At 42.6% G+C, this 83,793-nt stretch carries 73 protein-coding genes and 5 tRNA genes; 45 read left to right on the top strand and 33 right to left on the bottom strand.

Features of this window, described 5'->3' with window-relative positions:
- Window positions 1-83 (top strand) — tRNA-Tyr (locus ENI34_08895).
- 29 nt (window positions 84-112) lie between these two features.
- Here the strand turns inward: ENI34_08895 and ENI34_08890 are convergent.
- From ENI34_08890 to ENI34_08850, 9 genes are all read right to left on the bottom strand, one after another.
- Entirely contained in the window at window positions 113-1,321 is a 1,209-nt protein-coding gene (locus ENI34_08890) for a hypothetical protein (GenBank protein ID HEC79236.1), read from the bottom strand.
- A 62-nt stretch (window positions 1,322-1,383) separates the two neighbouring features.
- Window positions 1,384-2,382 (bottom strand): tetratricopeptide repeat protein, encoded by a 999-nt coding sequence (locus tag ENI34_08885; GenBank protein HEC79235.1) that lies wholly within the window; start codon window positions 2,380-2,382, stop codon window positions 1,384-1,386.
- On the bottom strand, window positions 2,379-3,347 hold the full coding sequence (locus ENI34_08880) for a nucleotidyl transferase (GenBank protein ID HEC79234.1): 969 nt from the start codon (window positions 3,345-3,347) through the stop codon (window positions 2,379-2,381). The genes ENI34_08885 and ENI34_08880 overlap by 4 nt, the downstream gene beginning before the upstream one ends.
- 75 nt (window positions 3,348-3,422) lie before the next feature.
- Window positions 3,423-4,352 carry an ACP S-malonyltransferase gene (locus ENI34_08875; GenBank protein ID HEC79233.1) on the bottom strand — a complete coding sequence of 310 codons (930 nt, stop codon included), beginning with the start codon at window positions 4,350-4,352 and terminating at the stop codon, window positions 3,423-3,425.
- 17 nt (window positions 4,353-4,369) lie between these two features.
- Window positions 4,370-4,762: a holo-[acyl-carrier-protein] synthase gene (gene acpS / locus ENI34_08870; GenBank protein ID HEC79232.1), complete on the bottom strand. Its 393-nt coding sequence runs from the start codon at window positions 4,760-4,762 to the stop codon at window positions 4,370-4,372.
- Entirely contained in the window at window positions 4,746-5,327 is a 582-nt protein-coding gene (locus tag ENI34_08865; protein HEC79231.1) for a hypothetical protein, read from the bottom strand. Before ENI34_08865 ends, acpS begins: the two co-directional genes overlap by 17 nt.
- A complete protein-coding gene (locus ENI34_08860) occupies window positions 5,327-6,769 on the bottom strand; it encodes a glutamate--tRNA ligase (GenBank protein ID HEC79230.1) in 1,443 nt (480 codons plus the stop codon). Before ENI34_08860 ends, ENI34_08865 begins: the two co-directional genes overlap by 1 nt.
- Before the next feature lie 43 nt (window positions 6,770-6,812).
- A tRNA-Ser gene (locus ENI34_08855) sits at window positions 6,813-6,901 on the bottom strand.
- A 17-nt stretch (window positions 6,902-6,918) separates the two neighbouring features.
- Window positions 6,919-6,992, bottom strand: a tRNA-Gln gene (locus tag ENI34_08850).
- Between the two features lie 74 nt (window positions 6,993-7,066).
- Between ENI34_08850 and ENI34_08845 the strand changes: the two genes are divergently transcribed.
- Both ENI34_08845 and ENI34_08840 read left to right on the top strand, forming a co-directional pair.
- Window positions 7,067-8,089, top strand: coding sequence for a hypothetical protein (locus ENI34_08845; GenBank protein ID HEC79229.1), 1,023 nt, complete (start codon window positions 7,067-7,069; stop codon window positions 8,087-8,089).
- Window positions 8,090-8,160: 71 nt separating this feature from the next.
- A tRNA-Ser gene (locus ENI34_08840) sits at window positions 8,161-8,244 on the top strand.
- Between the two features lie 113 nt (window positions 8,245-8,357).
- Here ENI34_08840 and ENI34_08835 read toward each other — a convergent pair.
- The 4 genes from ENI34_08835 to ENI34_08820 all read right to left on the bottom strand — a co-directional run bounded on the left by ENI34_08835 (window position 8,358) and on the right by ENI34_08820 (window position 11,886).
- Window positions 8,358-8,439 (bottom strand) — tRNA-Leu (locus ENI34_08835).
- 46 nt (window positions 8,440-8,485) lie between these two features.
- Window positions 8,486-9,520, bottom strand: a complete 1,035-nt coding sequence (locus ENI34_08830) for a hypothetical protein (GenBank protein ID HEC79228.1) — start codon at window positions 9,518-9,520, stop codon at window positions 8,486-8,488.
- Between the two features lie 196 nt (window positions 9,521-9,716).
- Window positions 9,717-11,204: a nucleoside kinase gene (locus ENI34_08825; protein ID HEC79227.1), complete on the bottom strand. Its 1,488-nt coding sequence runs from the start codon at window positions 11,202-11,204 to the stop codon at window positions 9,717-9,719.
- 1 nt (window position 11,205) lies between these two features.
- On the bottom strand, window positions 11,206-11,886 hold the full coding sequence (locus ENI34_08820; protein HEC79226.1) for a YggS family pyridoxal phosphate-dependent enzyme: 681 nt from the start codon (window positions 11,884-11,886) through the stop codon (window positions 11,206-11,208).
- A gap of 592 nt (window positions 11,887-12,478) precedes the next feature.
- Between ENI34_08820 and ENI34_08815 the strand changes: the two genes are divergently transcribed.
- The 3 genes from ENI34_08815 (at window position 12,479) to ENI34_08805 (ending at window position 14,482) form a co-directional block, all read left to right on the top strand.
- Window positions 12,479-13,042 (top strand): isoprenylcysteine carboxylmethyltransferase family protein, encoded by a 564-nt coding sequence (locus ENI34_08815; protein HEC79225.1) that lies wholly within the window; start codon window positions 12,479-12,481, stop codon window positions 13,040-13,042.
- A gap of 310 nt (window positions 13,043-13,352) precedes the next feature.
- A complete protein-coding gene (gene rpmB, locus ENI34_08810; protein HEC79224.1) occupies window positions 13,353-13,541 on the top strand; it encodes a 50S ribosomal protein L28 in 189 nt (62 codons plus the stop codon).
- Window positions 13,542-13,549: 8 nt separating this feature from the next.
- Window positions 13,550-14,482, top strand: a complete 933-nt coding sequence (locus ENI34_08805) for a hypothetical protein (protein ID HEC79223.1) — start codon at window positions 13,550-13,552, stop codon at window positions 14,480-14,482.
- A gap of 16 nt (window positions 14,483-14,498) precedes the next feature.
- On the opposite strand, the gene ENI34_08800 is transcribed toward ENI34_08805, so the two are convergent.
- From ENI34_08800 to ENI34_08765, 8 genes are read right to left on the bottom strand one after another with little or no spacing between them, the layout of a single operon-like run.
- Window positions 14,499-15,473 (bottom strand): bifunctional phosphoglucose/phosphomannose isomerase, encoded by a 975-nt coding sequence (locus ENI34_08800; GenBank protein ID HEC79222.1) that lies wholly within the window; start codon window positions 15,471-15,473, stop codon window positions 14,499-14,501.
- Window positions 15,470-17,221 carry a phosphoenolpyruvate--protein phosphotransferase gene (gene ptsP, locus ENI34_08795; GenBank protein ID HEC79221.1) on the bottom strand — a complete coding sequence of 584 codons (1,752 nt, stop codon included), beginning with the start codon at window positions 17,219-17,221 and terminating at the stop codon, window positions 15,470-15,472. The genes ENI34_08800 and ptsP overlap by 4 nt, the downstream gene beginning before the upstream one ends.
- Window positions 17,221-17,478 carry an HPr family phosphocarrier protein gene (locus tag ENI34_08790; protein HEC79220.1) on the bottom strand — a complete coding sequence of 86 codons (258 nt, stop codon included), beginning with the start codon at window positions 17,476-17,478 and terminating at the stop codon, window positions 17,221-17,223. Before ENI34_08790 ends, ptsP begins: the two co-directional genes overlap by 1 nt.
- Complete coding sequence (locus tag ENI34_08785; protein ID HEC79219.1) at window positions 17,475-18,167, bottom strand: hypothetical protein; 693 nt, start codon at window positions 18,165-18,167, stop codon at window positions 17,475-17,477. Before ENI34_08785 ends, ENI34_08790 begins: the two co-directional genes overlap by 4 nt.
- Window positions 18,140-18,784: a hypothetical protein gene (locus tag ENI34_08780; protein HEC79218.1), complete on the bottom strand. Its 645-nt coding sequence runs from the start codon at window positions 18,782-18,784 to the stop codon at window positions 18,140-18,142. Before ENI34_08780 ends, ENI34_08785 begins: the two co-directional genes overlap by 28 nt.
- Window positions 18,781-20,631 carry a DUF1926 domain-containing protein gene (locus tag ENI34_08775; GenBank protein HEC79217.1) on the bottom strand — a complete coding sequence of 617 codons (1,851 nt, stop codon included), beginning with the start codon at window positions 20,629-20,631 and terminating at the stop codon, window positions 18,781-18,783. The genes ENI34_08780 and ENI34_08775 overlap by 4 nt, the downstream gene beginning before the upstream one ends.
- Window positions 20,628-21,101 (bottom strand): PTS mannose/fructose/sorbose transporter subunit IIB, encoded by a 474-nt coding sequence (locus ENI34_08770; GenBank protein ID HEC79216.1) that lies wholly within the window; start codon window positions 21,099-21,101, stop codon window positions 20,628-20,630. The genes ENI34_08775 and ENI34_08770 overlap by 4 nt, the downstream gene beginning before the upstream one ends.
- A gap of 1 nt (window position 21,102) precedes the next feature.
- A complete protein-coding gene (locus ENI34_08765) occupies window positions 21,103-22,890 on the bottom strand; it encodes a hypothetical protein (protein HEC79215.1) in 1,788 nt (595 codons plus the stop codon).
- 113 nt (window positions 22,891-23,003) lie between these two features.
- Between ENI34_08765 and ENI34_08760 the strand changes: the two genes are divergently transcribed.
- Together ENI34_08760 and gltA are read left to right on the top strand one after the other, a co-directional pair.
- A complete protein-coding gene (locus ENI34_08760) occupies window positions 23,004-23,849 on the top strand; it encodes a sulfide/dihydroorotate dehydrogenase-like FAD/NAD-binding protein (GenBank protein HEC79214.1) in 846 nt (281 codons plus the stop codon).
- Window positions 23,842-25,242 (top strand): NADPH-dependent glutamate synthase, encoded by a 1,401-nt coding sequence (gltA, locus tag ENI34_08755; GenBank protein ID HEC79213.1) that lies wholly within the window; start codon window positions 23,842-23,844, stop codon window positions 25,240-25,242. Before ENI34_08760 ends, gltA begins: the two co-directional genes overlap by 8 nt.
- Window positions 25,243-25,245: 3 nt before the next feature.
- On the opposite strand, the gene rlmN is transcribed toward gltA, so the two are convergent.
- Window positions 25,246-26,259: a 23S rRNA (adenine(2503)-C(2))-methyltransferase RlmN gene (gene rlmN / locus ENI34_08750; GenBank protein ID HEC79212.1), complete on the bottom strand. Its 1,014-nt coding sequence runs from the start codon at window positions 26,257-26,259 to the stop codon at window positions 25,246-25,248.
- A 165-nt stretch (window positions 26,260-26,424) separates the two neighbouring features.
- Between rlmN and ENI34_08745 the strand changes: the two genes are divergently transcribed.
- The 3 genes from ENI34_08745 to ENI34_08735 are packed head-to-tail and all read left to right on the top strand — an operon-like array spanning window position 26,425 to window position 32,426.
- The gene (locus ENI34_08745) at window positions 26,425-29,601 is read left to right on the top strand and encodes a hypothetical protein (protein HEC79211.1); all 3,177 of its coding nucleotides are present in this window, start codon (window positions 26,425-26,427) and stop codon (window positions 29,599-29,601) included.
- 3 nt (window positions 29,602-29,604) lie between these two features.
- Window positions 29,605-30,249: an adenylate/guanylate cyclase domain-containing protein gene (locus ENI34_08740; GenBank protein ID HEC79210.1), complete on the top strand. Its 645-nt coding sequence runs from the start codon at window positions 29,605-29,607 to the stop codon at window positions 30,247-30,249.
- A 2-nt stretch (window positions 30,250-30,251) separates the two neighbouring features.
- Complete coding sequence (locus ENI34_08735) at window positions 30,252-32,426, top strand: HEAT repeat domain-containing protein (GenBank protein HEC79209.1); 2,175 nt, start codon at window positions 30,252-30,254, stop codon at window positions 32,424-32,426.
- Here the strand turns inward: ENI34_08735 and polX are convergent.
- Genes polX through ENI34_08720 form a run of 3 tightly spaced genes read right to left on the bottom strand, consistent with a single transcriptional unit; the run spans window position 32,416 to window position 38,226 of the window.
- Window positions 32,416-34,128, bottom strand: coding sequence for a DNA polymerase/3'-5' exonuclease PolX (gene polX, locus ENI34_08730; protein HEC79208.1), 1,713 nt, complete (start codon window positions 34,126-34,128; stop codon window positions 32,416-32,418). The two genes, ENI34_08735 and polX, sit on opposite strands and share 11 nt — an antisense overlap.
- Entirely contained in the window at window positions 34,115-34,930 is an 816-nt protein-coding gene (locus tag ENI34_08725; protein ID HEC79207.1) for a hypothetical protein, read from the bottom strand. The genes polX and ENI34_08725 overlap by 14 nt, the downstream gene beginning before the upstream one ends.
- A complete protein-coding gene (locus tag ENI34_08720) occupies window positions 34,915-38,226 on the bottom strand; it encodes a hypothetical protein (protein HEC79206.1) in 3,312 nt (1,103 codons plus the stop codon). The genes ENI34_08725 and ENI34_08720 overlap by 16 nt, the downstream gene beginning before the upstream one ends.
- A gap of 96 nt (window positions 38,227-38,322) precedes the next feature.
- Here ENI34_08720 and ENI34_08715 point away from each other — a divergent pair, with 96 nt between their 5' ends.
- The 3 genes from ENI34_08715 to ENI34_08705 are packed head-to-tail and all read left to right on the top strand — an operon-like array spanning window position 38,323 to window position 41,850.
- The gene (locus tag ENI34_08715) at window positions 38,323-39,054 is read left to right on the top strand and encodes an NAD+ synthase (protein HEC79205.1); all 732 of its coding nucleotides are present in this window, start codon (window positions 38,323-38,325) and stop codon (window positions 39,052-39,054) included.
- A 30-nt stretch (window positions 39,055-39,084) separates the two neighbouring features.
- Window positions 39,085-41,169: a sodium-translocating pyrophosphatase gene (locus tag ENI34_08710; protein ID HEC79204.1), complete on the top strand. Its 2,085-nt coding sequence runs from the start codon at window positions 39,085-39,087 to the stop codon at window positions 41,167-41,169.
- The gene (locus ENI34_08705; GenBank protein HEC79203.1) at window positions 41,170-41,850 is read left to right on the top strand and encodes a JAB domain-containing protein; all 681 of its coding nucleotides are present in this window, start codon (window positions 41,170-41,172) and stop codon (window positions 41,848-41,850) included.
- Window positions 41,851-41,859: 9 nt separating this feature from the next.
- Here ENI34_08705 and pfkA read toward each other — a convergent pair whose 3' ends face one another.
- Entirely contained in the window at window positions 41,860-42,828 is a 969-nt protein-coding gene (gene pfkA / locus ENI34_08700; GenBank protein HEC79202.1) for a 6-phosphofructokinase, read from the bottom strand.
- Between the two features lie 203 nt (window positions 42,829-43,031).
- Between pfkA and ENI34_08695 the strand changes: the two genes are divergently transcribed.
- A complete protein-coding gene (locus ENI34_08695; protein ID HEC79201.1) occupies window positions 43,032-43,304 on the top strand; it encodes an HU family DNA-binding protein in 273 nt (90 codons plus the stop codon).
- Between the two features lie 71 nt (window positions 43,305-43,375).
- Here ENI34_08695 and ENI34_08690 read toward each other — a convergent pair whose 3' ends face one another.
- Window positions 43,376-45,952, bottom strand: coding sequence for a T9SS type A sorting domain-containing protein (locus tag ENI34_08690; protein HEC79200.1), 2,577 nt, complete (start codon window positions 45,950-45,952; stop codon window positions 43,376-43,378).
- 125 nt (window positions 45,953-46,077) lie between these two features.
- Between ENI34_08690 and ENI34_08685 the strand changes: the two genes are divergently transcribed.
- From ENI34_08685 to ENI34_08675, 3 genes are read left to right on the top strand one after another with little or no spacing between them, the layout of a single operon-like run.
- A complete protein-coding gene (locus ENI34_08685; GenBank protein ID HEC79199.1) occupies window positions 46,078-46,956 on the top strand; it encodes a tyrosine recombinase XerC in 879 nt (292 codons plus the stop codon).
- Entirely contained in the window at window positions 46,956-47,384 is a 429-nt protein-coding gene (locus tag ENI34_08680) for a hypothetical protein (GenBank protein HEC79198.1), read from the top strand. Before ENI34_08685 ends, ENI34_08680 begins: the two co-directional genes overlap by 1 nt.
- Entirely contained in the window at window positions 47,377-49,452 is a 2,076-nt protein-coding gene (locus tag ENI34_08675; GenBank protein HEC79197.1) for a tetratricopeptide repeat protein, read from the top strand. Before ENI34_08680 ends, ENI34_08675 begins: the two co-directional genes overlap by 8 nt.
- A gap of 3 nt (window positions 49,453-49,455) precedes the next feature.
- On the opposite strand, the gene ENI34_08670 is transcribed toward ENI34_08675, so the two are convergent.
- From ENI34_08670 to ENI34_08650, 5 genes are read right to left on the bottom strand one after another with little or no spacing between them, the layout of a single operon-like run.
- A complete protein-coding gene (locus ENI34_08670; GenBank protein ID HEC79196.1) occupies window positions 49,456-49,791 on the bottom strand; it encodes a MerR family transcriptional regulator in 336 nt (111 codons plus the stop codon).
- A 33-nt stretch (window positions 49,792-49,824) separates the two neighbouring features.
- Entirely contained in the window at window positions 49,825-50,814 is a 990-nt protein-coding gene (locus tag ENI34_08665) for an NAD(P)-dependent glycerol-3-phosphate dehydrogenase (GenBank protein ID HEC79195.1), read from the bottom strand.
- The gene (plsY, locus tag ENI34_08660) at window positions 50,811-51,404 is read right to left on the bottom strand and encodes a glycerol-3-phosphate 1-O-acyltransferase (GenBank protein ID HEC79194.1); all 594 of its coding nucleotides are present in this window, start codon (window positions 51,402-51,404) and stop codon (window positions 50,811-50,813) included. Before plsY ends, ENI34_08665 begins: the two co-directional genes overlap by 4 nt.
- 7 nt (window positions 51,405-51,411) lie before the next feature.
- On the bottom strand, window positions 51,412-52,698 hold the full coding sequence (gene der / locus ENI34_08655; protein ID HEC79193.1) for a ribosome biogenesis GTPase Der: 1,287 nt from the start codon (window positions 52,696-52,698) through the stop codon (window positions 51,412-51,414).
- Window positions 52,683-53,915 (bottom strand): DUF512 domain-containing protein, encoded by a 1,233-nt coding sequence (locus ENI34_08650; GenBank protein HEC79192.1) that lies wholly within the window; start codon window positions 53,913-53,915, stop codon window positions 52,683-52,685. The genes der and ENI34_08650 overlap by 16 nt, the downstream gene beginning before the upstream one ends.
- 261 nt (window positions 53,916-54,176) lie before the next feature.
- Between ENI34_08650 and ENI34_08645 the strand changes: the two genes are divergently transcribed.
- The 10 genes from ENI34_08645 (at window position 54,177) to ENI34_08600 (ending at window position 64,057) form a co-directional block, all read left to right on the top strand.
- Complete coding sequence (locus ENI34_08645) at window positions 54,177-55,454, top strand: 3-isopropylmalate dehydratase large subunit (protein ID HEC79191.1); 1,278 nt, start codon at window positions 54,177-54,179, stop codon at window positions 55,452-55,454.
- Between the two features lie 47 nt (window positions 55,455-55,501).
- The gene (locus ENI34_08640; protein HEC79190.1) at window positions 55,502-56,782 is read left to right on the top strand and encodes a citrate (Si)-synthase; all 1,281 of its coding nucleotides are present in this window, start codon (window positions 55,502-55,504) and stop codon (window positions 56,780-56,782) included.
- Window positions 56,783-56,807: 25 nt separating this feature from the next.
- Window positions 56,808-57,308 (top strand): 3-isopropylmalate dehydratase small subunit, encoded by a 501-nt coding sequence (locus ENI34_08635; protein ID HEC79189.1) that lies wholly within the window; start codon window positions 56,808-56,810, stop codon window positions 57,306-57,308.
- Between the two features lie 77 nt (window positions 57,309-57,385).
- Window positions 57,386-58,588 carry an isocitrate/isopropylmalate dehydrogenase family protein gene (locus ENI34_08630; GenBank protein ID HEC79188.1) on the top strand — a complete coding sequence of 401 codons (1,203 nt, stop codon included), beginning with the start codon at window positions 57,386-57,388 and terminating at the stop codon, window positions 58,586-58,588.
- 120 nt (window positions 58,589-58,708) lie between these two features.
- Window positions 58,709-60,226 carry a T9SS type A sorting domain-containing protein gene (locus ENI34_08625; protein HEC79187.1) on the top strand — a complete coding sequence of 506 codons (1,518 nt, stop codon included), beginning with the start codon at window positions 58,709-58,711 and terminating at the stop codon, window positions 60,224-60,226.
- A gap of 90 nt (window positions 60,227-60,316) precedes the next feature.
- The gene (fabG, locus tag ENI34_08620; protein ID HEC79186.1) at window positions 60,317-61,048 is read left to right on the top strand and encodes a 3-oxoacyl-[acyl-carrier-protein] reductase; all 732 of its coding nucleotides are present in this window, start codon (window positions 60,317-60,319) and stop codon (window positions 61,046-61,048) included.
- Window positions 61,049-61,183: 135 nt separating this feature from the next.
- Window positions 61,184-61,423, top strand: a complete 240-nt coding sequence (gene acpP / locus ENI34_08615) for an acyl carrier protein (GenBank protein HEC79185.1) — start codon at window positions 61,184-61,186, stop codon at window positions 61,421-61,423.
- Window positions 61,420-62,661, top strand: a complete 1,242-nt coding sequence (fabF, locus tag ENI34_08610) for a beta-ketoacyl-[acyl-carrier-protein] synthase II (protein ID HEC79184.1) — start codon at window positions 61,420-61,422, stop codon at window positions 62,659-62,661. Before acpP ends, fabF begins: the two co-directional genes overlap by 4 nt.
- A gap of 6 nt (window positions 62,662-62,667) precedes the next feature.
- Window positions 62,668-63,273 (top strand): dephospho-CoA kinase, encoded by a 606-nt coding sequence (locus tag ENI34_08605; protein ID HEC79183.1) that lies wholly within the window; start codon window positions 62,668-62,670, stop codon window positions 63,271-63,273.
- Complete coding sequence (locus tag ENI34_08600) at window positions 63,254-64,057, top strand: hypothetical protein (GenBank protein ID HEC79182.1); 804 nt, start codon at window positions 63,254-63,256, stop codon at window positions 64,055-64,057. The genes ENI34_08605 and ENI34_08600 overlap by 20 nt, the downstream gene beginning before the upstream one ends.
- 73 nt (window positions 64,058-64,130) lie before the next feature.
- On the opposite strand, the gene ENI34_08595 is transcribed toward ENI34_08600, so the two are convergent.
- Window positions 64,131-65,102: a DUF1648 domain-containing protein gene (locus ENI34_08595; GenBank protein HEC79181.1), complete on the bottom strand. Its 972-nt coding sequence runs from the start codon at window positions 65,100-65,102 to the stop codon at window positions 64,131-64,133.
- A gap of 358 nt (window positions 65,103-65,460) precedes the next feature.
- Here ENI34_08595 and ENI34_08590 point away from each other — a divergent pair, with 358 nt between their 5' ends.
- From ENI34_08590 to ENI34_08510, 17 genes are all read left to right on the top strand, one after another.
- The gene (locus ENI34_08590; GenBank protein ID HEC79180.1) at window positions 65,461-66,150 is read left to right on the top strand and encodes a DUF2924 domain-containing protein; all 690 of its coding nucleotides are present in this window, start codon (window positions 65,461-65,463) and stop codon (window positions 66,148-66,150) included.
- Window positions 66,151-66,153: 3 nt separating this feature from the next.
- Complete coding sequence (locus tag ENI34_08585) at window positions 66,154-66,447, top strand: hypothetical protein (GenBank protein ID HEC79179.1); 294 nt, start codon at window positions 66,154-66,156, stop codon at window positions 66,445-66,447.
- On the top strand, window positions 66,431-69,895 hold the full coding sequence (locus ENI34_08580) for an SAM-dependent DNA methyltransferase (GenBank protein HEC79178.1): 3,465 nt from the start codon (window positions 66,431-66,433) through the stop codon (window positions 69,893-69,895). The genes ENI34_08585 and ENI34_08580 overlap by 17 nt, the downstream gene beginning before the upstream one ends.
- 64 nt (window positions 69,896-69,959) lie before the next feature.
- A complete protein-coding gene (locus tag ENI34_08575) occupies window positions 69,960-70,574 on the top strand; it encodes an ATP-binding protein (GenBank protein ID HEC79177.1) in 615 nt (204 codons plus the stop codon).
- Between the two features lies 1 nt (window position 70,575).
- Window positions 70,576-71,301 (top strand): hypothetical protein, encoded by a 726-nt coding sequence (locus ENI34_08570; protein HEC79176.1) that lies wholly within the window; start codon window positions 70,576-70,578, stop codon window positions 71,299-71,301.
- Between the two features lie 77 nt (window positions 71,302-71,378).
- Window positions 71,379-71,819 (top strand): ribonuclease HI family protein, encoded by a 441-nt coding sequence (locus ENI34_08565; GenBank protein ID HEC79175.1) that lies wholly within the window; start codon window positions 71,379-71,381, stop codon window positions 71,817-71,819.
- A gap of 143 nt (window positions 71,820-71,962) precedes the next feature.
- Window positions 71,963-72,847 carry a hypothetical protein gene (locus ENI34_08560; protein ID HEC79174.1) on the top strand — a complete coding sequence of 295 codons (885 nt, stop codon included), beginning with the start codon at window positions 71,963-71,965 and terminating at the stop codon, window positions 72,845-72,847.
- A 98-nt stretch (window positions 72,848-72,945) separates the two neighbouring features.
- Window positions 72,946-73,527: a four helix bundle protein gene (locus ENI34_08555; GenBank protein ID HEC79173.1), complete on the top strand. Its 582-nt coding sequence runs from the start codon at window positions 72,946-72,948 to the stop codon at window positions 73,525-73,527.
- Window positions 73,528-73,612: 85 nt separating this feature from the next.
- Window positions 73,613-75,184 carry a hypothetical protein gene (locus tag ENI34_08550; protein ID HEC79172.1) on the top strand — a complete coding sequence of 524 codons (1,572 nt, stop codon included), beginning with the start codon at window positions 73,613-73,615 and terminating at the stop codon, window positions 75,182-75,184.
- A 66-nt stretch (window positions 75,185-75,250) separates the two neighbouring features.
- Complete coding sequence (locus ENI34_08545; protein ID HEC79171.1) at window positions 75,251-76,003, top strand: hypothetical protein; 753 nt, start codon at window positions 75,251-75,253, stop codon at window positions 76,001-76,003.
- 108 nt (window positions 76,004-76,111) lie between these two features.
- Window positions 76,112-76,453, top strand: a complete 342-nt coding sequence (locus ENI34_08540) for a hypothetical protein (GenBank protein HEC79170.1) — start codon at window positions 76,112-76,114, stop codon at window positions 76,451-76,453.
- Between the two features lie 570 nt (window positions 76,454-77,023).
- Entirely contained in the window at window positions 77,024-77,767 is a 744-nt protein-coding gene (cas6, locus tag ENI34_08535; protein HEC79169.1) for a CRISPR-associated endoribonuclease Cas6, read from the top strand.
- Between the two features lie 262 nt (window positions 77,768-78,029).
- Entirely contained in the window at window positions 78,030-80,864 is a 2,835-nt protein-coding gene (gene cas10d, locus ENI34_08530; protein HEC79168.1) for a type I-D CRISPR-associated protein Cas10d/Csc3, read from the top strand.
- Complete coding sequence (locus tag ENI34_08525) at window positions 80,861-81,508, top strand: hypothetical protein (protein HEC79167.1); 648 nt, start codon at window positions 80,861-80,863, stop codon at window positions 81,506-81,508. Before cas10d ends, ENI34_08525 begins: the two co-directional genes overlap by 4 nt.
- Entirely contained in the window at window positions 81,501-82,589 is a 1,089-nt protein-coding gene (gene cas7d, locus ENI34_08520) for a type I-D CRISPR-associated protein Cas7/Csc2 (GenBank protein HEC79166.1), read from the top strand. The genes ENI34_08525 and cas7d overlap by 8 nt, the downstream gene beginning before the upstream one ends.
- A 2-nt stretch (window positions 82,590-82,591) precedes the next feature.
- Window positions 82,592-83,347, top strand: a complete 756-nt coding sequence (gene cas5d / locus ENI34_08515) for a type I-D CRISPR-associated protein Cas5/Csc1 (GenBank protein HEC79165.1) — start codon at window positions 82,592-82,594, stop codon at window positions 83,345-83,347.
- Window positions 83,337-83,793 (top strand): DEAD/DEAH box helicase (locus ENI34_08510; protein ID HEC79164.1); only part of this gene is annotated, 457 nt, incomplete at its 3' end. The genes cas5d and ENI34_08510, both read left to right, overlap by 11 nt.

Genomic DNA, 83,793 nt, shown 5'->3' with positions numbered 1-83,793 from the left:
GGGTAGGTACCCAAGTGGTCAAAGGGGGCAGACTGTAAATCTGCTGGCGGAAGCCTTCGGAGGTTCGAGTCCTCCCCTGCCCATTCAAAATTGAGTGAAAGAATACCCCTGTTTACAGGGGTATTCTTTTTATCAATCCAGCGAGTTTTTCGGTGAGTGCCCGACGGGTATATTGTCGGTAAGGGGTTTTCCCCCGGAGTATTGTTCCCTTTTTAAATGCCGAATACAGTTCAATGAGTTTTTTCTTCATACCGTCGATATCATTGAAGTCGTAAAACCATCCCGGATACCCTCTTTTAAAGGCGTGCTCCAGAAGATGAAGCCCCCGGGATTTGCCGCAGACGATTACGGGAAGATGCGATGCCAGGTATTCATTTTGACGTGAAGGAAAGAAATAACTGCTGCCCGTGGTGGTCATTAAAGCAAGATGGGACGAGGAAAATTCCTTCAGCGCTTTTTTATAAGGCAGATGACCGTACACACGGATGAAGGTGTATTTCTTTATCTTATTTAAAAAAAGTTCTTCAATATGACCGATGAATTTCACCTCCACTTCATCAGGTGATAGATTCTTCTCTTCAATCAATTTCTCTACGGCGTTGAGGAAGTTGGTCGGGTCTCTTTCTTCCCGGACAGTGCCGAGATAGGCGATTGTGAAGACATCAGGTTTTTCGCTCACCATGAAATCATCGGGGTCATAACCGTTTGGAATGACGGATATTTTTTTCTCGATTTGAGGGTATCTTTTTATTAACGACGTTTTGATGTTTTCGTCAACCGCAATGATCAATGGAGCGAAGTCGGTCAACTTTTTTTCCCAGTAAGCAACGAATTTCTTCTGTAACCGCGTATAGGGCAGAAAAGGAAATTCAATCCAGGCGTCACGAAAATCGAGGATGAGCGGTTTACCGGTTTTTTTCGCAATCAAATAGGCGATGATGAATGAACTGAACGGAGGGGCGGTCACGAAGATACGGTCGAAATCGAGTTTTATCCCGACGTTATAAGCAAAAGGCAACCAGGCTATTTTATGGTCGGGAAAATTCAGAGAACGTTTTATCGGTTTCTGCCAGATGCGCGGTCGATATATTCTTATTCCGAAAAGATAGAGAAGACGGGCGGGGTCCAGGGATTCGGTTCTGATCGTTTTTATATCTCCGGCGTCTTTGATAAGCTCTTCGTCGATACTGTGGTAAGCAATGTTCTTCCTGGTAAGGACAGTCGGGGTGATGCCGAATTCCGGCAGATATTTGCTGAACTTCACAGGTCTTAAAGAGCCCGGTCCGCCGAGCGGCGGCCAGTAATAGCTTATAATCAACAGCTTAACGGCTTACCTCCATAATTCCGACCATATCTTTTTTTATTCAGGTGATTTTAAAAAGACTAAAAGATGCGGCTGAGTAATCCATATGCCTGTCGACAATACTGTTTTATCTGGGGATATTCATCAGAGTGTTTTTTGTAAGAGATGACTTCTTTCAGTGCTTCTCTGGCATGTTCCTTATCCTTCAGTTCATAATAACACTTTCCGATATAAAATTTGCATTGTGCCAAATTTGCATAATTTTTCGGATTGCGGCCGTTGTATACGGAAAAGAGATGGTCATACAAGGCGATCGCCTTCAGATATTCCTTTTTCTTGTATTCCAGTTCGGCTTTATTCCACAAAAACGTTCTTCCCTCAGGAAAGAGCGTAAGTAATTCATCTATGATTGAATCCGCTTTTTCGAATTTTTTTTCTTCGCCATAGATAAAGACAAGCGAATTTTTCGCGGTCGGTCCTGAGTAAAAACTGTGTTCGGCCGCCAGGTGGATTTTACGAATGGCTTGTTCTGCATTACCGCCGACGAGTTTGAGTACCGGCAGGTAACGGGATGCACGTGCCCAGAAGTATTCATAAGTACCCGCGCCGAGATAGGCGTCATAAAATGTGGAGTCTTTCGAAATTATCTTTTGTAATATAGAGCCGCCCTTTACCCCGTATTTGAATGTTCCAAAATAGTTCTTCTTCATTCCTTCATAAACCGCTCTGTATGTATAGCTGCTGCCCAGATAAAATTGCGCCCACAGATTGTCCTCCTGTTTCAGTATGTCTTCAGAACACCGAATGCTTTTTTCAATAAGCGTAAGATACTCTTTTTCTTCTGTGTAGCGGCAGTCGTCCATCATTTTGAGCTGAAGGAGCGCGGCTTTAAAGAAATATCCTGCAGGGTTATCCGGAAAATTTTCAATCACTTTGTCGAAATAGACCCGGGCGCTGTCATACTCATCAATATAAGCGAAATTGAGTCCTGTTTGAACGAGCTTCTGGAGTTCAGGCGGATTGAGGTCTGAACCCGCTACTTTTAGAAATATAAGTCCGATGAGGATGGAAGAGATCATGGGAATTCTATTACCGAGGAACTGCTTACATTCAGTTTTTTATAACCGCCTTTGACAACTGCATTTTCTCCGATGATGGAGCCGGAAAGCAGGGCATTCTGTACCGTCGCCATACTGTTTATAATGGAATTTTTGATTATTGAATCGCTTATTACGGCGTTCTTACCGACGGATACATGCGGTCCGATTATCGAGTTTGTGATTTTTGCGGAGTCGTCGATGTAAACAGGAGATATGACAATCAACCCTTTTCTTTTTTTGTAGTGGTGGAGTTTGGAAAGGAGGTGCTGATTGGTTTGGATCAGAGACAGGGGTGTACCGCAGTCGTACCACTTCTTGATCTTCAGGATTTTAAACTCTTCACCCGCATCCAGAAGGTATTGAAGGGCGTCTGTAAGTTGATATTCACCTTTTGTGCGCGTCCCTTTTTTTATTATCCGGGTCAGCGCTTTATACACTTTTTCTATCTGCCGAAAATAATACAACCCCACGATCGCCAGGTTCGATTCCGGATTTTTCGGTTTTTCGACAAGTTTGATGACTCTATTTTTACGGACGCTCACGATGCCGAATCTTCGAGGGTCGGGTACTTCTTTTACTGCAAGAAAGTTTTCATTACTTTCAGCGAGGGCTTTAAAATCATATTCGATGATTGTATCACCGAGAAGGATCAGGGTCGGTCCTTTCAATCCCCGTGCTCCCAGATGGATTGCATGGCCTAATCCGAGTCTTTTTTTCTGGTGGACAAATTTGAAATCAAAGGGATAGGTTCTGCAGAAATCCATGATTGCTTCACCCTTGGCGCCCAGTACGATGACCAACTTCTCAATGGACAGATTTCTGAAGTTATCGAGGATATGGCCGAGGATGGGTTTACCCGCGACATAGAGCAGACTTTTCGGAATGGTGTGGGTATGCGGCCTTAAACGTGTACCTTCTCCTGCTACCGGTATTATTAGATTCATTGGTTAATCATAACTTAAAAACGCTTTAATGTCAACATAAAAATTTCAGAGCAGAACCGGTGGAGATATCGTCAATTACAGATTCGCTGCCAGCGTTTCCATATCCGTATACAGGGCAGTGGAATCTACTTTTGCAGCCGGTTCAATCTTTCCGACCAGATCCTTGAGGATTTTGCTCGGCCCGATTTCAAGGAAGAGTTTATGGCCCGCCTGATTCAGGTTCTTTATCGCCGTCACCCAATTGACCTGGGAGAGCATCTGTTTTTTCAGGGAATCTTTGATTACAGCCGGGTCATCAAGGGTCTTCTGCTCAACGACCGAATAAAACGGTGATTCAGGTTTGTTGAACTGAATGGTGTCCAGAAATCCGGCGAATTCGTTCGCAGCATCCTTCAGATAGGGACTGTGCCATGCGCCGCCTACTCTTAAGGGGATGCCTCGGCCGTGTTGCTTCACGATATTCTGGGCGGCTTTCTTTATACCTTCTTTTGAACCGGATATTACGATTTGGTTGGGTGCATTGATATTGGCGACGACCACGGGTTCCCCGATTTCTGCACTTACGTCCGCACAGATTTTTTCAAGGGTCTTCTGGTCCACTTTTATGACCGCCATCATTGTTCCCTGACCGCCTCCTTTTTCCATTAATTCACCACGTTTTTTTATGATTTTCATGCCGTCTTCGAACGAAACAATTCTGCAATGGAGAACCGCGGTGATCTCTCCGAGGCTGTGTCCCAGGGATATTTCAGAAGTGACTCCGAGATTTTTTAAGACCGCTGCATAGGCGAGTGAAACCGCGCTTATCGCCGGTTGTGCGATGCTTGTTTTGCTGCTTGTCTCTTTCGCCTCTTCACCCCAGAGCCAATCTTTTATATTATATTCCAATATTTCACTGCATTTTTCGATTATTTCATCCGCCTCATGATATTTGGCACATAATTCTTTTCCGATACCAGGTCGAAATGCACCCTGGCCGTCAAATAGAAAGACTGCTTTCTTCATATTTCCTCCTTCTGATTTCAACGGGTTGCAACTGCAAGACCGACCGCAAGGGTTTTGGTATGGCTGATACTTATATAGATATTTTTTATGCCTAAGTCGTCTGCAACCTCACGTGCCCTGCCCGTCAACCTGACATACGGCGCACCGGAACGTTCATTCAAAACAATAATTTCGTTGAATTTCACCCCCTGACGCCAGCCGGTCTTCAATACCTTGAGTACCGCTTCTTTTACTGCAAATCGACCGGCGAGTTCTTCAAAACGGAACTTTCCTTTATTTGATAATCTGATTTCTTCCTCGGCGTAGAGGCGTTTAAGAAAGGCTTTCCTTGTTGAAACCGCCTTTTCAATGCGTTCCACATCGACAAGGTCGATGCCGACGCCGACTATTTCATTATGACTCTTCTTCATGAATACCGGTTACTGCCGGGCACTTTATATGTACCCTTTGATATTTTCTACCGATATGAGGTTTGTCGACGTAGTAACCGCCGATTTCAATACGATATTCTCCTACAGTACCGGTGAGGATACCGTCCTTGCTTTCATACCATTCCACCGATTTTTTCTTTAGGTTGACTGCACAGATTATATTGAGTTCACCCGGGACTGTTGAACCGAGATCCGTATTGGAGGGAACGACGGTTCCCGGACAGTTGCCATAGACCGTATGCGAATGGAAATCTCCGATATACTCGAGTCCGGCGGACAGTTTACCGAGAATTTCATTTATGCGCGCAACCCTGTCTTCGTCGATCGTCGCATGTGTGGCAGAGCTCTCCGCTGTTTGATAGGGAATCGCATACTCAACCATAAATTTGTTCTCACCTTTAATTCCGATCAGATAGCCGATCGTCTCTTTTCTGAAGACCTCCACGGAAGATGTGACTATCGTCAGGAAAGACGGTAAACTCAGATACGCCTTGATATGTCCTCTTCTTTCCTTTTTGCTCTCTCTTTTATCAGAATCGTCCATTAATTTCCTCCATATTTTCTGATGATTTTTTGAATCCTTTTTATACACCTCTGTTTCCCGAGAAGTTCCAGGGTTTTAAAGAGTCCGGCGCCGCTGCTTCTGCCCGTGACAAAGATACGCAAGGGATGGATCAGTTCTTTCGCTTTAATCTTGTTTTCGGCGGCGAAACCGCGAAGCAGGTTTTCAAGCGACTGGGCATTGAAATTTTTGACTTCATCCATTTTTCCGAGAAAACGTTCCATCAGTTCCAGGGTTCTTTTATCGGTATATTTGTGCAGACGGTCTTCTTCATATTCAAAATCATCGGTGAAAAAATACACCGTCAAATCCACGATGTCACCGAGCACTTTTATTCTCGGTTGCATCAGGAGACAGAGTTCTTTAATCCATTCTTTCTTTGTTTCAAATTCCTGTTCATTTATTAAGCCGGCATCAATAAAATATGGTTTTAAATGTTCAATCAATTCGCTCTCATTCATCTTTAAGATATACTGCTGATTCATCCAGAGAAGTTTATTCACATCAAAAACAGCGTTGGATGGGTTGATACGTTCGAGCGTGAAGCGGGAGATCAGTTCCTCTTTATCCATTATTTCTTTATCGTCGCCGGGCGCCCAGCCCAGAAGTGCCAGGTAATTGACCATCGCTTCCGGTAAAAATCCCTGTTCACGGTAAAAGATGAGGGATACCGCACCGTGGCGTTTGGATAATTTACTCTTGTCCGTTCCCAAAATCAAAGGGAGATGGGCGAACTTCGGTGCAGGCAGTCCCAGGGCTTCATACAAGAGCAGTTGTTTCGGAGTATTGTTGATGTGCTCAACCGCTCTTATTACGTGGGTGATACCCATTTCAAAATCATCGACTACACACGCCAGATTATATGTGGGAATACCATTTGCGCGCATGATGATGAAGTCTTCAATATCCCTGCCCTCTTTTTTTATCTCACCGTGGATTATGTCGTTATATACCACCGGACGGTCAGGAACAAGAAAACGGACGGCTTTCGGAATTTTCGCCTTCTCTTTTTCTGCCCGTTCGGCGTCGGACAGATTAAGGCACCTTCTGTCATACCGCCAGTCCTTTTTGTTTTTATATGCCTCCTGTTTTTCTTTTGCCAGTTCTTCGGGGTCGCAATAACAATAATACGCCAGTTTTTTCTCTATCAATCTGTCTACATATCTCTTATAAATTTCGATTCTCTGGGATTGAAAAGATGGTTCCTCGTCCCATGTTAGACCGAGCCAGGTGAGTCCTTCGAGAATCACCTTGATCATATCTGCTGAAGAACGTTTTACATCGGTGTCCTCGACCCGCAGGATGAATTTACCTTTGTGGTGTTTTGCAAACAACCAGTTATAGAGTGCGGTGCGGGCGCTGCCGACGTGGAAAAAGCCGGTGGGACTCGGCGCCATTCTGACTTTCACTTCGCTTAAATTCATAATCTTCTATCCGGTTCGAAAAATTCTACTTTAAATAATTCAACGGAGAGGGGGAGATTCGAACTCCCGTCCCATCTTTCGATGAGAAACCGCTTAGCAAGCGGGCGCCTTCGTCCACTCGGCCACCTCTCCCGGATTCAACACTTTGGTGACTGGGGGACAGGGATTCGAACCCCGATTAGTTGATCCAGAGTCAACCGTCCTGCCATTGAACGATCCCCCAACAGCCTACTATTATACTTAGCAGTTCTGTTTCGTCAAGTATCACTGATGGGGTCAGATCTCGAAACTTGACAAATCATCACTTTCTGTTATAATGCTGGCGTGGCTAGACCATTAAGAATAGAATATCCCGGTGCTTTTTACCACGTAACCTGCCGCGGTAACGGACGCGCGAACATCTTTTTTAATTATGAAGATCGGCAGAAATTTCTTAAGATACTGAAAGAGTCATTGGAAATTTATCAAGTTATCCTCAATGCTTATATCTTGATGGATAATCATTTTCATTTGTTGGTACAGACTGAGCGTGCCAATTTATCAGAGTTTATGCGTCGTTTTAATGTTTCTTACACCGGTTGGTTCAATCATCGGCATGGTCGTTGCGGACATCTTTATCAGGGAAGATACAAAGCTTTTTTGATCGATGCAGATAGTTATTTACTTGAGGTTTCTCGTTACCTTCACTTAAATAGTGCTCGGGTGAGAAGATTACATTCCCTGGATTATCAAACACAGTGGCAGTATGTAAAGAAATATCAATGGAGTAGTTTACCTGGATATATCAACAGCAAACAGGTTGTTGATTTTGTAAAATATGATTTGATTCTTGAAATGATCGGCGGTCGGCATAGATATCGATCATTTATATTGGAGGGACTGAAATACGATATTGATAATCCTTTTGAAGATGTACAGAACCAGGCGATATTAGGTGATGATGACTTTATTGCCCAGATCAAAGGCAAATGTGTAGATGGTTCGTTGCGTGAGCAGCCGTCATATCGCAATTTAACAGTGGAGCGTATCAAACCGGAGGCGGTGATAGATTGTGTTACTGAGACACTGGGTATTGCGCGAGAGGATTTGCAGAAGCGATATAGTAATAGTGATCTACGTGGGATAGTGTGTGATTTGTTGTACAAATATAGTGGTTTGACTCAGCTTGAGATAGGAAGGTTGTTGGGAGGCATTGATTATACCGGAGTAAGCAAGTTGCGCGGTCGTTTAAGACAAAGGATGTTGCGTGATAAGGAGGTTCGTGCGAGATATGAGAGGGCTGAGGCAGGACTCAGGGATTTGTCAAGTTTCGAGATCTGACCCCACATGAGATACCACATGAGATACGAGTTGACAAGAATGAAAATTGTGATATAATAAACAATCTTTGTGGAGAGCTAGTCCTAACTGGTAAGGCAGCGGACTTGAAATCCGCCGGGAGCAATCCCTTGGGGGTTCGAATCCCTCGCTCTCCGCTGATTTTTTTTAGGAGGAATTCATAGGGTTTATTGATTAAACCAGAGGATCCTCAATATAAATTACGCAAAAAGACGATTTCTGAAAACAATGAGAGATCTACTTGCTTCCATGCCGGAGGGGGGATTTGAACCCCCATGCCCGAAGGCCTACGCCCCTCAAACGTATGTGTCTGCCAATTCCACCACCCCGGCTATTCTAACAAAAGTAGAAATTTTGTTTCTTAAAAATCAGCAGTAATTAGAAACAGCCACCTCCCATACAGCCACCTCCACCACATCCTTGTTTTTTCCTTGGTCGATAAACAACACCGAGGCCGAAATCGAATCCATGGTGAGGTCCTTGAAAGTCTGGTAAATCAGCAATATTGATTATATAACGGGCATCAGCAATTACATGAAAATCATAGGTTCTGAGCAGAACAATACCACCTCCTCCATTAAAAGACATGCCGAAATTAGCGCCGCTACTGTAAAAACCCGCCGTCAGCATCAAGAAACGAGGTCCTACACCACCACCCAGATAAGGTGATATATCAGACTTTGAGAACATATAGTAGAAGCATATGTCACCGCCATACTCTATAACGACGGATTCATTCTGTTCCCAGGTTGCCGCACCTAGTGACCAGTGATAAATACCGTTGAATGCTACAGCAAAATTCGGTGTTTCATACCAGTTAATCCAGGTAAAGCCCATAAGTGATGTTGCGTCAGCATACCCACCGAGTGGAAGGGTATAACCGAAATTTCCACCAGTGGCATAGAAACTCTTTTTTCGCCTTGCTTCTAAAGTCCTCTCCTCTTCCGTTATTGTTCCTATTTCAACACCTGCTTCAACTTTTTTTCCTTCAGCAATTGCTTTGGCAATACGCTTGGCTACGATATCGAGCTCTTCGGCAGTAGCAGCTGAAAGGCTTCCTGACCATATTGTTTGGCGTGTTGCTACTTTTACTACTGATGCCTGAACAATATATTTTTCCCCAAATTTTGATACTGAACCGAATATTACCCTTTCAACGCCAGCCTTGAATCCCACTTCAGCAGCACAGCCACTTTCATAACACTTTATTTCTTCTCCTACCGCAGCATTCATCGCATCAGGATTTTTAACATTGTGACCATAGCTAGTCAACTCACTCGCAATTAGGGCAGCTATTGCCTGTGCTGTTTCTTTTTCCATTACCCCTGCCTTGAAATTTAACACGCCTACTTCTGCAGCAAACATAGCTATCGGTATGCAAAATACAAGACAGATCACTATGTTTTTCTTCATTTTTCCTCCTTTTACTCCTTGAAATATGATGTACCCGTTCATTATACAAAATTATATAAAATTTTAAGACTTTGTCAATAGCAGAATACACACATCATTACCGTTTTTTAAAACAGAGAAAAGCAGAGAAGGGAGGCATTGTAGAAGTGGTGAAACGACGCAGAGATGATCGTTAAACATGTGTTTGTTAAAAGATTCAATAGACAAAAGAACTGCCGCCGATGAATTCCCGCAGTATGGAATTGGAAGGGACATCGTGTTCATTCAGTTCATAAAAGAGGTTCAACAGATCGATGAATCTCTTCGCTTCTTCATATTCCGGGTCTTTCTTTTTCACCGCTTTAATGATCGGCATGAAGAATCTCTTGAGTACCGCCGGTTCATACATAAGTGCGGAATTGAACATTTCATCGGCTTCTTCCTGATACGGATAGATATTTTTTTCTTCTCCGTTGATTATGGAACCCAGGTGATGGAGCACCTCTTTTATTTTATAACCACGAAAATGGGTGTCCCGTACAATCCTCCTTAGTAATCTTGTGTCGGTGGTTGATATACGGTTGTGATTATCGACATTCAGATGGGTCAGGGCGCTTATGTAAATCTTAAATTTCCAGGACGAAGGAATCTTATGGGTGAGTTTTTCGTTCAGACAGTGAATTCCTTCCAGCAGTATCACTCCGTTTCTCGGCAGGGAAATTTTCTTACCTTTATTACGTCTGCCTGTCCGGAAGTTGAATTTCGGGATCTCCACTGTGCCGCCGCCGATGATTTTAAGCAGATCCCGATTCAAAAGCGGTAAGTCTACGGCATCTATCGATTCAAAATCGAGTCGTCCGAACTCGTCCTTCGGTGTCTGGCTGTGCGGCAGAAAATAATCATCAGCCGAGATGACGGCGGTTCTAATTCCATTGACAAACAGCTGGATCGCCAGCCTTTTGGTGAAGGTGGTTTTACCGGCGCTGCTCGGTCCTGCAATGAGGACTATCTTCTTCCTTTTCTTCATGATGCGGTCGGCGATATAGACGATCTTCTTTTCATGGAGGGCTTCGGTTATTTTGATTATTTCAGGACCTTTTCCCTTTTTTATTATATGATTCAGATGGGCGATGTCGCTGATCCCCAGAATATGCGCCCATTCTTCGTATTCATTGAAGATCCTGGCGAGTTTCGGCTGCGCTTGATATCGCGGCATCTTTGATAGATCCTGCCAGGTCGGGAAGACCATGATGAACCCCGGTGAGAATTTTTTCAGCTGAAAGGCCTTCACTTTGCCGGTTGATTCAAACGGCGGCGTTATATAGCTGTCATAATAATCGAGCAGTTTATATACAGCAATATTCTGTTTACGGATATTTTCATAGAGTGCCACTTTATCATCCATTCCTGTTTTTTTGAAAAGTTTAACAGCCTCTTTTCTGGAATAGACGATTTTTTTTATAGGAATGTTTTGATTGATAAGTCCAGTCATCTGTTTTTCTATTTTTTTCAATTGGGGGATGGTGATTTTCTTATCCAGAAGACAATAAAATCCTTTGCTCATTGAATGTTCGATACGCAGTCTTCGGGCGGGATACAATTTTTTTACGGCGACGAAAAGAATGAACGACAGGGTCGATTGATACCTCCGCCAGAGATTCAGTTTATTTAAATCTTCGATGCTGCTGAGATAGGTCGGCTCCATATCAATATCTTCTCGGTCCGAAGATCGCCGTCCCCACACGGATCATGGTCGCTCCCTCTTCGATCGCCACCTCAAAATCAGAAGTCATCCCCATGGAGAGTATGGGAAAAGGTTTCTGGAATCTGTCCCTGAGTTGTTCTCTGAGTTGATATAATAATTTGAAACAGGGACGGGATGCCTCAGGGTCTTCGATCGCCCATCCCGGTCCGATTGTCATAAGCCCTTTTATATTTATCTTTTTGAATTCCTGAAGGGAGGCGTAAAAATCGAGGGTTTGCTCGGGATCTATTCCGAACTTCGACGCCTCTTCAGAGGTGTTGACTTCTATCAGGCACGCTACAGGATTTTCCGCTCGTTTTTCAATTTCACGGGCGAGTTTCAGGGAGTCGAGGCTGTGAATAAGAGAAAAGATCTTCAGGGCGTCCTTTACTTTATTGGTTTGAAGATGTCCGATCATATGCCATTCTACCTTATCACCCAGAAGAGGGAATTTCTTTTTTGCCTCCTGTACCCGGTTTTCACCGATGATTCTGACGCCGCATTTGATCGCTTCTTCAATTCGTTCCACTTCAATGGTCTTGGTGACCGCGACGAGCGTTATCTCATCGGGGGTTCTGTGCCCACGCCGGGCAGCCCTTTCTATTCTTACCCTCAGTTTTCTGATATTGTCGCTTATCGTCATGGTTTAATTATACGAATTTAAAAGGAAGTGTCAATTATCCCTCAACCCGACCTCGTCCTGCTCGGCGTCCGCCATATACCCTTGCGGACTCAGAATGACAGAGGAGAAAGGGTGAAACGGGGAACGGGCGGAGGGCAAAGAGTATAGGGCTAAGGCCGGAGAGCAAAGGGATGCACGATGTGCATGGAAGAGAGCGGTGCTGGAAGGGAACTGCGTTGGAAGAGATGCACTTAATGCATGAAAGGGAACTGCGCTGGAAGAATGATATAGGGTAGCAACAAACTCAGTCAAACTTGACTTTTTGATTATATTTACTATAATAAAAAGTAGTGAATTAAAAAAAGTATCATGGGACTCAAAAATATGAGGGAAAGGAAGGTAAAATCCCTATACGGCGAAAATTGAGTTTGTGAGAAATGACAAGGTTATAGTACGAGTTCCTTATAACCGGAGGATGATAAAGAAAATAAGAGCAATTTCCGGAAGAAGATGGAATCCTAAAGAAAAATACTGGAAAATTCCTTATAGCGAATGCGGATATAAACGAGTTATATGAAATTGCTCGTCTGAATATGCAAACGGGGGTAAACAAATGTTAGCTACATATCTTTGCATTGGCATCTGCGCCATTATATGGATCGTTAATGGAATATGGATAAGGCAAGCAGTTAAAGAACGTTTCGCCAGCGAAATTTATATCCATACAGGTTTGGGCGTTTTTTTCACCATGTTGGCACTCGAATTGACTATCGGTATTCGTGGAGCATGGACGCATTTGGGGATTTCTTGGTTGGGGTTGATCGGCTGGATTCTCTATATCCCTTCAGCTTATTTAGTCATAGCCTCAATGCATGCTTTAAAACACAAAGGTAAACCCGAAACCGTTGATCCCACTGCTACCACTACTTTTATTGATATCGGCGTGTATAGTGTTGTTCGTCAGCCTATGACTTTAGGGATGGCGATTTGGTCCATTGCTTTGATTTTAGTTTTTCAATCCATTCTCGCGGTAATTTTAGGCATAGTATCACTATTTTGCTTCTGGATGTCAGCCAGAAAAGAGGCTGAGTACAATATCAGAAAATTTGGAGACAAATATAAAGAATATATGAGGAAGGTCCCTATGTGGAATATTTTTAAAGGTATAAGGAAATAAAATGAAAGGTTTGCAACTTTATATAGTAGTGGATAAAAGACTGCACTTCGTTCAAATCCTATCCTTCTAACTCGGAATTCACATACGCTCCACACGTTATCTGTTATCCGGTTTTACCGCTGATGACAGTTTGAACTTCATTACTACGCGGCACCCCCGGATGCACCTTTTTTCAAAGTATTGACCGAATAATTGAGGAGTACCTTTGCCTGTTTGCCATTACCATGCAACCAGGTTCGCACCATTGGTCTGTCCAAACGAGTGGTTGACTTTACAAGTTTTTTTTATATAATAGTGTGAAAGGAGAATTATGGCGAGAAAGTGTGCGATATGCGGCAGAGGTGCGCAGAGCGGTTCCAGTATCAGTCATGCTCATAACGTCACAAAGAGAAAATTCAAGATAAATCTGCAGAGCGTGAGGGCGAAGATTAATGGCAGGGTAAAGAAGATCCGCGTATGCACCAGATGCCTGCGTTCAGGTAAGGTCGAAAAGGCATAAAAAAATGAATGTCTAAACTCCATCCTTTTGATTACTTCTTTCTCTTAAGACCGCTTATTTTACTTCCTTCATGGAATTTTCTTCTGATCGGCAGTTACCTGGCGAGAGGAAAGGGCGGTTTTACTTTTGAAATTTTCATCGGGTTGATTATCTATACCTGTGTAATGGGGGGTGTGTATATTCTGAATCAAATCATGGATGTCAAAACAGATCAGATAAACAAAAAATTATTTCTTCTCGCCGAAGGCGCTGTTTCTAGAAAGAGCGCTTATATCGAAATGGTGATTTTGTGGTGTGGGGCGGTGTTTTTATCATTAAGATTCGGTTTTCTATTTTTTATATTCATCATAATTTCCATTCTTCTCGGTGTTCTGTATTCGCTGCCGCCGGTGAAATTAAAAGGTAAACCATTACTCGATACGCTCGCCAACGGCATTGGATACGGTATGGTTAATTTCGCCGTGGGATGGCTTCTGGTGCAGCCGTTTGACCCGGCTATGTTCCATCGCTTTATCCCGTATGTGCTGAGTATTTCCGCGGTCTTCATCAATACCACGATCGTTGATCTGAAGGGCGACCAGGAAGCCGGTGAATCGACGACCGCGGTCTTTCTCGGACCGAGAGCCGCCTATATCCTTTCGACGATATTGTTGTGTTGTGCGGTCATCGCCGCAGTGAAATTAAAGGATCCGATATGTTTGATTCCCGCGGCTTCATCTCTTCCTCTGTTTATCTACTTGATGGTCCATTCCTTTTTCAGAAAGGAGATAAAGAGGCGGCTCACGATAGCAAGTTTTCGTTTACCGGGATTGCTCTTTACGCTGATTACGGCATTTCTTTATCCGCCGTATATCCTGCTGCTTTTGATTATTCTTGTCGGTATGAGGTTATATTACAAAAAACGTTTCGGTATTATCTATCCCACTCTGTCACAGGGGTGATTGAGAGGGGAATGTTTCATCGGATTTCTGAAAGTTCTTTTTTGAGATAATCGATTCTTTTTACCGGCATCGGGTCGATACCCGCGGCTGCGGCACAATAATAACTGAAAAAATCACCCAGCATAATTGTCCAGAACAAACGCTGCAGACCGTTCTGCCCCTGCGGGGTGATTTCTGTTATCCTGCTGAACTTTTTCTTCATTATCTTTTTGAGAATCTTCACCCGCAGTCGGTTCCTGGGATGCGCTGCGGGGTCATTCAAGAAGATGATGTCTGTTTTCCTGTTTAAAGCAGCGGGTCTGCCCAATCCGACGATCTCATTATGGCACATTTCCGGAATAAGATTGATATGGGCGAGAAGTTTTGAGTTTTCATTTAATTGACACTGCCACCGTCGGGCAACCGGAAAGAAGAGCTTTGAATCGGCGTAGATGATCAAAAATTTGTCCCAGGATTGTGCCGCCAGACCTTTTGCTTTTTTTTCGATCGCCGCCTTCTTTTTTTCGAGAAAACGGGCGAGCTTGAGAAGCTGCGGTTGCGGATTTCTTTCGATTAAATGGAATTTATAAAGAATAAAAGGAAGGGGTGTAAAGAGATAACCGATTGCACCCCGCGGCGGCAGCCCTTTCGGTATTTCTATTTTCAAATTACTTTTCCGCTTCAACAACCAGCCGTCGGACGAAATGACGGCTGTCGTTGTCCCGCGTCTGAGTAAAATTTTATAGTTGCTTACGGTCTCTTCGGTGTTGCCGGAGTAGCTGATAATGATGGAGAGGGTATTTTTATCAATGAACCCGGGTATGGAGTAATCCTTGTTTGAGATGATCTGCAGATGCGGGTAAAGTCCTTGAAGGAGCTCACCGCTTATTCCTGAGCCGCCCATGCCACAGATGATGATTCTTTTAAGATTTTTCTTTTTCATTCGACCTTCAGGGAGCAATTCAACAGCGGCACGGATCTGTACAGGCAGAGAAGAGATGATCTTCTTCATTTTATGACCTTTTCAATACCGGGAAATTTTTTATGAATGGTGCGTCTTAAATATCTTTTCACTTCGAGTGCGGTTCTGAATCCCAGCGCTCCCTGGGCGATCTCCTCACACGCCGGAATGGTTATCGACCTGATGACCATCTTTGCACGGGGAATCGAAGCGGGGTTCATCGACAATTCATCAATGCCGAATCCGATAAGCAGAGGTATTGCCAGAGGGTCGGCGGCGAGTTCACCACACAGCCCCACCCAGATGTGTGACTGGTGTCCTGAATCGACGATTGTCTTTATCAAATGGAGTACTGCGGGGTGGAAGTGATCGAACAACTGACTTATCTTTTCATTACCACGGTCCACACCAAGGGTATACTGGGTTAAATCATTTGAGCCGATACTGAAGAAATCGACCTGCTGGGCAAGATGCGGACTCATAATGGCGGCGGACGGAGTTTCCATCATAATCCCGAACTGGATCTCTTCATCAAAGTCGATCTTTTCCGCCCGCAACTCATTCTTCACCTCGTTGAAAATCAAATTAATCCGTTTTATCTCTTCATATGTTGAAATCATCGGAAACATAATTTTGACGTTTCTGTTCACTGAGGCGCGGAGGATGGCGCGCAGCTGCATTTTGAAGAAGTCGATTTCATCAAGACTGACCCTTATCGCACGCCAGCCGAGAAAGGGATTCGGTTCATGATAATCTGGAAAGACCTTGTCTCCGCCGAGGTCATATGTCCTGATTATTACGGGATGAGGTTTCATCTTCTGCGCCAGTGCATTGTAGACCCTGAACTGTTCTTCTTCAGAAGGGCTGCCGCGTCTTGTCAGATAGAGAAATTCAGTACGGAATAGCCCGATTCCCTCAGCGCCGTATCTTCGTGCATGCGTGTATTCCGAGAAGAATTCGATGTTCGCTGAGACATCTATATGACGGCCGTCACGGGTCTTGGCGGGAAGTTCACAATAAGGGGACAATACCTTTTCAAGTTCCTGATCTTTCTTCTTCGCGAGCCTATAAGAATGGAGTCTGCCGGCACTCGGATTTTTTATCAGGATACCGCGGTCTCCGTCGATTATCACATTTTCTCCGTTCGCGATTTTTCCCATCAATCCTTTGATTCCAAGAACCGCGGGGATTTCCAAGGCACGGGCCGTAATCGCGGTGTGTGATGTTCGGCCGCCGGCTTCAGTGGCGATTCCCAGAACGTTCGTCGGATTCAGCAGAGCCGCATCTGAGGGAGAGATGTCATGGGCGACGACGATTGAATTTTTCGGTATATCAACGATCGAACTGTGTGTTAATCCGAGGAGATTTCTCAATACCCTGGAACCTACATCCCAGATGTCGGCGACCCTCTCTTTGAAATATTGGTCTTTGCTCTCGCCCAGTCGTGTTGCATATTCATTAATTACTTTATGATAGACATATTCCGCATTTTTCTTCTCTTCGATTATGCGACGTTTTACCGCGTCTATAATTTCTTTGTCATTCAACATCATAATCTGTGCATCGAGGAACTGGGCGAAATTCCCTCCTATTTCTTGATTTATACGTTTTTGGATATTTAAAAGATCCTGTTTTGTTTTTTCCACGGCTTTTTCAAACCGTTCGGTTTCATCTTTCAAATATACGGTAAGAATAGGCGTTTGAAAAACTTCGACCTTTTTTGTTTCATATATAAACACGGTTCCCTGGGCGATACCATTGGAGACCGCAATGCCTTTTAAAATTCTTTCCCGTGCCATTAATCCTGTCCTTCCAATATCTTTCTTAAAGCCTTTAAGGCCTCTTTTTCATCCTTTCCGTCACAGGAGAGGATGACGGTGCTTCCTTTTTCACAGGCGAGTGTAAGAATGCCCATAATGCTTTTCCCGCTTACTTCAATATCACCTTTCTTGAGTGTCACGTTGCTCTCAAACTTTTCCGCCAGCTTTACAAATCTTGAAGCGGGCAGGGCATGCAAGCCGTTTTCGTCCAATATCGTTATCTTCTCTTTAATCATACCATTACTATTATAATCAATAATAGCAAAACTGCAAGAATTATGAAGACACTCGATACCCTTTTCATAAGAAGCAGAATAAAAAGCAGGGTGAGGGGAATGACCGCCAGATAGTTGACCTGAAGAGAGATGAGTGATATCAAAGCGCCGCAGAAGGCGGCACCGCAGACCTCGAATATTTTCTGGGTCATCGTGAAGCGTTTTGATCTTAATATAAAAATTACATCGGCTCCGAGTTGGTAGCCGTCTCTGATCCCCTGTATCCGATGATAGAGATGAAAGATATTGTAGACAATCAGAAAGGTCAGGGGGCCGGTGACGCCCGTTTTAAGGGCTAATATTACACTGAAGAGGAGGAGCGCCGGTCTTATTGTACGCCAGAACAGAAGGTCGCCGGCTGAAGCGAAACTTGTTTGTGCGATCGTGATGAATTTCTTTATCTCATCGAGGCTCTTTTTTTCTTCGTCATACGCCCGTAAGGTCGCTCCGATGATATAGGAAGCCATATACGGATGGGTATTGAAAAATTCTTTATGTGTCTTCATAATTTGATTACGCTGGTCCTTCTTCGCGCCGCTTATGAGATTGAAGAGGAATCCCAGCCCCTGCATTGAAAAGAACGACCATGATGTCTGGATGAAAAAGCTTGATAATATGATTTTTAAAAGACGAGCAAAGCCAATCCGCATAAGCCTCCCAGTATTACATAAACGATCGTTGATTTCTTGAAGAAGAGATAGAGCGCATTTGCAATGCCGACGCTGACACCGAGGATGATCAGCAGTTCACGCTGTAACTGCGGGAACCCCGAGGGTATCGTAATCAGTCGTGAGATCAAAAAGATCGGCAGAAACAGACAAAGTCCCCTGAGGAACGCCGTTGCAATGCCCAGGAAATGGCAGAGATAGAGGCAGTTTTCTTTGTGCATAAATATATGATACAACCTTTCATTGTAACGACGGGTGATGATCTCCATGGCTCCGCCGAGCACCGCGGCGACAAGCGCGAAAAGCGCAGCTGCAAACAGCGCGTGGCCATCGCCGTTTGATCCCTGCAGCAGAAAATAGGAACCGCTTCCGACGATACCTGCAACCTGTCCGTCCGGCGGTATGTCCCGTCCGATAGGCAGACCGCCGAGAAATATCAACTGGAAGACCGCACCGAGGAAGATACCGGTCTGGATGTCTCCGAATAGAGCACCGATAATGGTGCCTGAAATGAGCGGTTGGGAGACGCCGAATTCTCCGAAGGCGTATTTGTCCAGAATGATCGCCGAGCCGATGATGGTTACCAGAATTACACTCATATTGTGATATGGATTGTCGGTAAATCGTCGAAGATGAGAAGAAGTCCGATACCCTGAAAGAGTTTTTCGAGTCCCTTTTCAGAAGAGGAGACCGTTTCAATCGGATAACTGAGAAGAGTGCAGGGTCTTGTCGTTTTGAATTTCAGCGGATGGAAATTGTCAGCCAGAATCGTGAATGTCTTTATTTTATTCAATGTCTGCGGTTTCATCAAGCTGAGGTTGTTCTGGAGACGAAGATTGGTGCTGAAGACACCGAGTGAGAATTCAACTCCCAGTTTTTCAACGACGCCGCTGTACTTTATTTCGATCGTTCTCTGCTCGGCTCCGCTGAAGGTGATCGTTTTTTCGATCTCACCTGAAAAATTGATTGCAGGTTTCTTTTTATCCAGGACGGTGTATTTTCTGTAATTGAGTATCTCACCGAGATTCTTTCCGCATCGAAAGTCTTCGGCGGTGGGCACGGCTTTCAAAAGGCGGTCGAGCCCAAAACTCCTTGGATATCTGTCATAGATAAAATCCTCGGTACCCTGTTTTTTGTGATATTTTTCTTCTGTACGGTTCAGATAATTCAGAAGATTCATCTTTCGCTTCCGGTCGTCGAGTTCGATAAAACTGGCTGTTGATGGTTTAAGAACGATGAAGAATTGATTGTTTGACACCAGGATTTCTTTTTCACCGTCGACGTCAAAATCCACTTCCTGAAAGATCTGCGGAATGTCATACTCTTCGGCTTGAATAAGATTTTTGTATATCGCTTCACGCAGGTGGGGGAGATAGAGACCGCCGAAGAGTCCGTGCCAGTATGCACAGGAGCATTGTCCCTTCCATAAAAACAATTTCGCTTTGATATCCGGGGAGATGTTTTTCGAAACAAAGAGCATCCTTTTATGCATAATGTTGGCTTCCGGATATTTCCGCAGGAAATTTTTGAAATAGCCGCCGTGGATGAGATAATAATATTTTCTTCCGACACTCTTTTTCAGGGTTTCATAGTTTCTGCCGCATTCGGGCGGCAGAACCCATTCTCCCATCTCTTCATAAGAAGAGGTCGGTAGATAGACCCTGCCGGCAGGTCGTTCTTCGGCGATTTCGCTCAAAAGAACGGGTTTTATCCATCTCTCTTTTTCGAGCGTATCCAGGAAGTTATCGAGCCATTTCTTTTTATAAACCCAATTATGGGTTCCGGGCCAGACCCCGAATTTTTCGCCGTCATCGGCGAGGGTCCGCAGGCAATTGTTTTTCTTCTTTTCTTCTTCCTTGAGGAATTTGATTGTTTCGGTTATCGGATGGAATGGAATGAGATAACGCAGTTTCATCGAGATCGGAAAGACTTTTAAGATTCTTCCTTCGTCTTCAGTTATGTAATATGAATAGAGGTCGTCGTCTTTCAACCCGGCATAAAAGAAATGGGTGTCGTCAAGCAGAATATATTCGATGCCTGCATCAAGAAGGGGATGAATCAGGTCGGGTTCCCATATCCTTTCAGTCAACCAGAGACCTTTTGGCCGGTAGTTGAAGTGTTTATAGAGGTAGTCATTGAAGTACTTTATCTGTTCGATGATATCTTTTCTGGGGATCAAACTCAAAACAGGTTCACCGTAGGCAGAGGAAAGCAGTTCTGATTGACCGTTTCTCACACTCTCTTTCAGCATTTCAAAGAATTCAGGGTGTTTCTTTTCAATCCATTCCAGGAGGATACCCGAATTGTGAATTCCGAATTTTATATTCTTGTGTTTCAATAATGATTTAAGCAGGGGCAGATAGGCCCACTTATAGGCATTCTCGAAGACTTCGTCGAAATTGCCGGTGGGCTGGTGATTATGTATATAGAATGCGAATCTTATCATTTCACTCCTGTCAGGGTTTTTACGACGTCGATGGTGGAAGAGTTCGGCAGCTGCTTTCCTATGACCCTGACACCCATCTGAAAAAGGCCGACCACGGCGTCGATATCTTCAGGCGACAGATAGATGTATGGAGCGATTTCCCTTGTTCCTTCCCGATACCCCAGGCCTCCGATATTGACTTCTTTAACCTTCAAACCTTTCTTCAATAAATCGTACGCCTCACGAACTGATTCCACGATGACCATAATATTCTTGTTATTCTGTTTATTGATCACCGCGATACTTTTATTTATCCCCACGCAGAAAAAGTCTATGCCCTCGGGAATCGCAAGTTTGTAGGCGTTGCAGGTCCATTCATCCTTACAGACTCTGTCGGAGACAAGGATTAATACTCGAATACCCAGGGGCCGTGCCCAGCCGGCGACGACCTGGCCGTGGATTAAACGGTCATCAACCCTCAGAATAAACATATCAATTCCAGAATTCCCATTTTATCGTGAAATTGAAGTTTCTCTGCGGCATTGTATAATTAGGAACAAAATTATATTGTTGATTCAGGATATTATCCGTCCGTAGAGTAAACGAGAGCGTGACGAATCGAGCGGTTGCCGTAATGGAAAGGGTATGGAACGGTTCCAATTCTTCCCCGTTGTACCCGAATCTTTTGCTGAAAAATTGTCCTTCAGCGTCGACCCGGAATAAAAATTTTTCACTTTTCATAACGATGGATGCGAACAGATTCGAGTTGGCTTTTGGAATGAAAGGAAGTGAATCTCCGTCAATAAGGAGGTTACCCGTGAATCCGACGGTGATCTCTGTTTCTGAATTTCGGGTGGGGCACTTTCGAATCTTCAATTTTGAATCGAAATAGTTTTCAATCCCCAGGGAACGCCATGATTCAAGTGCGGTCGGTTGATAGATATCGTCTCCATCGGGTTGGAGAATGATTAAATTTTCAAAAAGATATTTATAAACGGCCACTGTAAAATGTCTTCCCTGAATTCCGACTTCCTGAACCCAACAGTATTCAGGATTTAGAGATGGGTCTCCTCTAATCGAAGAGTACGGCGGAGCGGGTTGCGCAGAGCTTTCATATATCGATGGTTTTCGGTAATTCCGTCCGAGCCTGCCGAAGATGTATGTCGAGTCATAAAGCTCAGCCATTGAGTAGAGGAAAGGGGCGTGCTGGAAGTCGGTGAAATTATCTGTTTCACTGCGGTCTCCTGCGAAAAGGTCGAAAGAATTGAAGGGTAGATGTAAGACCGTCCAGAGATGGAGTGTCTTAGAGTTATGCGTATTACATAAATCGCTTTCCACTCCAGACGCCTCACCGATGAGTCGATAGATTATATTGAAGAATCCTACCTTATTGTAGTTTTCCAAATCGATTCCTGTAGTTCTTGTATCATCAGAATATATGATCTGTGATGTCGTATTTGTGAAATGTCTGTGGTAGGTTGTGTAGTAAAATGCAATATGGTGATTATCGCTTCCAAAGACAAAAGATGCATCCGTTAATTTTTCAACACACGATCGGTTGAGTGTATCGAGGTCGTCTCCGGGAAAACCGTATTCATTTGAAGAGTAAATAAAGTCAAAACGGCTCGGTACTATTTGATTATAATAGAGATCAGTATAAAACGAATTGAGGGTGAAATCTGAATTTTCTCGGTTTTCCGCAGAGGTGTGATATAATCCATTGAGATACAGTCCTAAGTCATTGTTAATCGCCCTTGTAAAGTCAATGTTATAGGCGGTTGCACCGAAACCGCCGGTTGTGACCCGAATGTAAGAGAATGGAATTTCATAACGGTTTATTTTTGTCCGGAGATCGATCATCGGATCACCGAAGAGGTTGAAACCTGTTGAAGTAGCTTCAAGGGCGTATAACGGTATGTCGGTGAGGTTGAATCGGCTGTTCAACCGATCGGTAAGGCGATGGCCGTTCAAATAGAAGGTCAGGGTTTGTGCGGGGGTTCCCCGCCGGATGATGCTTTTAAATTGACCCCTGCCCTGGTTCGCAATCACGGCGGGAGTGCGGAAGAGCAGGTCACCCAGATCCATGTCTTCAATCGACGGCTCGGTTTCATAAACAGGAAGTACTGTTCTGGATATTGTTTTTTCGATATCCCCGAACTGGATGATGTCCGGAATTTCAAAGATTTTTATTAAATCCGCAGTCGTCGTGTCCTGGCTTACCTCTGCTGAGTCCCCGACGGGTCCGTTTATTGAAAAAAGAAGGATAAGCATAAATAACACTGGTAGATTATAATATAAAAAATAGTATTGTCAAGGCAGTGATAACCGAGGCGTCTGCTCCCGTTGACAAAATACTGTTTTTTATGTATAGTTACAGCCTGAAAGGAGTATACATGAATGAAATTCTTGAAAAAAAGAGTTTGGCTCAAGGAATTACATTAATCAAAATTAAGAATGAGTTGATCGCCCGAAAGGCGCTGCCCGGACAATTCGTCGTTATCAGATTAAAGGAGGAGTCGGAGCGGATACCGCTGACCCTCCAGGATTATGATCCGCAGAGGGGAATAATCAACATCGTTTTCCAGATAGTGGGGAAGAGTACGAAAGAATTGGATCTTTTGAAAGAAGGCGATACAATTATGGACGTCGTCGGTCCCCTGGGAAAACCGACCGAGATAGAAAAGTTCGGTACGGTCGTCTGTATCGGCGGTGGTGTCGGAACTCCGGAGATCTATCCTGTGGCACGGGGATTGCGTGAGAGCGGCAACTATGTGGTTTCCATTATCGGCGCACGTTCCAGAGATCTGCTCATTATGGAAGAAGAGATGAAGGCGGTTTCCGATGAATTGCACGTGACGACGGATGACGGTTCATACGGGCGGAAGGGCTTTGTGACCGATGCACTTAAAGAACTTATTGATAAAGGCAAAAAGATCGACAGGGTGTTTGCAGTCGGCCCCGTCGTGATGATGCGGGCTGTTTCTGAAACAACAAGGCCTTATAAAATAAAGACGCTTGTGAGTTTAAATCCGATAATGCTCGATGGAACGGGTATGTGCGGTGTCTGTCGGGTTGAGGTCGGCGGCGAGACCAAGTTCGCCTGTGTCGACGGCCCGGAATTCGACGGTCATCTTGTTAATTATGATCTTTTATTGAAACGACTCAACACCTATCTTAAACAGGAGAAAGAATCAATGGAACTTTTTGAAAGATCGTGCAAAGGAGGTTGCCATGGCTAAGAAGATCATTCCGCAGAAAATACCGATGAAAGAGCAGCCTCCTGAAGAACGCATAAAGAATTTTAATGAAGTTCCGTACGGCTATTCAGAAGAAGAGGCGATCCAGGAAGCCAAACGCTGTCTGCAGTGTAAAAGGGCGACCTGTATAGCGGGCTGTCCTGTGGAGATCGACATTCCCGGTTTTATTAAGAAAATCGCCGAAGGCGATTTTCGAGCCGCGATAAAAATAATGAAGGATAAGAATGTACTTCCGGCTGTCTGCGGCAGGGTTTGTCCCCAGGAGGATCAGTGTGAGAAGGTATGTGTCCTGGCTAAAAAATACGAGCCGGTGGGCATCGGTAGACTGGAACGGTTTATCGCAGACTGGGAAGCCGAGCAGGGTGCCGCGGAAATACCTCCAAAGGCGCCGTCTACTGGTAAACGGGTGGCAGTGGTAGGTTCAGGTCCCGGTGGACTTACGGTCGCCGGCGACCTGATTAAATTGGGACATGAGGTCGTCATCTTTGAGGCGTTACATAAACCAGGCGGCGTGCTGGTATACGGCATTCCGGAATTCAGATTGCCCAAGACCATTGTGCAGCGCGAAGTCGATTATCTGTTGAAATTAGGTGTTAGGCTTGAAACAAGTTTTGTCGTCGGCAGGACCAAGACCCTGGATGAGCTTCTTGAAGAGTTTGACGCGATATATCTGGGAACAGGTGCTGGCCTTCCCTGGTTCATGAATATCCCCGGAGAGAATTACAACGGTGTCTATTCGGCGAATGAGTATTTGACACGTTCCAATCTTATGAAGGCATATCTCTTTCCGCAGTATGATACACCCATTGTCCGCGGTAAAAAAGTAGCCGTCATCGGCGGCGGCAATGTAGCGATGGATTCGGCACGGACCGCGTTGAGGCTCGGCGCCGAAGAGGTGAGAATAATCTATCGACGGTCTGAAAAAGAGATGCCCGCGAGAATCGAAGAGATTGAACACGCAAAAGAAGAAGGTATAATTTTTGAAATCCTCACCCTGCCGGTGGCGTACCACGCAGATGAGAACGGTTGGGTCAAGGAAGCCGAGTGTATCAGGATGAAATTGGGCGAGCCCGATGCATCAGGTAGAAGGAGGCCGTTGCCGATCGAAGGTTCTAATTTTAAAATACCGGTCGACACCGTGGTCGTGGCGATCGGTCAGAGTCCGAATCCGTTGATCGCACAGACGACACCTGATTTAAAGGTCGGGAAATGGGGGAATATCGAGGTCGACCCTGAGACCGGCAAGACTTCAAAGAAGGGTGTTTGGGCAGGCGGCGATGTGGTGCGCGGCGGAGCGACCGTTATTCTGGCGATGGGTGACGGCAGGGTTGCAGCACGCTCGATCCATGAATATTTAAAGACAGGCGTCTGGTAATTTTCAGGAAAGCGCAAGCTGACCGCAACCCGCCAGTATCTTCTGTCCCCGGGATTTCCTCATGGTGACGGTATGGTGGGACCTCAGAAGGTATTGGTGGAATTTGTCGATCTTTTCAGGAGTCGGTCTTTTATACGGCAACCGCGGATGTGGATTATAGGGGATGAGATTTATCTTTGAAGGTATTCCCTTGAGCAGATCAAGCAACTTCTGGGCGTCTTTTATGCGGTCATTTATTTTATCGATAAGTACATATTCGAATGTGACCATATTTTTTTTGATACTGTAGTCCTTAGCCAGGGGCAGGATTTCACTCAGGGGAAATTTTTTGTTTATCGGCATCATCTTACTCCGCTGTTTTTGATCCGGAAAGTTCAGAGATATTGCAAGCTTCACCTTATAAGGTGAATTCAGCAGTCGACGGATGCCGTCGGTCAGGCCGGCTGTTGAAATCGTCGTATGCCTCTGACTGATACCCAGGGCAAGGGGTGAACTGGTTATTTCAATTGCAGCGATAAGATTTTCGAAATTCAAGAGCGGTTCTCCCATACCCATAAAGACGATATTGGTGATCTTTTCTTTAATCTGTTTCTGGATGAGTCTGATCTGTTCCGCTATTTCGTAAGCCTCCAGATTACGGATAAAACCCATTAACGCCGTGGCACAGAACCGACACTGCAGAGGACAGCCGACCTGGGTTGAGACACAGACGGTTTTTCTTTTTGCCTCGGGGATGAAGACCGCTTCGATCTTTTCATTATCTTCCAGTTGAAAGAGGAATTTTTTCGAGCCGTCCTCGGCAGAGAGCACTTTGAGAATTTTTAATTCAGGAATGAAGAATATTCCGGCGAATAATTTTCTTAATTCCTTTGAAAGATTGGTCATAACGGTGAAATCATCAGCGTCCTTTTGCCACAGCCACTTGAAGACCTGTTCGCCTCGATACGCCTCGAGATTCAAGGTGAGCATCTTCTCTTTCAACGCCTTAAGGGAATACTCTTTTATATTTTCTCTCATCCCACAATTATAACGGGAACGGGTGAATAATCAATATCCTTGAAAGCAGAGTGAACGCGGGTAGACTTAAGGGTTGATAAAATCTTGACAATTCATTTAATATCTTTATAATAAAAAATATGCATTTTAAAAGAAAGCGGGCGTATTTTTGAGGAGTATTAAGGAATGATTGAGTGCCCTTTATGTAGTTATTCGGTTGTAAATGAAAAGGCGGTTTTCTGCCCGAACTGCGGTACACCGATTCTGGCATCGGCAGAGCAGTCAAGGGTGTCTGATCGTCTGAAACTATGGGGGGGAGAACTGAGAATGCTCTCGGTCTTCTTCGTCAACTTCATCGGTTTTGAAAAATTAATCAGCACCAAATCTCCTAAAGAGGTCATCACCAAGATCAGGGAATATTTCACCGAGGTTGAAAATATAATCAACGAGTATAAAGGTACCGCCAATCAGATCATTCCGGACAGCCGTATCCTTGGGATCTTCGGTGCACCCAAAGCGCACGCCGATGATCCGATCAGGGTCATCCGTTGCGCCTGGCGCATCCGGAATTGGTGGCAGAACAAGAGAAAGAGCGGCGAATTTCCCGAAGGGATAGATATCACCATCGGTATCAATACCGGCCGGGCGTTCTTCGGATATATATTGGAGAAGTTTTCGTTTCTGACCGTGATCGGTGATACGATCAATACCGCCGCCCGACTTACTGAGATATGTCCTTTGAACGAAATCGTCATCAGTGGAAGCACCTATGATAAGACTGCTGAATATATAAAAGCCGACCACATCGGAGAACGGAGTGTAAAAGGAAAGACCACCAAGATCAATGTCTATCTTGTTAAAAAGGTCGAGAAGGAATCTCAGACGATATTTTCCCAGAAATTTCCGATCTGCGGTCGTGAAAAAGAATTGAAAAAATTGATAGATCTTTCAAACAGCATCAAAGAGAACAAAGAAAGATTCTGTGTGATCAGCGGTCAGATGGGTATCGGAAAGACCAGACTCAAGGAAGAGTTTGAAAAATATCTGGCACAGGATGATTCTTTTGCTTTTCTGGAGACCCATTGCTCGGTCGAGATCCAGACACCGTATTATCCCTTTAAATTTTTATTAAAGAAATATCTTAACATCAATGAATTCGACGGGAATGAGACGGTGGCGGAAAAACTCGATAATGCCGTTTCAGAAGGTAAATTGTCCCGATTCGACGTCAGGGGCCTGAATCATCTTTTCTCCACGGATCTGAGAAGGCTTAAACAGGATGAGATAGAATCAGTGAATGAAGAGATATACACTGCGGTCAGAAATCTTCTGAAGAATGAATGTCGCGGCAAAGCGCTGGTTTTGATCTTTGAAGAGTTCAACAGGGCCGACGAGATGTCAAAATATCTTGTGGCTTATTTGACTTCAGAACTCAAAGATTGTCCGGTAATGTTTCTTATGGTTAATGTCTCCCGTGAGTTTTTGACGAACATCGAATGCCCGATAGATGAAATCAATCTCACCCCGCTTTCTCTGTCCGAGGTGCGGAATCTGGTGCGTTATATTCTCGGTGATGTGGATGAGAAGGTCGTTGACTTCATTTACAGATCAGCCGGGGGCAATCCTCTTTTCACCATTGAGGCGATCAGAAACACCCGAAGAACCAAATTGATAAAGAAGGTCGCTGGTCAATGGGTACTTGAAAAAGAACAGCGCCTTTCATTCCTGGATGACCTGTACGGCGTGGTTATGTCGACGATCGATTCTCTGCCTTCGGATTACAGGTTGTTGATTGATTACGCCTCGGTCATAGGTTACAGTTTCAGTCTGCGCATCCTCAAGGGGTTGTTTGACAATGTGGATCTGGTTAATCAACTCCATTATCTCGTTGAAGAGGGATACATTGTTTTATCAAAGAACGACAGGGATCCGGTATATGTTTTCCGCCACAATCTGCTGAAGGATGCCGCTTACACGGTTCTTCCTTTGAGAAAGAGAAAGGAGATTCATCAGCTGGTCGCGACCCTGTTCGAAAAGCTGTATGCAGATCAGTTGTCGGATTTCTATGAAAATATCGGACATCATTATTTGGTCTGTGAAAACTATAAGAAGGCCGCAGAGTATCACAAACTTGCCGGAGATAAAGCAAAGAATCTTTATGCAATAGAGCAGGCGTTGAATTTTTATAATGTCGTTCTCAAAATAAATAAAGATACAGACGGCAGGATCGGTTCAGATTTGATGAATGACCTCCTGTTGAATTTTACAGATATCTACGAAATCACCGGGGATGTCCAGAAGATGAGCAAAACCGCACAACAGGGACTGGAACTTTCCCGGAAGTCCAGGGATGTGGTACGGGAAATCAATTTTATGGAACGGTATGCCTATGCATTATTGCTGGACGCCAGGTTCGATAAAGCAGAGGAGTTACTGCTTTCTGCGGTTGATCGATGCGATGATAAGATGGTTGATATATTGGCTGTTCTCTATTCAGACCTTGCGTTACTTTATCAAAACAGATATGAATATGAAAAGAGTATCATAAACTATAATCTCAGCTGGAACACGGCGCGGGATAACGAAATCAAAAAAGCCGAAATTTCCTGTCTCTATAATCTGTCACAACTTCACAGGATTCTGGGTAATTATGAACAGGCACTCGATTACCTGAATTACGGCTTGGAGGAACTTATCCCGAAACAAGATCTGCGCTGGCAGGTTCGTTTTAAATATCTCGTTGCCGCGATCAATACTCAATTATGGAATCTATCTGTGGTTGAGAAACTGTTGCTTGAAAGTTTTGAGACCGCCGAGGATATCGGGAATACTGAAGTGGCTTTGAAGTCCGCCCTTGATCTTGCCGCAGTTAAGGCGCTTAACCGACAAAGGGAAGAGGCGGAGAAATATCTGGAATATGCCGATAAGAAGCTGACGTTTCTTATAAGAGAAAATCTGCTTGCAGAGATCAATTTGAAAAAAGCCGTGGTGTACTATAGGTTAGAGGATTATCAGAAAACCCATGATTTTATCAGAAACGCCCTGGTCAACGCCCAGAAGTTCGCCCAGAAAGAGATTGAGTTCTACTGTTATATAATACTTTCCTTGCTCGATGAAGAAGAACGGGTTGATAATGCGAGGAAGGCGTTGGAGATCGCCGAGACGATAAAGGCGCCGCCTTTAATTGCGTCCGCATTATACAGATTAACCAGGGTTTTTCTTGAAGAGGATGATCTTGAAAAAGCACGCTATTACGGACGTAAAGCCCTCTTTGTCTATGATGATATCAAATTCAAGTTGAATGATGAACATCGGAAAATCTTCAGTGAAAGTCCTGAATACAAGAGTTTACTTGAGATCTAAAATATGAGATGCAAGAATTGTAACGCTGAAATCACCGAGCCGCTCCATTTCTGTCCATTTTGCGGTGTGTTTATTGAAGGACAGAAAGAATTGCCGTTTGAAAATCTCCGATTGACGTTCTTGAGGGCGGATCTTTCCGGTTTCACCAAAATGAGCGAACAGATGATCGCCGAAGATGTCATGGCGTTTTTAAATGAGATATTCGGGGTGTTTTCAAAAATAATAGAATCATACAAGGGAGTCATTTATCAGATCATAGGTGATGAGATCGTCGGTGTCTTCGGTTTTCCACGCGGGACGGATTTTGCTCCACATATGGCGATCATCGCTGCCGAGGATATGCTTAAGGCGTTGATGAAGTTCAATAAAGAAAAATTGCTTGAGACTCCCATCGGGTTGAAGATTGGGATCTCGATAGACAACGCCCTGATATTCAGTTTGACAAACACCCTCAAAAATGCGCTGATAATCACGCAGGGCTTTAAAAAAAGCCAGATTCTTCAGAAGAACGCCGAGGATAATACCCTCCTGGTATGCGAGGATTTATACAAAGCGACAAAGGCCTTCTTTGTTTATACTGAAATAGGAGAATTCGTTAAAGACGCCTTGACAGTCAAAGGATTTGAGTATAAAATAAAAGAGGAATAACTATGCCCGACTATTCTACAAAATTTCTTAATGATTTAATCAAACAAATCGGGCTTGGTATAAATATCTCACGCACCTATCCAAAAGGACATCCATCATTGCAGCCGGTTGTTCAAAGGCTCAGAATTTTGCTCAAGGAGATACCGATCGAACAGGACTCTATTTCGTTGGTGATTATAGAAGATGTTATTATGATAGAGAATGAGCGTTTTGATTCCAGAACGCTGCCGATCGTCAAGAGTCTTGTCCACAGATTCAATCAACTCGGTGTGAAGAGTATCACATTCAACGTTGAACTTTCTGAAGAAGATATAAGAGAGTTCTTCACCGCCATGGCGGCGACTCCGGCCGACATCGCGGATTACGGTGATATCGTCGCGCTCGTGCGCGCAAAAGGTATTACCGGCATCAAGGTCAACAAGTTCCGGGTGGGCGTCATTTCCACGGACGAACAGGCTCAGGCCATGAACTGGGAACAGTTTTTGGATTCCTTGACCGTCACCCAGGCGGCGATGACCGATGAAGAAAGGATTAAAGAATTGGGAGGATTTCTCGCCGGCGTCGGCCTTGTCGGTGACGAACCCGTGGAGGTGCAGACAGGGAAGATTATTTCGGGTCTGGAAAAACTCGCCCTCATGATCGCCGACCAATACGGTGAAGACCGGTGGAATGAATATTCCGTCGTTTTTTCGCGTATGCTCAGTGCCTTGTCGCCGACCATAAAAAAGAATGTCGTAAAGTACCGCACCGAAAACAAAAAACTTTCTGTTCTCTTCAAAAGTTTGATCCCAAGCATGTCTGATGAAGACATCATTGATATAATTTCAGTTAAGGCGAAAGATAAAACTCCTGAAACAGAGCAGGAGATTATCGATGTTCTCAAGAATGTCACAGGTTCACGCCTGCCGGGTATTTTGTCGACGCTGCGCGTCAATGTACCTGAACTTGATTTTGAAAAGATCGTCGCTCGGCTGATGACTGAAATGAAGACCATCAAAGGAGAAAAGGCGGCGCAGAAATTTATGGCTCAGAACTTAGAGAGCGAGATGAGGACCATATTCCCCCGTCTTCGTGACCCTTCCCATGAGGAGAGGATTAAGGCGGTCGATGAGCTTATGGAATACGCGAATAAACTTTTCGAAGCCGAAAAGTACGACCTGGTCAGGCTCCTGGTCGACCGTCTGGATACCATGGCCGACGCCGAGACCGAGATTAAGACATTTGATCGGGTGATCAACGCCTTGAAGACACTTTATAAGAAAGCCGAGGAGTTTAAAAAGGACGACCTCATTCAATTTGTTTCAAAGAAGTTCGGTAAGCATCTGTTACGTAAAGACGCGGCATTGCTGGACAGAAAGAAGATCATCATCAAGAGCATCAGTGATATCAGGGACCAGAATTACATTCCTGAATTGGTTTCTCTTCTGTGGGATCCCGGGACATTCGCCGAAGCGAGAGAGGCCTTGATGTCGATGGCAGAGTTCTCAGTACCTCTATTGATTGAGACCTTAAAAGATACTGAGGACCGTTCCGTGAGAATGAAGATTATCGACGTCCTCGTGAGGATCGGAGAGAGGGCGATACCTGAAATCGAGAAGTTACTGACCGCTCCGGAATGGTACATACGCAGGAACGGGGTTTATATTCTTGGAGAGATGAAGGTCATGGCTGCGGTTGACCGCCTCGCTGAATTGATCGGCGACGAGAACGAGCAGGTTCAACTGGCAGTGATTGAGAGTCTCAGTAAACTCGGTGACGAGAGGGTGAAGGAACATATCAAAAAGGCGTTAGACAGTAAATCGAAAAAAGTTGTCATCGCCGCAATGAAACATCTGGATAAAGAAGATGTAAAAGAAAAACTCGAAGAAGCGGTTCAATGGGTGAAACTGCGTAAGGGTATTCCCAATGAAAAGGAAGAAGAATTCAGACGGGAGATCATAGCGGTTCTGGGTAAGTTCGGTGATGATTCAGTGGTTGATGTTCTCTTCAGTATCGTCAATGAAAAGGCACTCTTCAAGAAAGATCTTATTTTACCCACCAAAAAGGCGGCTCTGAACGCCCTGGCAGACATCAGAACAGAAAAGGCAAGACAATTACTGGAAAACGCCGCCGCCCATAAAGATCAGTTCATTTCCGCGGCGGCTGAAGAGATACTTAAAAAACGTTTCAACGTTTAACCCTTTTACGTCGGTTGAGCAATTTCTTGAGCGGATAGGTGTTGACCACATCATCGGGTTCGAGCCATCCCCGTCGTGCCGTGGCGACGCCGAACTTCATCCATAAAAGTCCTTCAACACCGTGCGCATCAGTGCCGATTGAAATCTTTATGCCCATCTCTTTTGCGAGCTTCAGATTTACATCATTGAGGTCCAGCCGTTCAGGATATGCATTCAATTCCAGCCAGGTGTCTGTCTGCAATGCCTTTTCCATTATTCGGGGAAGGTCGATTACATAACCTTCCCTCTGGAAGATCAACCGTCCGGTCGGATGACCGATTATATCGACATAAGGATTTTCCATCGCCGCGCATATTCTTTCGGTGACATTCTTTTTGAATCCCTGGTGGATTGAAGCGACGACCAGGTCGAGTTCTTTCAAGATGGTGTCGGGATAATCGAGGCCGCCGTCCTTCAGAATATCGACTTCAGCGCCTTTGAGTATCCGCAGCCTTTTCAGTTCTTTATTGAGCCGGTCGATCTCTTTCCACTGCCGAAAGAGTCTTTTTTGATCCAGCCCATTGGCGTATTTTGCGGATTGGGAATGATCGGTTATCAATATGTATTCGTAACCCAGTGCTTCGGCGTATTGCGCCAGTTCTTTTATCGTCGCGCTGGAATCCGAATAGGTCGAGTGCATCTGCAGGTCGCCCTTGACGTCCTTCTTCTCTATTAATGCGGGCAGACTGTTTTGCTGCGCCGCCTCGATCTCTCCGCGGTCTTCCCTTAATTCCGGTGCAATATATTTTAATCCCAGTATTTTATAGACTTCCTGTTCGGTTTTGCCGGCGACCTTTTTCTTTCCTTTAAACACCCCGTATTCACTCAGTTTCATCCCTTTCTGTTTTGCAATACTGCGTAATTTGATATTATGTGCTTTGGAGCCGGTGAAATATTGAAGCGCCGATCCGTATGAAGACGGCGCGACGATCCGCAGGTCGATCTGAATTCCACCTTTGACAATGATCGAACCTTTGGTCTTACCCGCGGCGAGGACTCTTTCGGTCCCGGGGTATCGGGTGAAGACCTTTACTATATCGGTGCGTGTCTTTCCTGCTGCCAGGATATCGATGTCGCCGATCGTCTCTTTCCAGCGTCTTAATGAACCGGCTGAAGAAATCTTTTTGATCTTTGTATTTTTCTTTAAGTAGTCGATAACCCCGGCACTCACCTCTTCGGCGACGGCGATGGAAAGTCTTTCATGACTTTTTTCAAAAAGTTCGATTCCCTTTTTGATGTTTTCGACCTTCTTTTCACCCATCTGGGGTAATTTTGCAAGGCTGCCGTCTTTGATTACTCTTTTAAGATCGGTCAGATTTTTCACTCCCAGTGTTTTATTCACGAGGGCGAGTGTTTTCGGACCGAGATGCTGGATCCCGAGCATATCCAGTAAAGTCGGGGGGATGTCGCTGATCACCTCTTCATATTTTTTCATCTTCCCGGTTCTGAGATACTCATCGATCTTCTTGGCGATTCCTGCGCCGATTCCGGAAAGTTCCTGAAGTTTTCCTGCCCTGTGTATCTCTTCAATATCCTCGACCAGGTCTTCAAGCACCCGTGCCGCCTTGCGGTAGGCGACCACCTTGAAGACATTCGCGCCCTTAAACTCTAAGGCATCAGCGATGCGGTCGAATATCCGGGCAAGCTCCTTATTCTTCTTCATTCTCCTTTACAAATTTTATCTCATCCTGAATTATTCTCTTTTCTGGCGGTTTATATGGTGTAACTTCTAAAGAAGCATCTACTTCTTGAATCTTCTCTCCCCCGTATTTTTTTGCACCGGCTTGTTCAATTAAAGAACGAACAGTTTTACGATTAAACCCGGGGATACCAAGTTGATGTAATTCTTTAGCAACTGAATGCTCAAGCGTGAAAACCGGTATATCAGCCTTTACTAACCTTTTAGCAGTAGTATATGTTTTGGAACCCTTAGGCGCGTAGGGGATAAATACAAGGTCGCTTAATAAACAGGAAATCCAGTTTCGTTGCATAATATTTTTTCTTCGCTGGCGGTTTTCATCGGGTGGAGCAACAGAAAGGATGAGCAATTCACCATTTTCTGCGCGTCGGAAATATTCATCCCGTTCGGGAAATTCATGAAGTGGTGGGTAAAATCTATCGAGTAAATATGAATCAAAAGTTTCCTTTTTCAACCCTTTAGCACTAAAAAGTGTCAGACTGTTATGTTTGAAATATAGTGCAAGCCTGAATATCTCAGTTTCCATTATTGAATGCCAGGAACCGATATAGTTTATTTCGTATTCGCGTATTGTAAAGAAGAGTTGATTCATCTCATTGAGAACAGTACCTCCGGCTGAATCAGCACAGAGAAATGCCATTGTCCAGCGATTGAGTAAATCTAAAGGGCCATTATAATAAATATTTTCTGGCGCACTATCACCGAGTCGGCCAATCAATTTTTGCGGATATGCCTTATCCTGTGGTGTGATTACTTTATATTCCATAATTTCTTCACATACTGGTTTATCTCTTCTTCTATACTATGAATATCCTTTCCTGCTTTAACAACATTGTGCGCCTTTTCAGAAAGTTCAGCAAGCTTTCTATGAATTCTATTGGTTTCGTTATATTTTGGTATCGCCAGATTTTCCATCACCGACGGTGTGCCAAAACCCCGACCCGCAGCAGAAAAACTCTTTATAAAATTATTTACTATCTCTGAATTCAAGATTGCACAGAGATAATGCGCTTCAGATTTATTGCTGGTTGGAATAAAAGAAGTAACTTTAGTTGAAATCATTGATTTAATACCAAAATCTGTTTTTTTGTTCGATAATACAACAGTCTCAATTTTTGATGCCATAGCTTTCCATGTAACCCGGTATCTTGCAAAGGTATCTTCGCTTATATTAAACTGTGAATAGAATGGCGCAAATGGAATTTTCTCGATCCTTTTATCATCAACTTTTACATCCTTGCAAAAATATTTTTTAAATAATGCCCGTTTTAACAAGAAATTTTTGAATTGCACAAGATATGCATAAGTCAGTGGATATTTTGAGCTTAAATAATTCTCATCATAGCCTCTTCTTTTTATAGGATCCTGTGAAATCAAAATGTAAAAATGAGACTTTATTCCAAACTTTGTTATATCTTCACCAGTTACTGCGGGATAAATTAGTTCTGATTCTATCGAGGTTTTTACTGACTTTATCTTACTCTTTCCTCTGCCGTATAGATTCTGAACAACAAGTTTTCCATCGGGTCTAACCTGCTCAACGGTCATCCAGAAAATTCCGTAGGGATCAGCATTTACTCCAAGATGCGCCTTGTATGGATTTCTCCCCTTCAGTTTTGAAAAAATCTGCAGGTCTGAAAGGGTAGCAGTTTGCCAGGCTGATGTCTCTTTTTTAAGATTTACCGGTATCGCCTTAAGTTTCCTTTGTGTGGTATTTCTGAGAACCTGTTCCAGTGTCCAGTCAGGCCTTACACGTCCGATTCCTTTTTTCCTCTTCCATTCTACAACGGGAATCGGATATTTTGTTTTTCTATTTTTTCTCAAAAGAAATATTGAAGTCTTATTAGCCGCCTGGAAAGGTTTTAAATCGACCATATCTTCCATCAAGAGAACCTTTAAAGGTTCTCTTTTATTCTTCAAAACAAATCTTCTGAATCCTTCACCGGCACCTTTGGATTTAAAGACTTCTATTGTAATAACAAAACCCAGAATACCATTATCCTTAAGATAGTTATCAGTACAGACATAGGTAAATAACATTGAAAAATCCTTTTTTCCGCCGCCCAGACGTGTCTCATAACCTTTCAAAGAAAACAAACCATATTTTTGCCATAGTTTCAGGGTTCTTGCCCGATAATCATCAGAAAGAAAATCCCATCTAACCCAGGGGGGATTGCCAATTACATAATCGAATTTTCCAACATAAACTGGTGCAAAGGCATTCTTTATATACCGAGCCCAGATACCATTTTCACCAGCATCCTCCAATTTTTTTATCTGCTCATAAACATTAATGAGCAGTCCATTTTCTTTCTCGGAAAGCCTAAAAACAGCTTTTAATCTTTCTCCAAATGCCTCAGGCAATAATTTACTCCGTAATGCCAGATCAACCTCAGCAGTAAATTTATCAATCTGGTTTCTACTCCGCATACAAATCGGGAATATATATTCACCCTTTGTTGTTCTAAATACTAAGGTATCTCTATGATATGGTAATTGTCCTTCTTCTTCATAACGACTCGGAGCAAGAATTGAATCACAGAGATAGACGGGGATGGTAATAGGTCTTATATACGGAATAAATCTTGAAAACGCAATGAGGTAATTTGTTCTTGAGGCAAGCACCGCAAGAGGATTTAAATCAAATCCTACGATATTATTCAGAATATGATTGGCAAGCTCTTTAATATGGACTTTCTTCTGTGATTTTATGTTTTTAATTGCTTTATTTATTGCCTGCACCAAAAAAGTGCCGGAACCACAGGCTGGGTCTAAAAAACGGACACCTGGGCTGCTCTCGTAGCCACTTTTATCTATTAAATAACCCGCAAGCCAATCAGGAGTATAGTATTCACCTAAATCATGACGCAATTTTTTCGGCACAATAACTTCGTATAATTTCTGCAGTAAGTCTTTTGTCCATTCAGGCTCAAGAATCGGTGTAGCAGGTTCAAACTCTGAAAAAGCCCTCACTATTCCACGAAAAACATTGGCAATCTCCGGACTCCAGGCATCAAGATACCAGGAAAAGAAATCTGCTTCCAGGAAATTGTTAATACCCTGTTCAACAAAATCGAGCCCACTTTCCAGCCGGGTAAGTTTGTCAAAAAGTTGTCTATCATCCAGATATGATAATCCCTCGACAAAAGATTCTACAGCACTTTCCCTTTGCATTGCTACAAGAACATAAGCGATCATCTTCATCAAGAAGGCATAATAAGTATGGATGGCAAAGAGCAGTTGTTTTAATCTACTGCCTGCAGGAAGTTGATAGAGCTTTGCAGTTTCTGCGGCAGATTTTTCAGCCTTCTCAATCTCCTGACCATAAACAACGCCAAATATTCTATCCCATTCTGTAAAAAAAGTTTTTATCCGGGATGGTGTCTGTCGGCGTTGTGCCCTTATCACAGCTGAATAGAGTTCAGACACTGCCTGTCGGGCGATAGAGCACTCTGGTCCATAAACTCCAGCCAGATCCTTGGCGGTCAACGGTCTTCGAGCTGAAGCACGAGCATAGATAAGCAGATTGGCAAGGCTCGCCTGGGTGATCGCATATGGACCCAATATTTGAAAACCCCGTTTAATTTCTATTTGAGGGAAGAAATCCATCTGGGTTTTTCCTATCGGCACTGGGGTCTGGAGCAATGAAGGGACTTTTGAAAATTTAACAAACATAATAGAATTACCGTCTAATGCAACACCAATTGCCTTTTCTAAAAAATCTTCTTTCTGCGTTCCAAATTCAGTAGCTTGACCAACGAGATAATTTTGAATCTGTCTTATAGTCCTTCTAACACCTGTCTTTCTGGATAAAGTGCCAGGTTTCTTATATTCTATGGTTAAATATCCATAAACCGCGTCTGTGCGTCCTTTGTAAGAGGCGCTTGTTTTCTCATAATGAACATTTTTAATATTTATTCCAATCAATTTGAACGCTTTTTGTAAAATTGGCTCAAGCCTCATCTTCAAATCTTCTTCTTTCTGACAAACCTTAGCAACTTCTTTAATCTGCTGAGCCATTTTCTGGGTATTTATCTGCCAATATTCTTTTTTCTTTTCCACTGCTATGATTATATTGATAAGAATATGATTGTCAATGTTCTGCGTTCTTTGTTCTTTTTTCTTGATTTTTTAAGAAATATCGGTATAATCCTATCAATGTATGAGAAGACCGTCAATAAAATCGTCAACTGGTTGAAAGAACAGCTGGAAAAATCACATACAAAAGGATTTGTTCTCGGTCTGAGCGGTGGATTGGATTCATCGGTATGCGCGGCATTGCTCAAAAAAGCGACGGACAATTGTCTTGGTCTGCTTCTGCCCATCGAATCCCTTGTCCGGGATATGGAGGATGCTTCAGAGGTTGCGGCACACTTGAACTTGAAGACCCAGTACATAGATTTGACTTCTGTTTACAATAATCTGATAAAATTGTTGCCCGGGGACGACCGGCTTGCCCGCGGCAATATTAAAGCGCGGCTGCGGATGACCGTATTATATTACTATGCAAACGTCAATAATTATCTTGTCTGCGGTACCGGCAATAAGACCGAATTGATGCTCGGTTACTTTACTAAATACGGTGACGGCGGTTGTGATATATTACCGCTCGGTGATCTCTATAAATTCGAGGTGAGGGAACTTGCGAAAATACTGGGTATCCCTCAAGTTATTATTGAGAAGACCCCCAGCGCGGGGCTGTGGCAGGGACAGACAGATGAGGATGAACTTGGCTTCAGTTATGAAGAGATGGATAAAATTTTGCAGGAGATCGCAGAATCGCGGGCTCAGGGAGAGGCGGCGGAAAAATTGCAGCTGCTCTTTGACAGGAGTATGCACAAACGGCAGCCGCCCCGTATCTGTTATGTACGTTCCAAAAACAGGGAATGAAAGTAGCTGCAAAAACAAGAGGGGGATAGAATGTTTCCATTATTCTGGATAGCACCCGGTGGTTCTTTACTCGCCTTGCTGTTTGCTCTATATCTGTCAAAGACAACCAAAAAGTTTGATGAAGGCACTGAATTGATGCGTGAGATCGCTCAGGCGATAAGAGAAGGCGCCCGGGCGTATCTGAAAAGACAATATCGGGTGGTGATAATCATCTTCGCCGTACTCTTTGTACTCCTTCTGATTCTTGCTTTAGGCGGTATGCTGCCGATCTTCGTGCCCTTTACATTTCTCACCGGAGGTTTTTTCTCGGCGCTCTCCGGTTTCATCGGTATGAATCAGGCGACCGATTCCTCCGCGCGAACCGCAAATGCAGCACAGACAAGTTTAAACAGTGCTTTAAGGGTTGCATTCAGTGCCGGCGGAGTGATGGGATTCGTCGTCGTGGGACTCAGTCTCTGGGATTTGAGCTTCTGGTTCTTTCTATTGAATCTTGTCTACAAGAGTCTGCCTCTTAATGAAAGGCTTCTTGTGGTCACCCAGACAATGGTCTGTTATGGACTGGGTGCGTCGTTCCAGGCACTTTTTGCAAGAGTAGGCGGCGGAATCTTTACAAAGGCGGCGGATGTCGGTGCAGACCTTGTCGGTAAGGTTGAGGCGGATATTCCTGAAGACGATCCGCGCAACCCCGCGACCATTGCGGACAATGTCGGTGACAATGTCGGTGACGTGGCGGGAATGGGAGCAGACCTTTTTGAGTCTTATGTCGGTTCGATCGTTGCTGCGATGGCGCTCGCCTTTGCCGCGGGATTGGGGATGACCGGTGTAATTCTGCCGCTCCTTCTTGCCGCGGTCGGCGTCTTCTCCTCGGTCATTGGAACTTTTTTGATTCAGACAAAAGAGGATGCCAGTCAAAAGAGCCTTTTGTTCGCGATAAGAAAGGGGGTATGGGGAGCGAGTATCATTATGGCGGTTGCAGCCGCATTTCTCATAAAATTTATTCTACCCCATAATTTCAACTTTTACTGGCCCATTCTTCTTGGTTTGACATGCGGTGTCTTCATCGGTTTTTCAACCGAGTTTTTCACGTCGGACAGTTATCCTCCCACCAAGGGAATCGCTTTTACTGCGAAGACCGGACCGGCGACAGTGATCCTCGAAGGGCTGAGTGTGGGTATGCTCTCGACCGTGGCGCCGGTCATCGCCGTGGCATTGGCGATTATCGGTGGATATTATCTTGCCGGCGGTGCAGCAAACCCTGGATATGGACTTTTCGGTGTGGCGATCTCTGCGGTCGGGATGCTCTCCACCCTCTGCATCACCCTTGCAGCCGATGCCTATGGTCCGGTTGCGGACAATGCCGGCGGAAACGCCCAGATGGCGGGTCTACCCGAAGAGGTTCGACGCAGAACCGATGCCCTTGATGCAATCGGCAATACCACTGCCGCGACCGGCAAAGGATTCGCCATCGGGTCGGCGGCACTCACTGTGCTCGCGCTCATTGCGGCATACCGAAGCAAGATTCTGATATTTTCCACCACACTTGATCTTTCCATCACAAATCCCCAGGTTATTGCAGGACTCTTTATCGGTGCGATGATGCCGTTTGCATTCTGTTCCCAGACGATAAAGGCGGTGAGCAGGGCTGCAGGGCTCATTGTGGTTGAGGTGCGCAGACAGTTCAAAGAGATCAAGGGTTTGCTCGAGGGAAAGGCACGTCCTGATTATGCCGAGGCTGTTCATATCTGTACGGTCGCCGCCCAGAAAGAGATGATCGTTCCTTCAGTAATGGCGATAGTCGTGCCGATTCTCATCGGGATCTTTCTCGGACCCAATGGTGTAATCGGTCTGCTCGTCGGTGCCCTGACATCGGGGTTTGTCATCGCTTTGATGATGGCGAATTCCGGCGGTGCATGGGACAACGCAAAGAAATATATCGAAAAAGGCGAACTCGGAGGAAAAGGTTCGGCAGAGCATAAAGCGGCTGTTGTCGGAGATACGGTCGGCGATCCGTTCAAAGACACCTCAGGGCCATCTTTGAATATATTGATAAAACTTATGTCCACGGTTTCCATTGTCTTCGCAGGCTTTATTCTTAAATTCGCCCTCTTTAAGTAGATGAAGATCAAGGATTGGCCTGAAGACGACAGGCCGCGCGAAAAATTCCTGCAGCGGGGAAGTTACGGCCTTACTGATACCGAACTTCTTGCTATCATAATCGGCAAAGGAGTGAAGAATCGGTCTGCCCTGGATCTTGCCAAAGAGATTCTTCAGCGGGTCGGAAGTTTGAAAAGACTCGGTGAGAAGACCGTGAGTGAACTGGAGCAGTTGAAGATCAATGGGCTGGGTAGGGCAAAACTCATTTCAATCCTCGCGGCGATCGATCTGGGAAGGCGTTCCCTTTCGAAAAAGAATGAAGAGGTGGTTATATTCAAGCATCCCAAAGATGTCTATCATTATTATTATCCTTTAATCGGTGGTTTGAAATATGAGTTGTTCAAGGTTGCGGCCGTGGACGCCAAAAATTCATTGTTGAGGGATTCGACGATCTCCAAGGGAATACTTGACGCCAGTCTGGTTCACCCCCGTGAGGTATTCAAGTTCGCCCTCAATGAAAACGCCAGTGGTCTGTTTTTGATTCACAACCATCCCAGCGGTATTCTTAAACCATCAGACGATGATTTGAAGATAACCGAAAGACTGCGCAACGCCGGTGTTCTGATGGGGATAAATATTATTGACCATGTAATTATTACGGACCAGAATTACTACTCTTTTTCACAACACAATCTGCTCTGAGAAACCGTACTACTCAGAAAGAATCTTTATGACCTTGTATATCTGCCGGTCTATCTTTTTCTTCTTTGTAAAGGTCTGTTTGAATGGTGTGTAGGTGATGCGGTTGTCGATTTCACCGACCATGCATCCGAACCTGCCTTCTTTTAATCCGATGACTGCGCCATAACCCAATTTCGATGCCAGGATTCTGTCGTTAGCTGTGGGTGAACCGCCCCGCTGGATATAACCGAGCACGGCGACGCGATAATCTTCTTTGATGATCGATTTAATCTTTTTCGCTATCTCAAAGGCATTGCCCGCTTCATCACCCTCAGAGACGATTACGATGTTCGATTTCTTGCCTTTTTTTATGTTACTGTTGATTTTCGCCGCCAGCGTCCTGACATCGGTCGGTGTTTCCGGGATGAGGACGTCCTCGGCGCCGCCCGCCAGGCCGACGGCCAAGCCGATAAAACCTGCGTACCTGCCCATCACTTCGATGAAGAAGAGTCTTTCCAGAGACGAAGCGGTATCCCGAATGCGGTCCACTGCTTCCAATGCGCTGTTTACGGCAGTGTCAAAGCCGATCGTGTAGTCGGTGCCGTAGAGGTCGTTGTCAATGGTACCGGGCAGACCGATTATTTTAATATTATGTTTTTTCGAAAACTCGTAGGCACCGCGCATGGTGCCGTCACCACCGATCACCACGAGGGCGTCTATTTCATACTCCTTCAATATCCGCACCGCCCGTGCCATTCCTTTGCTGGTTTCAAATTCATCAGAGCGTGCAGTACCCAGGATTGTTCCACCGCGCTGGATGATATTCGCCACCGACCCGCGATCGAGTATGATGAGTTCTTTACGTATCAGACCATTATAACCGTATTTGATACCGTATACAGTGAATTTACAGTGGAGTGCGGTGCGTGTCACCGCCCTTATGGCGGCATTCATGCCCGGAGCATCGCCGCCGCTCGTCAGTACACCGATTCTTTTTATCTTCACGGATAATTATAACCATCTATTTTTATGTGTCAAGTCATGGGCTGCAAAGTGTAGTATGGATTTTTGCAAAACGGTATATGACTTAAGTTTCCCGAGATGCATTTCCGCAAACCATTGTAAATACTTAATTTAGGGCTTGACAAACTTTCAATTATCATTATAATTAAGTAGTGTTATGAAAGGAGGTGAATAACGATATGACTAAGGCAGAACTTATCGAGAAGATTGCGGCTAAGGCAAAGATTTCTAAGAAGGCGGCAAACATTGCGCTTAATACATTTGTCAGCTCGGTTACCCAGGCACTCAAGAAGGGTGACAGAGTAGCACTCGTTGGATTTGGAACTTTCTCAGTCGCAAAGAGGAAGGCGAGAACTGCACGCAATCCGCGTACCGGTGAGAAGATCAACGTGCCGGCGAGAAAGGCACCGAAGTTCAAACCAGGACGTGAATTGAAAAAAGCAGTGAGATAATTCCTTATTGATGCATAAACGAAAAAGGGGGAATCATCATCCCCCTTTTTTCTTTTGTGACTTCGATATCTTTATCGTCGGTGGAGAAAGAGTACTTTTTCAGTGATCGTCCCTGATTCCCCGGACAGGGTGATGAAGTAGGTCCCTTCGGGCAAGCCATTCGGTGCCCAGGAGGTCTGTTTTGTTGTTCCGGAATTCAGGGTCGCTATTAATGAACCCTTTGCATCGAATATTTTGACATCTCTATAAGGTTCTGATGTTTTTATCCGCACATTTTGAGTGAAGACCGAAGGGAATACAGAGAGTCTGTTTTCTGAAAGCCGGTTTTCTTTCTGTTCCGCGGCGCTGAAATCGGGTTGGTGACTCACCAGAATTTCCCAGTTGCCGCTGGAATAACTCTGCCAGCATACCCACAATCCACCCGAGGAGTCACATGCAATTTGAGGATTGATGTCTGCTCCGCTGATTTCAGCAACAGGAGAGGGTGTGCTCCAGGTTGAATCAGTACAATATGCAAAATAGATATTCCAGTCGCCGCCGCTCTTTGACTGATATGCAAGACAGACCGTACCGCTGATATGCGTCGCCAGTGAAGGGAAGAGGTCGCTTTCCGATGCAGTGGTGACCTGAACCGGTGAAGACCAGGTGCTTCCATTGAAACGGCTTGCATAGATGTCTGCATCACCGTTGTCAAAGGAGTGCCAGGCAACCCAGATTTCTCCATTGCCACTGACTGCACACGTCGGATGATAGGCATACTCCTGGGAGCCTGAGACCGGCCCGCTGCTGAGCCATTGCGAGCCATTGTAATAACTTCCCCAGATTTCACTCTTATCGGCATATCTGCGGTTGTAGAACACCCACAACCGATCAAGGCTGTCGATTGCGAGCACCGGCGTTTTTTCATCTTCGGCGAAGTTCGTTATCTGCTGGGGAGTCGTCCAGGTGCTGCCGTTGAAATATGCACCATAGATATCACAGTTAAGATTACGGCGTGATTCCCAGACAGCCCACAACCGTCCGCTGTTGTCCTTGATCATCATCGGGTTGATGTCATAAGCAGGGTCACTTGAATGGAGAAGTTGGCGGGTGGACCACGAACCGCTGTAGTAACTATAATACAAATCATACTGTCCTTCATTATAGCCCGCCCATACCGTGACCGGCCGATGCTGGTTGTCAAAGCCGATTGCCGGACAATAATCCCAGTAGACATATGAACCGATGTTCATTCCACTGGACCAGTTCCCTCCATAATTATATGCGCCGTATATGTCTGAGCGGCCGTTCTCATATGTTCTGCCTGTCTGCCAGACCACCCAGATCCTGCCGTCGTTATTGATACTGATCTGGGGAAAGCCGTCTGATTCAGGGTCCGGAGCAACGGTCTCTGGAGTCTGCCAATCTTCCGAAGGTTTTGCAGGTGTGCAGATCTTCTCCTGAAAGATATTTTTTGTCTGACCTTTGGGTTTGAGGGTCGGGTCACCGAGGATGTTCATACCGTAAAACCAATCCCAGTCCATTTCACCCCATTGGGTGAACCATGTCTTGAATCCGTCGCCGATGCTCATATTCTGCTGCCCGATCGGATAATAGAAGTCTTCAAAATAGAGCATACTGCCGGTTTTAGTACTGCCCACTGCCAGTAATCCGTAAGGATCTACGAAGATATACCAGCCGGCAGAATGGTTCTCTTCGACAAAGCGGGTGCCTGAACAGGCAAAGAGATTATAGAAGAGGGCATGGGGTTCCAGGGTGAATATTTCATAATTGAATACTGTGCCGCGATAACCGCTGTAACCGTATTTAAAGGTGCTGCCCCAGGGCGATGAGTGGGCGCAGAGTTGAATCCATTCATATCCCTGGAGTAGTTCATTACGATAGTTTGAGGCGACGGTTTGATAACCGTCGTTTATTACCACAACATTCGAGTAGATGTAGTCAAGACCACAGGTCGTCCAGCTTGACCAATCGTCGTCGATAAAGGTGAGCCCTCTCTGCGGCACAGACAGGCTGTCGACACGATATAGGTGATTCTTTCTGAAATATCTTTTCAGCAGTTCCACTTCATTGCCCCAGGTGAGGTCACGTGCATAGATCCGTCCCACCCAGATCTCCGGCGCCACACTGCCGGTATGATCGTCATAGATCCCATCGCCGTCCGCATCGATATAGGTACCGTTCAGGTCACAGAAATAGAGGTCATGCGGGAATTCTTCCCAGCCTCCGAAACCGTTTGTTTCGAACCACGCCACCGGCACCTCGCCGATAAATATCGCACCGACGAGGTCGGTTATGGTGCTGAGATGTGTCCGCAGTGCAGTATGGGACATTCCGGATATGGTGTCGACCTGAACCGAATAACCTGCATCTGTCAAATCCTGAACAAAGGTGTTTATCTCAGAGGTGATTTCAGGATAGATTTTGGAATTGACCACGAGGTCCACGACATTCTGCCTTTCTTTATTAACCTTTAAAACATTACCGATTGTTGTCGGTTGATGTTCAGTAATATGGTCTTTACACCAGGTCTGATATGTGGTTAATTCTCTGCCATAGGGATCGAGCAGTTCTAATTTTTTAACACCGACGATCCCGCTGAATAATAACGAAGAAAAAACAAGAATTGCTGTAATGATCTGTCTCATTTATTCCTCCTTAATATAGAATTATATGAAATCCTGAAGATAAGTCAATATAGTGAAGGGCCGACTTCAGCTGAAATATTCAATCACAGCATTGACAAAGGGGTGAATTCTAATAGAATAAAATAATGGAACGAGAAAAACTGTTTGATAAGGTCAATGATTTCATCCTGTATCTTCAGAAAGAGAAGAACTATTCTTTCCATACACTGCGTGCGTATCGAACCGACCTTGAACAGTTTTTCGATTTCCTCCGGGTGAAAAAGATACCAGAGGTTGACCAGAATGTCATCACACTCTTTGTCGGTTTTCTTTTGAAGTACGGCGTCGACACCCGCACGGTCGCGCGCAAGCTCTCAACTTTAAAATCATTCTTCAAGGTGCTGAAAAAGATGGGGGTTGTTGAAGATAATCCTGCGGCGATGATCAGGACCCCCAAGATAAAGAAGCATCTTCCCGGTTTTTTGACATACGAACAGATTGAGAAGGCGATGCAGATCACCAGGCCGAGAGACCGCGCGATAATGGAGGTGCTGTACAGTTGTGGTCTGCGTGCCGGTGAGCTCGTAAATTTGAATATTTATGATATAGATTTTGCCCGTGATGAAATTAAAGTCAAGGGTAAAGGAGGAAAGCAGAGGATCGTTCCGCTGGGGAGGGCGGCGAAACATGCGATTCTTGATTATCTCAAGATCAGAAAAACGGCGAAAAATACTCAGACCGATACTCAGGCATTGTTTTTAAACTATCGGGGAGGACGTTTGACTACCCGGTCACTGCAACGTATCGTCCGTAAATACCTGATCAGGGTCGCCCGTGCCGCCGGCACCAATCCACATATATTACGACACAGTTTTGCGACCCACCTTCTTGAAAACGGAGCCGACCTGAGGGCGGTGCAGGAGTTGCTGGGCCATTCTTCCCTTTCCACTGTCCAGATATATACACATCTTACGACCAAACATTTGAAAGAGCTTTATAAAAAGAAACATCCGAGAGCGGAATAATGGCCAACATAAAACGGATTGCAATTATTATCTTTTTTATTATATGCGGTTGTGCAAAAAAGAGCAGCCTGGAAAGAATTGTTGAGGGCGATTTCAGTCTTGTCGCAAAAGGAACTTATCGGGGAACGACGAAGTTTTTGAGAGACGGCGGTGTGTATATCGAGCTTGTTTCCCGTTTCCGTGGAGAGATTGAAAAGAAAGAAGAAATTCTGTCTTTGATCGCCCGAAAATATTTTTTCGTACCGCAGAAGATGGAATTCAATTTCAAATTCGCTGCGCTTGATGAAGAAAAGAGATGCTTGATATTGAGATATTTTGCGAGGGTGGTGAATCATCCGATATACGCGGGTTATCAGATACAATTTGTATATGATATAGAGACGAAGAGGTTGATAAAGATCTATACCTCGGAGGTTCCTCTTGAGTAGTATTCTTCTTCTTTTTGTCTTTCTTCCGGGCGATGCATATTTCGCCGGCCGGAATTATGATGAGGCGTATCGATACTACAGGGTGATGAAGACCACTGCTCCCTCGTTCGAAAATAATTACGGTGCCGCGGTCTGTGCTTTGCTTCAGGGTAGATTAGAAGAGAGTGTGGAGTTGTTCGAAGCGACACCGGACAAGACCGGCGAAGTCTTTTATTATCTCGGTATCGCATACTACCAGCTTCATCGCTATGACAAAGCGGAATTCTGTTTCACCCAGGCTTGTAAAAAAGGGATGCGGATATGGCAGTGCGATTATTATCTGGGTTTGATAAAACTGAAAGAGAATAACGTGGCAGAGGCGATGGGATATTTCGATTTACTCCCTGATTCATCCAATAAAAAGATACTGGTTGATTATATGGGTGATTATAATCGATTGGCAGCCGCCCGCGAAAAATACAGAGAAGGTGCTTACCGTGACGCCCTGAAGTTGTACGAGGATATGAAGTATTTCCAGGGATTTAAAGAGGTCGGCAGGGCATTCGCCCTCGCCGGTTTAAAAGAATATAAGAAGAGTCGTGAACTGCTCGATTCAATAATCACCAGTACCGACGACAGGATCTTGTTGATGTCCGGTCTGTTCCGTGCAGCAGAGGTCTCGTTGACTTTAAAGGACAGGACAAAGGCACGTTTTTATTTAAAAAGATATTTGGATATTGAAGAGGACCCCCGGATCTGTTTTTTACTGGGGAGGTCTTTCAGTGAAGAGGCGCGTTATGACTCCGCATCTGTCTATTTCAAAGGCTTACCCGATTCGGTTGATGAGTATCTTTTTTATAAAGGAAGAACCGATTATTTTTTGGGGCTATGGGGAAGGGCTGAAGAGAGTCTGCTGCGCCATCGGGAGCTTTTTCCGCATTCAATCTACGCCGACAGGACGGTCTTTATCCTCGCTTCGATAAATTACAAAAGGGAGGAGTACGATTATGCGATTGATTTCTGGACCGAACTTGTGGACTTACACCCCAACTCAATCTATGCGGCTGCGGCACAGAAAGGCATCGGTTCGGCGTATTTCAATATCAAGCAATACAAAAAGGCGCTCGCCGCATTCCGACGGGTTGATGAGTACAACCCGAGTCCGGGTATCAAAGAAGAGACGAGATTGAAAATCTATGAAACTTTATACCGTCTGAAGAAATTTCCCTCTTTGATAGAGGCTTTGAGAAGATTCGTCGAGGAGAATCCGGATTCAAGACTGGCGGTGAAGACCAGAATGAGGATTGCAAAGATACTCTTCAACCGGAAAGAGTATTATCAAAGTCTTTCCGAATTGAATAAGATTATCGAGAAGTATCCTAATTCTGATGTCACCATAGAAGCCCTGATTGAGAAAGCCCGGATCTATCAGATCTTCGGCAAGAAGAGGGCGCTCAAAGAGGTCTTCCAGGAGTTGCTTCGTAACAAGAAGGCGGCGGAATATTACTCATACGCCGCCAATGAACTTGCGATTCTGTATTCCGAAGAGATGAAATATGATTCTTCTCTTTATTATTATAATACTCTTTTGAACGATGAAAAGTACAAAGAGAAGGCGCTCCTCGAGATCGCCAGAATATATGATGTCCTGGGGCAGTTTAAAGAAGCCGAGACGATGCTGGATAGATTGATTTCAGAATTTCCTTCTTCGGTTTTTACTATGGATGCCTATTTTTTAAAGACCAGGGTCTATAGAACCAAAGGGAGTTACAAGGCAGCCATCGAATTATTGAATGAACTGCTCCAGAAAGTGGGTGAAAGGCCTGAGATATATCTGGAGATGGGACATATCTATTTTGAGATTGAGAATTATTTGAACGCCCGTGAAAATTATCTTCTTGCATGTGAACATTTCAAACAGCGGCGGGATGATGCGGCACAGGCATTGATCTTCGCCGGTGACGCCTCTTTGGCGATCGGTGATACAAAGAGTGCACGGGAAGAATATCTTCGTGCCAATTTGATCGCCGAATCGCTCGCCTTGAAGAATCAGGCGACGGCGAAACTCACCGCGATCGGCGGAGAGTGATCTTTACTCCTTCAGTTTTTCACTGATACTCTTTAATTCCTCCCTGATCTCCCTCAGGATTTTGGTCGTATTTCTTAAAGGCAGAGAGAGTTGTTCAGGCTCTTCACTTAATGTAACAAGTTTTTTCTTGGCGCCGGCGATCGTGTATCCCTGATTATACAGAATGTTTTTGATCAACCGTATGGTGTCGATATCCTTCTTTGAATAATATCGTCTGCCCACTCGATTTCTGCGGGGTTTCAGTACGGCGAACTCCTTTTCCCAGTACCTCAATATATACGGCTTTAATTCCAGCATATCAGCCACTTCTTTTATGGAGAAAAATTCTTTTTCTATCATAATATCCTCCCGTTTTTTACCGACGGCCGAAGATCATTCATCCTTCAACGGCCTCGTCATCAATTCTTTCAATGCCTGCTCCGGCGGTATGTTCTCAAAGATTATTTTATAAACGGCATTGCATATCGGCATCTCTGTTTTGAACTTTTGCATTAATTTCTTTACCGCCTGACAGGTCGGTACCCCTTCGGCGACCATTACAATCTCTTTTTTTATCTCTTCGACGGTCTTACCACCGGCGATCTTCACACCGAATCTGTGATTTCTCGATTCTTCACTGAATGACGTGGTGACTAAATCTCCGAGTCCTGAAAGTCCCCAGAAGGTTGTCGGTTTTGCGCCCATCCTGACACCGAGCCGCTGGAGTTCCACGATGCCCCTTGTTATGAGCGCACCTTTTGCATTGTTTCCATAACCCAGGCCGTCGCTGATACCGCATGCTAAAGCAATCACATTCTTTACCGCGGCACCGAGTTCCACGCCGATGATGTCGTCACTCAGATAGATACGAAGATTTTCAGTGGTGAGCCGAATCTGCAACTCCTGTGTGACTTTACGGTCCGGTCCCACGAGTACGACCGCCGTCGGTTCACCCCTGATCAGTTCATTTGCAATACACGGACCTGAGAGGACCCAGGTTCTTTTGTCGGGCGCCGCCAGTTCATTAATGAGTTCTGACGGTCTCTTCAAGAGTTCGATATTTATACCCTTGGTCAGACTGAGATAGCATTCATTCTTTCCCTCTATTCTTTTCACCTGCTCCACCACTTCAGGTAATACCTGCGAAGGGACTGCAAATACCAGAAGATCACAATTCCTGATGACACTTTCAATATTCCAGGTGATTTCGATCTCCTCGGGTATCTTATGGCCTACAAGAAACGGTTCATTGGTCCTTGTTCTGTTTATATACTCGGCACGTTGCTTGTCGAATTCCCATATCTTTATTGAATGGCCGTTCTTATACTGCATGATTCCGAACACCGACCCCCAATTTCCGCATCCCAAGATACTGATATTCATTTCTTCTTCCAGAATATGGTTTTCGGCTCTTCCTTGTGCAGCAGCCTTTTTATATTTGAACGGTGTGCATAGATGACAAGCAGGGCGATGATGATGATGAAAATCCGGTCGGTTATGGTTCCTTCTTTAAGAAGAAAAGCTACAGGAGAGATGAGGACGGCGAAGGCGAGGGAACAGAGCGATACGATAAAGGTCGTGAAATAGAGAATAATCCAGATGATGAATGAAACGAGGAATGATTTCGGGACGAGCCCGATCGTCACACCGATCGTCGTGGAGACGCCTTTTCCACCTTTGAATGAAAAGAAAGGGTTGAATATGTGCCCGAGTATTGCTCCTGCACCGGCGAATGCCCCTGGTGCGGCGAATGAATGGGCGAGCAGGACAGGTATTAAACCTTTCAGACCGTCCAGTATAAAACCGGCGATGAAAAAGGGCATTCCCAGAGCCCTGCCTAAATTCGTCGCTCCGATATTACCGCTTCCGAATGATTTGAGATCTACACCTTTTATCCTGCCCAGGAGGTGGGAAAAAGGAATCATTCCGAAAATAAAACCGATGATGAGTGCGACTGCATCTTTTATCAACATAATCACCTCAAACTGGTATTCTTCTTCTCTTTATCACCTGGGTTTTTATTAAGACAGGTGTTCCTTGAAATCCGCAGTAGTTGCGGATCGTATTCCGTACATATTTTATATAACTTTCTTTTAAAGGAGTGGAGACGACGACCTTGAAGATCGGAGGAGTTGTCTGAAGCTGCTTGAGGGAATAGACCTGTCCGTCGGGCGGCGGTTGAAGATTGTCGGTGACGATGCGCAGTATTTTTTTTGCGACGGTCTTTCTCGCCTCTTCATAAACGGCTATAACCCGGTTCAGGAGTAGGTCCAGTCCGATCTTCCTGTGGGCTGATATGGGGATGACCGGAACGAATTCAAAGGACTTGAATGACTGATAGGTGGAAGGAATGATTTTACGATGGAAGCGTTTTTCAATGAGGTCGATCTTGTTCGGTGCGATTATCAACCCTTTTGCTTTTGAAAGGACGAGGGATGCGATTCGTCGGTCCTGATCCACCACTCCCTGGGTTGTATCGAATATCAGAACGACCACATCCACCTGCTCCAGAACATTGACCGCCCTGATCATCGAGTAGAATTCAATTGAACCTTTTATGCGGGAACGTCTGCGCAGTCCGCAGGTATCGATGATCTCCAGGGTTCTGTTCTTATAGGTTATTTTCGCATTCACTATATCCCTGGTCGTTCCCGGTCGTTCGTCGATGATCGCCCGTTCAGAGCCGGTTATCGCATTCAAAAGGGTGGATTTGCCTGCATTGGGTCGTCCCAGAATCAATAATTTTATTGTTTTATGTCTCGGCACTCCTCTGGCACGCGGCAGGACTTTGACGGTTTGATCCAGGAGCTCTCCGAAACCGATACCTGCTTCTGCAGAGATGGAGAAGACATTTTCAAAACCGAATTTTGCGAACTCTACCGCCGCATCCAGGGCTTTCTTGCTGTCGATCTTATTGATGAGCAGGAAGATCTTTTTGTTCGTCCTGCGCAGGTATTGACAGATCTCCTCGTCAGCCGGCTTCAAGCCGCTCTTTCCGTCCACCACAAAATATATCAGGTCGGCTTCTTGCAGACCGTATTCTATCTGTTTGTTGATCTTAGAGGCGAGTTCCTGTTCTTCATTCGGGAAAAACCCGCCCGTGTCGATGATGTTGAAATGTCTGCCGCACCATAAGACTTCTCCATAAATCCGATCTCTGGTTACACCCGGTTCCTTATAGACGACACTGAGCCTCATTCCTGTGAGGCGGTTGAAGATGGTTGATTTTCCGACATTCTTTCTGCCGACGATTACGACTGTAGACATTTTATCAGCCCCCTGACACTCTCGGGTGCGATGATCACCCGTTTGTCCTCGATCTTTCCGTCGTCGATGAACTGTCCTGCTTCATTGATGCAATTCGGCGGTAAAATAATGCGGCGATAGCCTCTGCTAATCTTTTTTATCACCCGGTTGAAATCAGCCGCACTGATGAGTCCGGAAACCGTTACTGAATCCCCGAAGAATGAATTTTTTATCGAAAGGACATCCAGTCTGTTTTTTGCGAGATTGCAGACCTCCAGCTTTCTTTTGAGTCTGATTAAAAACGGATATGCCAATCTGCCGGTAAGGAGCAGGATATTTCCTTTCAGTCTTATTCTCTCGTTTGAATCTTCGAGTTCATTTAAAAATTTTCTCACCATGCCGATGCCGTTTTCAAGTTGGGGGAAATCGTCGTAGTATTCAGTATCCGGTATCCGCCGTTTCGCCTTTAAATACAGCTCGTCTGAACAATATACAAGTCCTTTTCCGTATTTTTTTCTGAACTTCTTATGGAAACTGTTCACCTGTTCGATGATCCGACATGCCTCTATCTTTGATATTGATTTTATCTTCTTTTGATACTTGGTTCTGCCCACGGGAACGACACCGATCGAATTGACTCCGGGGTACAGACCGCTTAATCGGGTGATTGTTCTGTTGAGAACCGCTCCGTCGTTTATGCCGGGCATAACCACAATCTGGGTGTGCAGTTTTATGTTCTGTTCCACCAGGGAGCGTAATTGTTCCATTATCAAAGCGGCTTTCTCATTTTGAAAGATCCGGCTGCGTAATCGGGGATTTGTGGTGTGGACAGAGATATAGAGCGGAGACAATTTCAATCGGCCGATTCTTTTTATGTCATCCCGGCTTACATTTGTCAGACTCAAGAAATTTCCAAAGAGAAATGAAAGTCGATAGTCATCGTCTTTAAAATAGAGTTCTCTTCTCAATCCCGGAGGAAGGCCGTTTACAAAACAGAAATCACAGTTATTTTCGCAGCGTCGATACAGGGGTGTTTCCAATTCGATCTCTATTTCCCGGCTCGGAGCAATAATGATTTCTTTCTTTTTGCCGCGGTATTCAAAGAGGATGCGGCGTGTCTTTGTTATGTCATTATAAAATCGATACTCCAGAAAGTCATCTATCGAATGATTGTTTATTCTGAGCAGATATGCATTTTTCGGGATTCCCCGAATCCGGGAACTCACTACCTTAACCATAAGAAATTATAAGATAAAATTCAATAAAATTCAAGTGTTTCTTTAAAAGCAAAGGGAAATTTTGTATTGACTTTATTTCGATTCTGGATATAATAATTCATCTATAAAGTACTTAGGGTGGTTGGTAGTTTCAGTTTAATGATAATTTGGATCTAAGCTCAGTGTGATGCTTAAGTTCCAGGCTTTTTACAATAATTGGTGATACATTTAAGTCTCTTTGGTGATAAAATTGAGGTGGTCTGATTAATGACTGGAGGCAATATGGGGAAGACCTTAGCAGAGAAGATTCTGTCGGCAAGGAGTGGACAGGACGCTTATGCCGGAGATATTGTGATCGCCAGAGTTGATGTGGCGGCGTTTCAGGACGGTACCGGTCCACTCGGTGTAAGACAGCTCCAGAAGATGAAGATAAAAAAAGTGAAGGCACGTAAATCGCTTTTTTTCCTTGACCATGCGGCGCCGTCACCGAGAAAAGAATTGAGCAACGACCATATGCTTCTGCGTCAATTCAGCAACAGTGCCGGTGCGATTCTTTCCGATGTGGGCGACGGTGTCATTCATCAGAGACTGGTCGAGACCTTTGTAAAACCAGGGGATGTCGTCATCGGTGGTGATTCTCATACCTGTACTTCTGGCGCCCTCGGTGCTTTTGCTACGGGAATGGGATCGACCGATGTCGCAATCGGAATGGCGATGGGGAAGACCTGGTTCAAGGTCCCTGAATCATTCAGGATCGAGGTGAACGGTAGATTCCAACCAGGAGTCGGCGCCAAGGATCTTATCCTTTATCTCATCGGTATGCTGGGTGCCGACGGCGCTACATATAAAGCACTTGAATTCGGCGGTGAGACCATTTCGAGAATGAGTATGGAATCCCGGTTCACATTATCCAATATGGCGGTGGAAGCAGGAGCTAAGGTTGGTTTGATCGCTTCGGATAAAAAGACACGGGATTATCTGAAGGCGCGCGGCAGGGTGAAGGACTGGAAGCCGCTCTTTCCTGATAAAGACGCCAGATATGAAAGGGTGATTAAGATCGACGCCGCCAGGATCGTGCCGCAGATCGCCTTTCCCCATACCGTTGATAATACCAGGCCGATAACAAAGGTGAAGAAGATCAAAGTTGATCAGGCGTTTATCGGTACCTGCACCAACGGTCGTATTGAAGATTTGAAAGTTGCGGCGAAGATATTGAAAGGTAAGAAGCGCGCTCCGCATACACGTTTAATCGTGGTGCCAGCGTCGCGCGACGTCTATCTTGAAGCGATGAAACTCGGTCTTCTGGAGATCTTTGTGCGTGCCGGTGCGATTATTATGGGTCCGGGTTGCGGTCCCTGTGTGGGAGTACACCAGGGCGTGCTTGGTGATGGAGAAGTATGTATTTCCACGGCAAACAGAAACTTTAAAGGCAGAATGGGTAATCCAGAGGGCCTTATTTACTTGGCATCGCCGGCAACGGTCGCTTACTCTGCAATAAAGGGGAGGATCAGCGACCCGAGAGAACTTTTCAAGACAAAGAGACGAAGAACAAAAAATTGATGGTCTGTTTTTATCGTAAAAAATTGAATGAGTGAAAGGAGAAGAAGATGGCTAAACTAAAAGAACTTTTAGCAAAGAAGATTCCTGCACTGCGGGAAGATATCAAAAATTTTGTAAAAGCGAACGCCGATAAAGAAATTTCCAAAGTGACGGTGAAACAGATTTACGGCGGTATGCGCGGTGTGAAGGCGCTCATCTGCGACACCTCGGTGGTGCCTCCTGATAAAGGATTGATCATTCGGGGTAAACCGATCGCTGAGTTGAAGAATGAGTTGCCTGAAGCGGTCTTTTACCTTCTGGTGAGCGGTGAGATGCCGGACAAAGAGGCGGTGGAGGATTTGAGAAAGGACCTCAAGGCACGGGCACAGGTGCCTGACTATGTATGGAAGACCCTGGAAGCGATGCCGAAAGATTCACATCCCATGGCGATGTTCAGCCTCGGCATCCTGGCAATGGAAAAGGAGTCGGTCTTCAGAAAGAGATATGAAGACGGTATGCCCAAGACCGATTTCTGGGATCCCACCCTTGAAGACTGTTTGAATCTTATCGCTAAACTGCCGACCCTTGCCGCCGGCATATACCGAATGCGTTTTAACAAAGGTGCACGCCTGGATCCGGATCCCTCGCTTGATTGGGCCGGTGACTACGCCCGCATGCTCGGCATTGATGACCCCACAGGAGAATTTGCGAATTTGATGCGGCTTTATATGGTGCTCCATTCAGACCACGAAGGCGGCAATGTCAGCGCCCATACCTGCCACTGCGTCGGTTCTGCTCTTTCTGACGCTTATTATGCGGTCTCTGCAGGATTGAACGGTCTTGCCGGACCGCTCCACGGCCTTGCCAATCAGATGTGTCTGCGCTGGGTTATCATGGTGCGGGATAAGTTCGGCGGAGTTCCCACTGATGAGCAGTTGAAGCAGTTCGCCTGGGATACCCTTAACTCAGGCCAGGTCATTCCCGGATACGGCCACGCTGTCTTGCGTGTTACTGATCCCCGTTTTGCGGCATTCCATGAATTCGGAAAGAAGGTCTGTCCTGATGATGAACTCTTTAAGATCGTCGACCGGGTATTCAATGTCATCCCCGGTGTTTTGAAAGAGCACGGTAAGGCGAAAGACCCCTGGCCCAATGTCGATGCCGCGTCGGGCTGTCTTCTGTACCACTTCGGTGTCACTGAATTTGAGTACTACACAGTGCTCTTCGGTGTCTCGAGGGCGCTCGGTATGTGTGCGCAACTTATCGTCAGTCGTGCCCTCGGTGAAGCGATTGAAAGACCGAAGTCGGTAACGACCGAGTGGGTGAAGCAGGAAGTTGCCAAAGGGTAGTTGTTCCGCGAGCAAGGAGGACAGGATGGTGCTTAAAGGAAAGGTCTGGAAGTTCGGCGACAGCATCTCCACGGATTTGATCTGTCCTGGGCGATATTTCCATCTCCGTTCCAATCTTCCGGAACTGGCAAAACATGTACTTGAAGATGCAGACCCGAATTTTGCTTCAAAAATGTCCAAAGGCGATTTCGTCGTAGCGGGAAACAACTTCGGACTCGGCAGTTCCCGTGAACATGCACCGACGATCATCAAACTCGCCGGTGTTTCCGCGGTACTGGCGAAATCATTCGCCCGTATTTTTTACCGCAATGCGATAAACGTCGGGCTGCCCCTTCTGGAATGCGATACCGACAAGATCGATGAAGGTGATGAACTGGAAATAGATCTTGCTTCCGGAAGTATCAAGAACAGGACAAAAGGGATTGAATTGAAGGCTCATCCGCTGCCCAAGGCGATGTTGAATATTTTGAACGACGGCGGACTTGTCGCCCACATACAAAAGCATGGAGATTTTAAACTGGATTAGTTAATTCGCAGAATTATTTGCATTGGTCTGAAGAAATTAGCTAATCGCATTTAACCTGATGAATGGAGGTAAATGAGATGAACGAAGTTGATAAAGCAAAAGAACATTTGGGTAAGCTTATCGAAAGTCAATTAAAGAGGATTGAGAGGATAAAATTACAGAAAGAATGGATTGATTACTCCCGGCTGAAGCCGATAATCATCGGCGTGATCGGCGGTGACGGTATCGGTCCCCATATTACTTCAGAGGCACAGCGGGTGCTTGAGACGATTCTCAAGGAAGAGGTTGCGCAGGGTAAGATCGAGTTCAGGACCATTGAAGGTCTGACCATTGAGAAACGAGCCGAAGTGATGAAGCCTGTGCCGGATGACGTGCTTGAAGAGATCAAAAAATGCCATATTCTGTTGAAAGGACCGACCACAACACCGAAAAAGGGTGATCCCTGGCCCAATATCGAAAGCGCAAATGTTGCGATAAGAAAAGAATTGGATCTCTTTGCAAACGTCAGACCGGTCCGGGTTCCTTCCCAGGGAATCGACTGGATGTTCTTCCGGGAAAACACTGAAGGCGCCTATGCACTCGGTCCTTTTGGAATCGAGGTGACACCGGATTTGACCATGGACTTTAAGGTCATCACCCGGCCCGGCAGTGAGAGGATTATCCGCCTCGCATTTGAGTACGCAAAGAAGAACAATCTGGACAGGGTGACGGCCGTGACCAAGGCGAATGTCATAAAGACGACCGATGGACTGTTCTTAAAGACATTCTATGAGATTGCAAAGGAGTATCCCGATATAAATGCAGACGACTGGTTCATCGATATCATGACGGCGAAATTGGTTGATGTAAAGAGACGGACACAGTTCAAGGTGCTGGTGCTGCCCAATCTCTACGGTGATATCTTGACTGACGAAGCAGCGGAATTTCAGGGAGGCGTGGGCACGGCAGGCAGTGCGAATATCGGTAAACAGTATGCGATGTTCGAAGCGATTCATGGAAGCGCACCGCGGATGGTAAAGGAAGGAAGGACGAAGTACGCTGACCCGAGCAGTGTTATCAGGGCGGGTGCCATGCTTTTGAACCATATCGGATATACTGAGGAAGGTAAAAAACTTGAGATGGCGATGGACATCTGCGGCCAATATGAAAAGAAACTTGTAATGACCGGTCGGGACACCGGTGCCACGGGACGTGAATACTGTGATTACATTATGGAGACTATGGCAGATTCCGGCCTGGAAAAGAGATGGCAGGAATATCAGCAAAAAGCAGCAGAATGATTTCGGGGTAATAGGAAAGGAGTGCCCCTGTTTCATCTGAAAACAGGGGCATTTTTTTTCGGCTGGATAAGAGGCTTGACTTTTTCCCTGGTGCTGTTATAATAAATTTAAGGAGGTATTATGAAAAGAAGTGTATTGATAATAATGCTTCTCTGTACGCTTCTCAGTGCAAGAACGATGTGGGTGCGTATCTACTATGACGGTGATCTGGAAAAAGAGATCTTACTTAACAAAAACTACGACATTCTGACCGGCAACGCCCGTGCCGGATATTTTGAATATTTCCTCGATGAAAAACTCGTCAATGAACTGGAAAGCCAGGGGTTTGGAATAGAGATTCTTCATCCGGACATCATCAACTATTTGGAAGAGAACTACGGCCACCTCAGGATGAATTTCGGCTATTACTATACCTACGATGAAATGGTTCAGGAACTCGATCAGATTGCAGCGAATTATCCGAACATCACCCACAAGGTGAGTCTGGGGCAGAGCTGGCAGAATCGGGAGATCTGGGCGATGAAGATTTCGGATAACGCATCCCAGAACGAAGCCGAACCGACGGTTCTGATTACCGGAGTTCATCATGCACGCGAACCGATCGGGACCTCGACCTGCATAGATTTCATAAAGTGGTTGGTCAATAATTACGGCACCAATGATACGGCGACGACGATCGTCACTACCGATGAAGTCTGGATTGTGCCGTGTGTGAATCCGGACGGTTATGTATTCAATGAGACCTATGAAGACCCCTGGGGAAACGGCTGGCGCAAGAACTGCCGTGATAACAACAACAGCGGTCAGATGGAGCCTGAATCCGACGGTGTTGATTTGAATCGTAATTACGGTTATATGTGGGGATATGACAATAATGGTTCGAGCCCTGATCCCACGAGTGAGACATATCGAGGACCATCGGCTTTTTCTGAACCTGAAACACAGGCGATGCGCGTGCTGTGTGATACATTTGCTTTTCTCTATGCCCTCAATTATCACTCTTATGGAAATTACCTGATTGTGCCGTGGGGTTATATCAATGATTGGGTTCCTGCTCCCGATTCCGCGACATACCATGTAATGGCGGAGTCCATGACCACATATATCGGCGTTCCCAATAATTATACCTGGGGTACTGCGGGACAGACAGTCGGTTATAATGCCAACGGAGTTTCAGATGACTGGATGTATGGAGAACAGACCGAAAAACCGAAGTGTCTTGCCTTCACAGCTGAGGTCGGTGAGTCGTTCTGGCAGGGTGCGACTGATTCCAGTATAATCGTAACCCATTGTAATGAAACCAGACCGATGAATATCTATCTATGTTACAAGGCGGCGATTCTCGGTATCCAGGAGAAGGATGAACCGGTCGCTCTGTCAAATCTTGCGGTCTTTCCCAATCCCGCCGATGCAGGGGTCAATATCCGCTTCAACTTAGCGCAGAGCACCGGTCTTAAACTGCGTCTTTACGATGCAACCGGACGGCTGGTTGTCGACACGAAAGAAGTCAGGTATCCGGCGGGTAGTAATTCTGCAGTTCTTTCACTTGAAGAATTGTCAAGCGGCATCTATTTTCTCGGTATCTTCAAAGGGTCTGAAGAGGTTTTAAGGAACAAACTTATAGTGGTGAGGCGTTAAGGACTGAAATTTCCGTAGTTCTGGCATAAGATAAAGGTGTGTGGAATTCGCCCCCTCTTGACATTAAATTAAATTTGAGTATCATTTAAAATGATGTTGAAGAATCAGGTCGCAGTAATTACCGGCGGTGCGAATGGTATCGGTGCCGGAATAGCGAAGAGGTTCGTCGAAGAAGGTGCAAAGGTTGCGGTGTGTGACATCGATGCTGAAACAGGCAGAAAGATCACTGAAGCGCTCCGCGGAAATGCGAAGTTCTATCGGATGGATGTTGCTGATGAAGAAGAGATAAAAAAAGCCGTGGACCAGATTTTTAGTGACTATGCAAAGATTGATATTTTGATAAATAACGCCGGTATTACAAATGATAAGTTACTGTTGAGAATGACAAAAGAAGATTGGGAGCGTGTAATTGACATCAATCTTACAGGGACTTTTCTCGTCACACGGGCGGTGATAAAATATATGATCAAACAGCGCTACGGCAGAATTGTGAATATCGCTTCGATAGCCGGTATCATCGGAAATCCCGGACAGGCGAATTATTCGGCGAGTAAGGCGGGTATTATCGGTTTTACAAAGTCGTGTGCCAAAGAACTTGCCTCACGGAGCATCACGGTGAATGCGATTGCCCCGGGTTTTATTGAGACGAGTATGACTGCTGTATTACCTGATGAGGTGAAGGAAAATTATCTCAAGGCGATCCCGATGAAAAGATTCGGGAAAGTTGAAGATGTTGCAGCCCTTGCTCTGTTTTTATCTTCAGAGCAGGCGTCATATATGACCGGCCAGGTCATATGCTTGGATGGCGGTTTGGTGATGTAATGGAGGAGAGGAGCACGTCGAATTTAAGTATGAACTATAAAAAATCGATTACATTTGTATCCCTTTTTGTTGGTTCGGGAAGATTGTCTATGCTGGGTTGTTTTTACTGTCAAATAGAAATGAAAGGAGAACAAAATGGCACTTTTTGAGGATGTAAGGAACATTATTGTGGAACAACTCCATGTTCCACCTGAAAAGGTTACTTTGGAAGCTAAGTTTATTGAGGATCTTGGAGCGGACTCTTTAGATACTGTTGAACTCATCATGGCGTTTGAAGAAAAGTTTAATCTTCAAATTTCCGAAGAAGAAGCTCAGAAACTCGACACCGTCGGAAAGGCGGTCGAGTATCTTGAGGCAAAAGTAAAGACAGAATGAAGAGAGTTGTTATAACAGGTATTGGAGCAATTACACCGTTGGGCGATGATGTGAAGACAACGTGGGAGGCTCTTCTCCAGGGGAAGAGTGGTATTGATTTGATTAAGGCTTTTGATACATCACAGCATACGGTGAAGATAGCAGGAGAGGTGAAGGATTTTCAACCGGAAAAGAAGTTTGATCCCAAGACGATAAAACGTCTGGACCGCTGCGTTCAGTTGAGTCTCTGGGCTACAGCCGAAGCGATTGACGATGCCGGCATCGATCTGGATAAATATGATAAGACCGAGATCGGCGTAATCATCGGTTCAGGTATCGGCGGGCTTACCACCTGGGAAAGAGAGCACACAAAGTTTCTCCAGGCCGGACCCAAGCGTGTTTCTCCGTTTCTCATTCCGATGATGATTCCGGATATGACCTCTGGTTATGTGGCGATTCACTGGGGTTTGAAAGGTCCGAATTATACTACAATCTCGGCTTGCGCCTCTGGTGCCCATGCCCTTGGCGCCGCTTTCAGGGCGATAAAGTACGGTGACGCCGATGTTATTATATCGGGTGGTGCCGAGGCACCGGTGACTCCTTTTGCACTTGCTGGTTTCAGTAATATGCGTGCTTTGTCCCGTCGAAACGACGAACCGCAAAAGGCTTCACGTCCTTTTGATAAATCGCGCGACGGTTTTGTCATGGCTGAAGGTGCGGCTACCTTGATTCTTGAAGAACTGGAATTCGCACAGAAGAGAGGCGCGAAGATCTACGGTGAGATAGTGGGATTCGGTGCTACGGGAGACGGTTATCATATAACTGCACCGTCGCCTGGAGGTGAGGGCGCCCGTCGTTCAATGGAACGGGCGATTAAAGAAGCCGGATGCCGCAAAGAAGATATTTCCTATATCAATACCCATGGTACCTCTACTCCGCTCAATGACCAGTTCGAAATCCAGGCGATTAAGGACCTGTTCGGTGAACATGCGGGCAAGCTTGTGCTCAATGCGACCAAGTCGATGATCGGCCACACCCTCGGTGCGGCGGGAGCGATTGAGGCGATTGTGACTCTGCTGTCGATACGTGACAATGTGGTTCATCCGACGATAAACCTTGAAGAGCCGCTTGAACAGGGTGAAGGTTTACATATAGTCGGTAACAACACCGAGAAGATAGAGATCGAATATGCCCTTTCCAATTCACTCGGTTTTGGAGGGCATAATGCAACGTTATGTTTTCGGCGTTTTTCGAAGTAGAAAAGAATGCCCAATGGAAATAAGAAGGTCGTGATCGGTGTGACAGGGACAATCGGAGCCGGGAAGACCACGGTCAGCAGGATATTTGAAGAGTTTGGTGCCGATTATATCTCTGCGGACGAAGTCGGCTGGCAGGTGCTTCCTGATATCACTGAAGAGCTGGAAAAGAGATTCGGCAGTAGTATTATGGATGGTGATAAGATCGACAAGAAGAAGCTTCGGAAACTTGTCTTTTCCGACAGAAAGGCTCTTGATTATTTAAATAGTCTGTCCCATCCGTTGTTGATTAAAAAGATTATTGAGTATGTGGAAAAGAGTGATGATGAGGTGGTTGTGATCGATGCGGCGTTGTTATTCGACTGGGAGGAGATCCTTCAACTGGTTGATTATTCTGTTCTTGTTGTAGCCGACAAAGAGCTTAAGAGAGAAAGGTCATTGAAGAGAGGTTTCAGTCGTGATGCTTTTGAGCGGATTCTGGGGTGTCAGAGAGATGAAAAGGAAATGCGTAAGCGGGCACGATTCATTATCAAAAACAACAGCACTGTGGAAGACCTTAAAGCCCAGTGCTTAAAAATTTATAAGGAGATAAAAAATGATTATCGAATGCAGTAATTGCCATGCAAAATATAATGTCGACGAAAGTAAGATTCCTCCTTCAGGTGTAAAGGTTAAGTGCCACAAGTGTCAGCACATCATCGTGATTAAGAAAGAAGAACCAGTAACGCCTCCACCACCATCTCCTCCTGAGGAACCAGGTGTACCTGTCGGCGCAGAGGCTCCCCAGCCTGCTGCCGGGCCGACACCCGAACCGCCGGCAGAGCCGGCTTCAGCACCAGAACCCGGTATTCCTGAGCCGCCTTCTGAGGTTACGCCACCTGCTCCTGAACCACCGGGTCCGCCAGAGCCACAAGTGCCTGAACCGCCTGCTGAAACAGCACCGCCTGCACCAGCACCAGAAGTACCTGAGCCGCCGTCTGAGACACCACCGCCGCCAGAACCAGAGATGCCCGAAGCCCCTTCTGAGTCAGTGCCAAAAGAACCACCGCCGTCTGATAAACTTGAGATAACCTCAACCGAATATGTAACTGAGACACAGGCGCCGCCTGAGGTCGCTCCTCCGAAACCTGAACCCGAGATGAGTGAAGAGGACAAGAAATGGAATGAAAGGGCGAGAAGATTAGCCAAGGCACTTGCCTCTGACCTTGTGCTCTATAATCAGGATAAGGTTGAGGAAGGGCTTCGTGAGGGTACCCTTGCCCAGCTGCTCGGTGCTGAAATCCGAAGATCCTGGGAATATTACTGTCAGCAGATTCCCAAACATATTGTTGAGAGTACTGATTACTTCAAGGAGCAGTTGAATAAGATTGTAGGCAAGGGTAAAGAAATATTCAAATAGTATAACACCAGCTTTTTACAGAGTACATTATTATAATAATTTAAGCAGCTCGATCTTTTCTTAAAGAGGGGTATTAACCGGAACTTTTCCTGACGATCTTTAAATAATAGACAAGAAGTAGGATTAGAATACCGACGACAAATATCAATAAAGCGGCGGGTATGGGAATGAGATGGGTTTCATATTTATTCATCCAGAAGGTGTCAAATGAGGTGTAGGCAAGAAAGAGTTGAATGTATGAGATGATTATGACCAGAAAATTGGGCATCGCGGGATTATTTGTGGTTCGTCTCACAAAGAAGAATACACCGATGGTAAGGGCGAGTAATATCGAAGTGGGGATCAGACCGGAAAAGAGATAAGAGCTTTTCGGACCCCAGCGGTCAGGGGCGCCGTGGGCGTCGAAATGGACTGCAATACGGTCGGGCAACTGGGAATAGTTCAGAATGACCAGGAAGACGATTATTAAAAAAAGAATGATCGGGATCAAAAGAATCAACGGAGATGCGAGTTTGCGTTTTTCAGGAGGAATCGGTTTGATTGTTTTCGCCTCGACTGAAAAATTGCTCATCCGTGCCTTGAGTTCCTGCTCAAACCTTTCGTTTTCAGCCGGTGAGACCGCATAATTTCCTTTGTCGGTCTTTATGAGGAGGATGTTTTTTAATTTTGTCAGTTGACAGTTTATATTTCCGAATTCCGCGGAAGAGAACAGGCCGTAATAACCGAAGAGGCCGCCGTTGCCGAATGTGCGCGCCACCTTTAACTTCATGAAATTCGGAATAATAGTGTAGCCTTCTATTTTATTGAGGGGGACGATTATTCTTTTGCCGATTACTTTTTCGATTACGAGATTCGGCCCCTCAAAGTAGTATTGTTTGGGGCTCAGAAGATATGCGATGAGGAGGATGAGCATCATCATTATGGCAAACGCCCAGCCAAAAGGGACCTTTATCAGAAAGAAGAGTGATAATATAATAAGAAAGACACTCACTAAGATTGTTACTGTCAAAGAGATTTTATCGAGCTTTGCGGCTTTAAAAGTCATAAATCATTATAAAGAATATCTCTTACCTGTCAAGCGATTGTGCTCGTTCCTTTACCCAAAACCCCTTTCAAAATCTGCTTGACTGAGGAGAGATAATATATATAATGGAGAAAAGAGAAGGTATGTTTGTTTCAGCAACGGAAATTGCTGAAGCCATACCTTTTTTTTGTTGTGAAAAGATTTTTATTGACAGAAAAGGTAAAATATCTATAATAAAATCAAAGTATAATTTCAGCTCAGGAATTGGCTGATTATACCTTTTGCTTTAAGGAAGTGCCGCAGGCACTTTGGGAATGCGAAGAAATAAATAAAAAGATAATGGGAGACAAAATAAGGTTTAGTAAAAAAGAGGGATGGAATGAAAAGGAAGCATAATCCAAGAAGTCTTATTATTCACAGATTGGAGAATATTAGTAAAACCCTGTTTAAAAAATATTATGATTCGATTACACAATTAATCGGCAGTTCCCCAGGAATTTATGCATTATACGATGAGAATGAACTATATTATGTCGGTAAATCGACCGATTTGAAAAGGCGAGTCAGATATCATCTTCGCGACCGCCATGGAGCCAGCTGGACCCATTTCAGTCTCTATCTTATCCGGAAAATTGCCCATATTAATGAAATCGAATCTCTGTTGGTAAGGATAGCTAATCCAAAGGGTAATCGCATAGTTCCCAAGGGGCGGGGAAGTAGTGAGCTTCTAAGGGACTTAAAGATGATGGTCAAAAAACGGCAACAGGAGGAGTTTGAAGAGATGTTTGCCAAAACTGGGCGACAAAAAAGAATCTCTCGATCTCCTGTTCGTAGAAATCTAAAAGGGTTGGTCTCAAAACGGACTCCGCTTTATAGAACCTATAAAGGTAGAGAATATAAAGCTTATCTTCTACCATCGGGAATTATTAAATTCAGGGGTAAGAAGTTCACTACACCGAGTGCTGCTGCAAAGATCGTAGTGCAACGGCGTACTGTCGATGGCTGGCGTTTTTGGTATACTAAAGATTCAAATGGTGATTGGGTTAAACTATCGGATTTGAGGAAGTAAAAGATGCAAAAATGGCAACATCCAGGTGGTAAACTACGTGAAGAAGGTCCTGAAACATTGTCAGATACTGAACTCCTTGCAATATTGATTTCTACAGGAACAAAGGGAAAATCAGCAGAAAAGATAGCTGAAGAGATACTTGCTAAATTTGGTTCTTTCAAAGGACTGGCAAATCAACCATTAGAGAAATTTTTGAAGATAAAAGGTCTTGGTGATGTAAAAATTATTCGCATTGCAGCGGCCTTCGAGATTGCGCGCAGAATAGTAAAGGAGGTTGTGAGTGAGAAAGAGGAGTAAAATCAGAGGCAAAACAACTCGCATACCCAGCCCTTTTGACGAGGATGTCCACAAAACAGAAAGAAGTGCCGTTGCAGTTTTGATGCACTGGATGAGGGAAATCATAGAAAAAGAAAAAATTGATCTCGGGCTTCCCGATGTTGAAGCTGGTGCAAAAGATAGAAAATTCCCCGATACTGTGATTTACGAATCTCGTAGAAGTCGCAAGGTTATTTGTGTTATCGAGGCAAAACTTCCGTACTATGACATTTTCAATTATGACGGTTTAAAAAAGCCAGCCTGGGAAAAAGCCAATGCAAGAAAATCAAAATACTTTGCAGTAACCAATTTTCAAGTACTCATTTGGTATAATACAGAGAAGGTAAACAAAATGCTTGCTGAGGAATCGCAAATTGTTGAGAAATTTACCCTTTCCGATATTTCCGATATAGACGATATTGAAAATTCAAGATATAGCACATCAGCAAAAAAAGCACTTGAAATATTTCTAAAAAAGTTATTTTCAGTTTATACCGGTAAAGAACCTGAGCCTAAACAACCCGTTGATGATTTTCTTGTTTTCAGACTTCAGGAGAAAATTAAAGTTCTTGCTAAATATTATCGTGAGATAATTCGAGACGAATGTCATAAGAAAAAAGAATTTTCCCACAAATTGCAGAAATGGTTTGCAGAACAAGGGTGGGATTTTTTATGGCAGGATTCAGATTTTTCTAAAGTAGCAAGGCAAACAGCGTATTTACTCGTTAATAAAATACTTTTTTATAATGTCTTACAAACCAAAAGGCCATCTCAACTTGACCCTCTCGAAGTGCCTGAAAGCCTAACCAAGGGTTCTACACTTCAGATAATCCTCCAGGGGTTTTTCGATCAAGTGTTAAAAATAGATTATGAACAAATATACACGACCGATTTCATAGATACCCTCGCTTTTCCGGATGATAAAACAGTTGTGGAAGAAATAAAGAATCTTGTGAATATTCTTAAAGCATACGATTTTTCAAAATTGGGATACGATGTAATAGGAAGAATATTTGAAAGACTCATCCCACAAGAAGAGCGTCATAATTTAGGACAGTATTTTACGAACCCCGATGTGGTGGATTTGATTCTTAAATTTTGTCATCACCACGAAAATTTCAAGATTCTTGATCCTGCTTGTGGTGCTGGAACCTTTTTAGTCCGTGCTTACAAACATAAACAGCTAATGAATCAGATGTTGAAACATGAGGAGATTTTAAGCACACTTTGGGGCGTAGATATAGCAAAATTTCCTGCGCATCTTTCAACCATTAATCTGGCGATAAATGATTTGAGTATTGATCAAAATTACCCCAATATCATCATAGACGATTTTTTTAATCTTATAGTCGGATATGATGGCTTTGAAGCTAAAAATTGGCGAAAAAGGCGTGCTTTGACTTTAGGTAAAGAAGAGAGAGAAATTTTTATTCCAAGATGGTTTGACTGTGTCGTCGGCAATCCCCCCTATACAAGACAGGAGGAGATTCCAGATATTGGGGTTGATAAAGAGAAACTAATAAAAAATGCATTAATTTTTGCTAATAAAAAAATTGCAAATATAAGCAAAAGAGCAGGTATTTATGCCTATTTCTTTATTCATGGAACAAAATTTTTAAAGGATGGTGGGTATTTCGGGTTTGTTGTGTCCAATTCCTGGCTTGATGTAGATTATGGAAAAGGACTTCAGGAATTTTTCCTAAAAAATTACAAGATAATCACAATTATTGAATCAAAAATTGAAAGATGGTTTGAAGAAGCAGATATCAATACTTGCATTGTTATATTACAGAAATGTAAAAACAAAAAGGAAAGAGATGAAAATATTGTTAGATTTGTATATCTCAAAAAACCTTTAAGACACTTTATACCACCTGCACAAGATATGTGGGAAAAGCAACTTGAAAGATTGAATGCAATAGATAAACTCATAAGAACAATTCTTGCTCATAATAGTTTTTATGAAAATGAGGATTTGCGAATCTATCCAAAATCACAAGAAGAACTATGGGAGGAAGGATTTGATGAAGAACAAAATAAATATGTGGGTGCAAAGTGGGGTAAATATATAAGAGCGCCGGAGATTTTCTTTAAAATTGTTGAAAAAGGGAAAGGAAAACTTGTTCCTTTAAAAGAGGTAGCAGAAGTCCGATTTGGTATAAAAACTGGTGCAAATGAATTTTTTTATTTAACAGAAGAAGATATAAAAAAGTGGGGTATTGAAAAAGAATTTTGGATGCATAAAGATAAAAAAGGAAAAGTGCTACCAAATTATGTGATTAAATCACCGCGTGAATGTAAATCCATAATCACTAAGCCAGAAGATTTAAAGTATCGTGTTCTAATGGTTCATAAAGACAAAAAAGATTTAAAAGGAACAAATGTTTTAAAATATATCAAATGGGGTGAAAGACAGGGTTTTCACAAAAGACCAACGTGTGCAAGTAGAAAGAGGTGGTATGATTTGGGGATATGGGACAAGCCAGATTTAATTTGGTCTGATGCTTATAATGATAGGTATGCTGTATATAATCCCTATAATATGTGGGCAGATAAGAGATTTTTTTATATTCATATTAATGATAAAAAATTCATCCCTTTAATACACGGTTATTTCAATAGTTCTATTATACCATTGATAATTGAAATGGATGGTATTACAAATTTAGGAGAAGGAGCAGTGTATACAAATGTGTATCAACTTAAACGTATGTTAGTACCATCTAAAACAGGAAGAAAAATAAATCAGAAACTTACTGATTTGCTTATTTCTCTTAGTAAAAGAAATGTACTTTCTATTTTTGAAGAATTTGGCGCTGAAACAAAAGAACGATGTTTTCTTAATACAATTAAACCTGACCGTCGTGAACTAGATGAAATAATTATGGGAGATTTTTTGGGATTATCGGAAGAAGAGCAACTAGAAGTTTACAGGGCTGTTATTGATCTTGTCAAATCAAGGGTTAAAAAAGCAAAAAGTGTTAAAAAGAAGAAAAAAACGAAAGAAGGATTAGACCTCGATTTATTTATAAAGACCATTAAAGACAAAATCGGGAAAGATACATTAGGTAGGTTCTACCGTGAGAGGGTGATAAAATCAAAGATATCTACAAAAACAGTTACTTTGCCAACGAAAAAAGGCAAAGTTAAAATTGAACATGAAATATTTGGTTTTAAATTGGGTTCTGGTCGAAAACATATTGAGTGCAAAACCGAAGAAGAAGCAAGATATCTAAAAATATTCCTTGAAGCAGGTTTGGATACAGTTAAGATTCCAAAGCAGGAACCAGATTTACGACAGATTCTTCCCGAACTTGCGAAACTCAAAGAAAGGATAGACAAAATTATCTCAGAGCACATTTCTACCATCGCTAATGCCAGACTCCGTGCTAAACTCGAACATCTTATTTGGCAGGAAATGGTGAAATGATTATAAATAACTTAATTAAAGAACAATTCATTGATGCAGCTAGCATTTCGATGAAACTCGTGTCATGATGATGAAACAAATGGCCACCAGTAATTTTCTGTCCTTGATTGCGGCAGGTCATGAAAATAGACATATCGAATGGAAACAAACTTTTTCTTGGAACGATAAAAATTCTATATGGTTAAAAGAAAAGGTTATAAGAGCAATGATGGGATTCGCCAACACTCCTGATGGTGGTTATATAATAGTGGGAATTAAAGAGGGTGGTGGTAAAGGACCCAGGCTTAACGGTCTAACTGCAGAAGAACTTAGTAGTTTTGTTTATGATACTATAAAGGATTCTGTTGACGGATTCAGTTCGTCACCGATTATTTTTGAAATATTTTTTTCTATCTATAAGAACAAGAAATTTGTTATAATCCGAGTTGAAGAATTTGACGAACTACCAGTAATATGTAAGAAGAACAGTCAAAACAGAGGTGTATTAAAAAAGGGTGTTATCTACTGTCGTAGCAGAGGCGGCTCCCCGAAGACTATTCCAGTAACAGAGACAGAAACGAGAGAATTAATTCAAAGAGCCGTAGACAAACAACAAGAGATTTTAAGACGAAGAGGATGGCGGTATCGGGGCGCTGAGGTCAAAAATCTGTTTCATAAACAGCGTGAGGATTTTCAATAGTATGTCTGATATCAAAAATATTATTGATAAAATAAAATCTGCAGGATATTGGTATATAAATTTTTATCCGCTAAAACCCATTGAGAATCGTATTCCGAGCCGAACAGAATGTAAAAGATTAATAGAAGAAACAAGGGTTAACTTAAGAGGTTGGGATTATCCGCATTTTCCAATACGACAAGATAGTAACTCTCAAATTTATTTTGGGCCAGACTATGTCGAAGCATCTGTAGATTGGTGGGCACAGAAAGAAGCTTGGCGTTATTATCAAAGTGGTCAATTTATCCACTACTTGGGAATCAATGAGGATTGGTTTGTGGATAATAAGTGGGCTGAGGATTATTTAAAAAACATAAAACCAGGTACAGTGTTAAGTGTAATTAATACCATATACACAGTTACAGAAATATTTGAATTTATCCGCAGATTAACAGAACGAGGATTATACGACGATGGTTTAAATATCAATATCATATTGTTCGGAATTAGCGACAGAAAGTTAGTAATTTTCGATCCGAATAGAGTACCTTTAGGTGATGATTATAAAGCACATGTTAATCAACTGCCTTGGTTTAAGCAAATATCAAAAAACGAAATGCTTATTAAGTCAGAAGAAATTTCTTTCTCGTTGATATGTTTTATTTTTGAAACATTCAATTGGGAAAGAATACCAAAAGCGGTAATAAAAGAAGATCAACGTAAGTTCTTACAGCGGAGAGAAGTATGATAAGTGATATGGAGTTTTTCATATGAATGATAAAGATAATAGACAATGCTGGAAGGTTATAAATATAAAAATTAATCATGAGTCGTAAAAAGTACGTCGAGAGAATAGAAATTTATTGTGATGGATGCTGCAAAGGTAACCCCGGTCCGTCAGGCGCAGGGATTGTTGTTGTATACGACGGTGAAATATTATTCAAAGAAGGGCATTATCTGGGAGATGAACATACAAATCAAGATGCCGAGTACTTAGCAGTTTTAAAAGGATTAGAAAAAGCACCTGAGTATTGTATGAAAACAATAGAAATAAGATCTGATAGTCAATTGGTGATTAAGCAACTAAATCGTCAATTCCGAATGCGGAAGAAAAAACATCAAAGAATTCATGAACAAATACGGCTTAAAGCACAGATTTTTGAAAAAGTGATTTACACAAAAGTAAGTGAAAAACATAAATTTATCAAATTGGCCGATAAATTAGCGCATAAGGCAATCGATAGAGTGAAAAGAGGAGTAACGTAATATGAAATCAAACCTTTCTTTTTATCTTGAGTTAAAAGCAAAATCTGATATAGGCGGTATGGATCACTTATGAAAAAATTGCACCGTAGATGGTTATTATTTCAATGTAATTGGATGTTATTGGCTTCGATAATGAAGTTACTATGAATGGAATAAAATTTTTTATAGATTCACTAAATAATAGAGAAAAGGCATTCATCCTTTGGCTGCTAATTTTTCTTATTTGGATATTATTTCACAAAGATATTATAAAACCGATTTTTCGTTTATTTATGGCTCTATTTCAGGCTAAGATTCTTATAGTACTATTAATAATGTTCCTATATACTATCTCGGAAGTTTTTCTATTTTACAAGATGCGATTATGGGATGTCTTCCTTATTAAAGATACTGTTCTTTGGTTTTTTGGTATCGCGTTTGTGCATTTACTGAATGTATCTAAAATCAGCCAAAACAGAAATTATTTTAAAAAAATATTGTTTAATAATTTAAAACTTATTATTATACTTGAATTCATCCTCAATCGTTATACCCTTAGTTTGTGGTTAGAAATCATTATAATGCCTTTACTTTTTGTTATCGTTACTATAAGTATTTACACGGAAAAAAGGAAAGAATATATGTTTGTTAAAAAAGCAGTTGATGCTATTTTGATAATATTTGGTATTTTTCTTATCATCTTTGCACTTTTCAATATATTGAGAAATTATCAATCTTTTACTAACTCAAATACTCTCCGTACTTTTTTTCTTCCACCTTTGTTAACATTAGCTTATATACCATTTTTGTATTTTGTCGCGCTCTACAGTGCCTATGACAGTTTTTTTACGCGCGTGGATATTTTTTTTAAGAAGGATAAAGGAATGGCAGCGTTAGTAAAGCGAAGAGTATTTATTTTGTGTCACGTAAATTTGGGGTTGCTCAATAGATTTACGAAAGAATGTACTCAAAAGCTGATAAGGTTAAGCAGGAGAGATGATATATTAAATATGATTGATAATTTTAAAAGGAAATTGGACGATCGATAGCCGATGCGGAGACACTTATGAAAAATTTCTTAACATATCCATTTTCTAACCTCAAAAACCGCCTTGAAAAAGCAAGGAGGGTGTGAGGAGTGAGAGCGATAAATAAAAATTCAAAAAGCAATAGTTTAATCCCGCCGCATGGCGGTTATCGAAAGCTCAAGAGTTTTCAAACTGCTCAGCTTGTATATGATGCAACTGTGATATTTTGTGAGCGGTTTATTGATAAGCGTTCGCGCACTTATGACCAGATGGTACAGGCGGCACGCAGTGGTGTGCAAAATATTGCTGAAGGCAGTATGGCATCTGCCATCTCCAGGAAAATCGAGCTCAAATTAACCGGCATCGCCCGCGCCAGTTTAGAAGAGTTGTTGCTTGATTACGAAGATTTCCTACGCCAGCACAAACTTCGCAGATGGGACAAGAATTCAGCCGAAGCGCTTGCCGTGAGAAGAAAATATTTGTCTACTCGGTCAGACGAGTCGGACAAGTCAGATCCCTACCGCATCAAGGAAGCTTCAGCAGAAGTTGCAGCAAACACGATTATCTGTCTCATCAATCAGGCGAGTTATCTCTTAGGCAGGCAGTTAAAAAGTCTGGAAAAATCTTTTCTTGCTGAAGGCGGTTTTACAGAAAGAATGTATCAAGCCCGCAAAGAAAAAAGGAAGGATTATAAGAGATGAATAATAATGAATTACAACAGCGATTAATTTCTGTGCACAACAAGAGCAGATTAAAAATTGTGGAAGGAGAAACTAAAGGATAATCATGGCTGATAACAAAACAGATATAATTTTGTTTGTCGGCGCAGGTTTTTCAAAACCAGCCGGAGTTCCTTTAATGAATGAATTTGTATCTTTATTTGAGAATAGACTTAGGGAAAAAGGTGACAGCTACCACAAGTATTTTCTTTTGATAAAGAAATATATGACTACTGCAGGAACAGCAGATATAGATCTTGAAATACTTATGGATATTCTTTATCGTCTTGCATCTGGCAATACGGTTGAGATGTCCGCATGGCAAGAGAAAGAGGGTTTTTCAGAGTTTAACGAAGAAATCAGAAAGACTACTAAATTAGAACTGGAAAATTTGATACGTGAGAAATGTATTATTGATCCTAAAACGAAGTTGGATGCGTATTATCCCTTAAATGATATATTTAATGCAGTCAAACCACTTGATATCTTTTCAGTAAACTATGATGATGTTCTAGAGGTTTTTTGCTATAAAAACAAATATAGATTAGAAGACGGATTTGCTCTCTATTGGGATCCAACGCGATTTGATAATCTTGATGGAGTGGATGTACGATTATTAAAATTGCATGGTTCAGTACTATGGTATCGGACAGTGGAAGGTGCATTCTATAAAGTACTACAAAGAGTGCCACAAGAATATAACACACTTATTACTGGTGAGGAATTGGAACAGCTTATCGCCTATCCAGTTACAGGAAAGCCAATTCATGTTGCTCCATTAGCATATGCAATGAATGAGCTGCGGAACCGTCTTGAAGAAGTGAGTCAATGTATCATAATTGGATATAGTATGCGTGATCAGCATATCCAGGACATATTTATTGAAGTACTAAAAAGGAATGATAAACTGAAACTTATTCTTGTTAATCCGGATCCCTTTACTATTTTAAAGAATAATATAAAACATGAAGCCCTAAAACGTTCAATAATCCCCGCTGCTTTTAGGACTGAAGAAATTTTTCAAAACAACAAAATACTAACAATTAGTAGTTTTGTAAGAAAAACAACCGAGCGGCCATATTTTGAAGCTATGAAGAACCCGTTAAAATCAGCCCAGGAGTATTTTGGAGCTTTGAATTACAGATATGCCTTAGAACTTGTTAAAGAACCTTTGTTTTGGCAAATATACAGCGGCTACAACTTACGAAATGTTGATTTTTTGAACATATTAGCTGGATTGATATATTCGCACATGGTAGGGAGATTTAGTTCAGATAAGACCCTCGAGAAAGAAGCATTCGATTTAATTGAGCAATTACTACAAAAAACTGCTTCCAGTATAAAAGAGCGATATGATTTTCAAATTTTTTTTGAAAGAAGTATACGAGCAAACGAATGGGTTCAAAATTATCTGCAAGGAAAATTTAAGAATAAAGTTGAAGAAATAACAAAAATGAGGATAAGTATTTTGAAAATGGGTTTGACCGAGATGGGAAAAACAAAAGATATTAATGAACTTAAAAAAATTGCTGAAAGTCGTATGACAATCCTTCTCAAATTTAACAATGGACCTATAATTCCATATGACGATGGTGATTTTCATTGGCTTTTTAATAATGGAGAAATTACCGGAGGATAATTAGTTACTAGTGAGGCCTATGAGCTCACCTATGAAAAATTTAACAAGGAAACAAAAGGAGATGAAATGGTTAATACTAATGAGATTAAAGATTCAATAACCAACAAATGGCCTACCCCCATTTCATTTCTGAACGATTATAAAAACTTCGCCGTAAAAGCAAGACCATTACTTATTAAATTGATGGCAAAGAAGCATAGCATGACTGAAGATGTGACAGAAAAGAAATTGCTACATCTACTAGCGCTTGAACAATTTTTTTTCTACTGGGAAACCTGGTTGGCATTTTATTGTGCAGCATATCACCCCGCTCCGATAGATCTCTATAACTGGTTAACTAAACCATTTGGGAAATTGAATAGTGAAACAGAGATTCTTTCAAGAGAAGATTTGTATTCTATTTATAAATCAGAGCATTCAAATTTGACTGATAATGAGGTTGAATATGTTGTTAATAGTCTGCAGAAGAACATTAATTGGATGAAGAAGGTTGCTCCAATTACTGATATTATTCTACCTGCTTTTTACAAGCTGAAACATAAATCTCTCATATACAGATTGGAAGATGAAGTTGTTGTATTATTATCAAAGAAACTTGATGTGAATTTAGTTGATGGTATTAAACAAGAGGAGAGAGGCTGGGCGGGTGATCTATTCTGGTTAGTAAAACTTGCTGAAGTTACCCAAAAAGCTATTTGTGGAGCTATCGACATAATTATTATAAGGCTTAAAAAATCTGGTAATAACAAATGGTTGTCTGGACCAGGTGAAAACATCCCTTTATTTGATTTACAAAAACATAACAAGAAACAATCTTGAGTCACCTATGAAAAAATTACAGACTGATATCTTCAACAATAAGTATGCCAAAAACCTCAAATTCGCCTTGGACCAGTTTAAGGGGATTTATGAAAATTTGGAGGAAGAATGATTGAATTAATTGGAGGCGCTATCTTAGGTGGAGTCATATCTTGGGTAATTACTCGTTATTATTATAAAAAATCGTCTGTTAAGGCACCAGAGTGGGCAAAACCATTAATTGAAAAATTACCCGAAGTAACTCCAAGTTTGGAGGAATTAACAGCCTTGTTCCAAAAAGAAATTAATAAAGGTACTATAAAACCACATCCAGTTTTTCAACACGTCGCATGTCCGAACTGTAATGCTCCTTTAGATAAATTAAAAGAAAGAATAATGGGCGATGACTATACTACTATATTAGAAATCAGCTGCCCCAATTGTGGATGGAATGATTGGGCTGAAGTATAATTGAACAATTTAGCCTCATCTATGAAAAATTGCAGAATGATACTCCAGGTGATTTCCCAGTACCTCTATGAATACTATTTATCCACTTCCAAGCCCTATTCATAAACATTCTGTCATTCTGGTAATTACCAGAATGACAGAGTATGTTCCACTTCCTGAAAAAACTCTACGCACTGCGTAGAGAATTGACATAGACTCATTTTCGAATTCTAATATAGACATGTGGCGTTACCTATGAGAAAATTTATAAGGTTTTGTGAAAATTTTATTAAGGAAATGATAGAAGGAAATAACACATGGAGACTCAAGAGGAAAGACATAAGCGTTTAACCAGAGGTAAGCCTTGTGAAGCAATACTTACATTGATAAACTCTCAGGGTAATTATTTCCTTAATGGTGAATTAAAATTCGCTGTTGTACATAATCTATGGTACCTTAATACCATCTTAACTAACTTACCCAATTTCCCCTGACAGCGATGTGTTGGCGCATCCACTAATTCTGCTTGACTTGGGCGAAAACATGGGTAAACTTTAATAATAACTGAGTATAGAGGAAATAGGAGTGTAATTGAGGATAAAGATAAGTTTCAGTGCATTATCAAAAAAGGGAGTTATGCTTCCCAGGCATCACAACTATTTGGTGCAGGCGTTTATCTATAGAAATTTAAGCCGACACATCGCCCGATTTGTTCATGACCGGGGTTACCAATATGAAAAGAGGCGGTTTCGTCTCTTTACGTTTTCCCGTATCTATGGTAAATTTATACAACAGGAAGATGTGATTGTCTATCCAGGCAAATGCAGTCTGTGGATTGCTTCACCGATTACCGAGATTTTAGAATCATTCGCCGCCAGCCTTGCACGCAAAGGAAAATTCAAACTGGGCAGCAATTTTTGCTCTGTTGATAGCATAGAAGTCCCTTTTTCTGAAAAATATGGTGAGGAGATAATAATTCGGGTTCTTTCCCCGATTACTGTTTATAGTACGCTTTTGACACGTGATAATAAGAAAAAGACTTATTATTATTCACCGTTTGAACCTGATTTCTCCCGGTTGATAAAAGAGAATTTATTTAAGAAATATGCCTTGCTTAATCATGGTGAAACTGAAGAAGGATTAACTTTTTCTATAGAGCCAAAAAAGGTATCAAAACGTAATCTTCATATTATTTTTTACAAAAAGACCGTGATTAAAGCCTGGTCTGGAATATACATATTAAGGGGTTCGGCTTCATTGATTAGAATCGCATTTGACTGCGGACTGGGGGCAAAAAACAGTCAGGGATTCGGGATGATTGAAAAGTATGGATGATATTAGGATATGTTGGTTTTTCTTGACTATGGGGTAATAATATATATAATGAAGAAAAGAGAAGGTATGTTTACTTCAGCAGATACTGCTGAGAACATACCTTTTTTATTTGAATTCTGGCGGTGAAAAATGGTATTGAAATGGCATAAAAGATAAATATAATATATGGAGTAAGAAAGAAGGGAATGGTGTAAAGTGATTGAAGGGATAAAGGCTTCTAAGCAGACAGGATATTTCACCTTGACCGGAAATCCATTTGTAGATGGCGGGGTTTATTGTGAGTAAATATAGAGCGCAACTATTAAGACTATTTAAGGCGAGAGGGTGGCAGAATAAAATTGGCAAAACTTTTCCTTTTAATCAAACATTATTAGAACATTCTTTAATAACTTATGATGTTGTTGAAAAGTTATTGGATTTATTGAGAGAAAAGAAAGTTTTCTCAAATGAAGAAGAGAAGGTTTTGTTAATTTCTGCTATCGCACATGACGTGGGGAAAGAAAAAGATGAGTGGCAGAAAGCAGTTAAGGAAAATAGAAAACCCCCAAAACATATAGATGATGACTTGATTCAAGAAATTGTAGGGCAATTGTCAAATATTTTTGGTATTAAGGATATAAATTCGGTTATTGATGCGATAAAATTTCATATGTCCTCGACTAAAACTGATGGCAATATAATTTCTTCTGTTATCGCAAAGCATAAGACAGAAAAATGGAAGGATATTTCTAATATTATTGCTTCAGTTGATAATCTTGTTTCCTGTTCCAGTCCTTTAGAAGCTTATATTTTATTGAATAATCCTTCGAGATTTTCTCTTTCTAAGTATTTTTACTCTACTTATTATCAGATAAACATAAGAGGTGTTTCTTCTACATTCTTGCATAAAGCTTGTCAAGAGTCTTATGAAAAAAAAGGTTGGACACCGCTTTTATACTTTCCTGAAGGAACTATATATGTGAGTTTAAGGGAAAAAAATAATCCTACAAGCAATGAAATAATTGATAGGCTAAAAAACTTAGTTGAGAATAAAATTAAAACTGATGTAATAAATGGGGTTGTTCCTCATGTAATAATGGATAATAAGCCTATCCCAAGACCAGAACTATTCGATTACAGTGAATATAAAACATATTTAGAAAAAGTAAGAGGAAGAAGAAATCCATCTGAATTCCAAAAATTTCTAAAAAAATTTATGTCTAACAAATGGAAAGAGTCATTATCTAAATTTCAAGATAATATGGATAAACCTGATGTAAGAAAAATTTTAGAATCATATATTTATTTTTCAGTCTGGAAGGAAGAGGAGAAAGTTATTACTAAAAATAAGATAAAAAAGGATAAAAATATAGATGAAAAAGTAAAAACATTAAAGAAAGATAATAATGGTAATTTATTAAATCAAATAAAAGATTATTGCTATAGAATTATTGAATGCCAAGATGAAGTGGCTCTATTTAAATTTTTTAAAGCATCCATTGATAAAGAGATATGGGGAATTGACATAAAAGACGAAGTAAAATCCATATATAACAGCATATTTGGAGAAGGGAATTTTGAGAAATTAATGTCAATGTCAAACAATGATTATCCTCATGAATTTGCCTATTCTGTTATTCCTTTTTGGAAGCTCAAAACAGTTGAAATTTTAGATAAACTAAAAGATAAGAGTTTGAGCCGGGATTTGGTAGTTAAGAATTTAGATAAAAAGAAAAGGTTGGATATTCTTCGGGGATTATTGAATTGGATTTGGCAAAGAGTTGATATACGACACAAACCTGAAAGAAGAATATCGGAGAAAATGGCCAAGGATTTTACGGAGGATATTGTTTATCCATTAAGAGAAAAGATAAATTCTGTAGAGGAGCTAAAATATTATAAAAAATCAAAACTAAATACGAAGAAGGAAACAGGCATTCATCTTTGTCCTATTTGCAATAGATTTTTTGATAGAGGTAAAAAAACAACGAGTGACATTGTAGACAACCCAGAGGCTTTTACAAATAGAGCGGTATGCCATGGAAAGGCTGGGAAAATAGTGATATGTGAAGCTTGTAGAAGCGAAATATATTTAAGGCAGATCTTAACTAAAATCAATGGTCCCTTGGACAAAACCATCTATCTCTTCCCTCAATTTAACTTTTCTCAACAGTTGGGTAAGCAATTTATAGATAAAGTGTTTAGAATCAAACAGCGTGCAGAGAGTTTAATGTCTGGATTAACTGACAACCCAGAACTCAGGATGGATTTATCTAAAACTTATAATATTGCACAGAATGTTTTACAGTATTTTGATGACATTGACACAAAAAATCTGGAAGATTTGGTAATAACAAAACAAAAGGAAGAAAAAATTGATAAAGCTTTAACAGATGAATTAATCAAATATTTTGAAGAGGAAAATCTACCTATAAAAGGCAAGGAAAAAGATTATAATAAGGCTCTGGAGATCATAAATAGAGAATGGGGAGAAAATTATAAGAATTGGCATGATTTCTGGAATGATTTGAGAAATAACAGAATAGAATTAGCAAGAGAAGTTGTTAAAAGAGCATATAAAATAAGAGAAACTTATAAAATCATTGCCCAAACAGCTAATGTGGTAATAGTTCCTTTAATTAATCCAATAAAATGGGGAAATGAAGCAGAGGTTAACGGTGCCTTCAGAGAGTTATTCATCTCCATTATCCTTGCTCTTAAATTGAATTGTGCTGTGGCAATTACTGATAAAATAAATAAAATAGACATAACTCAGAGACGGGGGTTGGTATATGTGCCAGAGAACCATCTTATCAGACAGATAGTGGGTGATGAATGGATTAGAGATTATGACTATATTAACTCCAAAGGAAAGCTCATTTACTCTGCAAAAAAATGGCTAAAAGCAATTGCTTCAGCAATTATCTTAACACTTAAAACAGCATATTCAGATAGAACAGGTCTTTTTGAAATATTAACAGCCAGAACTGAAGGGCATATATTGAGAAGGATTGAAATGCAGGATGAGAAAAATAAAAAGGCTGGGAAGAGGACGAACTACGCAGGTCATATTGAAACATATAACCTCATAGAAAACACAAAGGAGGTATTACAATGAGGTCAATTATTATGGTAACTTCAGGCGAAATTAACCTGAAAGAAAGAAAAGAAAAGATTAATAACTTGGTGAAAAAACTAAGCGAATATCTAGATTTTTATTCTGTCTCCAACACGTCCAGTAAATATAGCGTCATGGGACCAGTCTCAAAAATTATCGAAATGTCAAAAAATAGAAAAAATACGCCAGAATTCATAAAAGCGCGGGCTCTGAGAATGCACGAAATGAATAGAATTTCTGGTTATGTAAGCAATGAAGCAATACAAGTTATGGAAAAGGCAATCGATGAGTTACTAAATTTCAGACAGGAATTATTACCAACAGAGCTTCCCAGAGTAATGGAAATGATAGATTACGAGGTATATTTCTGTCGGCGGAAAAAGAATATACAGGAGTTAGAGCAAATTAGAGAAGATTTTATCAACTATCTTAAAAAAACATATAATAATAAACTTAATGATTTAAAATCAAAATGGGGAAAACAGCATATAACAGATTGGAATGATATAAGGTTTCCTACAAAAACTGGAAAATACTTTAAAGAAGGTAACGAAAAGCAAAAAGAAGATATCAGAAATTTCTGGCAACAACACAAGGATTTAGGAAAAAAGATTATAGATATAGAGGAGGTTAATAATGACTGATAGTAAAACAAAAAAGGAGGAAAGAATGGATATAAACACTTTGTTAGGAGATTACTTGGTTGAAAAACCAGAGCCCATCATTGGAGCAAAGACTATTCAAATTTTCCTAATAAGGGAGATATTGGATTATACTGCTTTAAGAACAGAGGATACAAAAGAGTTAAATACAGTAGCAACTCCACTTTCTATAAATAGCAAGGAGCAAATTAGTAGGGTTGCTTTCTTTGCTTCAAAACAAAAGGCAGTTGAATCAAGAGAATTAGAAAGGATGCTCAGGACAGCCGTAGAAAAACAGGGCGGTATTGAAAATGATAAGTTAGAGTTAGGGGATAATAATAATGAGAAAAAGGTGAAAAAAATAAAGCAGTGCTATTTAAAGGATAAATTATGCATGGAATGTCCTAGATGTGTGTTATATGGCGCAACTGCTTTAAGTCAAGAGGCAAACATAAAACATAGAATAGAATATTCTACAGCATTTTCATTACTTCCATGGGATGATATTGAGGAAACAATAACATTCAATGCAATTAATGACAAAAATATAATGACTGGCCAGGCACTTGGGAGTAGATATGTTGTTAAACCGGCTACTATTTTTCCATCTATTGTAACTCTAAAAAGTGTTTCAAGAGAGGAGTTGATTCTGACGATAAAAACTCTATTATCCGCAAAAAGTTACGGTGCAGAAACGAGAATTGGAGGAGATATAAGAAATCATATAGTTGGCATTGCAGCAGGATGGGAGGAAATAATAACCCCACTTGAATTTACTCTTGAATTATATGACAAAAAAATAAATATTGAAGACAAGACATCCTTAGAAATAGAACAAACTGTTGTTGCTATTCTGAGAGATTACTTGCAGTATACTGCTAATCCTGATAAGATAAAGATATTGGATGATAAAAAAGAGGAAGGAAATGGGGCAAATACTGGAAATGTACAAGAAAATGGTGGACAGGAGATAGTCGATGAATTAAAAACTGTAATTGATGAAGCAAGAAATCAGCAATTAGGTAGTGATTTTCTTTATAAGATATATAAGGATGTCCAAAAATTCAGAGAGACACAGAGCTAAAAATGAGTGATATTCTGGATAAAATAAATCTCTCTGAACATAATATCCAGACATTTTACGGTTGCTTATTCCTTCATGACTTCTTATGGTTTTCTTCATCTGAAATTAGTAGAATCTCCACAACCATTCCAGTAATTCACAACTATGCTTTGACCTATGCAATAAATCAGTTCTCTTATGCTATATACCAAGGAAACACTCCCAGATATTTTGAAGATTTAGAAAAATTTTCCTGTTATTCAACACCTGCAAGAAGCTTTGCAAGTAGAAGAGAATCAATTATGTATAATGCAATAGATGATTTGAGACAAACTCCAGGGAGAGATACTGATAAATATAATTCACCTAAATACGGATTTAAGACTGTCTTGGTTCCAGAATTCGCCTCCAGATTTGAAAAAGAAAACCCCATTGCATTTAAGTTCTATCTGTTCACATTTAATGGTTTTATCCCACCTTCAGTAGTCAGATTGGGAAAGAAGAATATTCCGGCAAGAATATATTGGGAACAAATACAAAGTTCTACCGCACAATTTAGCCCAGATGAAAAATCTCCTTCTCATCCAGTAAATCCTTTAGATGTAAACGGAGAGATAACAGGTGGAATTATATCCAAAATCCCTCCGCATTCTTTCTACCGATATGCTTCTATCAAAAATGATTGGTTCATTGAACAAAAAAAGGACAAGTCCGAGAAACATATTATTCAAATACCAAAAAGAATACTGCAAAGGATGGGGTTGACAAATGGAAGTTGATGAGTTTAGACTTCCAAGAATACCGTTAAAAAAAATAAAAGGCTTTGATCTTTACCCGCATCAAAAAGAATTATTTGAGAAATTCAATAAGCAAAAATCTTTTATCCTTGTAACTCCAACAGGTAGTGGTAAAACAATGGCTGCCGCTTTGCCTATATTCTTTTATAATGAAAATGCCTTTTTCATATATCCCACGAATGCTTTGATAGAAAACCAAGTAGGAAGTATTTTGAAAATATGCAATTTGTTAGGCAAATCTTATCATTTTGTGAATGAGGATAATTTTCAAGAGAAGATTAATCTGGATAAAGATTTTATTATTATAAAAATTGATGGTACTTTTCTGGAAAAGATTAAAAGAACAATGAATTATAGAACAAAAGGAGAAGCATTACACTATTTAATTGGCAATGTTTTCAAACCAACGATAATATTAACTAATCCCG

Source organism: candidate division WOR-3 bacterium (assembly GCA_011052815.1).
Lineage (GTDB): Bacteria > Hydrothermota > Tepidihabitantia > SM23-42 > SM23-42 > DRIG01.
This window is presented reverse-complemented; position numbering and strand designations above follow the sequence as displayed.

Coding starts and splice junctions, on each gene's coding strand:
- ENI34_08885 (HEC79235.1), bottom strand. CDS start 2,382: ATGATCTCTTCCATCCTCATCGGACTTATATTTCTAAAAGTAGCGGGT.
- ENI34_08880 (HEC79234.1), bottom strand. CDS start 3,347: ATGAATCTAATAATACCGGTAGCAGGAGAAGGTACACGTTTAAGGCCG.
- ENI34_08875 (HEC79233.1), bottom strand. CDS start 4,352: ATGAAGAAAGCAGTCTTTCTATTTGACGGCCAGGGTGCATTTCGACCT.
- acpS (HEC79232.1), bottom strand. CDS start 4,762: ATGAAGAAGAGTCATAATGAAATAGTCGGCGTCGGCATCGACCTTGTC.
- ENI34_08865 (HEC79231.1), bottom strand. CDS start 5,327: ATGGACGATTCTGATAAAAGAGAGAGCAAAAAGGAAAGAAGAGGACAT.
- ENI34_08860 (HEC79230.1), bottom strand. CDS start 6,769: ATGAATTTAAGCGAAGTGAAAGTCAGAATGGCGCCGAGTCCCACCGGC.
- ENI34_08830 (HEC79228.1), bottom strand. CDS start 9,520: ATGAAGAAAAACATAGTGATCTGTCTTGTATTTTGCATACCGATAGCT.
- ENI34_08825 (HEC79227.1), bottom strand. CDS start 11,204: ATGGAGCCGACCTATCTCAGCAGCATCGAAGATTTAAATAAACTGAAT.
- ENI34_08820 (HEC79226.1), bottom strand. CDS start 11,886: ATGACGATAAGCGACAATATCAGAAAACTGAGGGTAAGAATAGAAAGG.
- ENI34_08815 (HEC79225.1), top strand. CDS start 12,479: ATGTTAGCTACATATCTTTGCATTGGCATCTGCGCCATTATATGGATC.
- rpmB (HEC79224.1), top strand. CDS start 13,353: ATGGCGAGAAAGTGTGCGATATGCGGCAGAGGTGCGCAGAGCGGTTCC.
- ENI34_08805 (HEC79223.1), top strand. CDS start 13,550: ATGTCTAAACTCCATCCTTTTGATTACTTCTTTCTCTTAAGACCGCTT.
- ENI34_08800 (HEC79222.1), bottom strand. CDS start 15,473: ATGAAGAAGATCATCTCTTCTCTGCCTGTACAGATCCGTGCCGCTGTT.
- ptsP (HEC79221.1), bottom strand. CDS start 17,221: ATGGCACGGGAAAGAATTTTAAAAGGCATTGCGGTCTCCAATGGTATC.
- ENI34_08790 (HEC79220.1), bottom strand. CDS start 17,478: ATGATTAAAGAGAAGATAACGATATTGGACGAAAACGGCTTGCATGCC.
- ENI34_08785 (HEC79219.1), bottom strand. CDS start 18,167: ATGCGGATTGGCTTTGCTCGTCTTTTAAAAATCATATTATCAAGCTTT.
- ENI34_08780 (HEC79218.1), bottom strand. CDS start 18,784: ATGAGTGTAATTCTGGTAACCATCATCGGCTCGGCGATCATTCTGGAC.
- ENI34_08775 (HEC79217.1), bottom strand. CDS start 20,631: ATGATAAGATTCGCATTCTATATACATAATCACCAGCCCACCGGCAAT.
- ENI34_08770 (HEC79216.1), bottom strand. CDS start 21,101: ATGTTTATTCTGAGGGTTGATGACCGTTTAATCCACGGCCAGGTCGTC.
- ENI34_08760 (HEC79214.1), top strand. CDS start 23,004: ATGAATGAAATTCTTGAAAAAAAGAGTTTGGCTCAAGGAATTACATTA.
- gltA (HEC79213.1), top strand. CDS start 23,842: ATGGCTAAGAAGATCATTCCGCAGAAAATACCGATGAAAGAGCAGCCT.
- rlmN (HEC79212.1), bottom strand. CDS start 26,259: ATGAGAGAAAATATAAAAGAGTATTCCCTTAAGGCGTTGAAAGAGAAG.
- ENI34_08745 (HEC79211.1), top strand. CDS start 26,425: ATGATTGAGTGCCCTTTATGTAGTTATTCGGTTGTAAATGAAAAGGCG.
- ENI34_08740 (HEC79210.1), top strand. CDS start 29,605: ATGAGATGCAAGAATTGTAACGCTGAAATCACCGAGCCGCTCCATTTC.
- ENI34_08735 (HEC79209.1), top strand. CDS start 30,252: ATGCCCGACTATTCTACAAAATTTCTTAATGATTTAATCAAACAAATC.
- polX (HEC79208.1), bottom strand. CDS start 34,128: ATGAAGAAGAATAAGGAGCTTGCCCGGATATTCGACCGCATCGCTGAT.
- ENI34_08725 (HEC79207.1), bottom strand. CDS start 34,930: ATGGAATATAAAGTAATCACACCACAGGATAAGGCATATCCGCAAAAA.
- ENI34_08715 (HEC79205.1), top strand. CDS start 38,323: ATGTATGAGAAGACCGTCAATAAAATCGTCAACTGGTTGAAAGAACAG.
- ENI34_08710 (HEC79204.1), top strand. CDS start 39,085: ATGTTTCCATTATTCTGGATAGCACCCGGTGGTTCTTTACTCGCCTTG.
- ENI34_08705 (HEC79203.1), top strand. CDS start 41,170: ATGAAGATCAAGGATTGGCCTGAAGACGACAGGCCGCGCGAAAAATTC.
- ENI34_08695 (HEC79201.1), top strand. CDS start 43,032: ATGACTAAGGCAGAACTTATCGAGAAGATTGCGGCTAAGGCAAAGATT.
- ENI34_08690 (HEC79200.1), bottom strand. CDS start 45,952: ATGAGACAGATCATTACAGCAATTCTTGTTTTTTCTTCGTTATTATTC.
- ENI34_08685 (HEC79199.1), top strand. CDS start 46,078: ATGGAACGAGAAAAACTGTTTGATAAGGTCAATGATTTCATCCTGTAT.
- ENI34_08680 (HEC79198.1), top strand. CDS start 46,956: ATGGCCAACATAAAACGGATTGCAATTATTATCTTTTTTATTATATGC.
- ENI34_08670 (HEC79196.1), bottom strand. CDS start 49,791: ATGATAGAAAAAGAATTTTTCTCCATAAAAGAAGTGGCTGATATGCTG.
- ENI34_08665 (HEC79195.1), bottom strand. CDS start 50,814: ATGAATATCAGTATCTTGGGATGCGGAAATTGGGGGTCGGTGTTCGGA.
- plsY (HEC79194.1), bottom strand. CDS start 51,404: ATGTTGATAAAAGATGCAGTCGCACTCATCATCGGTTTTATTTTCGGA.
- der (HEC79193.1), bottom strand. CDS start 52,698: ATGTCTACAGTCGTAATCGTCGGCAGAAAGAATGTCGGAAAATCAACC.
- ENI34_08650 (HEC79192.1), bottom strand. CDS start 53,915: ATGGTTAAGGTAGTGAGTTCCCGGATTCGGGGAATCCCGAAAAATGCA.
- ENI34_08645 (HEC79191.1), top strand. CDS start 54,177: ATGGGGAAGACCTTAGCAGAGAAGATTCTGTCGGCAAGGAGTGGACAG.
- ENI34_08640 (HEC79190.1), top strand. CDS start 55,502: ATGGCTAAACTAAAAGAACTTTTAGCAAAGAAGATTCCTGCACTGCGG.
- ENI34_08635 (HEC79189.1), top strand. CDS start 56,808: ATGGTGCTTAAAGGAAAGGTCTGGAAGTTCGGCGACAGCATCTCCACG.
- ENI34_08630 (HEC79188.1), top strand. CDS start 57,386: ATGAACGAAGTTGATAAAGCAAAAGAACATTTGGGTAAGCTTATCGAA.
- ENI34_08625 (HEC79187.1), top strand. CDS start 58,709: ATGAAAAGAAGTGTATTGATAATAATGCTTCTCTGTACGCTTCTCAGT.
- fabG (HEC79186.1), top strand. CDS start 60,317: ATGATGTTGAAGAATCAGGTCGCAGTAATTACCGGCGGTGCGAATGGT.
- acpP (HEC79185.1), top strand. CDS start 61,184: ATGGCACTTTTTGAGGATGTAAGGAACATTATTGTGGAACAACTCCAT.
- fabF (HEC79184.1), top strand. CDS start 61,420: ATGAAGAGAGTTGTTATAACAGGTATTGGAGCAATTACACCGTTGGGC.
- ENI34_08605 (HEC79183.1), top strand. CDS start 62,668: ATGCCCAATGGAAATAAGAAGGTCGTGATCGGTGTGACAGGGACAATC.
- ENI34_08600 (HEC79182.1), top strand. CDS start 63,254: ATGATTATCGAATGCAGTAATTGCCATGCAAAATATAATGTCGACGAA.
- ENI34_08595 (HEC79181.1), bottom strand. CDS start 65,102: ATGACTTTTAAAGCCGCAAAGCTCGATAAAATCTCTTTGACAGTAACA.
- ENI34_08590 (HEC79180.1), top strand. CDS start 65,461: ATGAAAAGGAAGCATAATCCAAGAAGTCTTATTATTCACAGATTGGAG.
- ENI34_08585 (HEC79179.1), top strand. CDS start 66,154: ATGCAAAAATGGCAACATCCAGGTGGTAAACTACGTGAAGAAGGTCCT.
- ENI34_08575 (HEC79177.1), top strand. CDS start 69,960: ATGATGATGAAACAAATGGCCACCAGTAATTTTCTGTCCTTGATTGCG.
- ENI34_08570 (HEC79176.1), top strand. CDS start 70,576: ATGTCTGATATCAAAAATATTATTGATAAAATAAAATCTGCAGGATAT.
- ENI34_08565 (HEC79175.1), top strand. CDS start 71,379: ATGAGTCGTAAAAAGTACGTCGAGAGAATAGAAATTTATTGTGATGGA.
- ENI34_08560 (HEC79174.1), top strand. CDS start 71,963: ATGAATGGAATAAAATTTTTTATAGATTCACTAAATAATAGAGAAAAG.
- ENI34_08550 (HEC79172.1), top strand. CDS start 73,613: ATGGCTGATAACAAAACAGATATAATTTTGTTTGTCGGCGCAGGTTTT.
- ENI34_08545 (HEC79171.1), top strand. CDS start 75,251: ATGGTTAATACTAATGAGATTAAAGATTCAATAACCAACAAATGGCCT.
- ENI34_08540 (HEC79170.1), top strand. CDS start 76,112: ATGATTGAATTAATTGGAGGCGCTATCTTAGGTGGAGTCATATCTTGG.
- cas10d (HEC79168.1), top strand. CDS start 78,030: ATGGCGGGGTTTATTGTGAGTAAATATAGAGCGCAACTATTAAGACTA.
- ENI34_08525 (HEC79167.1), top strand. CDS start 80,861: ATGAGGTCAATTATTATGGTAACTTCAGGCGAAATTAACCTGAAAGAA.
- cas7d (HEC79166.1), top strand. CDS start 81,501: ATGACTGATAGTAAAACAAAAAAGGAGGAAAGAATGGATATAAACACT.
- cas5d (HEC79165.1), top strand. CDS start 82,592: ATGAGTGATATTCTGGATAAAATAAATCTCTCTGAACATAATATCCAG.